The sequence below is a fragment of the Cystobacter fuscus genome (genome assembly GCF_002305875.1).
Classification (GTDB): Bacteria; Myxococcota; Myxococcia; order Myxococcales; family Myxococcaceae; genus Cystobacter; species Cystobacter fuscus_A.
In genome coordinates this window covers 10,423,114-10,535,667 of record NZ_CP022098.1, presented here as the reverse complement: position 1 = coordinate 10,535,667, position 112,554 = coordinate 10,423,114, and the positions used below count along the sequence as shown (strand labels likewise).

Sequence of the window (112,554 nt, the reverse complement as noted above, 5' to 3'; positions counted from 1 at the left end):
GACGGCCGAGGGCCGGGTGAGCGTCATCGATTCCGTGCGCGCCGTCACCCACTTCGCCCAGGCGAACCTGTTGGAGCCCCTGGCCGAGAAGCACGGCCAGTTCGACGTCATCTTCTGCCGCAACGTGCTCACGTACTTCTCGCCCGATGCGGTGCAGCAGGCCGTGCGTCATCTGGCGCGGGTGATCGTGCCGGGCGGCTACCTGCTGCTGGGCACGGTGGAGATGGACAACGCGCCCGCGGGGCTGGTGCGCGTGGGGCCTCCCGAACTGCAGGCCTTCCGCCGCCCGACGCCCCAGGAGCTGGCGCCTCCACCCAAGCCTCCGCCTCCCGAGCCTCCCAAGATTGCCCTGCGCGTGCCTCCGCCCGCCCCGGCTCCCGCGCCGCCGCCGCCCACGCCCGTGAGCCTGCACACCGAGGCGCTTCAGCGCATCGAGGGGGGCGACGAGTCCGGCGCGGCCAGCACCCTGGAGGCCCTGTTGAAACAGTTCCGGGACTATCTGCCGGGCATGCTGGAGTTGGCTCTGCTGCGTGAGCGGGCCGGGGCGCGAGAAGCGGCCTTCGCGCTCATGCACAGCGTGCGCGATTGCGCCTCGCGACTCCCTCCGGATCAGGTCATCGAGGGACCTGAGCCGCTGCCTGCCCGCTTCTACAGGGCGTCCGCCGACGCCTTCCTCACGTTGGGATCCATCGAATGACATCCATTCCCCGAGGCCCGGAGGAGGTTCAGGACCAGGAGGTCCGTGCCCTCCTGGACGAGCGCGCGAGCCGCTTGCGCGGACGCTCCGACAACACCACCGACGAATCCGTGCTCATGGTGGCCGAGTTCCCCCTGGGCGAGGAGCGCTATGCGATCCCCTTGGACTCGCTGCGCGCGGCGCTGCCCCTGCGCCTGGTGACGCCGGTGCCCCTGTCCCTGCCGCACGTCATCGGCGTGTTGCGCTATCAGGGCCAGGTGCTCGCCGCGCTCAGCCTCGCCGCGCTCCTGGGCGGCCACGGCTGGCGGCAGGACCCCGCCGTGTTGCTCGTGGTGGAGCGGGGTGACGGAGAGCTGTGCGCCCTGGACTGCGAGGCCATCCCCCGCCCGCTGAGCATGCCCACCGTGGCGGTGGAGGCGGCGCGCGCGCAATCCGAGGGCCCGGTGACCCAGGTGCTCATGAGCGGCTCGCGTCAAGTCATCCACCTCATCGATCTGCCGCGCCTGTTCGCGAGCACATCCGGGACACGCAATGTCGGTTGACCCCATGCTGCAGAGCCTCGTGGCGGGCTTCTCGTCCGAGGCGCAGGAAGTCTGTCAAAAGGTCACCCTGGACCTGCTCGAGCTGGAGCGGGAGGGCCTGGACAACGAGGCCCTGGGCAAGGTGTACACGCGTCTGGCGCGCCACCTGCACACCCTCAAGGGCAGCGCCGCCAGCCTCGGGCTGCAGGACCTGAGCTCCATCGCGCACAAGCTGGAGGATGCCCTCGCGCCGCTGCGCAAGGACATCAAGCCCATGCCGCGGCCGCTGGTGGACCTGCTGCTGCACGGGTTGGATCTCTTCCTCCTGCGGGCCCAGGCCCACGCGGATGGCCGGGGCGACGCGCTGCCGGATCCCGCGGCGGCCCTGGCCCAGCTCGTGGCGGACGCCCCGCCCCCGGAGGAGGCCGCGGCGGCCGCTCCGGCGGCTTCCGCGCCCGCGCCTTCCGCCGCGCCCTCCACCGCCGCCGCGGTGGCCAGCTCCGCCCCGGATGATGACGTGGACGCGGGCTGGCGCGTGGCCGCGCACCAGGTGACGGCGCTCATGCGCGAGGTGGAGCGCCTGCGCGAGTTCCGCATGCGCCTGGAAGACCGGTTGCGCGACATCGGCAAGGTGGTGGAGCTCCTGTCGGCGCGCGAGCTGCTGGCGCCCACGGCCCGGGCGCGCGCGACGCTGGCGTCGGTGACGGCGGGCGTGCGCGCGGACGGACACGAGGCGTCGGACATCGTGGACAGCCTGGAGGAGGGCCTCAAGTCCATCACCACGCGTCCGGTGCGCACCATCCTCGAGCCCTTGCAGCGCATGGTGCGCGACCTGTCGCGCCAGCTGGGCAAGTCCTCGCGCCTGTCGGTGGTGGGCGCGGAGGTGTCGCTGGACCGACGGCTGCTCGAGAAGCTCCGGGGTGCCATGGTGCACCTCTTGCGCAACGCGGTGGACCACGGCATCGAGATGCCCGATGAGCGCGAGCGCGCGGGCAAGCACCACGAGGGCGCCCTCACGCTGCGTGTGGAGCAGCAGGGCAACATCCTCTTCCTGGAGCTCATCGACGACGGGCGCGGCATCGACGTGGTGGCGGTACGCGCGTCGGCCGAGCGCAAGGGGCTCATCACCGCGGAGGAGGGCGCGCGCATGCACGAGACGCAGATCCGCGACCTCATCTTCCGCCCCGGCTTCAGCACCCGCGTGGACGTGACGGACACGTCGGGCCGTGGTGTGGGCCTGGACGCGGTGCGCGCCGCGGTGGAGTCCATGCAGGGCCGCATCGAGGTGCTCAGCACCAAGGGCAGCGGCACGCGCTTCGTGCTCACCATCCCCATGGAGCTGGGCAGCTCGCCGGTGCTCACGGTGCGCGCCATCGACGCCTCGGTGGGTCTGCCCATGCTGGCGGTGGAGTCCACCCAGCTGGCCACCGCGGAGAACCTGCGCATCGGCCGCACCAAGACGCAGCTGGACTACAATGGCCAGCTCGTGCCGGTGACCGACCTGGGCGCCCGCATGGGCCTGCGCGCCGCGGCGCCTCCCTCCGAGGGCCAGCCGCTCATCATCGTGCAGAGCGGCGGCAAGCGCATGGCGCTCGCCGTGGACGCGGTGGTCGGAGACCGGGACCTGGTCATCCGTCCGCTGCCCGCCGAGGTGCGCGACGTGCCCTCCTACCAGGGCGCCGCCATCCTCAGCCGCGGCGAGCTGCTGCTCATCCTGCGCCCGGGCTGGGTGGTGACTGACTCCACCCCCCAGACGGTCGCCATGCCGACGAGCCGCCGGGCGCTCGTGGTGGACGACTCCCTCACCGCTCGCGCCCTGCACCGTGCCATGCTGGAGGCGGGTGGCTTCACCGTCCACCTGGCAGCCAGCGGCGCACGTGCCCTGGAGCGTTTGCAGGCGGAAGAATACGACGTGATCATCTGCGACCTTGAGATGGAAGAGATGAACGGCACCGAGGTCATCGCCCGCCTGCGCGGGCAGCCCGACACGCGGGACATTCCCGTCATCCTCGTGTCGGCCAACGACAGCGCGAGCGCCCGTTCCCGGGGTCTGGCGGCGGGAGCGGACGGCTACCTCAGCAAGCGCGAGTGCGCCGCGGGTCGCCTGCTCTCCGAGGTGCTCGACGTGATGAGCCGCAGGGGGGCCCGGGCATGAGTGGTGGGAAGGAGCCCATCCGTGTGCTCGTGGTGGATGACTCGCCCACCATGGCGGATGCCGTCAGCGCCCTGCTGACGGACGATCCGCGCATCGAGGTGGTGGGGCGCGCCAACACGGGAAGCCGGGCGGTGACGCTGGCGCGCCTGTTGCGCCCGGACGTCATCACCATGGACCTCTTGATGCCGGACCTGGATGGTCCGGCGGCCATCGCGGCGATCATGGCCGAGGCGCCCGCGCGCGTCCTCGTGGTGAGCGCCGTGGCGGACCAGCGCAACCTGGAGGTGTGCTTCCAGGCGATGAGCGCGGGAGCCCTGGAGCTCATCGGCAAGCCGAGCGTCATCAGCGGCGAGGAGCTGCGGCGCTGGGGTCGGCAACTGGCCGAGTCGGTGTGTCTGATGGCGGAGGTGCCCGTCATCTCCCGGCGCCTGCGCGTCTCCAGCCCGCCGCCGCCCGTGTCGGGCGCCCGGGTGGACATCATGGGGATCGCCGCCTCCACCGGCGGGCCGCCGGCCCTGTCCGAGGTGCTCTCGCGCCTGCCTCCGGACCTGCCCGTGCCCATCGTCATCGCCCAGCACATCACCGAGGGCTTCACCCCCGGCATGGTGCGCTGGCTCTCCCAGGTGACCTCGCTCAAGGTGGTCATCGCCCGGGAGGGGGAGCGCGTGGAGGCGGGCAAGGTGTACTTCCCGGCGGACGGTCATGACCTGACCATCGAGGGCAACGGCGTGGTGCGCATGACGCGCACGCGCGGCGGGCCCTGTCCCTCGGGAGATCTGCTGTTGTCCTCCCTGGCGCGCACCTACGGCAGCCGCGCCGGCGGAGGGGTCCTCACCGGCATGGGAGAGGACGGCGCCCGCGGCCTGCTGGACATCCGCAAGGCGGGAGGCGTCACCTTCGCCCAGGACGAGGCCACGTGCGTCGTCTTCGGCATGCCCCGGGTGGCGCTGGAGCTGAAAGCGGCGGACCGGGGCGTTCCCCTGTCCTCCATTCCCGACATCATCCGCATGAGCTGCCGCCGCGGTCCCATGCCGAACCGTCCTCCCGGTACGGAGGGCGTGGTTTGAACCCCTTTTCCTTCCTCACTGAGGTGCTTTCGTGAGCCCCGCTCGTAAATCCCTAGGCATCGGTGCCCAGTTCGTCTTCGCCACCGCGGCCGTCAGCGTCGCCATCGCCATCGTGCTCTCCATGATGGCGGCCCAGCAGCTGCGCGACAGCCTCATGTCGAGCACCTTGAACGAGGGCAAGGCGATCGCGCTGGGCTTCTCGGCCGCCGCCGAGCGTGCCGGCGGCTCCTCGTCGCTGCAGCCCCTGGTGGACGCGTTCCGGGATGCCCAGGGCCTGGGCTACCTCTACGTGGTGGACGAGAGCAACACGGTGCTCGCCCACTCCTTCCCGGGCGATGTGCCCGTGGAGCTGCTCACCGCCAACCCCCTGTCCGAGAACGGCCTCGCCAATGGTGAGCGCACGCAGACGCGGGAAATGGTGGAGATGACGGTCGACAACAAGCGGGTGGCCGTCGCCGACGTGGCCGCGCCCCTGTCGGGCGCGACGCGGGGCGTGCTGCACGTGGGCATGCTGCACGACAGCGTGAGTGTCCTGGTGGGCCAGCTGTGGCTCAAGATGCTGTTGCTGGGCCTGCTCATCGTGGCGGTGGGCGTGCTCGGGGTGTACGGGCTGAGCCGCTCCATCGTGGGGCCGCTGCGCGAGCTCACCAACGTGGCCGCGCACATCGTCCAGTCGGGCGACCTGACCCGTCCCATCCCCTCCATCGCGGGCGGCGAGCTGGGCCAGCTGGCCGTGTCGTTCTCGCAGATGGTGGATCGGCTGCGCTCGGTGACGCAGAACCTCCAGCAGGCCTCCGAGGCCCTCAACGCCTCCACCGAGCAGCTCAACGCCTCCGCCGCCGAGCAGTCGCAGACGGTGGCCCGGCAGGCCTCCGCGCTCCAGGAGACGCAGGTCACCGCCCAGGAAATCCGCCAGACGAGTCTCCTCGCCGCCCAGAAGGCCGACGCGGTGCTCTCCGTGGCCGAGCGCGCCGACGAGCTGAGCCGCACGGGCGAGGCCTCCCTGGAGCAGACACTCGCGGGCCTCAACGACATCCGCGCCCAGGTGCAGGAGATCGCCCAGAAGATCCTCGAGCTGGGCGAGCGCACCGTGCAGATCGGCAGCATCACCCAGACGGTGAAGGATCTGGCGGACCAGTCCAACATGCTCGCGCTCAACGCCGCCATCGAGGCGGTGCGCTCGGGCGAGCACGGCAAGGGCTTCGGCGTGGTGGCGCGTGAAATCCGCGCCCTGGCCGACCAGTCCATCGAGTCCACGGACCGCGTGCGCGAGCTGCTGGACGATATCGGCAACTCGGTGGCCACCGCGGTGCGCGCCACCGAGCGCGGCTCGCAGCGCATGGAAATGGGCCTGGAGCAGGTGCGCTCCTACGGCAAGAGCCTGCGCGAGTTGTCCACCATCAACCAGGACAACGCCGCCGCCGTGCGGCAGATCGCCGCCGCCGTGGGTCAGCAGAACGTGGGCATCAGCCAGATCAGCACCGCCGTGGGTGATCTCTCCAAGATGATGGAGGAGACGGTGGCCCGTATCAGCGCCACCGGCGAGGCGGCCACCACGCTGCAGGTCATCTCCGAGCAGCTCAGCAGCGCGGTGAAGGCCTACCGCGTGTAGCCGTCCGCGCGAGCCGCTGAATGCACGAAGGGCCAGGGGAGGGGACACCCTCCACCTGGCCCTCGTCGTTTCTCCCCCTCTCGCAGCCGAGGGAGGGGGAGGGCCCGGGCGCTCAGGCCGCGGGCGTGGGCTGCGCAACGGAGGCGGACTGGAGCTTCAGGCCGTCGCCCTCCACGTCGAAGCGGGCGGTGCCGCCGTCCTTCAGCTCTCCGAAGAGCACGGCCTCGGCGAGCGGCTTCTTGAGCGCGTTGTCCACCAGCCGAGCCATGGGCCGCGCCCCGAAGGCCGGGTCGTACCCGTTGGCGGCGAGCCACGCGCGTGCCGCCGGGGTCAGCTCCAGCTTCACGCGCTTCTCCTCCAGCATCTTCTGGAGCAGGCCCACTTCCTTGTCCACCACCTTGAGGATGATGTCCGCGGGCAGGCCGGAGAAGAGGACCCAGCCGTCCAGGCGGTTGCGGAACTCGGGGGTGAAGGTGTTCTCGATGGCCTTCTTCGCGCGCAGCGTGTCCACCGGGGCCTGCCTGTCGCCGAAGCCCATGGACTTGGTGCTCATCTCCCGGGCGCCCGCGTTGGTGGTGAGGATGAGGATGATGTTGCGGAAGTCCGCCTTGCGGCCGTTGTTGTCCGTCAACGTCGCATGGTCCATCACCTGCAGGAGGATGTTGAAGAGGTCCGGGTGGGCCTTTTCAATCTCGTCCAGCACCAGCACCGCGTAGGGGTGCTTGCGCACGGCGTCGGTGAGCAGACCGCCCTGATCGAAGCCCACGTAGCCCGGAGGCGCGCCGATGAGCCGGCTCACCGTGTGCTTCTCCGAGTACTCGCTCATGTCGAAGCGCAGGAACTCCACGCCGAGCACCTGGGCGAGCTGCTTGGCCAGCTCCGTCTTGCCCACGCCCGTGGGGCCCGAGAAGAGGAAGCTGCCGATGGGCTTCTCCGGCGCGCGCAGACCGCTGCGCGCCAGCTTGATGGCGTCCACCACCGACTTGATGGCCGGGTCCTGGCCGAAGATGACCCGCTTGAGCTCGGGCTCGAGCTTCTGCAACTGCACGCCCTCGCTGGCGGACACGCTCTTGGCCGGAATCTTCGCCATCTTCGCGATGACGGCCTCCACGTCGCCCACCGTCACCTGGCCGGTGCGCTGCTCCGCGGGCTTGAGCCGCTCGGCCGCGCCCGCCTCGTCCAGCACGTCGATGGCCTTGTCCGGCAGGAAGCGATCGTTGATGTGCTTGGCGCTCAGCTCCGCGGCGGCGCGCAGGGCCTCCGGCGCGTACTTCACCCCGTGGTGCTCCTCGTAGCGGCTCTTGAGCCCCTCGAGGATGAGCAGGGTGTCCTCCACGCTCGGCTCGCCCACTTCAATCTTCTGGAAGCGCCGGGACAGGGCCCGGTCGCGCTCGAAGGACGCCTTGAACTCCTGGTACGTCGTCGAGCCGATGCAGCGCAGCCTCCCACTGGCCAGCGCCGGCTTGAGCAGGTTGGAGGCATCCATGGAGCCGCCACTGGTGGCGCCCGCGCCGACGATGGTGTGGATCTCGTCGATGAAGAGGATGGCGTCCGGGTGCTCCTTGAGCGCCTTGAGCACGCCCTTGAGCCGCTCCTCGAACTGGCCGCGGAACTTGGTGCCCGCCAGCAGCGCGCCCATGTCGAGCGAGAAGACGACGGAGTTCTTGAGCACCTCGGGCACGCGGCCCTCGTGGATGTGCAGCGCGAGCCCCTCGGCGATGGCCGTCTTGCCCACGCCCGTCTCGCCCACGTAGAGCGGGTTGTTCTTGCGGCGCCGGCAGAGCACCTGGATGGTGCGCTCCAGCTCCTTCTGCCGCCCGATGAGCGGATCGATCCGGCCCGCCTTGGCCTCCTCGTTGAGGTTGGTGGTGTAGGCCTCCAGGGGGCTCTTGCGCGTGTTGCCCTCGCCCTCCTCGTCCTCGCCGGCGGGCACGCCCGGGTGGGCCTCGCCGCTGACGCCCTCGTCTCCCGGGTCCGAGGCGTCCTTGGAGATGCCGTGGGAGATGAAGTTGAGCAGATCCAGCCGGGTGATGCCCTCCTGCTGCAGGAGGTAGAGCGCGTGGCTTTCCTCCTCGCGGAAGAGGGCCACGAGCACGTCGCCGCCGTCGATGAACTTCTGCTCGGCGGACAGGGCGTGCATGGCGGCGCGGTGCAGCACGCGCTCCACGCCGATGGTCTGCTGGGGCTCGGCCTCCACCCCCTCGGGCAGACGCTCGACCGTCTCCTCCAGGAAGGACTCCAGGCGTTCCTGGAGCCGCTTGACCTGCGCGCCACAGCTCTTGAGCACTTCCCGGGTGCGGGTGTCCTTGGTGAGCGCGAGCAACAGATGCTCGAGCGTCAGGTACTCGTGACGCATCCGTCGCGCCTCCTCCAGCGCGTTGCGGAAGCTGTCCTGTAATGCCTTGGCAATCAGCGGTCCTGCCACGGTCTCAACCTTCCTCTGGTTCCATCGAGAGGCGCAGCGGGAAGCCATTCTCCCGCGCCGCGGCCTCCACGGTGCGTACCTTCGTTTCTGCGACCTCGTACGTATAAACGCCCGCCACGCCGATGCCGTTGTAATGGATGTGCAGCATGATCTGCACGGCATCCGTCTCCGATTTGTGGAAGACCTCCTTGAGGACGGCCACCACGAACTCGCGCGTCGTGTAGTTGTCGTTGTGCAACAGCACCTTGTAGAGCGTGGGCCGCTTGAGCTTCTTCTGCGGCACCGTCTCCGTGACGACGTTGGAATCCGGATCGGACTTCTCTCGAGGCATGCGCTTCCTCTAATGATTAGGGGGTGCGGACGGCTTCCGCTCGGAACCGGAGGAGGCCCGCCAACGGAGCAGGCCAGCCAGCGGCGCTTCCCATGGGTGGGTTCTCGGCGCGGACCGCCTGGACGCCTCGCGGCCCGGAGGTGGGGGCGCGGGTAGACACGGAGCAGGTGGGCGGCTTGCGGGCGGAGATCACGGCGGGCACCAGCCTATAACGTCTGGAGGAGGTGCTCGCCAACCGTGCGGGCGGCTTCGGGCCGCCTAGCGCCCCCGGGTGAGCTCGGCGGCCAGGAAGCGGCCGACCTCCACGAGCCCCTCCTGGGCGCGCTGCCGACCCTCGGGCGACTCCATCACCCGGCGCGCGGCCTCGCTGGCGGTGCCCGCTTCCAGGTCCGCGAGCACGAGGAAGGCGCTCCACGCGGCCGTCACCTCCACCACCCGTCCGGGGCGCTGGGGCCGGTCGCGCAGCGTGGTGGCCACCTTCTCCAGGAGCCCCTCGTCGTCCAGCCGCTTGCTCTTGCCGCGCATGGCCGTCCACGCCTCTTCCAGCAGCGACGGCAGCAGCCGGCCGCGCAGGGCCTGGGACAGGCGCTGCGCCGCCTCCTCCTCGTCGAGGTGGTGGGCACGCGAGTAGGTGGGCACGAGCTTCGCCACGACGACGGAGAGCGTGGCGAGGTGCGCCAGGCGGGGAGGGTAGGCCATGCGGCGTTCTACCAGCGCACGAGCAGGCGGAAGCCCTGCGGCGAGCGATCGTCCACGTGGATGATGGGCTGGTGCGCGTGGGCGTGTTCCAGCACCACCTCGAGCGCGCCGACGTAGAGCTCCGGGGGACTGTGGACGTCGGAGATGGAGACGCGTCGCACGCGCTCGCCCAGGCTGACGGACTGCACCTGGACCTCCGCGCGGCCCATCATCCCCAGGTAGCGCGGCAGCCGCTCCAGGGCGCGCGCGGGGCCCATCATCGGCAGCCCCACCACGGCGATCCGGCCCAGCGGCGTCTTGGCGAAGCCCTCGCTGAGCTGGCGTCCGAGCGCGCGGTAGGCCTCGTCATCACTCAGCGTCCCATACGCCAGGTACCTCGCCTGGGACACGCAGCGCTTCCACACCTGGATGGGGTAGTCGACCTCGGGGCACCGGGGATCGTACCCCTCCAGGGCCAGGGCCTTGACGAGGGCCGCGTGTGGCTGCATGCCTCGGACGAACAACCCCTCGAAGACACAGGAGGGGATGCGGAGCTGCGCGGTATGGGTGGGGGTCCTCGCCTGCAGGCTGGTGCTTTCCATGGACGTTCTCCCCATTGTTCCGTCTCCGTCCTCCAAGCTTAGCACGCCTCTACGGGGAATCAGTGAATTCAGGTAATGTTATCATTGTCAGATAGAGCAACTTCTGGGGTGGGTCTTGATCGAGCACGTGGTTGCCAGCCGGGGGCCAAGGGCTTAGAGGAGGAGGGAACGGAGAGATTTCGACATGTCGGTGAACATCCAGCTCGAGTGGACCCCCAACCCCAGCACCCTGAAGTACGTGGTGGATCGGCGGCTCGTGTCGTCGGGAGCGGTGAGCATCACCAGCACGCAGGCGGCGGAGGAGAAGTCGCCCCTGGCGCTCAAGCTCATGGGCATCGAGGGCGTGACGGCGGTGATGGTGGGCAGCAACTTCGTCACCGTCACCAAGGGGGACGCGGGTGAGTGGGACGAGCTGAACGACGCGGTGATGGGCACGCTGGACGAGCACCTCGGCGCGGGCCTGCCCGCGGTGAACGAGGAGGCGATCGCGGCGGCGCGCACCGCGGCGGGCGCGGCGGGCGGCTCGGTGGAGACGCGCATCCAGGAGATCCTCGACTCGGAGATCCGCCCGGCGGTGGCGCAGGACGGTGGAGACATCACGCTGAACCGCTTCGAGGACGGCATCGTCTACCTGCACATGCAGGGCTCGTGCGCGGGGTGCCCCTCTTCCACGGCGACCTTGAAGATGGGAATCGAGACGCGGCTGCGCGAGCTCGTCCCCGAGGTCACCGAGGTGGTGTCCGTCTGAGGCGGCAGGTCAAAGGCGCGCGGGTCAAGCGCGAGCTGCTGCCGGACCAGTCCCGGGAGCTGTTGCGTGAGCTGCACCTGCTCACGCGCGAGGGCAACCTCAACGCCGACACGCTGCGCAAGCTCAAGCAGGTCAACCACCTGGTGGGGCTGTTGCGGCCGGCGCTGGAGGACATCCAGGGCCGTCATGCCTCGCCCGTGGTGGTGGACGCGGGCAGCGGCAACGCCTACCTGGGCTTCATCCTCTACGAGCTGTTCCTCAAGGACGCCGAGGGGGGCGTGCTGCTCAACGTGGAGGGCCGGCCGGAGTTGACGCAGCGGGCCAGGGAGCGCGCCGAGCGGCTGGGCTTCTCCCGGATGGAGTTCCAGACGGCGCACCTGGAGAACGCGCAGTGGCCCGAGCGCATCCACCTGCTCACCGCCCTGCATGCCTGCGACACGGCGACGGATGACGCGCTGGCGGTGGCCATCCAGAAGGGCGCGGACCACGTGGCGGTGGTGCCGTGCTGCCAGGCGGAGGTGGCCACGCAGCTCAAGGAGGGCCGGGCCGCGGTGGACTCGACGCTCTCGCTGCTCTACCAGCACCCCTGGCACCGGCGCGAGTTCGGCAGCCACCTGACCAACGTGCTGCGCGCGCTGACGCTGGAGTCCTTCGGCTACCAGGTGACGGTGACGGAGCTGACGGGCTGGGAGCACTCGCTCAAGAACGAGCTGATTCTCGGCCGGCGCGTGCACCGGGAGAACCGGCAGGCGCGCGCGAAGCTGGAGTCGCTCCTGGGTGCCTACGGGGTGCGGCCCAAGCTCACGCGGCTGCTCGGCGTGGAGCCCGCGAGCGCCACCCCGGCCACCCCGGCCGCCGACATCACCCGTACGACTCCCGCTTGATGCGCTTGTCGTCGACGCCGAGCGTGTGCAGGTGGCCGATGACCGTCTCCAGGAAGCGAGGGGTGGCGGGCGTGTGCGTCTCCAGGGCCTTCTTGCGGGCCCACGGGGTGATGGCCGGGCCGCACACGTAGACGAGGCAGGTGCCGCGCTCGGGGAGCAGCTCCTCCAGGAGGGCCTCGCCGACGCGGCCCTTGCGCACGGTGGGGCCGAAGCGCGCCTCGTCCGTCTCGCGGGTGAGGGTGTGCACCACGCGCAGCCGGTCCGGGTACGCGCGCTCGAGCGCGTCCAGCTCCTCGCGGTAGAGGATGTCCTCCCACGTCTTGTTGGAGCACAGCAGGGTGTGCCGCAGCCGGAGGCTCCGGTGCAGCGCGTCCTTGAGGATGGAGAAGTTGGGCACCGCGCCGGAGCCGGCGACGACATGGACGAGGTGGTCCGTGCGCTCCTCCACGTCATCCGGCAGCACATAGGGGCCCATGAAGCCGAGCACCTTCATGCGCGAGCCCATGAGGGGCGCGTGCACGAGGTAGGGCGAGAGCAGGGGCGGGTAGGGGGTGAGGCCGGGGATGAACTCCTCGTCCTTCACGGTGATGGCCACGCGCGGCTCATGCGGCGCGGAGGCGAGCGAGTAGGATCGCGCCGGCTCCTTGCGTCCCTTGTGCTGCTGGAAGTAGGCGACGAGGTGGCCGAGGGCGCGGAACTGGTGGGGATCCAGGTTGAGGAACTGACCGGCGCGGTAGTCGGGGCGCTCGGGGCCGAAGTCCAGCTGGAGCGTGACGGTGTCGGGCGTCTCCCAGCGTACGCCGTCCACCGTCACCTCGTACTCCCGTGGCCGCTCGCGGGCGTTCCTCGCGACGTCGCTCATGGCGTGCTCTCCTTCGTCCGGGTGGACGTTCCCGTGAGGAAAGCATTGCGGCCGGGCGTCGGGCGCGGACAATGCCGCTCCAGGTGACCAACGTCCAACAGAGGGAGTGGCTCTTCATCCCGGCGCTGCCCGGCCTGGAGCCCGCCGTGGCGGCCGAGGCGGAGGCCCTGGGCCTGTCGCCCCGGCGCGTGGAGGGGGGGGTGGAACTCGAGGGGGCCCCGGGGCTGTACCAGGAGGCCAACCTGTGCCTGCGCACGGCGAGCCGGGTGTGGCTGCGCCTGGGTCGCTTTCCCGCGCCGGACGCGGCGGCGCTCGCCAGGGGACTCGCGGCCCTGCCCCTGCGGCCGGTATGGGACGGGCGGACGGTGCCCCGGCTGTCGGTGGTCCTGCATGGCGCGCGCTTCAAGGGGCCGGACGCGGTGCTGGCCGCCGCGGCCCGGGCCTGGGGGCTGCCATCGGTGGAGCGCGCGGGCCTCCTGGACGAGGAACCGGGCGAGGGCCTCACCCTGCTCGTGCGCGTGGAGGGCGACACGTGCACGGTGAGCGCGGACACCAGTGGCGAGCCGCTGCACCGCCGGGGCTACCGCCAGGAGGTGAGCCGGGCGCCGCTGCGCGAGACGCTCGCCGCGGGCATCCTGGTGCTGGCCGGGTACGACGGCGTGGCGCCGCTGGTGGACCCCATGTGTGGCTCGGGCACCTTCCTCATCGAGGGCGCGTGGATGTCCCAACAGCGGGCGCCGGGGCTCGCGCGGCCCTTCGCCTTCGAGCGCTTTCCCGGCTTCGACGCGGGGGCCTGGGCCGCGCGCCGGGCCCGGGCGGAGGCCCAGGTCCTGCCGGCCCCGCGCGCGGTGCTGCGGGGGCATGATCTCAACGCGGGCTCGCTGGGGACGGCCAGACGCAACGCGCGGCGGGCGGGCGTGACGCTCACGCTGGAGCGCCAGGACGTGCGCACGCTGACGCTGCCCTCGGGGCTCGGGCCCGGGTGGGTGGTGGCCAATCCGCCCTATGGCAAGCGGGTGGGCGAGGGGGAGGATCTGCCGGGGTTGTACCGGGCGCTCGGGGCCACCTTGCGGCGGGCCTTCACGGGCTGGCGCGCCGCGGTGCTCGTTCCCGAGGAGCCAGGCCTCATCCGCGCGCTCGCCCTGCCCGGGGCGCGCGAGCTGCCGGTGCGCAATGGGGGGCTGCGCTGCCGTCTGCTCCTGTGCGCCCTTCCCTGAGGCGCTTTCACTCCGGCGAGGGGTGAGCGAGCGGCAGCCGCAGCTCGAAGCGCGCGCCGCCTCCCGGCCGCTGCCCCGCGGACACCGTGCCGCCGTGGGCGAGCACCACGCGCCGCACCACCGCCAGCCCCAGGCCGGTGCCCGTGGCGCGCGTGGTGAAGAAGGGCTCGAAGATGCGGTGGATGTCGGCCGGGGAGATGCCCGAGCCCTCGTCCTCCACGGTGAGCAGCACGCCCTCGGGCACGCGCGACACCGACACGGTCACCCGGCCCTCCGGGGGCGAGGCCTGCACGGCGTTGCGCAGCAGGTTCTCCAGCGCGAGCTGCAACAGCATCTCGTCGCCCTGGAGCAGGGGCAGGTCCGGCGCCTCGTTCATGAGCACCTGGAGGGTGCCCAGCTGGTGGCGCTGGCGCAGCAGCTCCAGGGTGCGCCGGGCCAGCTCGCCCGGGTGCAGCGCGCGGGGCCGGGGCTCCATCGGCCGCACCACGTCCAGCAAGTCCCTCACCATCGCGTCCAGGCGCGTGGCCTCTTCCTCCAGCATCCGTACCGCGCTCGTGCTCACCGGGCCCAGCCGGTCTCGCTTGAGCACCGCCACCGCGTTGAGGATGGCGCCCAGGGGGTTGCGCACCTCGTGGGCCACCACGCCCGCGGCCTCGCCCAGCACGGTGAGCCGCTCCTGCGCCACCAGCTCCGACTGCAACCGCGACAGCTCCGCCAGCCGCGAGGCCGCCAGCCGGTGGTGTCGCACGTTCTCCAGCGCCCCTCCCATCTGCCGCGCGAACAGCTCCAGCGTGGCCGCGCTCGTGGGCGTCAGCGTCTCGCCCTGCACGGACAGGATTCCGTAGGGCTTGCCCTGCACGAAGATGGGCGCGTCCAGGGCGCGCACGCTCGGGTAGGCGCGCCGCAGCCACGCGAGCGGCTCCATGGTGCGCACGTTCTCCAGCACCTGGAGGAAGTCCGAGTGGAAGGCCGCCTTGTGCCGCGCCAGCACCTCGTCGATGTGCGGCATGCTGGAGCGCGGAAAGCGGATCTCCTGCAGGGGCTTGCCGTAGAGCACCTCGCACGTGGTCACCTGCGCCGCGTCCTGCCGCAGGGGCCCGTAGCGCAGGTTGTCGCCCTCGAGCAGCAGCACCATCACGGAGAAGCCGTGCCGGTGGATGGCCTCGACCGCCGTCTCCAGCACGCTCTGTTCGTCACGGCAGTGCAACAGCTTGCCCGCGGCCTCCACGAGTGACTCGGTGAGCCGCCGCGTACTCGCTTCTCCCTCCGCGTCCACCAACATCAACAGGGTGTCCTCCGCCCGCACTCCCTCGCCCCGACTCATGCAATAGGTCCGTTCTTGCTCTTCCGCCACCCGCACGCGCACCCACAGCTTGTCGGGTGTCTGCCTTCCACGGGTGTACTCGGTGTGCATCGGCTCCAGCCAGCGCTGATCCTCGGGCGAGAAGCGCGCGAGCATCATCAGCACGGGCGTGTCGAGCACCTCGGGCAGGCTGATGCCCAACAACTTCAACAACGCCGGGTTGGCGTAGACGGTCCGCTCTCCACGCACCACCAGCACCGGCGCCGGCAGTCCATCGAGGGCCTGGTACTCGGCCGGATCGGACACGTCCTGCTCCTTCCGGCGGAGGGGTGGGGGGCTGCGGCCGAGATGGACGCGGACCGCCATGTGGCTCAGCCCGCGGTCGTGGGCGCCTGGACGCGATGTGTGCGCAGGAAGTCGTCGAGGAAGGTGCGCTCCTCGGGCCTCAAGTCCGCCAGACCGAGGCCATAGCCGCGCGGCTGCTTACCATCGTCGAGCGTGTATTCCCAGATGACGGAGCTGCGCAGCTTGATCTGCCGCGGAGGCTGCTCGAAATTCAACACCAGTTCCACCCGGGTGCCCAACCGCAAGGGGTTGGACGCGGGAATGAAGAGCCCTCCGGACTGCAGGTTGATGATGCGGTGGTCGGTGAAGATGCCCATGTTGCGCGCGTTCACCTGGACTTCCACCTGGGTCCGGTCGTTCTGGGTGCGCAGGCCCACGAACTCCCCGGCCGAGTAGGTGTAGCCCGGGGCCTGCACGGCGGCGCGTCCGCCGGCGGGAGTCGTCGTGCGGGGACCCTCGCTCACGGGCGCCGCCGGAACCGTGGCGCGCTGGGCCTCCGCCTCGCGCATGCGGCGCGCGAGCAGATCGAAGATGTCCGCGTGCACCTTGCGCAGCTCGGGGCTGGTGTCCGGGGCCAGATGCTCGGGGGCGAAGCGCCGCGCCATCCGGAAGAAGGCGCTGCGCACCTCCTCCAGCGGCGCCTCCGGCTTCAACCCGAAGATCTGCCACACGCTCATCGACTGCATCTGCCCCAACTGCGTGCGCAGGCGCGCGGCCTGCCCGGACTCGTCGGCGGAGCCGGGCCGCAAGGTGCTGAACAGATCCTTCACTTCGTTGAACTGCGCGATGGGCTCCCAGGATTCGCCATCGCGGGAAGCGCGGGTGACGGCTTTGAGACGTCCCGAGCTCACCAGTTCCCGCAGCGACTGGAGCGTCAGGGGTCCCAACACGCGTCCGACGGAGTCTCCAATCCAGTAATTCGACATGGGCTCTCCTCGGTTTGTGTTCAGTGGGCCAGGGCCTGGCGGATGGCCAGGGAGATTTCCAACGGATGGAAGGGCTTGCCCACGAAGCCCACGGCCCCGGCGGACAGGGCCTGCTGCACCACCGGATCGGCATCCATGCTGCTGATGATGAGCACCCGCGTGTCCGGTGAGGACTGCTTGATGTGCGCGAGCACCTCCAGCCCGCTGCACCGGGGCATGAAGAGATCCAACAGCATCAACGCCGGCTGCTCGCGCGCGGCGACCTCCAGCCCCTCGCGGCCGTCCGAGGCCTCGAGCATCCGCACCTCGAGGCCACTTTCCTGGATGGCGTCCTTGAGGAGGTGGCGCACGAAGCGATCATCATCGACCAGCAGAAGCGTCGGGGGGGGCATGTCGCGCCATGATAAGGCGCCCACCCCTGGATTGCCCATGGGCTCGACGTGCTTTCTCATTGCTTTCATCACTCGCGCGGAGACCACGGGAAGTGGGCTAAGCACTCGCCATGTCCACCGATCAGGCCCTGGCCCACTTCGACGCCCAGAAGAACAGCTATCTCGAAGATTTGAAGCAGCTGATCCGCATTCCCAGTGTGTCTTTCGACGGCTTCGATCCCGCGCACGTGCGAGCGAGCGCGGAAGCCACAGCGGCACTGTTGAAGTCGCGTGGGTTCGAAAACGTGCGCTTGCTGGAGTTGGACGGTGCGCATCCGTACGTGTACGGCGAGCGGTTGAAGGCTCCTGGCAAACCCACGCTCCTGCTGTACGCCCACCATGACGTACAGCCAGCGGGGGACGAGGGGGCGTGGAAGAGCCCGCCGTTCGAGCCGCAGGTGCGCGACGGGCGGCTCTATGGGCGGGGCGCGGCGGACGACAAGGCGGGCATCGTGGTGCACACCTCGGCGGTGGACGCGTGGTTGAAGGGCGGCGGGGAGCTGCCGCTCAACGTGAAGGTGCTCATCGAGGGTGAGGAGGAAGTGGGCAGCGAGCACCTGGGCACCTTCCTGCAACGGCACAAGGCGCTGCTCCAGGCGGACGCCATCGTGCTCACGGACACGACGAACTTCGACACGGGGCTGCCCTCCATCACCACCGCGCTGCGCGGCCTGGTGACGGTGGACGTGGAGGTGCGCGCGCTGCGGCAGGCGGTGCACTCGGGCATGTGGGGCGGGCCGGTGCCGGATCCGGTGATGGCGCTGTGCCGGATGCTCGCCTCGCTGACGAACCCCGACGGCAGCATCGCCATCGAGGGCATCCACGAGCACGTGCGTCCGCTCACCGGGGACGAGCGGCGGAGCATCCAGGCGCTGCCGGGTGACGAGGCGTACTTCAAGCAGCAGGCGGGCCTGGTGCCCGGCGCCGAGCTGCTCGGTGGGCGCCATCCGTGGGAGACGAACTGGCGCCAGCCGGCGCTCGCCATCAACGCCATCCAGGCGAGCAGCCGCAAGGACGCGCGCAACATCATCTGCGACGTGGCGTGGGCGCGCGTGGGCATCCGCGTCGTGCCGGACCTGGACGCGGCGGACGTGCAGCGGCGGCTGGTGGAGCACCTGAAGCAGCGCGTGCCCTGGGGACTGGAGCTGCACATCAAGGAGGACGCGCCCGCGGGCCCCTGGTTCACGGAGACGTCGCATCCGGCCTTCCAGGCCGCCTTCCGCGCGCTGCGCCTGGGCTATGGCACCGAGCCCGTGGCCATCGGGTGTGGCGCGTCCATTCCCTTCGTGGAGCCGTTCGCCCGGGAGCTGGGCGGGGTGCCCGCGCTGCTCATCGGCGTGGAGGATCCGTACACCAATGCCCACTCTGAGAACGAGAGCCTGCACCTGGGTGACTGGGACAAGGCGGTGCGCAGCGCCATCCACCTGTACGCCGAGCTGGCCCAGGCATTGAAGCCGTACTGAAGTCGTGAAGTAGCGTCCGGGACGTTTCGCTTGTTATGAGGGCCTCATGAAAATCGCCAAGGACAGCGTCGTTTCCATCGAGTACCGGCTGCATCTGGGGGATGGAGAAGTGGTGGATGAGAGCGAGCCGGGAGAGCCGCTCGAGTACCTGCACGGGCACGATGAGATCGTCCCGGGCCTGGAGAAGGCGCTGGAGGGCAAGACCAAGGGCGAGTCCCTGAAGGTCGTCGTCTCGCCGGAGGAGGGCTACGGGGAGATCGATCCGGACGGCGTGGAGGAGGTGCCGCGCAGCGAGTTCCCGGCGGAGATGGAGATCAAGCCGGGCGCCATCCTCAGCGCCACCGACCACGAGGGCGACGAGGTGGACTTCCTCGTGAAGGAAGTGAAGGGCGACACGGTCGTCGTCGACTTCAACCACCCCTTCGCCGGCAAGACGCTCCACTTCGAGGTCAAGGTGCACAACGTGCGCGCCGCGACGAAGGAAGAGCTGGAGCACGGTCACGCCCACGGCGAGCACGGGCACGACCACGATCACTGATCACGTCGGCTCGCGCTGGCCCTCGTCCGGGGGCGGTGCGGGCGTCTTCGGGGCCGGGGGCACGCCCTGGCCCGCATAGGCCACCACCTTCACCTCCGAGCGGTCATCCAGCGCGAGCCCGTCTCCCTTGGCCTCGGTGTTCGTTACCGAGACGACGTCGCCGCGGTGCAGCTTGAAGAAGCGCTCGTTCTTCTCCGTGCGGTGCTTGTCCTGCATCGCCAGGCCCATGCGGCCCTCGGCGCCACAGCCGATGAAGCGCTGGCGCCCCTTGCCCTCGAGCGACTCGGACACGATGCGGAAGAGCCGCTCCGGCCGGGGCTCGGGCCAGCCTTCGCCCGCGGGCGCGAGCACCAGGTAGCTCATCTTCAGCGCTTCCTTGTGCAGCCCCGCCGCCCTGGCGATCTCCTCCACCACCCGGGGCATCGTCCAGGTGCGCTCCGCGTGGCACCAGTCGCTCTCCTTCACCAGCGCGGGACAGGCGCCCCGGTAGAGGCAGGGCGCGCGGATGGCGTAGCCCTTCTCCACCATGACGTCGCGCACCTTGAGCAAGAGCCGCGACGTCTCGCGCAGCGCGGGCTCCAGCACCACCAGGCTGCCCCCCGGCTTCACCTGGGCCAGCACCTGCTCCAGCAGTGCCGCGCGCGGCTTCACCGCCTCGTCCCCCGCGCCATACAGCTCGTTGAGCACGTGGCCCATGGTGATGAGATCGTACTTGCCCTCGGGTGGGGGGGCCTTGCGCAGCGGATCCCACTCCCGGGTGGCGAGCGCCTCACCGGCCTCCGTCGCCAGGGCGCGCGCGAGCGCCAACGCGGGCTTGCTGCGGTCCGCGGCCGTCACCTCGGCGGCACCCGCGTCCAGCGCGGCGAAGGCCACCGGAGCGGGACCGCTGCCCAGGTCGAGCACCGAGCGGGGCCTCGCGGACAGTTCGCCCAGGGCCTCGCGGGCCTGGGCATAGGAGACGGGCCAGTAGAAGAGCAGGTAGGCGCCGAGCAGCTTGGGGTCGTCCATGTAGCGCGCCCCGGCGAGTTTGCGCTCGCGCGTGAGTCCCAGCGAGAGCTGTTTCACTCCCGCGCCCACCTCCTTCACTTCCTGTGGCGTCAGGCGCGTCTCGGGTCCGTCCGCCCTGCCGCGCGCCTGCCTCCAGACGGCGATGAGCCGCGGAATCCAACGCTCCAAGTCCTTGCCGTACGGGCCACTCATCCCCACCCTGCCTTCGCGATAGAAGGGTCGCCTCTGAGGGGCAACCGCGTTAAACCCCGACTCAATGATTTCCGTCCGCGACCTGCGCAAGCACTATCAGGTCCACAAGCGTCCGCCCGGCCTCAAGGCCGCCCTCCGCTCGGTCTTTCATCGGACCTACACCTCCGTCAAGGCGGTGGATGGCATCTCCTTCGACATCCAGCCCGGCGAGCGCGTGGGCTTCCTGGGTCCCAACGGGGCGGGGAAGACCACCACCCTCAAGGTGCTCTCGGGACTGTTGTACCCCTCGAGCGGCGAGGTGCGCGTGGACGGTCATGTCCCGCGTCATCGCGAGGAGGCCTTCCTCAAGAAGATCATGCTGGTGACGGGGCAGAAGCAGCAGCTCATCTGGGACCTGCCCCCGTCGGAGACGCTCGAACTCAACCGCGCCATCTACGACGTTCCCACCGCCCAATACAAGCAGACCCTGGACGAGCTGGTGACGCTGCTGGATCTGGGCGAGCTGCTCGGCAAGCCGACGCGGCAGTTGTCGCTCGGCGAGCGGATGAAGTGCGAGCTGGCGGTGGCGCTCATCCACCGGCCCAAGGTGCTCTTCCTGGACGAGCCCACCATCGGCTTGGACGTGTCCATGCAGGCCACCATGCGCGCCTTCATCAAGGACTACAACGAGCGGCACGGCGCTACGCTCATCCTCACCAGCCACTACATGGACGACGTGGCGGCGCTGTGTCCGCGCATCATCGTCATCGACAAGGGCATCGTGTCGTACGACGGGGGGCTGGACGCGCTGGTGAAGAAGGTGCGGCCGGAGAAGCGCGTGGTGTTGCGCCTGTCGCGGCCGGTGGACGCGCCGGACCTCACGGCCCTGGGCAAGGTGGTGTCGCACGACCCATTGTCGGCGGTGTTGCAGGTGTCGCAGGAGGCCGTCAACGCCACCGTGAGCCGGGTGCTCTCCACCCTGCCGGTGATGGACCTGACGGTGGAGAACGCGCCCCTGGAAGAGGTCATGAGCGAGCTGTTCGCCGAGAGCAAGGCGCGGCGCCAGGAGGCGGGCGTATGAGCGTGCGCGGCACGCTGCGTGCCCTGCCCACGCTGCTGCGGGTGGGCGTGTCCGAGGCGGTGGCCTACCGGGCGGAGATGCTCGTCTGGGTGTTGGGCACCACCATGCCGTTCATCTCCATGGCGCTGTGGACGGCGGTGGCCCGCTACGAGCCCGTGGGGCGCTATGACTCCCACGACTTCGTGCGCTACTTCCTGGCCACCTTCTCGGTGCGGCAGATGACGGGGGCGTACGCGGCCTGGCAGATCAACTACGAGGTGCGTCAGGGCACGCTGGCCATGCGCCTGTTGCGTCCCATCTCGCCCCTGTGGAGCTACGCGGCGGAGAACCTGGGCACCTTTCCCCTGCGTCTGCTGCTGGTGGTGCCGCTGACGCTCTTCTCCGTGTTCACCCTGGGCACCCGCTCGGTGCCCGGTACCGCGTGGGGCTGGGGGTTGTTCCTGCTGGCGCTCGTGGGCGGCTGGCTCATCACCTTCCTGGCCAACGTGCTCATCGGCAGCCTGAGCCTGTACATCGAGAGCAGCAACCGGGTCATGGACCTGTGGTTCGCCTTCTTCCTCATCTGCTCCGGCTACCTGTACCCGGTGGAACTCTTTCCCCCCGTGCTGCGCGGCCTGTTGGACTGGTTGCCCTTCCGGTACCAGATTGGCCTGCCGGTGGAGTTGATGACGAACGCCCATGGTCTCACCGGGGCGCTGGGGTTGCTGGGCCGCCAGTGGTTGTGGGTGGCGCTGCTGCTCGGCCTGTCCATCCTGAGCTGGAAGCGGGGCCTCAAGCGCTTCGCCGCCTATGGAGGCTAGGGCATGTTCCGCCGCTATCTGCGTTTGTTGAAGGTTCGCCTCCGGGCGTCCAGCCTGCTCGCCATGCAGTACCAGGCGGACTTCCTGCTCGATGGGCTCATCTCCCTCTTCTGGATGGCCTCCGCGCTGGTGCCCCTGTTCGTCGTCTACCAGAACGCCCAGCGCGACATCGAGGGATGGAGCTTCGGCGAGTCGCTGCTGGTCATCGGCTGGTTCACCCTGCTGCAGGGCATCCTGGAAGGAGCCATCAACCCGAGTCTCCAGGGCGTGGTGGAGCACATCCGCAAGGGGACGCTGGACTTCGTGCTGCTCAAGCCCGCGGACGCGCAGTTCCTGGTGTCCACGGAGAACTTCCTGCCGTGGCGGGCCATCAACCTCGTCGCGGCGCTGATCATCTTCGGCTACGGCTTCCACCAGATCGGCCGCGCGCCGTCCCTGTCGGGCGTGGCCATCTCGCTCGTGCTGCTGGGCGCGAGCGTGCTCCTGCTCTACTCGCTGTGGATCCTCACGGTGTGCGCCGCCTTCTACGTGGTGAAGGTGGACAACCTCACCTACCTCTTCACGTCCATCTTCGATGCGGCGCGCTGGCCGGCGCCGGTGTTCCGCGGGGTGCTCGCCTTCGTCTTCACCTTCGTCATTCCCCTGGCGGTGATGACCACCTTCCCGGCGGAGGCGATGCTCGGCCGGCTGCCATGGACGGCGCTGGTGTGGGCGCTGCTCGGCTCGCTCCTCTTCGCGTTCTTCTCGCGCCGGGTGTGGTTGCACTCCATCGGCCGCTACACCTCCGCGAGCAGCTGACCCGGGGCACGAGGCGGCGGGTTCGCTTCCCGTCGCTTCCCTTGGTTGACTCGGCCGCACAGCCTCCCTGTAATCCCGCGTGGGACGCCTCGCGAGCGGAGCCCAGGCTTGGAGGCGCTGAATGCCAAGAGGGGTGGCTCTGCTGACATGCATGTTGCTCGTGGGGTGTAGTAGCGCCCCCCGGAGCATTCTCCCTGCCACTGGACAGACAAGGTACTGCGTCTACGTCCCGAGCAGCGGCTTTGCGCAGGCAGAACGAGGTGGAGCATCTGCCGCCGTGCCTGCGCCGAGGGCGAGCTCGCCGACAGCTCCACTTCCCCCTTCCCCACCATCGCTGCGAGGGCTTCCCGGCGGAGGTGTAGGAGATGGGGTACCCTGCGGTATGCTCCGCCCGGTGCCGCAAGGCGGCACGACCGCAGCAGGAGCAGGCACTGGCGCTGCGGCAGGAGAAGCCCTGGTGACGGGCGGCGCGGTCGTCGCGGCCGCGGGCAGTGTTCTGCTGCTTTGCTTCACCGTCAAAGCGGTCGTGGACGGTGAGCAGACCCCCATCGACATCGCGGACAAGTTCTACGGCACACACTTCGGAGATGTTTCTATGGGTTCAAGGCCGGTATCCCCCAAAGGGCTCTGCGCATCCGGCCACCCTCGAGATGGAGGTCATCATTCACCAGGCGCCTGATGGCACGGTGTCAGTAGAGACAAGCGCGCCCACGCCCCAACTCGAGCCGGTGTCTTCGCCCCACGCTCTTCCCAGTGGACGGCCAGATGCGGAGTCCGCCAGAGAAAGCAAAAAGAAACGCGGTCGTCTCTATGCAACCTACAGGAAGCTCAATGAGGCAACCAACCTTTACTACTCTGGGCGGACCAGCATGGTCGTTGATCTCGGTCTGCCACTCAGACTCCAGGCGGAGTTGGCCGTTCGGTTCCGAGACATGACTCATCACGTTGACGAGAACAAAGAGCCGAGGAGTGCTTCATTCGATGATGCACGGCTTGATGTGTTCGACATCGGGGCTGCCATCGACTACGCGCAAAGGTATGATGACCCAGCATATTGGCGGACTCGCGGAAGAGAGCAGCAACTGATAGACTTCAGCGGAGGCGCCCAGTCCGACACGGGCAAGCCCCATCGAACCGAGAACGTCGTGCGCGCCGTGGCAAAAGACAACCCGCGGGGCAGACGGTTTCACGATGCTGCCACGATTCGCTGGGGCGAGCTTCACCATTACACAGGATACTAGGACATGCTGCCAACGCATAAACCAGGCTCATTTTGGAGAATTCCCCTCCCAGACGGCTCCTTCGGCTATGGAAGGGTTCTCGAATGGCATTTCGATGCCTTCTACAATCACAGGACTGCCGAGCCAGACGCAGACCTGGATGGGATCGCATCCAAGCCCATCCTTTTCAGGATCCTGGTCAAGTATCCCTACCCGAAGTCATGGGCGCTCATTGGATGGAGAGAGATTGAGGAACACCTGACGCAACCCGTTGTCCGATTCCACATGGAGGTGGGCCCACTCCGGCGCTGTTGGATTTTCGACAGCCTTGGCAACGAGAGAGAGGCGTCCCCCCAAGAATGTATTGGGCTCGAGCCAGCGACCGTTTGGGAACCGCACGGTGTCGAAAAACGTCTGCTTGATGCCTTCATGGGACGTCCCAACCCAGTAATGGAGCGCATCAAGAGGGAGTTGGGGCAGTAGCGTGCCTTGACTCGCAGGGGGCGCCGCGCTCCCGATCTGAAGAAGCGCGGCACCTCATTGGCTCACCGTGGATGTGGTCCGGTCCGCCGGGCATGTAAAGACACTTTTCAGGTGACCTCATGAACGTTTATGCGCAATTTGAGGAGATCGAGTCCGAGATCAAGCGCCTTTTGCTGGATGCCAACCAATCAGTTCGTATCTGCGTCGCATGGATTAACGGCCAGGTCTTTGGCCCGGTATTTCAGCGCCTGCTCGACAAGGGTGTTCAGATAGAACTGATCTGCAACGACGACCCCGTTAATGACGGGACCGCGATGCACTTGCCGCCGGGAATCAAACGATATGCGATCAGATCGCGCATCAGCACTGCGCTCATGCATAATAAATTCTGCGTGATCGATGAAGAAACGGTACTGACCGGCAGCTATAACTGGTCGAAGAAGGCGCCCTTGAGCTTTGAAAACATTGTGGTCGCCAAAGGAGATTTCCTGTTGGCGAAGTCATTCCTGCACGAGTTCTACGACCTGATCTCATTCTATGAAAACAAGTCCGCGGACAAACTTCAGCGCTGCCCGTCTTGTCGCTCGCTCCAGTTCAACCTCGGCATATTTGGAAACGAGAGCGGCCTTTACAATGAGTCGAAAGTGGACATCTGGTCGGTTTGTGTCGCCAAACACCACGCTCATCATGTTGGCGAACAATATGAGCAGTTCGTGCGGGCGCAACTAGGCTTGGACGACGAGCACGAATACGAGTGCAACGATCTGGACAAAGAATCCGTCATGGCGGCGTTTCGCCGCGAGCGCCAGCGCATCGAACGGATTCAGGCGTACTTTCTCGGACACCGCTCGCTATCGATTCACGCCGTCGGCTGGGTAGTGCCCGATAACTTCAATGAGCACATCGAATGGGGTGTTGAACAACGGTTCTCCGTCCGCATCAAATGGCGCGACATGTATTACCGCAAGGTGATCCCCAGCCGCTTGCATCACGGCATAGGGGACGTCGACCGGATCATTGCTGAGCACCAGCCCTAGTCGAAGCGACAAGAGCCCAGCAACCCGTTGAGATTGCTGGGCTCCTGAATGAGGAAGCGGCGGCTTCGATTCCTGCCGCCTCCACGTCAGAGGCACGCGAGTGGAGGCCGGGTGCTCGGTGACCAGCAACTTCAACCCGAGTGGGACTCAGTCGCAGCCGCTACCCTTTGTCGGACCGAGGTCCGCCCATTGGATCCTGCCGTCGGGGAGGCCCCAGCGCGCGTTGGTATAGCTCTCGAGGTCGATCAGCGCGTCGGCGTCCCCCTTGTTCTGGGTGCAGCAACCACTGCAGTCCGAGTCGGCGCACGTGTCGAGCACGGTGACCACCATGGTCTTCGTGCCGGACTTCAAGCAGATGTCATGGAGCTTGAGCGCGTTCATGTTGGGGAACACCGCGGCGATGTTGTGCGCCGCCACCCACGCCTCCGACTTCTTCCCCGAGCACGCCGCGAACTGCCCTGCCCACGTGCAGCCGTTGTACTTGGTGCACTCCTCGCTGCCCGGATCCGGGTACGACGTGTAGTTGGTCTTGTTGGCGGTCTTCCAGACGAGGCCGGGAGCGTCACAGCCCGTGCCGGAAGGAGGCGGCGTCGTGCCTCCGGACAAGCCAGAGATCGTCAACTGCTCCCACGAGCCGAGCGCGGCGCCATACGCGAACACCGTGCTGCCGCCGCCGTTCTCCGCCGACACCCAATGGCCAGTCGTTACCGCCTGCAGGCCGACGATGTCGCCGTTGGCGATCGGGCCGCTCCCACTCTGCTTGACGATGCGGAACGTCTCCCAGCCCTGGCGGTTCCAACTGGCGGCGTTCAGCGTCGAGCCGCCGCCGTTCGCGGCCTGAAAGTACTGCCCGGTGCCCGCGGTGATGAAGATCGAGTCTCCACTCTCGAGGGCCCCGCCGTTGATGTCGTCGATCGTGAACTTCTCCCACGCTTGCGCGGCCGTCGCCGTCGCGATCACATCGCTGCCGCCGTTGTTTCGAGCGCCCACGTATCGATTGCCGAGCACCGTCTTGAAGCTCACTCCAGAGATGAGCAACGGACTCGAGGCGGCCCCTGTGACGTCGTCCTGCTCGTCAGGCGAATTGCTCACCGGCGTGCATGCGCCCGTGAGCAACAGAGCCGAGCACGTGGCACGAAGGAACAGCTTTGAACGTTTGGAATGGAGCATGAGTCCTTCCTTGATTGATGGGCGGAGGTTGGAGTTTGTCCTCGCACCTACAGAGACTCTTGCGGCTGGATTCGGGTCATCGGAATCGACAGGGTACTCCCAGTAGTCGAACAATACTGGATTTTTCTCTCAACTTGACTTCATTTTTTCGGGCCAGCTTTTCCGGCGTGTGGGTCTCCATCCTCCTGGAGCCCACCGACGGTAACCGTTCCACCACAGTGCTCACTATCTATTTCACTTCAGCGACCTGGGCTTGCGAAGCCTTGTGTCGGTCCATCGCTTCGTGCCAGCGGGGAATTTTGGTGGTTTCGAGATACTCTGCCTGCATATCCGGGGGCAGGACCTCGAGCACCACGCGGTCTTCCACCCAGAGCTCGATGACTCTAAAACCCATCTTCCGATACATGGGCCGGGTGAACCATCCTTCCCGCGCACCGATGGCAAATACCTCATCCGATGACATGTGCGTGGCAAGCGCCACATGGGTTGCGCTAAGCCCTGCCCCGGCGGAATTCGGATCGGCGGTCACGCTGCTGGGTGTTTTGAAGCTGAGCAGATTGCCGAGGGGATAGACTTCGATGGCCGTATTCCTCTCATCTGGGGCCAAGGCAATCCAGGAGCCGTTGCCGGCAGGCAGGAATTCTATCGATTCGCCCCGCCACAACTCCGCAATCACGCTCGCCACGCGCTTGGGATCCTTGGCTGCGATCGAGATGTGGAAAATCATCACTGTCTCCTGACTATCATTCGCTGTCGTGCGCTGTGGTAGGCGCCACGACCGTTGGTTTGCATCCGTTCGGGAGGTAATCGTAGACGTCTTCTATTCGAGTCAATCCGCGGCCGTAACTTCCGGGCTGCAAAAGGCGGTAGGCGCCGGAAACCGCCGGAAGCTGCCAGCCTTCAAGGCGAAGACTACCCTCACAGGAATCCATTGACGCATGGGATGCGCTCAATGCCAGCAAACGCAACAGGGCCATGTTGATCTTCACATTCGGGGCGGGGATCACCGCGGTCGCTACCGCCATCTTTGGGGGCGAGGCCGCTTTCTTCGGCGGCGTGAGCACCCTCATCGTGATCGTGCTCTCGATGCGCGTGAGCGCATCGAACTACTACTCAATCCCGCACTCAAACGACGCCGAGGGTGAACACCGGTGCATCTTCTGCGGCAATCGCGGCATCTGGCGCAAGGGGGTCTGTCGTACCAACGACAAGATCGCCAACTGCTCCAAATGCAAGGCACAGCTCTTCTACGAGTGAGGCGCTCGCCCGCGACGATGATCGCCTGCAACGGGGCGACCGAAGCGGGCGCAGAGCCAGATGGATGTGGATGCCACCTGCTCGGCGCGGATCCAGTCTCCTGGGGGCGCCATCAGGCCTTGCATCCTCGCGCTCGGCCAGAGGCCTCTCGGGGGCCCCGGGCGCGGGCGCCACGAGCGTTAGCGTCTGGGCCGACGGGAGCTTTCCACGCCACTGAACGTTTGCTGGACGCCAGGAACCGGGCCGCTCCCTGCCGTCCCTGGAAGTAGCGCAGACTCGGAGGAAGGCCCTGGCGCTGCGGACAGCGCGGAGGGGCGGACGGGCGCCCGTACGGGGGCCGGGAGCAGAGCCAATGAAGCACAAGGATCCGACGATGGTGACCGTCCCCGGACCGGTGGGACGATTGATGGCGACAACCGAAGGAGACGGCGGCATTCCCATCCTCTTCGTGCATGACCTCGCCGCCGACCGGACGCACTGGGCGCAGACGCAGCACGGTCTGGCGACCCGCAGCGTCTCTTTCGACCTGCGCGGGCTGGGCGAGAGCGGCGGCGCCCATGGCCCCTTTGGCGTGGAAGCGGCGGTGGAGGATGTCGCCGCTGTCTCCGACGCGCTCCTCCCCCAGAAGTTCGTCCTGGTGGGCCACGGCTTCGGCGCCGCGGTGGCCGGCGCCTTCTCCGCGTACTACCCCGAGCGGCTCGCCGGGCTCCTCTACGTCGAGGCGGCGGGAGATCTGCGCCGGGTCTCGAAGGCAGACGCGGACGCCTGGCTCGAGAACTTCAGCGGAGCGAAGTATGGCGCCTTCCACGAGCACTGGCTCACGCCGCTGCTCCTCAATGCGAAGGAGACGACGCGCGGGCTGGTGATGAAGACGCTACGCACCTCGCGTCGGGAGGCCATCGCCGGAAACCTGGCGTCGCTCTACAGCCACAACCCGGACGAGGCCTTCGAGCGCTTCACGGGACCCACCCACGCGCTGGTGGCGGCCACCGGCCCGGAGACGCTGGTGGCCCAGCGGCCCACGCTGTCCCGCTCCGTGCTGCCGCACGCGAGTCACTTCCTGATGCTGGACTCGCCCCAGTGGTTCCACACGGAGCTGGTCCGCTTCCTCGGCCACTGCAAGCCTCACCCCTGAGGCAGGGGGATGACCACCGCGGAGATGGCTGGGGTTTTCCCGCGCGCACGCCCGAGGTGCTGGTCAGGCGACCTCACGGAAGTTGCCCTGGTCCGCGTAGGTGTTCAGTCTGCGGCTGTTCCAGAACCACCCGGCGGTGCGCAAGCCCACGTCCACATCCGCGGCGCGCGCATCATCGAAGGCCAGCAACTTCAGCGGAGAGAGGCCCATAGTGAGCGTCGCGACCTTCGAAGAAGGCCCCTTGCTGGGTCCGAGCTTCTTCCTTTCCCGTACGGCGCTCCGTTCGCTCGCGCTGGCCCATCGTGACACCTACGGCGCCGCACGGCCCTATCCTCACGTCGTCATCGATGGCTTCCTGGGAGCGCGACTCGCGTCCGGACTGGCAGGGGTCTTCCCGGGCGCATCCGAGGCCAACTGGATGCGACGCGATTACCAGGAACAGGCGGCGCGCCTGGGACAGCTTCAGCGCAAGGCGTTCGAAGGTGTGCATGGCGCGCTGCGACACCTGCTCTCGGAGTTCTCGAGCATGTCGTTCCTCGACTTCCTGGAGACACTCACCGGAGTTCAGGGGCTCATCGCGGATCCGCATTTCCGGGGCGCCGGGCTGCACCTCACGCTTCGTGGGGGTCATCTGGCACTTCACGCGGACTTCAACCGTGATCGCTACCGTGGGCTCTCGCGGCGGCTCACCGTCCTCTACTACCTGAACCCCGATTGGGAACCCGCCTGGGGTGGCGACCTCGAGCTGTGGAATGCCGAACTCTCCAGGTGCGAGGCCCGAATCGCTCCGCTCCTCGATCGGCTGGTGGTGATGGCTCATGGCGATGACCACTGGCATGGCCACCCATCCCCGCTGGAGTGTCCGCAGGGACGTGGTCGAGCCGCGGTCGCGGCCTACTTCTATACGGCGGAAGCGTCCTCGGACGCGCCGGATGCCCACGGCGCCATCTGGGCGCCAGCACGTTCCTCGTGACTGGCGGCAGGCCGAAATCGTCAGCCACCTGAAGAGCGCTCCATCCCCAGACTCTCTCCCGCTGCGCCCAGGAGCGTCAGCAACGCGTGGGTGCTACCTGTCGGGCTGCCCCGGCTGCTCCAGCAGCCAATCGACGAAGGCGCGAGCCGCCGGCCGCAGCCGTCGATGTGCTGGATACACCACGTAGTAGCCGAAGCGCGTCGGCATGGCCGGTCCGGGGAGTTGCACGAGGCGGCCATCGGCGAAGTAGGGCGCGATGATCCGCTCGCGCGCGAGCACTGCGCCCAGGCCATGCACCGCGGCCATCAGCGCATCGGTGGTGTCGCTGAAGCTATGACGCTCATCGAGCCGGGCGCCGCGCACGCCCGCGGCGCGGAACCAGTCCTGCCAGCCCTGGAGCGAGAGGTCCGAGATCAGCGGCAGCTTCGCGATGTCGGCCGCTGCGTGGATGCCCTCGATACCGGCCAACGCGGGTGAGGCCACCGGGAACAGTGCGTCGTCCATCAGGTGGTGCGCGGTCAATCCCGGCCAATGGCCCTGGCCATAGCGGATGCCGAGGTCGGGGCCTCCTTCGTCGAAGCGAGTCAGCACCACTTCGGTGTCGACGTTGAGACGGATGTGCGGATGCGCGGCGGTGAACCGCGGCAGGCGCGGCAGCAGCCAGGTGTAGGTCAGCGAGTGCAGGGTGGTGATGCGTACGCGGTCGTGCTCGTCGCGAGCGGCGCGCAGTCCGCGCAGGACGACGTCCATGTCGGTCAGCGCGCTGCTGGCGGCATCGGCGAGCCGGCGACCTTCGGCGGTCAACGACACGCCACGCGCGTGCCGCTGGAACAGCGCGACGCCGAGCTGTGCTTCCAGCTTGCGCACGTGGTGGCTGACCGCGCTGGCGGTCAGGTGCAGCTCTTCCGCCGCGTGGGCGAAGTTCTGGTGGCGGGCAGCGGATTCGAACGCCGCCAAGGCCGGGAGCCAGTCCGTCGGCAAGGTCATGGCGAGCCTCAAATCACATTTGTGGCTGGCCTCAAAAGGATGCGCTTGTGACCTGGGCCCGGATGGCGACAATGGCGGTCAGACAACAATCTCATTGTTGTCACGGCGTCGCCTTTCCTCCCTTCCCAAGGACCCGGCAACCACCATGAGCTCTCCCGCGCTCGCCCGTACGACCTCCCGTCCCTTCATCGCGGGAGCGTGGCTCACGCCGCTCGAGCTGGGCCTGCTTGGCACCATCTGGGGCGCGTCCTTCATGTTCATGCGCATCGCCGCCAGGGACTTCGGCGCGCTGCCCCTGGTCGAGCTCCGGCTCGCCCTGGGAGCGCTCGTGCTGATGCCCTTCCTGTGGCGAGCGCGCGCGGCCTTCGGTCCGAAGCTGTGGCCGAAGCTGGCGCTGATCGGCGCGATCAACTCCGCGGTGCCGTTCGCGCTGTTCGCCTGGGCGGCGCAACGTGCACCGGCTGGCATCGGAGCGATCACCAACAGCATGGCGGTGTTGTTCACCGCCCTGGTGGCGTTCCTGTTCTACGGGGAGCGCATCGGCAAGCGGCGTGCGGTGGCGCTGTTCTCGGGCTTCGCCGGCGTGGTGGTGCTGGCCAGCGGCAAGGTCGGGGGCGCGAGCATCGGTTGGGCGGTGGCGGCGGGTACGACGGCCGCGTTCCTCTATGGCATCGGCGCGAACATGGTGCGACGTCATCTCACCGGGCTGCCGGCTGGCGCGGTCGCCGCGGCCACACTGTCATGCGCGGCCTTGCTGACGCTGCCGTTCGCGGTCGCCACGTGGCCGTCTCATCCCATTCCGGTGGTGTCGTGGCTGTCGGCCGCAGCGCTCGGCGTCATCTGCTCCGGCATCGCGTACACCCTGTACTACCGCCTCATCCAGCGCATCGGCGCGGCGCGCGCGGTCACCGTCACCTACCTCGTGCCGCTGTTCGCCGTGGCCTGGGCCTGGCTGATGCTGGGCGAGCCGCTGACGGGCACCATGTTGAGCGCAGGCGCGCTGATCCTGGGAAGCGTGGCGCTGAGTCAGCGGCAGTCGGCGTAGGGTGACATGGCGGAGAGCGAGGCGAGGTGTCGGAGTGGGTCCTTTGACACCTTCCCCGAGAACTTTCCGGGCACCCGTGCGTTTCCCGGCGACGCCCATTCGCGGCGCCTGGACACTCCATGCCCGATCCCTTCTCCTCGCGTTCCCTCATGGCACTGCTCGCCATGGGGCTCTCCCTGCCCCTCTCCCTCCAGAATTCACTCCTGACCGCCAAGGCGGATACGGAGTCGCTGGGCGGTGCCCACCGCGCCCTCACCTTCGTGAGCACCGACAAGCCGCTCTACCGGCCCGGCGAGCAGTTGATGGCCCGAGGGCTGTTGCTTGACTCGATCAGCCACAAGCCACTGGAACACAACCTGCCGGCGAACCTGGAGATCCGCGGCCCCAAGGGTGAAGTGATCACCTCCGCGCAGGTCCTGGCCCAGGACTCGGTCTGGGGCTACGCGTGGACGCTGCCGCCCACGGTGGCGGGGGGTGAGTACACCCTCCAGGTCACCTATCCGGCGACGGGCGATGCCCCCGCGGAGCGCAAGTTCGACGTGCGCGCCTACCGCGCGCCCCGGCTCAAGTCGCAGATCGAGTTCCTTCGCGACGGCTACGGCCCCGGGGACACCGTCACCGCCACGCTCGACGTCAAGCGCGCCGAGGGAGGCCCACCCACGGGCGCTCGTGTCACCGCCACCGCCCTCGTCGATGGCGTCGACGTGGCGCGGGTGGTGGGCTCGGTCGACGCGCGGGGGCTGTGCACGGTCAGCTTCAAGCTGCCGGCGCGCATCGAGCGCGGCGAGGGGTCGCTCGCCTTCGCCATCGAGGATGGCGGGGTGGTCGAGACGGCGGCCAAGACGCTCCCCATCCTCCTGCGGACGCTGGACCTCCAGATGTACCCGGAGGGAGGAGACCTGGTGGCGGGGCTGCCCTCGCGCGTCTACTTCGAGGCGAGGACGCCCGCGCGCAAGCCCGCGGACCTGAGCGGTGTGGTGATCAATCAGGACACGGGTGAGACGGTCGCCTCGGTGCGCTCGGAGCACGAGGGCCGGGGGCGCTTCGAGCTGACGCCCAGGGCGGGGGTCCGGTACGCGCTGCGCATCGACGAGCCCTCGGGCATCCGTGACCTCTTTCCCCTGCCTGGGGTGAAGAGCCGGGGCGCGGTGCTGCGCTCGAACACCGACGTCATCCCCGCGGGTCAGCCCGTGGTGCTCTCGGTGGAGCTCGTGGGCGTGAAGCGGGCGAGGGTGACGCTCAGCAAGCAGGAGGTGGAGCTCGCCTCGTCGCAGGTGGACCCCCACGAGCGGGTGATCCTCGATCCGAAGGACGCGGACGGCGTGCTCATCGCCACCGTGTGGGACGAGGCGGGCCGTCCACTCGCGGAGCGGCTCGTGTTCCGTCAGCCCTCCAAGGCCCTGTCCATCGAGGTGGCCACGGACAAGAAGCGCTACGTGCCAGGAGAGCAGGTGCAGCTCACCGTCCGCACGACGCGTGAGGGCAAACCCGTGTCGGCGCTGGTGATGCTCACCGTCACCGACGACGCCGTGCAGCAGCTCATCGAGAAGCGCGACCAGGCGCCCCAGCTACCGGTGATGGTGTTGCTGGAGCCCGAGGTGCGGGAGCTGGCCGATGCCCAGCTCTACCTCGACGAGAAGAACCCGAAGGCGAAGCTGGCGGTGGATCTGTTGCTGGGCACCCAGGGCTGGCGGCGCTTCGCGCTCGCCAACGCGGAGGGCTTCCTGGCCCAGTATGAGGACCAGGCCCGGCGCGCGCTCGCCATCCGCGCCCAGCCCCAGGTGCCTCCCCCGGGGGCGGTGATGGACGAGGTGGCCGGTATTCCGCCCCCGATGCCCGCTGCTCCAATGGCCCGGGCCGCACCGCCGCCTCCCAAGGCGGCCGTGCCCCAGGGCGCCCTGGCTCCACCCGCCAAGCCCCTTGCGGACAGGCTCGCGCCCAAGGCGAAAGAGGAGCGAGCACTCAAGAAGCAGGCCGTGGCCCGAAGGCACGCCGCGAACGAGGCCGCTGACGCCTTGGCCGGAATGCCCTTGGACAAAGCGCTCCCCCCCCACACCTACTTCCGGGAGTACGCGCACCTCGTTCGGCCCGAGCGCAAGCCCGGCGACCGCGTGGACTTCTCGGAGACGCTCTTCTGGAACGCGGGGGTGCGCACCGATGACCGGGGCGAGGTCCGGGTGTCCTTCGGGCTGAACGACTCGGTCACCACCTTCAAGGCGTTCGTGGGAGCCGTGGGGATGGATGGCGCGCTCGGCTCGAGGGTGGCGTCCATCGAGTCGGTCCAGCCCTTCTACATCGAGCCCAAGCTGCCGCTCGAGGTGACGTCCGGGGACGTGATCCAACTGCCGCTGGCGCTGGTGAATGGCACGACCACGGCGCTCGAGGGGGCGCGGGTGCAGGTGGATCTGACGGGAGGCCTGAAGGCAGCCAACGTCGACGGGGTGCGCCTGGCCGCGAACGAGCGGGTGCGGCGCGTCCTCGAGCTGAAGGTGGGGACGCAATCCAGGCCCGTGGAGGTGTCGATCGCGGCGAGCGCGGGCAACTACGCGGACACGGTGACGCGCACGCTGAACATCCAGCCTGCTGGCTTCCCCATCACCACCTCGTTCAGCGGACTGCTCTCGTCGCGCCAGCCCGCGGTGCACGCGCTGAGCGTGCCCTCCAACGTGGTGCGCGGCAGCGTGAAGTCCTCCCTCACGGTGTACCCCACGCCGCTGGCCAACATGACCGAGTCGCTGGCCCGGCTCATCCGCGAGCCCAGTGGCTGCTTCGAGCAGACGAGCTCGACCACCTATCCCATGACGATGGCGCAGCAATACTTCCAGACGCACAGCGGCGTGAGCCCCGAGCTGGTGGCCTCGGCGCGCGAGAAGCTGGAGACGGGCTACCGGCGGTTGGTGGGCTTCGAGTGCTCGGAGCGTGGCTATGAGTGGTTCGGCGAGAACCCGGGCCACGAGGCGCTCACCGCGTTCGGGCTGATGCACTTCAGCGAGATGAAGCAGGTACGGGACGTGGACGCCGCGATGCTCGAGCGCACGCGTGGCTGGCTGCTCAAGCAGCGCGATGGCAAGGGGGGCTTCGAGCGCAAGCGCCGCGCGCTCCACACGTGGGTCGAGGATCGCGCTACCTCCAACGCCTACATCACCTGGGCACTGCTGGAGAGCGCGACGCAGCCCGTGGCGCAGGCGCGTGAGTTGTCCCGGGAGGTGGCCGCGCTCAAGGAGGCCGCGGACAAGAGCCAGAACAGCTACGTGGTGGCGCTGACCGCCAACGTGCTGGCGCTCGCGCGGGACACGGCCGGGGCACGCAAGCTCATGGACCGGCTCGCCGCGAAGCAGGGCCCGTCGGGCGTGGTGGAGGGTGGCACCCAGTCCATCGTCGGCAGCACGGGCGGGACGCTCCAGATCGAGACCACCGCGCTCGCGGTGCTGGCGTGGCTCAAGGACCCGGGCCACCTGGTGAACGTGGAGCGCTCGATGCGCTTCCTGGCGGATTCATGCCAGGGGGGACGCTATGGCTCGACCCAGAGCACGGTGCTCGCGCTGCGCGCCATCGTCGCCTATGACCAGGTTCGCTCGGCGAAGCGGGCTCCGGGCCTGGTCCGCGTCTATGTGGACGGCCGGCCCGTGGGCGGCGCGGTGAAGTTCGACGCGCAGTCCCAGGAGGCGCTCAAGCTGCCGGACGTGGCCGAGCTGCTCACCCCGGGGAAGCACGACCTGGAACTGCGGATGGAGGAGGGCTCGGAGCTGCCGTACTCCATCGAGGTCACCTACCACGCGCTCGTGCCGGCCAGCTCGCCGGACACCCGGGTGGCGCTGGAGGTGGCGCTGGCGAAGAACGCACTGACCGAGGGCGAGCCGACCGAGGCGCGTGTGGTGGTGACCAACAAGACCGACGAGACGCTGCCCACCACGGTGGCCATCTTCGGAGTGCCGGGTGGACTCGAGGTGCGGCATGACCAGCTCAAGGAGCTGGTGAAGAAGCACGCGGTGGACGCCTATGAGGTCATCGGCCGCGACGTGGTCCTCTACTGGCGGGGCATGGAGCCGCGCAAGAAGCTGGACGTGCCGCTGTCCCTGGTCGCGGCGGTGCCCGGGAAGTACACGGGCCCCGCGAGCCGCGCGTACCTGTACTACTCGGACGACCAGAAGATCTGGCGCGATGGTCTCATGGTGTCCATCGCTCCCAGGTAGCTGGGCGGGCCTGGGTGGGGAGTGCGCTCTCCCCCTCCCGGGTGATGACGCTGGCGTCGGGGCTGGATACAGACGAACGAGTCCCAGGAGCCTTTGTCATGTCGAGAGCGGTAGTGATTGGCGGTGGTATCGCGGGGTTGTCGGCGGCGCATGTCCTGTCCCAGCACTTCGAGCGCGTCCTGCTCGTGGATAGGGATGGCCAGGACGTGGCGCACGAGCGACAGGGCGTGCCGCAGGTGGATCACCTCCATGTGCTGATGCGGCGCGGTTGGTTGGCGTTCAATGAGCTCTTCCCGGGCATTGGCGAGGAGCTCATCCGGGCCGGGGCCGTAGGCGGACAACCTCGTGACGATGGGCGATGCGCTGTGTGCCTTGAATCCCGTCTACGGGCAGGGGATGACGGTGAGCCTGTTGTCGGCGCTCGAGCTCGGGCGGCAGATGGCCCAGGAGGGCAAGACCTCGCAGAAGCGGTTCGATGAGCTCGTGGCGGGCCCCTGGCTCACGGTGGCCGGCGAGGACCTGCGCGTGCCCGGGTGCACCCTGGAGAACGTGAGCGCCATGGCGCGTCTGACCATGACGCTCAACGGCATCCTGGGAGACAGGGTGATGTTCCGGGCCACCTTCGATCCGGACGCGCATCAGCGAGCGATGCGCGTCCTCCACATGGTGGATCCGCCCTCCGCGCTCATCCCGCTCGCACTGCCTCGAGTGGTGTGACTTCCGCGATGTCCCGGGTCAGCCTTTCAGGGACTGTCGGGCTGCTTTCGCCAGGTGCACCATGGCGGCACGTGCTTCATCCGGTGTCGCGATCGGTTGGTCGAAGGTGAAGCGCAGGGGGCGCTCATCCGCCAGCACGTCGAAGCCGTCGGCATCAATGCCTTGCATGACGACCTTTTCCGCCGAGACCCCCTTGAAGGCCTGACAGTAGGCCTTGAGGTTGTGGGCGTGGTCCTCATTCATGTGCCCGACGATGTCGGCTTCGCTCTGTGCGAAGGGATTGGCGACGAGCACTTCACCGCGCTCCAGCCAGTAGATCCGCCCGAACCCGCCAATGAAGCGGGCGCGTACGAGTACGAGCCGGTACAGCTCGAAGTCGTGGGTGTCGAGGTAGTCCGCTGACCGGGGGAAATAAGCACGGTACCGGGCGTGAGCCGCGGTTTCGTCGATCGGGACGGGCATGGCATCCGCGACCCAGGTCAAGCGCTGGGAGGCCTGTGGGTCTGGATTCGTCGCATCGTGAATCGTCAAGGAGACCTTCGCGTCCGCCTGGATGTTCTTCGTGTGCTGGGCCAGGGTGCTGATGAGAATCAGCGGCGCGCCGGCATGGTCGAGGGTGTAGGGGGTAATCGACCCGAAGGGATAGCCGGGCAGCTCGAGGCTCATGGTCGCGAGTACGCCATGGCGCTGGTGCAGAAGAAGCGTACGGGCATGACGAGCGCGATTTTCGAGATCGGACATGACCCGAGGGTACCAGAACCCAACGGCGAACCGCATCGGGGAGAGCCTTCAGCTTCCCAGGAGTCTACTCGCCGCCCGGAAGGAGGCTGATTTGACACCTTCCCGGGCGGGGGCCGGTTCGATGGGTCCAGCCCCCGCCCGTCTCGGACTACTGCGACAGCTTCTGCTTGATGAAGGCGCCGGAGGGCGTGAGGGCCGAGTCGGGCCAGTTCCCGGTGGTATTCGCGCCGGGGACGAGCGCGGAGGCGGTCTCGGCCTTGTCGTTGAGCGACCAGTTGGCCCAGCTCAGCTTGCGGCTGTTCATGAAGTCCATCCACAGCTGGGTCTCGGCGAGGTTGAGGTTGCCATTGCCGGACGCGTCGCAGGTGCCGAACTCCGTCACGAACAGGGCGATGCCCTTGTTCAGCGCCGTGGTCGCCTTGTCACGCAGGAACTGCTTGTGCGTGCCCGCGTAGAAGTGCAGTGCATAGGCCACGTTGGGGTACTGGGTGATGGGGTTGCCGGCGGCCACGTCCACGTCCTGCGACCAGGTCGGCGTGCCCACCACCACGAGGTTGGGGGCTCCAGCGCCGCGGATGGCGCCAATGATTTCCACCGCGTAGGTCCTCACCTGGGTCCAGGACTCGTTGTCCGGCTCGTTGAAGATCTCGAAGATGACGTTGGGGGTGTTCTTGTAGAGCTGCGCCATCTCGGTGAAGAACGCCTTGGACTGCGCGGTGTGCGCCGTGGCGTTGTGATCATGCCAGTCGATGATCACGTAGAGGCCCTTGGCGATGGCCGCGTCGACGACGGTCTTCACCCGGGCCTTCTCCGCCGCGGGGTTGGTGAGGTAGCCGCCGCTCTCCACTCCCATGGCGGCGCGCACCACGGTGACCTTCCAGTTGTCCGCGAGCGAGTTGACGACGGAGGCGTTGTAGAACGTGCCGCCCCACTGGCTCCAGAAGAGGCTCATCCCCTTGAGCTGGATGGCCACGCCACTCTGGTTCCGGATCTGATTGCCCACCACCTGAAGCTTGCCATTCGTGGCGACGGGCGAGGCCAGCGGCGCCTCCAAACTCTCCACCTCCGGCGTGGCGGCTTCGTTCTCCCCGGCCATGGAGGTCTCCTCGGAAGGAGACGACTCCTCCATGCCACCGCATCCGCCGAGGAACGCGAGGTAGAGGACCGCCATACACAGGCTCCGCCATCCGCCCAGACCCGCGCTGCCCGAAACCAGGTTTCTTTTCATGCACGCCTCTCGTGGTGTGTGCGATGTCGCAATAGACATCTGCCAGACAGACACCCGCGGCTTGTCCCATCTTCCCGCGCACGGAGGATGGCTCGGCGCCTGGTTGTCGGGACGCTGCTTCCTGGAGTTGAGTCTCTCCGCGCCTTCCCTGAAGGGTCGTTCAGGAAGGGCGGGTATGCCGCTGAGGCCGTGGCTCGCGGGTGGCGGACGGCGCGAGGGGCCCGGCTCCCGCTCGCCGGGACCCCCGGACCGACGCGAGCCCGTCAGGCACTCGCTGTCTCCTTCCGCGCGGCGGGTGCCGACGGCACTAGAACGCCAGGGGCAGGTTCACCAGCCCACGAGCTGGGCACTCGGGCGTCACCTCGGCATCCTGGCCCGCGGCCAGCATGTGCTCGTAATGCCCCTCATCTCATTTGAGACAGGTATCTCCCTCGGGGAGTGCCATCACGGACCCACTCCTCGCGGTGTTGTATCGGGTGTAGGCATCGACGCGCGCGCGAGTATCCACACTGACCTTCTCCATCTCCGCGGCCCTCTTCGTGGCGGTTTCCGCGTCGTAGTGACTGAAGACACAGTTGATGCCCGCGTTGAGCCTGGAGGCCGCCTCGTGCAGTGCCGCTTGACGGGTGGTGTCCACGATGAGCGTGCCACTCAAGGCCGCCGAGAGCTGGCGCAATGACTTCTTCTGAGCGGCCGTGTCTGGCTTCGCATCGATATACGCATCCAGCTCATCACGGACCCCATTGCCATCCTTGTCCGCGCCAAGAAGGTCGTCCACCGTCTGGGGCTCCTGCCTACACCCAGAGGCCAGCATGAGAACGACCGGGACGAGTCGTATGCCGAGAGGGCGAATGCGCATGGGTGTGTACCTGGAGGGGAATGGTGTGGTGCCGGCCCTGTCTACCACGCTCTACCTGCTGCGCGCGGGCAGGGGGGAGAGCGCATCCCCGGGCGCCTCCTGCCGGAGGAACGTCGCACCGGGCCGCTCGCGCTCGTCCACCTCCAGGCGGAAGATGTCGGGTCGGCCGTAGTGGCCGCAGGGGTCGAAGTCGAGCCGCGCCCGCGTCAGCATCCCGAGGTCCAGGTCGGCCGTCAGCACGCCCTCCTCGCCCCAGAGCGGGCCCGCGAGCACCTCACCGAACGGGGAGACGATGACGCTGCCTCCCCGGGACATGATGTGCGGGGCATCGGCGGGGAGGGCCTCTTCGCGGAGGACCTCGGGCGGGTACATGTCGCGGGTGACGAACTGGTTGCACCCGAGCACGAAGCACCGGCCCTCGTTGCCGATGTGGCGCATGGTGGCCTGCCACGTGTCGCGGCTGTCGGCGGTCGGGGCGAGGTAGATGTCGACGCCCTTGGCGTACATGGCCGCCCGCGCGAGCGGCATGTAGTTCTCCCAGCAGATGAGCCCACCGATGCGGCCGAAGGGCGTGTCCACCGTCGAGAGCGTGCTGCCATCGCCCTCGCCCCAGATGAGGCGCTCGGAGCCGGTGGGCTTGAGCTTGCGGTGCCTGGCGAGCAGCGCGCCCTCGGGCCCGAAGTAGAGCTGCGTGCAGTAGAGCGTTCCGCGCGTGAGGCGATCCCGCTCGATGACGCCGATGGAGAGGAAGACGCCGTGCGCGCGGGCGATGCCTCCGAGGCGCTCGATGGCCGGGCCGGGGATCTCCACGGACTGCTCGTTGTAGAGCTGCCAGAGCCGGCGGCCGGCATCGCTCCGGCTGCCCACGATGAAGCCGAAGCCGAGTCCGCGGGGATAGGCCGGGATGAATGCTTCCGGGAAGAGCACGAGGCGCGCGCCGGTGTTGGCGGCGCGGGCGGTCCACGAGGCGACGCGCTCGAGCGTTCCCTCGAGATTGAAGAGCACGGGAGCGGCCTGGACGACGGCGACACGGACCTGCGGGGAGTTCGACATGCCGCCGAGGATAGACGGCGGCCCGGTGTCCGCGAAGCCCTCGGAGTGCGGTCAGCCCCCTCCGTTACTTCGCCTCAACGCTCCAGTCTGCGGACGATCCCGCCGATGGGCGAGTCCCTGTACGCCCTCTCGTAGAACCTGCGGTCATCCGAACCCTCGTCGAACATCCTCAAGTTGTCATCGGTCTGGTTGTGGTCGGGATAAGAGCCCGAGTACTCGTACCGGAGTGGCGCCCCCCGCTCTTGACGAATCGCGTTTTCCGTCGGTGCCCAACCCCCCGGCGTATGCGGCGTCTGACGCAGCCCGACGGTCTCGAACTCCTCGCTCAGTCGGAGGCGATCCTCGATCGTTTCCCTCATGGGGGCGCGGAACTGGGGGTCGGTGCGCGCGAAGACGGGATCGTTGTTGTACGGGCTGACCGCCAGGGGGCTGACCGCGACGCCATGCGCGGTGCGCCAGCCGTGGACCATCTCGTGCCCCAGGCTGATGTGCCGATCCCTTTCACCCGACTCGTCATACCTGATGTCGCTGGGCCGACCGGAGCTGGCCTGGCCCTCGTAGCGGTACGCGGGCCGAAGGGAGTCATAGGTGCCCTCGTGGCGGGCCGCATGGCGATTGGGCATGGGCTGGCCCCGGCCCGAGTAGATGTTGACCGAGGTGGACGGCCGGTAGGGCGTCGGCGTCGCGCCGGGGTTGAGGTGCGCGGTCCTGCTGTCCAGCTCCGTCATCATCCGGCGGCCCGTGGAGACCCTGTTCGTGTCCTCGTAACCCACGGGCGGCCGCATCAGCGTGTGCGTGGATTCCCTCACGTCCCGGGTGAAGTCGGCGAAATCGTCGCCGGACTGCGTCTCGCGCCGGGTGCGGATGCCCGGCAGCTCCGGGTGCACGACGCCGTAGTCGGCGGGGTACAGGTTCTCCCTGCGGTGCTCGAGCTCGCGCTGCGAAGGGGGACGATAGGTGGAACTCCGCGAAATGGACGAGCTGGGCATGGGCAATCCCTTATGGGCGGGTCAGGGTCAGCAGGGGAGACGCTGAGACCTAGAGCAGCAAGCGTGCCAACGCCCCCGGGTGGGGGGCGCATCCGTAAGTCCCCTGATTTCCAGGGGAGGACGCCCCCGGAAGTCCGGCGCTGGTGCCGCGGCCACCTCCAGACAGGTGACGTCTGTCTCCAGCCTGGTGACACCTGTCACCAGACCGCTACAACGCCCCTTCGTGGGTGTCGGTGCCGTGAGGTGACACGGGCAGGGGCCGGAATCACTCCGTGCCAGTTTGTGAGATCGAGATGCCGTCCACCCAGGCCTTGGCGCGGCTGACCGTGGAGGCGGTGTCCGTGGCCGAGACGATGAACTTCAGGGTGACGGTGCGGTTGGCGTAGGCGGACAGATCGATATTGGTGCGCTGTGTCCAGGTGGACTCGGTGACGGTGCCGAGGCCCTTGGTGACGGAGTCCACCACCACGTCACTGCCGGCGTTGACGACGACCTTGAAGGACACCGACGCCAGGGTATTGGCCCCGGAGAGATCCAGCTTGCGCCAGTAGGAGAGCGTGGGAGCGCTGGACAGGGCCACGGTGACGCTGGCGGTGCGGGTGACGGTGTTGAAGGAGGGCGTGGCGGAGCCGAGGATGGATTTGCTGCCGCTCACCCCCGTCTGATCACTGGCGTCCGGGGCCCACTCGGTCAGGGTCCAGCCCGTCTTGTCGGGGCCGTTGGTGGAGAAGGTCTCGGTGAAGCGCGCCGAGTTCTGGTCCACGGTGACGGTGATGGCGGCGGAGGTGGTGGTGTTGCCCGAGGCATCGGAGGCCCGGACGCGCACGGTGTGGGCGCCGGGGGCGGCCGTGGTGGTGTTCCACGAGGAGGAGTAGGTACTACCCGAGGCCGTGCCCACGCCCACCACGGCGCCGTCCACGAGGAACTCCACCCGGGTGATGCCCACGTTGTCGGTGGCGGTGGCGGTGAGGGAGACGGTGCCAGCCAGGGTGGCGTTGGCGGCCGGAGAGGTGAGGGCCACGTCAGGCGCGGTGGTGTCGGAGACGCCGCCGGTGACGGTGACGGTGATGGAGCTGGACGTGGTGGTGTTGCCCGAGGCATCGGAGGCCCGGGCCGCCAGGGTGTGGGTGCCGTTGGCCGCGGCGGTGGCGTTCCACGCGAAGGTGAAGGGCGGGGTGGAGTCGGTGCCCACCACGGCGCCGTCGATGAGGAACGCCACCTCGGTGATGCCCACGTTGTCCGAGGCCTGGGCGCTCAGCGTCACCGTGCCGCTCACGGTGGCGCCGTTGGTGGGGGAGGAGAGGCTGACCGTGGGAGCGGTCGTGTCGGAGTTGTCGAGCCCGAAGAACTTCGCCACCTCCAGCGTGGAGCAGATGTTGGTGTCCAGGATATAGGCGCCCGCGGTGCCGCACGCGACGGAGGTGCCGGGGAACCGGGTGGCCGGATCGATGGCGGTGCCGTGCCCCATGCCGGTCAGGTCATACGTCTCCACGAGGGCCTTGCCCGCGCTGTTCTTGTAGACCTTGTGGGGGTAGGTGGCGACCGTGTCCGAGACGTCCGCCGTCATGTCGATGCCGTGCACCGCCGTCCACTGCTCCAGGGCCTCCACCTGGTTGGTGTTCTTCACGGTGTAGTCGGAGGTGCCGTGCCAGAGGGAGATCTTCGGGTAGGCGCCGGTGTAGCCGGAGTAGGCGCCTCGCACCAGGCTCGCCCACTGGTCCGGTGTCTTGCCCACGCCCGGGCTCATGCAGGAGAAGGCGTCGGTCATCGTGGTGGCGCACTTGTAGGGAATGCCGGCCATGATGGCGGCCCCCGAGAAGACGTCCGGGTAGGTGGCGGCCATGACGTGCGACATCGCCGCGCCCGCCGACAGGCCGGTGACGAAGACGCGGCTCGGATCAATGGAGACGTCCGCCTTCATCTTGTCCACCATCTGCTTGATGGAGAGCGCCTCGCCCGAGCCCCGCGCGATGTCTCCCGGCTCGAACCAGTTGAAGCAGACGTTCTGGTTGTTGGCGCTCTGTTGCTCGGGATAGACCACGTAGAACTTGAGCTGATCGGCCAGGGCGTTCCAGCCGGTGTTGGTGTAGGCCGCGGCCGTCTGGGTACAGCCGTGCATGGCCACCACCAGGGGGGCGTTGGCGGGCATGTCGGCGGGCACGTGCTTCCACATCTTCAGGTTGCCGGGGTTGCTTCCGAAGCTCGTCACCTGTGTCAGCGCGCTGTTCACCTGCCCCAAGGGAGTCTCCTCCGCGGGCGGGGGCTCGCCTCCGCAGCCAAGCAACGACAGGGTGAGAATGACATGGGGGGCGCCTGCGAATAGCCGCTTCGACATGGAGAGATCCTGGGGTAGGGGAGGCAATATTTTATCATGATCGACCCTTTCAGGTCTGACATGTTTTGACGACTTGACGGTTCTTTGTCCGGGTGGCGCGGTGCGTAATCCCCCGTGATCCGGCTCAAGGACGCCGAGGGGCCGAGCACGACCCGTCACAACCTGCCGCTTCCCTCTCCATTGCTCACGATGGGCGCCACTCACTGCGAGTGACCCCAAGGGATACATTCATGTCTCGCGCACTCGATCTTCCCGCCGCCGTGCAGTGGCACGAGGGCATGCTGCTCGCCCCTCAGCACTTCCAACAACAGGACCGCCGCTACGAGGCGCTCCTCCAGCTCCATCTCGGCCTGGCCATGCCCTTCCACTGGGGCGTGAGCCAATTCCAGTACGATCACTCGCTGTTGCTCGCGGGTACGCTCCGGGTGCTGGAGCTGGAGGCCGTTCTCCCCGATGGGCTCATCGTCTCCCACCAGGCGGGTAGGGGAAGCGAGCTGCAACTCGCGCTCGGAAGTCCGCACGGTGTGGACTGGCAACGCCCGGTGCGCCTGCATGTGGCCGTGGCCTCCGGGCCGCGAGGCGGCCCTGGCCCCAGCCGCTTCATCTCCACCACGAGCGAGCCGCTCGCCGACGAGAGCACCGGCGACATGCCTCTGCGCATCGCCCAGCTCCAACCACGACTCGAGCTGTTCGCGGGCCCTCCCCCCGCCGGCTATAGCGCGCTCCCGTTGCTCGAGTTGCGCCGCGACCATGAATCCTTCCTCGTGGAGGAATACCTTCCACCCCTGCTGGCGGTGCCCTTCGATTCTCCACTCGGAGAGCGGTGCGATCGGCTGACCCTGCGCATCCGGCAGAAGGCCGCCCGTGTGGTGGAGGAACTGCGCGCCCGGACCGCCGAGCCCGCGCAGCATGCCGAGAGCCAGCAACTGCTGCGCTGGCTCGTCGCCGGGCTCCCCGCCTTCGAGGCCATGCTGCGCTCGGGCATGCCCCATCCCTTCGGCCTCTACCTGGCGCTGTGCTCGCTGGCCGGCCACCTCGCCCCCCTGGGCGAGGGCAAGATCCCTCCCGCCTTCCCCGCCTACGAGCACCTGGAGCCCTGGCGCTCCTTCCAGACGGTCTTCTCCTTCATCGAGAGCACACTGGAGCAAGGCGTCTCCGAGGCGTACACCCGCGTCCAGCTCCAGTCCGAGGGGGGCGGCTTCACCACGCACTTCCTCCCGAAATGGATGGACCGGGAGCTGGTGCTCGAGGTGCGTGGCCGGCCCGGGACCACCCGCCAGCAGGTGCTGGGGTGGATGGCGGGCTGCCGCATCGGCTCGGAGAGCCGCCACCGGGTGATGCGCGAGACGCGCACGCTCGGGGCCCGCCGCGAGCTCATCGACAGCCGCCCGGGCCTGGTGCCCCGCTCCGGCTCGCTCCTGTTCTCCCTGGAGTCCAGCTCCACCTTCATCCGCCCCAATGAGCGGCTTCTCCTGGAGAACCTCCTCGAGCCGGGCGAGGTGCATGCCCCCGCCGAGGTCTTCCTTCTCATCCGCAACGACACCTGACTCCCATGCGACATCCAGCCCTTCCCACCGATCCCGAAACGCTCGGAGGCTCCCCCCTGCTCGAGAGGGCACGCGTCCTCTTCGCGGAGCTCCTCATGCTCCGCCAGCAGCTCCAGGCCATCTCCCTCCCCAGCCGCTTCGCCACGAAGGATCCGCCGGGCCCCACCGTCGAGGAGATCTGGCGGCGGCTGCTCGAGCGCATCCAACAGCAGACCAGTACCGAGGGCACCCCGCGTGGCTCGCTCCTCGAGCGCGACCTCGAGGAGTGCCGCTACGTGCTCACTTCCTTCGCCGATGAGCTGCTCGTCCACACGTCCTGGTACGGCCGCGAGGCCTGGCAGGCAAACCTGCTGGAGGACGAGCTCTTCGGCACCCACGAGGCCGGGGACCGTATCTTCGCGGACGTGGAGCGGCTGCTGCGCGAGCGCAACCCAGCACACGCCGAGCTCGCCCTCGTGTACCTGATGGCGCTCTCGCTCGGCTTCGAGGGCCGCTACCGGGGACTCGGGGCCGGGACCCAGCTCCAGGATCTGCAACGCCAGCTCTTCCTGTTCGTCTTCCAGCGGCCTCCGGAGCCAGACACCACCACCCGCCGCCTGGTGGACGAGGCCTACGCCCACACCCGGGACGAGCGGATGGATCGCCGATTCGCGCGCCGCTGGCCCTGGGGTGCCGCCATCGCCGCCGTGCTCGTGGGCACCCTCTCCACCAGCCTCGTCCTCCTGCGGCCCTCTCCTCCCACTCCTTCCGCCGCCATCACTCCCTCCCACCTGGAGACCCGGCCATGAGCGACCCTTCCTCGACCCTCCACACGGCACTTCACCGGCTGGGCGCCACCGGGCGGCACCGGGAGCGGCGCTACCAGGTACCCTGGTTGATGATGGTGGGAGAGCCCGGCTCGGGACGCACCTCGCTGGCCGCGGGTGCCAACCTTCGCCGACCCTACGGCTCGCCCACCCGCGGGGAGATGGAGGCGGGCGGTTGGGGGGTCTGGCTCTTCGATCAGGGCGTCGTGCTCGACATGCCCGGCATGACAGAACAGCCCACGGAGGAGTGGCGGGCCGTCCTCCAGCGCCTGAAACGCGTCCGCGGCCAGCGGCCCATCGACGGGCTGATGCTGACCGTGTCCGCCACGCACCTCACCGGGCCCAAGGCCTTGGATGACGTCGGGTTGGAGCGCATGGCCCAGGGCCTCTTCCAGGGACTTCAGGCCCTGCGCCGTGAGCTGGGGGTGCGCGTACCCGTCTTCATCGTCATCACCCGCTCGGACGTCATCCCCGGCTTCACCGCCTTCTGCCGGTCGCTGCCGCCACGCAGGCGGGACGAGATGCTCGGATGGTCCAGCCCGTACTCCCCCCAGGAGCCCTACACCTCCGCCTGGGTGGACGAGGCCTTCCAGGTCATCCACCGGGAGCTGTGTGGACTCCAACTCGAGTTGCTCGCGGACGGACACGGCACGCAGCCGGACCGGGAGACCTCCTTCCTCTTCCCGTCCGAGCTGCGCGCGTTGGCCGGGCCGGTGCGACGGTTGCTCGATGTCCTCTTCCAGTCCTCCGCCTTCACCCAGCCCGCGCTGCTGCGTGGCCTCTACTTCTGCGGGGACCCCGAGGCGGAAGGCGCCACGGGTCCCGGAGGAAGTCCGCGCTCGCTGGCCTTCATCACCCACCTGCTGGAGCGCAAGGCCTTCCCCGAGAGCGGACTGGCCAGCCCGGACGCGGAGGCCGCGCGCATCAACCGGAGGGGCGTCGGCCTGCTCCAGGGCGCGCTCGCCGTCAGCGTGCTGCTCGCGGTGCTCTTCCTGGGCGTGCTGTGGAAGGGAGTGCGAGGCCGCGAGCAACCTCCCGCTCCGCCTCCGGTGGCGGTGGTGGAACCGGTGGTGGAACCGCCCCCCGAGGCACCCCCGCCGAGGAAGGAGGCTCCCGCCCGGCGCCGCCCGGCACCCAGGCCGGCCCAGTCCACTGTCTTCGATGACGCCCCTCCGCCCCGACCCACCCGGGCGGGCGACTCCCCCTTCGATGACGCCCCTCCGCCCCCATCCACCCGGGCGGGCGACTCCCCCTTCGATGACGCCCCTCCGCCCCCATCCACCCGGGCGGGCGACTCCTCCTTCGATGACGCCCCTCCGCCCCCACTTTCCTCCCCGAGCCCCTAGCCATGGACGACATGCCCTCCGCCGCTCCGCCGGACCTCGAGCTGCTCCTGAGGCCGATCTCCCCCGACGCGCCCTCGGGTCGCGGCCTGCGCTACGAGCCGCTCTACGACCAGATCCGCGAGGCACGCCGCGAGGATGACCCCACGCTGCCCCAAGGGGTCTGGCAGACCTCCCTCAAGCGCGCCAACTGGGCCCAGGTGGCCGAGCTCTGCCTGCGGACCCTGGCACACGAATCAAAGGACCTGCAGCTCGCCGCCTGGCTCACCGAGGCCTGGGGGATACAGCAGGGCTTCCCGGGCGTGGAGCGGGGACTGAGGCTGACCACCGCGCTGGTCGAGCGCTTCTGGGACTCGCTCTGGCCCGCCCTCGAGGAGGGCGACGAGGAGGCCCGGCTCGCTCCCCTGGCGTGGCTCGACGACAAGCTTCCCCTCGTCCTCGCCAGGGTGCCGCTCGTCAAGACTCGAGCCCCCGGCGCCGTGAGTCATGACTTCGCGGACTGGCAGCGGATCCTCCACCACGAGAAACAACGGGGTACCCGCGAGGAGGCGCCGGCCGAGGGAGAAGCGAACGCCAACGAAGCCACGAGCAGTCCATTGACTCGAGACATCTTCCTGGGGACCGCCGCCCAGATGCCCACCTCCGCCGTCGACGCGCTCGCACGGCAGGTGGCCGCCGCGCTCGAGGCCAGCAGCGCGCTGGAGCAGTCGCTCGACTCGCGGCTGGGACGCACCAGCGCGGTGCTCCGCCGCACGCGCTCCGTCCTCGGTGACATCCAGGCGCTGGCCGCCACGCTGCGCGCTGATTCCTCGCGGGGGGAGGAGCCTGGAGAAATGACCGGGACCCCGCCCGACACGGAGGCTCTCGCGGCGGCTTCGGGCACCGGGCGGCCGCCGCGCGCCATCCGCAGCCGGGAGGAGGCGTACCAGCTCCTGACCCTCGCCTCCGACTACCTGCGGCGCACCGAGCCCCACAGCCCCGTCGCCTACCTGGTCAAACGCGCCGTGAGCTGGGGCCAGATGCCACTCCACCAGCTCCTCGCGGAACTCGTCCCCGATTCCTCCAACCTGGAAACCATCCAGTCCCTGCTCGGCATGAAGCCGGAGAAGCAGTGAGGCCTACCCATCCTCGTGAGGCAATGACATGTCATGGAACAGGCAGACACACGGATTCCCGGCACCGCTGCTGGATCGGCTGGTGGACGTGGAGAGCTTCCCATGGATGGATGAGCAGGAATTGCTTGCCTCGGTGAAGCGCGAGGTGGCCCACGCGCTGAACACTCGCTGCACGCTTTCCCTGGAGCAGGCCAGCTCGCTCGAGCCGCACGAGCGCTCGGCCCTCGACTACGGGTTGCCGGACCTGCGGCCTCTCGGCCCGAGCGCCGCGGATGCCCGGCTCCTGGAGCGGCTCATCGCCCGAGCGGTGGAGGCCTATGAGCCGCGCCTGCGACAACTCCAGGTCGCCGTTCAGCTTCCTCCCGAGGGGGAGGGCTCCCCCATCGCGGTGCTCACCGCCCGGCTGGTGCAGGGCCCCATCACCGAACCCATCTCCCTTCCGCTGCGGCTGGACCGGAGCGGAAGGCTGGTGGAGGTGGACGAGTAGTCGACGCCCATCACATCTCTCCGCGTCCCTCTCCATCCTCGCAGTGCGCAGCAAAACCCAGACATAACCAAGAGGAAGGAAAGACATGCCTGCAAAGGAAAGCATCCAGCACGTCCTGGACCGGGTCCGGCCGCCGCGAGTACAGATCACCTATGACGTGGAGATTGGTGACGCGGTGGAGCAGAAAGAGCTTCCGCTGGTGGTCGGCGTCCTGGCGGACCTGGCTGGCCAGCAGAAGGAGCTCCCGCGCTTGAAGGAGCGCAAGTTCGTGGAGGTCGACCGCGACAACTTCGACCAGGTCATGGCCGCTATCGGCCCTCTGCTGCGGCTGTCCGTGCCGGACAAACTCCGTGACGGTGACAGCCGCATGGCCGTGGAACTGCGCTTCAAGAGCATCGACTCCTTCCACCCTCGCCAGCTCGTCGAGCAGATCGAGCCCTTGCGCAAGCTCCTGGAGTCGCGCCAGCGGCTGGTGGACTTGATCGCCAAGCTGGACGGCAATGACGCGCTGGCGGACGTGCTGCGGTCCGCGCTGGCCGACAGGGCCCGGCTCCAGGCGCTCCAGTCCGAGCTGGCGACGAAGCGCGAGCCGTGAACGCCCGGTCCCATCCATCCACCCATATCCAACACGGAGAGAGAGATGTTCGAGGAAGCAACGCAAGAAGCAACGCAGGGAGCACAGGCCGCGGTGGCGGAGCCGGAGGGGGGACTGCTGGCGCGCATCATCGAGGAGGGCAGGCTGGCGCGCGATGACAGCCAGCAGCCCCGCGCCCGAGAGCTGGTGAGCGAGCTCGTGGACCAGGCACTCACCACCGAGTCCATCCCGAGCGACGTGGACCTGGTCGCGCTCATCAACCAGCGCATCGCCCGCATCGACGAGCTGTTGGGTGCGCAGCTCGACGAGGTGCTCCACACCGAGCCCTTCCAGCGGCTGGAGGCCTCCTGGCGGGGGCTGCACATGCTGGTCCATGGCACCGAGACGGGGACGAACCTGAAGCTGCGGGTCCTGCACGCCACCAAGAAGGAGCTGCTGGATGACCTGGAGCGGGCGCCCGAGTTCGACCAGAGCGCCCTCTTCAAGAAGGTCTACGAGGAGGAATACGGTACCTTCGGCGGGCAACCCTATGGGGTACTCATCGGCGATTATGAGTTCGGCCGCGTTCCGCGGGACGTGGCGCTGCTGGAATCCATTTCCCACGTGACCGCCGCCGCCCATGCGCCCTTCATCACCGCGGCCAGTCCCTCGCTGTTCGACCTGGACAGCTTCACGGACATTGGCGCCCCGAGAGACCTGGCGCGCATCTTCGAGAGCACCGAGCTCATCCGCTGGCGCAGCTTCCGGGACTCGGAGGACGCCCGCTACGTGGCGCTGGTTCTGCCCCATATCCTGGCGCGGCTGCCCTATGGCGAGGACACGGTGCCCGTGGACGGCTTCGGCTACCGGGAAGACGTGGATGGCCGCGATCACCGCAAGTATCTGTGGGGCAACGCGGCATACGCCCTGGGCCTGCGCGTCACCTCCGCCTTCGCCCAGCACCAGTGGTGCGCCAACATCCGCGGGGTGGAGGGAGGCGGCATCGTCCAGGGGCTGCCCACCCATACGTTCCGTACCGACGAGGGAGACATCGCCCAGAAATGCCCCACCGAGGTGGCCATCACCGACCGGCGTGAGAAGGAGTTGAGCGACCTGGGCTTCATCACCCTGTGTCATTGCAAGGGGACCGACTACGCGGCTTTCTTCGGCTCGCAGACGGCCAACAAGCCCCGCCGCTACGACACGCCCCAGGCCAACGCCAACGCGGAGCTGTCTTCCCAGCTCCCCTACCTCCTGTCCGCCTCGCGCTTCGCGCACTACCTCAAGGTCATCATGCGCGACAAGATCGGCGGCTTCGCCTCTCGGCAGGAGATCTCCGACTACCTCAACCGGTGGATCAGCCAGTACGTGCAGATCAATGAGAACGCGTCCTTCTCCATCAAGGCCCGTCAGCCGCTGCGCGAGGCGCGGGTGGACGTCACCGAGGTACCGGGTCACCCTGGCAACTACCGCGCGGTGGTGTTCCTCCGCCCCCACTTCCAGCTCAACGAGCTGACCGCCTCCATCCGCCTGGTGTCCGATCTGCCCCAGGCGGCTACGTAGGCAGGAAAGCCAGACGCTCCGGGATGGCACGGGAAGCGCGTGCCTTCCCGGGGCGCGGCGTGAAGCAGGAGGCGGGGGCCGATGAAGAGACCCCCGCCGGCACGTGTCAACTGCTCCGGGTGCTCTGCGAACCGACCCGGGTGCTCTGCAGCGCGGCGTTGTCATCCAGTTTGGTCGGGCGTGGATACCCCTCGGAACAATCCATGTCACGGTTGGTGCCATAGATCCATACACCGTTCAGGACGTTCTGCCCCTCGAGCGCCAGCGCCAGCCGAGCCGTGAAGTTCTCCACCTTCTCCATGCAGGCATGGATGAGAATGGGACCCGAGTACCCAGCCGGGGCAGAGTTTCTCAAGATGCCCGCGATGTCATTGACCGACCATCCCCAGTTGTTCCCTCCAGACTGTTCATCGCCGATCGCCTCGTCATTGCCATGCGCTGACAGGCACAGGGGCTCGTTCGGGCCGAGCTGACCGATCAGCGTCTGCAACTCCTGCGTCGCGGCCTGTGGACCGTTCGCGTTATTCATGGCGACGACCGTGCCCCAGGTATTCGCGCTGTTGGGGTAATTCCGAATCCGATTGTCCCTCGTACAGATGATGAGCATCCTGTCTCCATTCTCTTTTTTAACTTCAGCCATCCTGGCCATGGATGGGACTGGTCCAGGATGTGACGAGGGCGCCGGAAAAAACCGCGGACACCTGTCACATCCCTCCGCGCCCATCTCCACCCGAACCGAGAGCAAGATAATCCCCCCTCATCATGCGAGGAATCGACAGACATGCCAGAAAGCATCTATCTCAAGATCGCCAAGGCGCAGGGCAGCTCGAAGGTACAGGCGTACACGGGCCAGATCGAGGTCCTCTCCTATCGCTACGAGATCTCCTTTCCCATGAGCCTCAACGAGCGGTCCAACGATGGTGAGGTCAAGAGGCAGGGCCGCCCCAGCCACGGAGAGCTCGTCATCACCAAGTTGGTGGATAAAGCCTCGCCCAATCTCTACCTGTCCTGCAGCAAGGGAGAGAGCGTTGGCGCGGCCACCCTCACCGTGGCTGGAAGCGAGGACAGCAAGATCTTCACCTACGAGATGACGGATGTCGTCGTCACCGGTGTCTCGGTCTCGGCCGGGGGGAAGGGCGACCCCGTCGAGACGGTGAAGCTCGATTACGCCAGCATCACCTGGAAGGAAGGGGACAGCAATTCGACGAAGTGGGATCGCAAGACCAACAAGTCGGCCTGAGTCAGAGGACAGACACGTTCACGGCAGTGGCGACGAGTGGAGGCAAGTGATGGGCACCAGTCAGGACGAGTTGCTCCAGGCCTACCAGCGGGAGCTGGCATGGCTGCGCGGGGCGGGAGCGGAGTTCGCGGCCAGCTATCCCAAGCTGGCCGCGAGGCTCCGGCTGGGCGCGAGCGAGGTGGGAGACCCCCACGTGGAGCGCCTCATCGAGTCGTTCGCCTTCCTCACCGCGCGCGTCCAGCATGCCTTCGACAGCGATCTGCCGGAACTCTCCACCACCCTGCTGGGCCTGTTGGCTCCCCACCTGGTGGAGTCCCTGCCCTCGCTGTCCATCGCCTGCTTCGAGGTGGATACAGCGGCTGGCCTGCCCCTGGCCGGCAGCCGCGTCGAGCGCGGTACGCAGCTCCTGGCCGAGCCACGCCCGGGGCAGACCTGCCGCTTCCGCACCTGCGCCCCGGTGACGCTCTGGCCGATCCAGGTGACGGAGGCGAGCCTGGAGTCCCCACTCTCCATCGGCTGGCTGCGCGGGCGGCGGGACGTGTCGGCGGTGCTCCGGCTGCGGCTGGAGGCCCGCGAGGCCCGGCTGGCGGACCTCCAGTTGGAGCGGCTCCAGTTCTTCCTCGACGGACCCTCCGAGCTGACCTTCCGCCTCTACGAACTGCTCACCTGCCATGCCCGGAGCGTGGCGCTCGTGCCGGATGGCTCTCCGGGCGAGCCTCGCTTCCAACCCGCGGACAGCCTGCGGCAGCTCGGCTTCGGCCCCGAGGAGGCGGTGCTGCCCTCGTTGCCCCACCAGCACCGCGGCTATCGCCTCCTGCAGGAGTACTTCGCCTTCCCCGAGAAGTTCCTCTTCTTCGAGCTGGCGCTGGATCGCGCGTGCCTCCAGGCGTCGCAGCAGGCGCTCGAGGTGTTCGTGCTGCTGGATGCCATGCCCGAGGAGCAGCTCGCGCTCACTCCGGAGACGTTCCGGTTGGGCTGCACCCCCATCATCAATCTCTTTCCCAAGCTGGCCGAGCCCATCCGGTTGGATCAGCGCCGCACCGAGTACCCGCTGGTGCCCGACTACCGCCGCCAGCAGGAGCTGGAGCTGCACTCCATCCTCTCCGTCACCGCCGCCACGGAGGGGGCCGGGCACACGCGCGGGGTGGAGCCGCTCTTCTCCTGGCGCCACCGGGATGACGGACAGGAGCCGCGCGCCTTCTGGTACGCCCGGCGTCAGCCCACCGGCCGCGCGCAGGGACCGGGCTCCCAGATGCTGCTGTCCTTCGTGGACCTGGAGCTCGACCCGCACCTGCCGGCGGAGCAGACGCTGCACGTGCACACGCTGTGCACCAATGGGGAGTTGCCCGTGCAACTCGGGCCCGGCGCGGAGCTCCAGGTGGAGGAGCGCGTCCCCGTGGGCGCCATCCGCTGCCTGCGCCGTCCCACGCCACCCCGCGCGCCCCCGGAGCGGGGCGCCATGCTCTGGCAGCTCGTCTCGTTGCTGTCGCTCAACCACCTCTCGCTCGCCAACGGCCCCCAGGCGCTGGAGGCGCTCGAGGAGCTGCTGCGGCTGCATGACTTCTCCGGCGGCCAGGTGTGCGAGCAGCAGCTCCAGGGGCTGACGGGGCTGACGTGCCGCCCGGTGGTGCGCCAGCGCGGCTGGGATGCCTGGCGGGGCTTCTGCCGCGGCCAGGAACTCACCCTCACCTTCGACGAGTCCCTCTACGTGGGCGGCAGTGCGCTGCTGCTCGCGGCGGTGCTCCACCACTTCTTCGGCCTGTACGCCCCGGTGGATTCCTTCACCCAGCTCGTGGCGAGGAGCGAGCAGCGGGAGGACACATGGAAGAGATGGCCCCCCATGGCCGGCGACGCGCCCCTGGTGTAGCCCAGGAGCTCTTCGAGTCCGGCCACCGCTTCGACTTCTTCCAGGCGATGCGCCTGCTGCGCCTGCTCCGCCCGAAGGAGCCGGTGCGGCTGCGCGCCTCGGTGGAGCTGGCCTTTCCCGCCAGCGACATCGTCCAGGTGATGCCGCCCGCGAGGCCCGGGGGCACGCCGGAGATGACGGTGGCCTTCCTCGGTCTGGGCGGGGTGCAGGGGCCGCTGCCGAGGCCCTTCGCCCAGCAGCTCCGGGACAGGACGCGCGTGGGGGACACGGGCCTGCGCGACTTCCTGGACATCTTCCACCACCGGCTGCTGTCGCTGCTGTACCAGGGGCGGGTGCGGCGCCGGGTGTGGCTGGAGCCGGGCGTGCCCGAGGCCCATGACGTGGCCCGCTATCTGTATGCGCTCATGGGCCTGGGCACCCGGGGCACGCGCGGCCGGCTGGAGGTGGAGGATCGGCGGCTGCTGCGCTACGCGGGATTGCTGGCGCACCGGCCCGTGTCCCTCGAGGCCCTGCGGGCGATGCTCTCGGACGCGCTGGGCGTGGGAGTGAAGCCGCGAGCGCCCCGGGGCGCCTGGATGGAGCTGGAAGAGGAACAGCGCACGCGCCTGGGCCCCACCGGACGCAACCAGCGGCTCGGCCAGGGCGCGGTGCTCGGCGGGCGCGCCTGGCTGGAGCAGGCGGGCCTGGAACTGGAGCTGGGCCCTCTCTCCTGGCGCCGCTATGTGGAGCTGCTGCCCGGTGGTGGGGGACTGAGCACCTTGCGCTCGCTCACCCGCTTCGCGTTGGGCCCGGGGCCCGAGGTGTGGCTGGTGCTGGTGGTGCGCTCCGGCGACATCCCCGAGCAACCCCTGGGCGCGCCGAGCGGCCCGCGCCTGGGGTGGACGTCCTGGCTGAGGGCAAGGCCCGGCCGGCAGGGAACCCAGGCGGTGGCGCTTTCGCCCCGTCACATGTCCGCGCACGGCGCGCGGGAGGATGGAACATGAGGTCGGGATACACGCAGGACAACGTCTACCTCTCCGTCACCACGCCCCTGGGCAAGGACGTGCTGCTGCTGCACGGCTTCCAGGGCGAGGAGGCCCTCTCCCGGCCCTTCCACTTCACGCTGGAGCTGCACTCCGAGCGACTCGACGTGGACTTCTCCCGGGTGGTGGGCAAGGGCGCCGCCATCTCCCTGGCGCAACGCACGGGCGGCGAGCGGTTCTTCCACGGCATCATCACCCGCTTCGTCCAGGCCGGCACTTTCGGGGACTTCACCCGGTACCTCGCCGAGCTGCGCCCCTGGTTCTGGCTGCTCACCCTCACCCGCGACAGCCGCATCTTCCAGAACCTGACGGTGCCGCAGATCCTCCAGCAGCTCTTCCAGGAGCAAGGCTTCACCGACTTCCGGCTGGCGTTGCGGCGCACGTACACGCCTCGCGAGTACTGCGTGCAGCACCAGGAGTCCGCCTTCGATTTCGCCTCACGGCTGATGGAGGACGAAGGCATCTTCTACTTCTTCGAGCACACGAAGGACCGGCACACGCTGGTGCTGGCGGACGATGTGGCGGCCCATGAGCCCTGCCCGGGTCCCGGGACGGCGAAGGTCCAGGGGCACCTGGATGAGGCGCGGACGGAGGACGCCATCACCGGGTGCGAGCTGGAGCAGCAGGTGGTACCCGGACGCTACGCCCTGGGGGACTACTTCTTCGAGACGCCATCCACCCGGCTGCAAGCGCAGGTGAAGGGCAAGGAGGGGCGCCAGGAGCAGTACGAATACCCCGGTGCCTTCACCCGCCGGGACGTGGGTGAGCAGCGCGGCCGGATCCGCCTGGAGGCGCACGAGGCTCAGGCCCGGACGCTGCGAGGCCAGGGTCACGTGCGCTGGTTCATCCCTGGCTACCGCTTCACCCTCGCCGAGCACGAGCGCCAGGACATCAATGGCGCGTACGTGCTGTGCTGGGTGTCGCACTCAGCCACGGTGGGGGCCTATAGCAACAGCTTCGAGGCCATCCCCGCCGCCACGCCCTTCCGTCCGCCCCGGGTGACGCCGCGGCCAGTCGTCCACGGCGTGCAGAGCGCCCGGGTGGTGGGCAAGGCGGGCGAGGAGATCTGGACGGACCGATTCGGCCGCGTGAAGGTCCAGTTCCACTGGGATCGGGAGGGCCAGAAGGACGAGCGCAGCTCGTGTTGGATGAGGGTGGCGCAGGGCCAGGCGGGCAAGGGCTGGGGCCACTTCTTCCTGCCACACGTGGGCCAGGAGGTGCTGGTCACCTTCCTGGATGGGGATCCGGATCGGCCCATCGTCACCGGCTCCGTCTACAACGCCGAGCAGGTGGTGCCCTATCCGTTGCCCGCGGGGCAGACCCGGAGCACGGTACGCGGGGATGCCTCCGGCGGGGGACAGCCCAATGAGTTGCGTTTCGAGGACAAGAAGGGCGCGGAGGAGCTCTATCTGCACGCCCGCCGGGACATGAACGTGTCCGTGGAGCGCGACAGCGTGACGGAGATCCAGGGCAACTGCACCATCCGGGTCCGGGGCAACCTCACCCTGGACGTGCGGGGCTCCATCGACGTCAAGGCGGGAAGGAACCTCACGCAGGAAGCGAAGATGTCGCTCAAGAGCATCGCGGGGATGAACCTCACCCAGAATGCGAAGCTGGCCCTGGAGAGCTCGGCGGGCACGATGCTGCGGCACAGCTCCAAGCTCATGATGATGGCCGATGCCCAGACGTTGATCAGCAACGTCAAGCTCATGCACATGCTCAAGGCGACGCCCCTGATGATCCTGGGCCCGATGATTCCGCTTCCGATGGGAGGGCCTCCGCTCCCACCGATTCCGCCCACCCCCTGAGCGGAGGGATGAGCCCGTGCCAACGGAATTCATCGAGAAGGACGAGCGGGGGCGGGTGCGCGAGCGCTACTTCGAGGACGACGAGGGTCGGCTGGATGGAGTGGCGGCCACCTATGACGAGGATGGTCGGCTCGTCCAGGAATCGCACTGGCGCGCGGGCCTGCTGCACGGGCCCACGAGCCTCTACGACTCCGACGGCCAGGTGGTGCAGCGGGTCATGTTCGCGGACGGCCAGCTCCACGGGCCGGCGGAACTCCAGGACGAGCAGGGTCGCTTCCGCATGCAGCTCGGATTCCATGAGGGCAGGACGCACGGCGAGCTGCTCGCCTGGCGGGACGGCCAGCCGCTGATGAAGCACACCCTCGAGCAGGACAGACCCGAGGGTCCGCTCGAGCTCTACGAGGAAGGCAAGCTCACCCGCCGGGTGCTCTTCGAGCGGGGATGGCCCCTGGTGCCGGGGCAGCCCGCGGAGCAGGACTCGATGGCACCTGGACCGGAGGCCGGCACGGACAGGCCCGCGGAGCAGGAACGACAAGCACGGGAGCAACCCTCTGGATGGCTCCAGGGCTGGCTCCGAAGAGGCGGTGGTTCCTGACTCCATCACATGAGCGGAGAGGGCACTCCAATCCGTGGAGCGCCTCAACCCTTCACACCAAAGGAAGACACATGATGAGCCGGATGCTGTCCGTGGCGGTGGTTGCCGCCATGACGACCCTGGGACTCAGCACCTCGGCACGAGCCGAGTCCACTCCCCTCGTCATCACCCTGAAGGACAGCCCCCAGGTGATGACCCTTGGCGGTGGCCCGGAGGGACAGGAGGGAGCGGCCGTCATGCTGACCCCCAACAAGACCCAGCCCGGCCAGGGCTTCTCGCTCAAGCCGGTCGGGAAGCCCGAGGACAAGACGTTCAACATCGTCTCCCAGGCGAACCAGTTATGCGTGGACGTCGAGAACGGAAGCCGTGAGGACGGCGCCGCGATCATCCAGAAGCCGTGCAATGGCGCGAGCTGCCAGGTGTTCCGCGTGAGCGACAGGGGCGCCGATGGGCACCGGGAGCTTCGCAACGAGCTTAGCGGCAAATGCCTGGCGGCCTCACACGGCAAGAGTTCCGGGCTCATCCAGGCCGCGTGCACTGGCCAGGACAACCAACGCTTCCGCATCAGCCCCTCGCGTTAGCAGCCCTCGCCATGCAGCTCACGGCCGGAAGATGAACATGACGCAAAGCAAGAATTCACATGACAAGGAAAACACTCCATGAACGTCAAGACCCTGGCAGCAATCGTCGGAACCCTGTCCCTCGGCTCGCTCGCGACGGGATGTGCAACCACCCACCGCTCGGCGGAGCCCGGCACGGAGAACGGCACCCAGGGCGCTGGGAGCACCCGGGGCGGCGAGGCCTCGTGCGGTGAGAACACCTGTAGCGGCAAGGCCACCCAGAAGGGGGGCGAGGCCTCGTGCGGCGAGGGCACCTGTGGCGGCGGCCAGAAGGCCGCGACGCCGGAGAAGGGCTCCCACGCGAGCTGCGGCGAGAGCGGTTGCGGTGGTGGCAGGTAGCTCATGGGCCGTTCATGGCGTCAGGGATTGAAGCCGCTGGGGGCCGGTATCGGGCTGCGGCGGGAATTCCATGAGCAACTCCCTCGCACCGCGCGAGTACTGGACTGGGTGGAGTTCGTCTCCGAGAACTTCCTCACCCTGGGGGGCCGCGCGCAACGGGCGCTGGACGCCTGCGCCGAGCGCTGGCCGGTGATTCCCCACGGGGTGGGACTCGACATCGGTGGGCCCGAGCCCCTGAACGAGGATTATGTGACCCGGCTCGCGGCGCTGGTGGCGCGGGTGGACTCCCCCTTCTTCTCCGACCACCTGTGCTACGCGCGGCTGGGCGGGGTGTACCTGCACGACCTGTTGCCACTGCCCTTCTCCGAGGACGCGGTGGAGCACGTGGTGCCACGAATCCGCGAGGTGGTGGCGAGGGTGGAGCGACCCTTCCTGCTGGAGAACATCACCTACTACGCACACATGCCCGGGCGCACCCTGTCCGAGGCCGCCTTCCTCCGGGCAGTGGTCGAGGAGGCCGACTGTGGCCTGCTGCTCGATGTGAACAACGTGTACGTGAACGCGCGCAACCACGACTACGACCCGAGGGCCTTCCTGGACGCACTGCCCCTGGAGCGGGTGGTGCAGGTCCATCTGGCTGGCCACACGGAATTGCCAGACATGCTCATCGACAGCCACGGAGACACCGTCCGCGACGAGGTGTGGTCGCTCTACCAGTACCTCCTGGAGCGCACCGGCCCGGTGTCGACGCTCATCGAGTGGGACCAGGACATCCCGTCGCTGGATGCCGTGCTGGACGAGGCGGCTCGGGCGCGTGCGGTGCTCGGAGCGCTGGGAGAACGGTGATGCCGGGCCTCCAGCATTTCTTCGAGTCCATGAGGACCTTCCTGGCGGAGCCCGGTGCGACAGGACTGGAGCGGCTGTATGGGGCGCACCCCGGGTGGGAGGCACCGCGCGCGCGGGTGGCGCTGTATGGGCGCTTCGTGCGCCACCACGTGGCGGATGGAGTGGAGAAACTCTTTCCACTGGTGAGGCGATGCGTGGGCGAGGTCGCCTGGGAAGAACTGGTGCGGGGCTACTTCTCCACCGGGCCCGCCCGGCACTACGAGCTCAATCGGCTGGGAGAGCACTTCCCGGACTTCCTCTCGGACAAGGCGCCGGAGCGTGGGCTGCCCGCGTGGGTGCCGGAGCTGGCGCGCTTCGAGTGGACGGACTTCGCGGTGTACGCCTCGGAGGAGCGGGTGCCAGTGACGGTGGAGCGGCTCTCGCCCAATCCCACGCTCGTGGTGTTGCGGCACTCCTGTCGGCTATGTCCCTTCGTCCGAGGTGGCGCTCGAGGCGAGCCGCGGTCGGGTGAGGAACTGGCGCTGCTGTGGCGCCACCCGCGAGACCTGGTGAGCCTGTATATGGCCGCGGATGACGTGGCGTTGCTGGCCCTGAAGATGGCGGTGGAGGCGCTGGCTCCGGCCGAGGTGGCCGTGGCCACGGGCGTGGCGGAATCCGACATCCGCGCGGCAGTGGAGCGCTGTGTGGCGGATGGGCTGGTTCTCACCCCATGAGCAGACGTTATCTCCAGGCTTGTTTTTTTGAGTGGCCCTACCGTGGTTTTCGCGTTCGGCGGTCAGCGGTCGTCGCGGTGGGTCGCCGGGCGCGTGCCCGCTGCTCGAGCGCGGCCACCAGCAAGTCCATGCCGAAGTCGAACTCCGCCTCGTGGTTGCACGCGGCCAGGTGGAGCGCGGCCCTGGCCACGTGGGGGAAGCCGGAGTTCTCGAGTTCCACGCGGCGCTCCACCAGGCCCCCGAGGTTCTGGCCGCTGAAGGTCGGCCCGGAGGACACCTCGCGCAGGAGCGTCCCGACCAGGAAGGCGAGGACGGTCCTCAGGGCATGGACGGCCTCTTCCGGTGGAAAACCAGCCGCATGCAGCAGTCCGAGCGCTGACTCCGTGCCCACGAGGCCCTTGAAGGACTCGAGCTGGCGCGTGAGCACCAGCGGGGCGGCCTGGGGGTGTTGGGCCGCCGCGTGTCGGAAGGCCGCCGCGAGCGCGCGGACATCCGCGCGCCAGTCACCGGTCGGTTCGGGCAGGCCGATGCGTCCCAGGAACAGCTCCGCGATTCCGTCGAGGACCGCATCCTTGTTGGCGACATGGTTGTAGAGGCTCATCGCGTCCACGCCGAGCTCCGTGGCGAGGCTCCGCATGCTCAGCGTTTCGATCCCTCCACGGTCCACGAGCGTCAAGGCGGCCTCGAGGACCTTCTCCCGCGTGAGCCGGGGACCTCCCCTCGGCCGGCCGCGCCGGGGTGCCTCGCCGGCCGGCTCCATGTCGGGCTCTCGCCTGTCGGAACGCTTCATGACGTTGACAATACCTACGTCGTAGGATTACTTCCAGTCTACAGCGTAGGTAAACGCGGAAGGTGCTCGATGCGGCGTGAGTGGCTGGATTCCAATGTCGCGGACATGTCCGGGATTGGCGCGCGCATCGACGCCTTCGACGGCATGGAGCGCGTGCCGGGAGGCTCCGGCGCCAGGCTGCGTTGGGCCCGGACGCGGGCCGCCCGGTTCCGCTCGGAGTTCGTGTCGACGGGAACGCCTGACAGCGTGGACACCTGTGACCTGGTCACGATGCCGTACCCCACGGCGTTCGGACTGTTCCGCGCCAGCACGGCGCTGTCTCCCTTCCTGTCCATCACCAATCGCATGCTGGTCATCCGCTGGCGCGAGTCCGATGGCCGGCGGCGCGTGCTGCTCTTCGAGCCGAGCGACTTCGAACTCGGCCGCAAGACGCCGTACTTCGCGGCGCTGGGGGCGCGTGTCCCCAAGCCCCTGCATTCCCTCCTCGTGAAGGAACACGGCACGGTGCTGGACCATCTGGCGCGCATGCGAATCGCTCCAGAGGAGGTCGACTACCTGATGTTCGACCACCTGCACACCCAGGACCTGAGGCGCTGGGTGGGGACGACCGCCCCCCAGGAGGACCTGGGCGGCGTCGTGAAGCCTCTCCTTCCCAATGCCCGGGTCATCGTTCAACGCGATGAACTCGCCGCCATGGCGGATCTGCATCCCCTGCAGCAGCCGTGGTACCAGGCGGCGACGTTCGCGGACCTCCGGCCCGACGTCTTCCTCGCCATCGAGGGAGGGCACGTCCTCGGGCCCGGTGTCGCCGTGGTCGCCACGCCGGGTCACGTCCTCGGCAACCAGTCCCTCGTCCTGAACACGTCCACTGGCATCTGGGCCAGCAGTGAGAATGCCATCGCCGCGGAGTGCCTGACCCCGGAGCACTCGCGCATGCCAGGGCTCGCGCGGTGGGCGCGCACCTGGGGGCAGGAGGTCATCCTCAACGCCAATACCCTGGAGACCACCGTGGACCAGTACAACTCGCTGATCCTCGAGAAGACGCTGGTCGACCGGTCCCAGGCGGACGAACGATTCCTCCAGTTCTTCCCGTCCAGCGAACTCACCGCTGCATGGACCCACCCTGGCACGGCCCCCACGTTCAGCCACCGGGCCATCCATCACCGGGGCTGACCGCCCCTTCCCCTGAAGTCCTTCCCCCAAGAAAAGAGGCACGCATGCCCACTGAGCAGGTCCGCGAGGCACGGCAGAAGCTGGTGTTGAACCACTTCCACGACGAGGTGAAGCAGAACTGGGATGACGTCCTGTCGACCTTCCCCCATCCCCGTTACGAGCTGATCCCCACCCTGACGGTGCACGACGGCGACAGCAGGGTGCGCAGGTACTACCGCGAGACCCGCATCGCGTTCCCGGATCAGAGCCACGAGATCATCGCGCTGCGGCACAGCGACGACGCCGTCATCGTCGAATTCTGGTTGATGGGCACCCACCTGGGTCCGCTGGGCCAGATTCCCCCTACCGGGAACAGGTTCCGGGTGCGCGTGACGGCGTACTTCATCTTCGACGCGACCGAGACGCTGGTTTGCGAGCGCGTCTACTTCGACACCCTCAGCATGCTCAAGCAGCTCGTGGGCGGCCTCGACATGAAGCAGCCGAAGAACTGGCTCCTCGCCGCCCGGTGCTTCAAGGGCCTCCTGGCGATGTCCAACGACGAGCCGGTCCCCTCCCTGACCGAGACCACCCCGCCCATTTTCAACGCATAGGGCGGAGGAGAAGCCGTCACTTCGAGCGCTTCGACGCACGATAGGCCGCCCACGCGCCGGTCGACCAGAGGGCACAGGCGACGAGGACGGGCTGGAAGAAGAGCCGGATGAACCGAGCCCTGTCGGTGTCGAGACCGAACGCGCTGATGCCATTGACGTACTGCGAGATGTTGCCCGGGAAGATCGCGACGAAGAACGCGGCCGCCGCCCACCCGACTTGCGTGCGCAGGCGGCGCGCGAAGATGAGCGCCGCGCCGAGCACGAGCTCGACCACGCCCGAAGCGAGGACGACGAAGTCGGCGTCGAGTGGGACCCACTTCGGGACCTGGGCCAGGAACTCGGTGCGGGCCCACGTGAGGTGGCCCGCCCCCGCGAGGAGCAAGGAGGCTCCCAGCCAGATGCGTGCAAGGGTCCTCAGGAGACTGGGGCGTGCCACGGCAACGTCTTGTTGAGTCATGACTTGAGACATGAGTCCTCCATGGGAAGTTCGTGGAGGTCACCTCGCATCGGGGGTGACCGCCTCGAGCGCACATCGGATGTGTGAGCGTCAGTTCTTGAGCAGGCTTCTCTGCACCGACGGCGATCGCCAGGCGAAGTCGCCTGGAAGCCCGTGACGCAGCGCCGCCTGCCAGGCTGGAGAGTCGCGGTCGCGCCAGTGGTCAGCGAGCCGGCCGGCGGAGGTCAGCGCCAGGCGGTCGAGCGCGGTCAGATCCCATTCCGCACCGAGCTCCAGTTTCTTTCGGACCACCGGCGGCAGGATCGCGACCGCGCCGCGAGCCATCGCGCGGTGCAAGAAGCGCGGCACGGAAGGCGCCGCACGGCCCGATTCGATGATGTTCAGGAACTCGAGGTTGATCGGGTGCGGCTCGAAACCTGGCAGCAGCTCTTCCATCATCGCGACGAACTCGGCTTCCGACCCAACGCTGTGCGTGACGCCGTAGAGTTCGGCGACCGGCTTTCCCTCCCTGAAAAAACGCGCCTGATCCTCCGGAGAGAGCGGACGAACGAACGTGTGGTAGGCCTTGAAGAAGCCGAAGGCAGCCGTCGCGGAGACCCAATTGAGCAGCACCGGGTCGAGCGCACGGTACGACTGCCCGTTGGGCGTCTCGCCCGATACGCGCGCGTGCATCTTCGTGACGCCGGAGATCACTTTGCGCGCCACCGAGGCGGGGCCATACACCCCCACCATCGCCGCGATCCCGGTACGCCGTGAGCGTCCGAGCGGGTCCACCTTGTAGACCGAATGGTCCCAGACCCCGCTGCGGATCCGCGGATCGGCGAACTCGAGCAGAACGGCCGCCACTCCGCCGATGCCCATGACGATCGGGTTGCGGTAGACCCGCCACTGCACCGAGTCCGGCGGGACCAACGAAGGCTCTCCAGCGGGGGAGAGATAGTCGATCTTCCACTCGCGCGCGGCCGCCCGCTTCGCCGTCTGCTCTGGCGCTGCTTCGCGCTCCGCCGGTACCGGATCACGTAAAGCCATCTCGTCACCTCTATCAGATGATATATTCCGTATATCAGGTGATAGGATCCGCCGCAACAACCGGAGTGCCTGTTCTGGTCGTGAGGACGTTCCGCATGCTCGCCCGAGAAGGAACCTGTCAGGAGTGTGCCCTACCGGAACGGGCTCCTCCCGGCCTATATGGCTGACCATGAGCCTCGAGACCAAAAGCCGCCTGACGCCGACGGAGATGACCAGGGCCCGGATCCTCGAGGCGGGCATGCGCTGTTTTGCTCGTGAGGGTTTCGCGGGTGCTACCACCCGGATGATCGCCGCCGAGGCGGGGGTCACGCTCCCGGTGATCGCCTACCACTTCGGCAACAAGGAGGGGCTGCACCGCGCTTGCGCGCAGGAGATCGTTGAACAGCACAGTCGCCGGCTGTTGCCGCTGGTGTGCGCTGCTCGCGAGGCAGCGAACAAGGGGTCGCTCTCGGCCACGGAAGCGCGGGACTGGCTCGACCGTATCCTCGACGCGCTCGTCAGCGCGATCACCGCCGATGCCGAGCAACGGCTCACCACCGATTTCGTGCTGCGCGAGATGAGCGAGCAGGGCCCGGGCTATGCGTTGTTGTTCGAGGGGCTGTGGAGCCCCGGCATCGGCCTCGTCGCCGACCTGCTGGCCATCGCTCGCCAGCGCCGCCCCGGGAGGGAGGAGGATCGCGCGGGCGCGGTGATGCTGATCACCTCGCTCTCCGCCTTCACGGCGACCGAGCCCGTGTCGCTCGCTTTCCTCGGGTGGGAGCGGCTCGACGCAACCCGCCGCGATACCGTGACGGTCCTCGCCAAGCGCCTGCTTGACGGTCTCGTCGGGTGCTGACGCCCCCGGTCGCTGGCCGCTGAATGACACCCTAATGAATGCGGAGTACCTGCTGGCACGCCTGGGGCAACAGCCGCGAGGACCTTCCCGCGATGCACGAGATGACCGTCGGCATCCCGCGCACCACCGCACCCGCGAAGTACGCTTCCCGCCGTTCACCCGAGCCGAGCATGCGCAGGTACGTGCACTGCGTCCTGGCGCCGTCGATGGCGCAGGGAAGGCGCGACTCCAGGTAGCTCGCCCGGGGGACGTCCTTGAACGTCAGCAGGCCCTCCTGCACGGAGTCCCGCAGGCGGGAGGCATCGGGGAGCCGGGTCCAGTCGAGCCGTGAGCCGTCGCCGCACTCGATCCGGCCGCTGCCATTGTCCGCCGTGAGGTTGCACCCGTCGGGCGCGACGAGCTCCCGGCCCGCGAGCGCGGCATCCGATTGCGCCACGGCCACCCCCTCCTCGGGGAGGGCCCTCCACGGTTGCGCCGCGAGCTGCTCCAGCACCTGCCCACAGCGGGCCTGCAGCTCCGGCGTGCCGCGAGCCTTGCAGAGGAGCCGCCGCGCCCCCTTTCCCTTCACCGGCACGACGGCGAACACCGAGGACTCCTGCGCCTCGGGCGCCTTCGGGCGCATGCGCAGGAGGCGCACCTCGCGGCCCGCCAGCGTGGCCTTCGCCACCTTGAACGTCGCTTCCCCCGCGGCCTGTTTCTGGAAGGTGCGGCGGCTGCGCTGCCACAGCCTCTGGGCGGACACGCCCGCGTGGTCCGAGAGGATGGCACTGAAGTCACCGCACTGGTAGCTCCACCCCTCACCGCCGAACGGCTCCGCCGTACAGCCCGCCAGAAGAGACCGTGGGCTCGCGTGGGCGGACAGCGGGCACACCGTCGCACAGAGCACGAGGGCCAGGCCCGGCAGGAGACGGATCGAAGGGGCGCGAATCAACGGCGCCCAGCTTATCAGGACCTCGCCGCACAAGAGAACGCTGGGCCCCACCCAGCCCGGCGAGCTTCCCAACCAGGGTGTCAGACGACTCGTAGGAGGCGAGGGAGCCCAACCAGGGTGTCAGACGACTCGTAGGAGGCGAGGGAGCGGAACGAGTTCTCCGACACCTCCTGCGGGCACACGCCCGCCTTGACCCACGTCACCCCACTTGCTTGAAAGAACGTAGCCATGCGTCTACGCGCTTACTTCTCGCTGCTGCTCTTTCTCTCCGCCTGCGCGAGCGCGCCCCCCTCTCCGTCGATGCCACGGTCTCACGCCTTTGTCCCGACTCCTCCCCCAGGCCCGAGCATCCGTCTCGTGTCCTCGCCGATGGAGCCGGTGCAGCAGGAGTCGCGGATTGGAAAGGCGGACCTGGACCGGGCCCGGGCGCTGCTGTTTCGGGCGCGTCATGACTTGGAGCCGCGTCAAGTGGTGAGGGGAGCAGAGGGTCTTGCCCAGGCGGGTCGTGCCAGGAGGTTCGTCGGGGCGCCCTCCCGGGTGGGCCCGTTGCTCGTGGGCCTCGTCCTGCTCTGGCCCTCCAGCACCGCCGGGCCGGAGTTCGACAGCCGCCCATCCTGGGTCGACGCTCAACGGGAGTTCGAGGCACTGCTGCGAGACGTGTCGGAGGCATCGCAGCAACTCGTGGTGGAACTCGAGGCCCAGCCTCGTGCGGCGAAAGCACCGGCCCGGCATCCCTCGCCGCAGAAGCAGCCCGAGACCGCCCTCTCCGAGGAGGACGACACGAGATGCAAGCCCATCCCATTGCCGCGCCACCTGGGCGGGCATGACCCGCACAACGAGTGCGCGGACAAGATGCCGAACAACAGCTTCCCCGGTGGGGATGTGTACGTGAATGGGAGAGAGTTTGGATGATACCCTTACCGTCGTCCTCATGAATTGGTGCTGACATGGCGTTTGGCCGAAATGAGATGACTATCAGCGTATACGCCCCTGTGCTTACGAGCGACGATGGGCGCCCGCTTGCCATCGTTCATGGAATGGAGCGTGCGCTCCCAGGATTGCGCTTGGGGTGGACGACCTCGGAGAAGGAGGAGCTCATATCGCTACCTCACCGCGATGAATGGGTCGCGTCCAATAGGACAGACGGAGGGTTTCCGTTCCTTTGCAATGATGACGATGCTCATCTGGTGACGATTTCCGGGTGGGAAAACCCGAACGGTCTTGCCGCGGATGGCGCGCCGCATTTTGAAATTCATGCGCAACTGCCATTCGACGCGGCCAGTATCGCGGCGGCCGCGGAGGTGCTCGCGGCGATTGGGCAAGGCGCACGCGCGTATTGGGGACATGCTACGCCTTTCAACGCGACTGTGGAAATTTCGCGGCAGACGGTCGATCCGGTGCGTAAGCCAGGAGTTCCGCCACGGGGGCTGCCCGCGCTCAGGTTCCCAGACTACATTCGTTCGCCTGAGATTCCGCGTCGCCTCGGGTGGCTGAACTACTGGTCGGCCGCCGCCGCACGAGCCATTGGGTTCCCGGACCAAGCCCGCGACGCGGACCTGCTCTCGCGCTCACGGTGTACCGCGACCGGTGGGTGGGTTGTGCAGCTCACGGAGGCGCCGCTCGACCTGGACGATTCCACGCACCTGGACGCGCTCAAGCGGGCCTACGAGCGCTTCCCGGAGATCGGCGGGCGCACAGCCCATTGAGGTTGGTACGGCTCGTGGGATCTGCGGGGACTCCGAGGAGATTGCCGTTGCTTGGATGGGGGATGCGTTGACAATACGCTCATGAACACCTCTTCAACCAATTCGTTCGCGTGCACCCGTCCGAAACGTGGAGCGAGCCCTGGAGGCTCGTTTCCATGGGCGCTCTTGCTCGCGCTCGGTCTTCTTCCTTGGGACGCTCACGCGAGCGACCCGACCGGGTTACTCGGCGGTGGCCCGAGAAGCGTATCGGACAATTCGTAGGGGCGATTCGGAGCCCTGTCCAGGTGTCAGACGACTCGTAGGCGGCGAGGGAGCGGAACAAGTTCTCTGACACCTTTCAGCGGACACCTTTCAGCGACACCTCTCAGCCCAGTTATGGCGTCCTTGGCTGGTGACGGGCAGCTGCGGCAGCGGAGGAGGGCTCGCCGACCATGCTCTCCTGGACGAACCTGTTCCCCACCTCGCCCCGTGGCTCGCACCGTGCGGAGTTGCAGCCCGTTCCCCTCGCGCTGGACCGTAATGAACTCCTCCGTCAGCGTCGGTGACGTGGTGGTCTTGTGGATCGTGAGCTGCTCCCCTGCGACATCAATGATCTCATACACATGCTGGTTGCCTAGGTTGTCCAGGTAGACCCATTTCTCACCCTCGGCGAGGCGGCGCGGAGACCGGAGCGGGTACAGCTCCAGGCTCGCCTCGTACACAACCCCGAGGAGGAAGCCCGCGGAGTAGACGCCAAGGAGCGACCCCGGTTGTGGGCCGGGCCTGAGCGGGTAGGAGACTCCGTCGATGGTCAACCGCGTTTCGGGGCTTGCGAAGGCGCTCGCGTTGGACCACAGCACCGGCAGCGCCTCCTCCCTCGCGTGCTCCGTCGCGATGAGCCGTCCCGCCACCGAAACAGGAGCAAGTGCCTGGAAGTGCAAGTCTATGTCCTCGCCTCGATAGGATTTGAACCTCAGCCGCGAGGTCACGATGCCAGCGACCTCGCTCTGCTCGTACAGGATGGGCCGGTAGACCGTCTTGCGTTCGGGCAGCAACGCCGCGCGCTCTCGAGCAAGCTGCACGTCATTGATGTGGTCGATCTGGTCTGTGTCATGCCGTGTAATGATCACCCTCAGCAGCGGCTGCTGGCCGGCCCGCCGGGTCACCATGACCTCTATGGCCTCGTACACGGGATGGTTGGCCAGGAAGACAATCACCTGCTCTTCGTTGCGGTCGAAGATGAGGAAGAAAGGTTGGATGAAATTCCGGGCGTCAGGCGGCACGGGAAGGGAGTCCGCGGCATGACTGACATTCCCCCCGGCAAACAAGCCCCCGGCGAGCAGCACCACGGCAAGCGCCGTCTGATAGGAGCGCATGGATATCCTCTCCCGCTCGCATCCGGCCCTCCACGAGCAGAGCCCCCACCATGCAGCCCTATGTCCCCGCCGTGAAATCACCCCCCGGTCGGAGGCCGTTGAGCAGAAACGCCGCTCATCCCACTCTCCCCCGCGTGGACAACCAACGTCGGAAGTCGCGGGTTCAGGGCACCAGCGCGTCGGCCTCGAGCTCCACCAGCATGGCCGGGTCGATGAGCCGCTTGACCTCCACCATGCTGGTACTCCACTTCCATCTCAAAGCAGGGACCGAGACGTGGTGAGGATCGGTCGCGCATGAACTGGCGCCGAGTCGAGAGTGGCCGCCCACCTCCCCCGGATCCTCCTTCCGAGCCACATCCTGGCGGTTGTGCTACGCCCCTTCACCGAGGAGGTAGCCCGCGTGTACATGGGACACCTTCCCGGCTCTTGCGGCTCTTGCAATTCTCTCAGCGCACCCGCGCGAGGCCGTGCGCCGACGGACGAAACCCACAGTTGTCAAAGGACGGGGAGTTGGGAGAGCCCGAGCGTCTTGTAGAGCAGCGCGGTGAGCTGGCCGAGTAGGTGCTCCGGGTTGCCTATGAAGGGGGCGAATGGCCCGGTGGCTTTCATGGCCAGGTCTACCTGCCCGTGGACTGTCGCTGAGCCAGCGGGATGCATCTGGCGCTCTCGGAGCGAGCGCGGGTCCTGGCACTTGATGCGCGCGTGACCGCTGTGGTAGGGCCTGCGACATGGCCGCGCCACAGTCCCCGGTGCTCGAGTTTCCCGCGATGCTTCACGGCCTTACCGGCGCCGTCCTCCGCAAGGTGAGGGCCAAGGGCCAGGGGTGGGCTCGGGAGTACCTCAAAACCGGTGCCTTTACCCAGCCCCGGCAGATGCTCCAGGTGCCGCCCGGTGAGCTTCTGGAGGTGCTCTCAGGGGCTGAGTTCGACGTCGTCCCCCGCCCGCGCTGGCGGGTGCACCTGTTCGCCGACGTCTTCTTGAGCTTGAATGAAGGCGTCCCGAAGGAGGCGCGCCAGCGCATGGAGGAAGCCTTCGAGGCTTTCTGTCTGAGCACCCCGTGGGGCGCGCTCTACCATGCCGTGTCCCCTCCCTCACCGCGGAGCGCGGAGCGCATGGCCAGGCGGCTCGCCGCGTTGCTGCGCTTCTGGGACGTGCTCCAAGGCCCGCGTTATGCGTACAGGGTGCCCGACACCCACCCTACGCTCGACGAACTCATGGACTCCATCTACCGCAAGACGCTGGAGGCGTGGTGTCCCGGTGGGCCCGTCTCGGTGCGCGAACACATGGCGCTGACGGTGGCGCGCATGTCTCGTGCGAGCCGAGAGGAGTGTATGGAGGCCATGCTCCGGGTCATTCCTGTCCTGGTCGAGGTGGACGCCGAATTCAAGCACCGCGAGGTACTCAGTGACCCGAGCTTCCTGCGCGAGCGCCTCTCCGCGCTTTCCCCGAGGGATTTCGAGAAGATCTCCAGTGCCTACACCTACACAGTGACCCTGCAGTTGGCTGCCTGGGATAGGGAGTTGGGGCGGCATTAGCACTATTAGCACTGCTCCTCTCCAGCCACACCTCGCCAGTCCATACGCTACACTCGGTGAGAGGGGAGAGCACGCGGCGGCGTAGCAGTCCTCGCCTGGGTTCCAACGATGAGGGTTGCTCTGCGGTCCTGGGCCCTACGTCCTATGTGGCGCACGCCCGAGACACCCGCGGACACCAATGCCTCGCATACCCCGTGCAACCCACGGGTTTCCACCGAGCCAGCAATCCAAGGTGAGGAAGCGACAGAACGAGGGCCGGGTGAAAACGGGATTGCAGCAGGCTCGGCCCCGACCTGTCCACTCCGCAGGCCCTGCCGCCGTGCCCTCCGATGCTGCAGAGCGAACACCGCGCGCAGAAAGATGCGGTGCACCGGCGGTTGAGTTCGCTCCACGTCATCGGTGCGCGTCACCCAAACAAGTACAACGTGCTGAACCAGAGACTGGCCGACGCCAGTTGTCATCGATGTTCGCTTCATTGAACACATAAGGTTGGAGCCCACAGCCCGATTCGACGGCAACATTCGGATAGAGCCCGAGGTCAGGAACGAAGAACTCTCGCTACGTCCTCCTACCGGAGTTTTGTCGTGGCCGGCCTCACGCCTCTTCAGTTCGCTACGGACGATGATTGTTGGGATGCATTGGTGACACGGAATCCGTGCGCCGATGCCTGCTTCCGTTATGGCGTCAAGACAACGGGTGTTTTTTGCCGGCCGACCTGTCCCTCGCGGAAGCCAAACCGAGAGAACGTGCTCTTCTTCGCGACGAGCCATGTGGCGATCACGGCTGGTTACCGCCCGTGCCAGCGCTGCAATCCCCTCGAATCCTCGATCCACCAGCGCTACCGGGTGGTGGTCCAACAGGCCTGTGAGCTGATCGAAGGAGCGGAGGAACCCCCCACACTCGAACACCTGGCCGAGCATGTCGGGCTGAGCCGCTTCTATTTGCAGCGGCTCTTCAAGAAGTACGTTGGGATTACACCCAAGGAATACGCGACCGCATGTCAGATCGCGCGCCTCAAACAATCGCTTGCCCAGGGGGCGCCGATCCTCCAGGCCATCTATGACGCGGGCTTCAGCTCGACGAGCCGTGTCTATGAGAAGACGGTAAGGGAACTCGGTATGACACCCGCTCAATTCAAGAATGGTGCGGCCGGAATGAGGATCCGCTATGTGCTGACCAGCTCGCCGCTGGGAACGCAACTCCTGGCGATGACGGAACAAGGAATTTGTGAGATCGACTTCGACGCCTCTCCGCACGAACTCGTGGAACGTTTGTCACAGCGATTCCCCAATGCGTTCATATTCCATGGTGGTGCCGAACTCACGAGGAAGGTGGAGCACATCCTCGGTATCATCGCCGCCCCTCAGTTCGGGCTGAAGCTCCCGCCCCACATCCTGAGCATCGCCTTGCAGCGGAGACTCTGGAAGGCGCTGCACGGCATTGCTCCCGGAACCTGACGCCTCCGCTCATTCGACGAGCAGGCCAGGAAGGCGTTGGTTTGAGCTTGGCTGGATGTCCAGAGCAAGATTCGGATAGAGGCCCCCCCGAGCATCCGCTAAGAGTGTTCCCGGTGGGGCCACGATGATTATGACCAATGAACTCGAGCGCGCCTTTCAAGGTGCCAGCGCAGAAGCTCCGTATGATTCTCTCGAGACCTTCGAGAAAGTGCTGGCACTCCGGCTGCCGTCTGAGGATTCCTCCGCCATCAACCGCGTCTACCGGCGAATGATACCCAGATGGCATTTCGCCATGCTCAACGACACCGAGCGAAACCGTACCTTTCACGAGGCGCTGCGCGCCCAGGTGGCGCCCGGTCAGCTTGTCCTCGATGTGGGGACGGGCTCGGGCCTCCTGGCGATGATGGCCGTCCGGGCCGGAGCCCGCGCCGCGGTGTCATGCGAGGTGCTGGAGCCAATCGCCCATATGGCACGACGCATCATCGCGGCGAACGATCTGTCCGAGCGCGTCTCCGTCTTGTCGAAGAGTTCCTTTGATTTGAGCGTCGGGCGCGATCTGCCCACTCTGGCTGACGTGCTCGTCACCGAGACCATCGATTGTGGGCTCCTTGGCGAGGGCATCCTGCCCATTGTCCACCATGCGCGCGAGCACCTCCTTCGCCCCGAGGCCCGGATCATCCCCGCGAGGGCGCGCATTGTGTTTGCTCTCCTCGAGAGTAGCGCCATCCACCGCAACAACTTCGTCTTTGAGGCCAGCGGGTTCGATGTGAGCATGTTCAACCACTTTTCGACACGGGAGTATTTCCCGGTTCGCTTGGTGACATGGGACCATACCCTGCTCAGCATCCCCACGAAGGCCTTCGACTTCGATTTTCGGGAGTTCCCGCCAACATCGCGCGTCACCAGGGTGCCGGTCGAGGTGCGGCAGAGCGGCACCGTCCATGGCATCGTCTTCTGGTTCGAGTTGGATCTCGGTGATGGTGTTCACCTCTCGAACGCGCCCAGCAATCCGCGAAGCCATTGGATGCAAGCCGTTCTGTGTTTCGAACGCCCCCTCCATTTCGACCGGGGCGCGACCGCTGTCGTGGAAGCGGCCCACGACGCCACGAGCGTCTGGTTCAATATTCATCCCCCAATCGAGAGGAAGAGCATTTGAAACACGTACCAGAGAAAACCAATCCGCCGGCCGTCGATCTCGGTGACCCTGAGCTGTTCAAACGCTGCCTCGTCCAGTATGGAGAGAGCGAGCTGTTCGTCGATACCGAGGAGTGGATCGTCCACGACAACCCCTACCGGAGGACGCTAAGGCCACATGTCTTCAAATACCTGGACTTCTCAAGGCCGCTCCGCTGGGACCAGATTCTCAATTATACGAGCCTGAGCGCGAATCGCACGCTGCTCACGATTTACGAACAGGACTTCCTTCTTCTGCCGGAGCAGGGGTTCGAAGCCAAGCGAGCTGACTTCGCCGAGTTTTATTCTGGACGGTCCATGGCCCTTGCTGCTGTCGTACGCCCATGGCTGGAGCGCTATTTGTTCGACGCACTGGAGCGCGAGGTCTCCGTTACCGGACGTTGGACCGCGGCCTCCTTGGAGGCCTATCTCCAGGACTACGCCGACTCGCTTCACCGCGAGGGCGAGAACAAGTCGATGGCGGCGATCCTCGGCTCCTCCAATCGTGAGCACGCGGCGAGGACGCTGCTCATCCAGCTCGCGGGAGACTTCCTCCTCGAGGCCTCGGCCATGGGCCGGAACGTCCTCGGCAATTTCGGTCCGATCCAGTCGGAGCTGTTCAAGATCGTGATCGACGAATATGGATACGGTGTCCACGAAACCAAGCACAGCACCCTGTTCGAGAGGCTGCTCCGGGCCCATGATCTCGACCCCAAGCCGCATGCCTATTGGCAATTCTATTTGACCTCGTCCCTGCTGCTGAACAACTATTACAACTGGATCAGCCGCGACCACTCGAAGTTCTTCCGCTATCTTGGCGCCATCTTCCAGGCGGAGACCGCATTCATCCATTCCTGTGCCCAGATGGCGGAGATGCTCATCGCCGTGTTCGGGCGCGGTGCCGAGGTCCAGTATTTCCTGGAGCATGCACACATCGATCGCCACCACAGCAAGATGGTCTTCGAGCGGATCGTCAAGCCGGCTGTCGCCACCCATGGAGAATCCATCATCCCGGAGATCGTGCGCGGCTTCGAGGAGGCGAAGCTGCTCGGGGAACTCGCCGAGCGGGACTTCTGTGAGCAGGTGAGTTGGGCGGACGGTGGACGTACTTTCAAGGATTTGCACCCTGGCGTCTACGCCAAGGTCCAGGCGGGCGTGATCCAGCCAGATCGGCAGACGTTCGTCGAGCCGCGTGGCGAACTCTCGGTGACCCACGTCCACGACGGAGACGAACTCTGTCACATCGAGTCTGGAGTGATGCACTTCGTCACCGGCCACGGGCGCCATACGGTATTGCACGCTGGAGAGGGGACGGTCATCCAGCGCAACCGGTTGCACGGGGCCATCATCGACTCCGACAAGTGTGTCTATACCATCTATTCCGTGGGAGATTACCGCGCGTGCGTGTCTTGAAGTTCGATCCAAGACGGGTCAACCTGCTCGAGGTGGGGAGCAAGAAGCTCTTCCTCCTCGCTCCCAGTGAGCAGGAGACCTTTCTGGTGAGCGCTGTCTGCCCGCATCGCGGCGGGCCGCTCCACCTCGGTCGGCTCGATACGAGCGAGGGGGTGATTCAATGCCCCTGGCACGACCGCGGGATCTCACTGCGCCACCTCCTGCGCGAGGCACTACCGCTCGTCCTCCGTCGGGACTCGGCCGTTGCGATTCTGGACGAGAGCGAGGAGGCACAGGTTCTTCTGCGGCGGCGTGTACTGCCTGCCGGGCCGCCGAATTCTTGCGGAGCCGTGGTGCGGACGTCGCGGCCTTCATGCGCGGAGTCCGACCCGAGAGGCACTGACGGGCGTGGTGAGCATCCAAGAAAAGTCGGCTCCCCATGAAGGAGCCGGAAGGAAATGCATCATGAAAGAGAACGACGAGCACTCTGCCTACAAGGCCATTTGCAATGAAGTCGACCCTCCGGAAGTGATCATTCGCATCCCAGAGGACCCCTCGCTGCTGGAGGTGCAGAGGAAAAACTACTGTAATCTCTTTCGCGCCTTCCCAGTTCCTCCTCGAGAGCGCATAGAGGTTCGTGATGAACTCATTGAGTTGGATACCCATTCCATCCCGGTGCGCTGGTTTCAGCCTCGGGACACGGGACCGGGGCAGACGTGCATCATCTATGCGCACGGGGGTGGATTCATTTGCGGCACGGTCGACGTCGCCGACGGCATGGGCATCGATCTCGCGGATCGGCTGAACGTCACGGTCGTGACGTACCACTACCGCCTGGCTCCCGAGCATATCTTCCCAGCCCCTCTCGAGGATGGATATACGGTGCTCCAGCACGTGGCCGCGTGTGCGACCAGTCGCGGTGTCGATCCCAACCGGCTGATCCTCTCGGGGGAGAGCTGTGGGGGCAACTTCGCCGCGGCCCTGTGCCTGCTCGCACGAGATCGTGGCGGGCCTCCTATCCTGGGGCACGTACCGATAAACCCGGTGCTCGATGTACATCGCTGGGCACGGCGCGAGGTCGAGTATTGCAGCCCTGATTTTCAATCCGAACTCTACCAGTACACGTCCCTTTACCTCGGCGATCATCATGACGTCTCGCCGGAGTATGCATCGCCCTTGCTGGCGCGCGACCTCAGCGCCCTGCCGCCTGCGCTGATCTGGACCGTGAGTACGGATCCGTTGAGCGAGGAAGCGCGGCTCTATGCCTGCCGCCTGGCCGCCGCAGGTGTACCTTGCGAACTCCATGTGGAACGTGGAGCCATACACGGTAGCCTTCGCGCACGCCATCGCTTCACGTTCGCCGCCCGTGCATTCGATACGCTGTGCGGGGGAGTGGAGCGTTTGATGGGGAGGATGGGCACGGGTAGGCGTTCGTAACTCCCCATGAGCCGGCTCTCTGGCCCCTTCTTGATCATGCTCTTCGCTCTGGTCTCGGCATTGCGCGATGTCTACCTGGGCGAAGTGTTCCAGAACAATGCCGACGTCTTTTTCGTGGCCATGACGGCCTTCTCCACCTGTTCCGCCTTTTTCCTGGTGTGGAGCGCGCTCGCCGACCGAGGGCAGTTACGGATGCTGTTGGCCCATCCCGGGTCGCTGCTGTGGATGAACGTCACCACCGCGCTGGCGTGGATCTTCTATCTTCTTGCCCTCCGTACGCTCGAGCCATTGTTCGTCAACATGCTCTGGGCCGTCACAGGTCCCCTGACAGTCGTGGCTCTCGATATCCTGGGCATTCGTATCGAAGGATCCGGGCGGATCGGGCGAGTCGAGCGGTGGTTCCAGGCAGGTAATCTGCTATCGCTTGTGTTCCTCGTGTCGATCCTGCTCGGCGGCCGCACGGGGGTTCCCTATCAGGGCCAGAAAACAGCATGGGTTGGAGTTTCACTGACGATCGCGAGCGGGGCATCCAGCGCGATCGGAATTCTCTTCTCTAAACGCCTGCACGACCAAGGCATTGGCGCTCGGCCAGTGATGGCCACGCGCTTTGTTGGCACCTCCGTGCTGGCGGCCTTTGTGCTCCTGGCCGGCGGAAGCGCTGAGCCGACTGTCTCGCTGGAGCCTGCTCGGTGGGCCTCGGTCGTGGCAGCCAGTGGGGTCCTCGTTGCACTACCCATCTACGTCTTCCAGGCCGGTATGCGGCGTACGACACCGATGACAGCCGAAGTCATCTTGGCGAGCAGCCCCATCCTCGTCTTCGTGCTCCAGTCGTTCGATAAACAGGTAGCGTTCGCGCCCTACTCGCTGGTTGCCGTCCTCCTGTATGTCGTGTTCTCGGCCGCGGGGCTCGTTGCTCGTGCCATGAGCGAAGCTTTTGAAACTCCCCCAAGCGGAGGAGGCGAGCGTGGCGCCTGATGCGGTGGGCCAGTCTCCCACGAAACTCCGCCAGTTTCGTTCTTGGGAGTGCCGTACCTGGAAGTCCTCCGGGGGAGTCGCGGGTTCAGGGCACCAGCGCGTCGGCCTCGATCTCCACCAGCATGGCCGGGTCGATGAGCCGCTTGACCTCCACCATGCTGGTGGCGGGGCGGATGGCGCCGAAGAAGGCGCCGTGGGCCCGTCCCACCTCCTGCCAGTGGGCGATGTCCGTCACGTACATCCGGGTGCGCACCACGTGCTCCAGCCCGGCCCCCATGCCTTCGAGCGCCGCCTGGATGTTGCGCAGCGCCTGCTGGGCCTGCGCATGGGCGTCCCCACCTCCCACCACCTGGCCCGAGCCGTCCGTGGCCGTGGTCCCCGAGACGAAGATGAACGGTCCGACCCGGACCGCGCGGGAGTAGCCCACCTGCGTTTCCCAAGGAGTTCCCGTCGAAAAGGTGCTGCGCTGCATGGTGGCTCCTGTCGTGGCCCCTTATCCCCGCCTCCTGGCGAAGAGGGGTGCACGGTGAGTGTACGCGGGGGCATACCCGAACGCCTGAAGGCCCGCACGCCTTCCGGCAAGGCGATGTCGCAATCTGTGCCCCGCGAAAAAATACACGCCGCGTGATAGTTCCACCCTCCATGGCATCCGAGCTCGACCAGGAGGTCGCCCGTCGGCGCACCTTCGCGATCATCTCCCACCCCGACGCGGGCAAGACGACCCTCACCGAGAAGCTGCTGCTCTACGGCGGCGCCATCCACCTGGCCGGTAGCGTGAAGGCGCGGCGCGCCAGCCGCCACGCGACGAGCGACTGGATGGAGCTGGAGAAGCAGCGTGGTATCTCCGTGACCTCCTCGGTGTTGCAGTTCCCCTACCGGGGCCACGCGGTGAACCTGCTGGACACCCCGGGCCACCAGGACTTCTCCGAGGACACCTACCGCACCCTGGCGGCGGCGGACGCGGCGGTGATGCTCATCGACGCGGCCAAGGGTGTGGAGCCCCAGACCAAGAAGCTCTTCAAGGTCTGCCGCATGCGCGGCATCCCCATCTTCACCTTCGTGAACAAGCTGGACCGCTTCGGTCGCGCGCCCCTGGAGCTCATGGACGAGCTGGAGCAGGTGCTGGGCCTGCGCGCCTACCCGATGAACTGGCCCATCGGCATGGGGCCCGAGTTCCGGGGCGTGTATGACCGGCAGCACAAGGTGGTGCACGTCTTCTCCGCGGAAGGGCGCCACGGCGAGTCCGAGGTGGCCGAGCGCTCGGTGCCGCTCGACTCCGAGGAAATCCACTCGGTGCTCAACGAGCGCGAGCTGGCCACGCTCAAGGAGGAGATCGAACTGCTGGACATCGGCGGGGACGAGTTCACCCGGGAGAAGGTGACCGAGGGACAGCTCACGCCCATGTTCTTCGGCAGCGCGATGACCAACTTCGGCGTGCGGCCCTTCCTGGACGCGTTCCTGGAGCTGGCGCCGCCGCCCACCTCGCGTCCGACGAAGGAGGGCCCGCGCGAGCCCACCTACCCGAAGTTCTCCGGCTTCGTGTTCAAGATCCAGGCGAACATGGACCCCGCGCACCGCGACCGCATCGCGTTCATGCGCGTGGTGTCGGGCCGCTACGTGAAGGGGATGACGGCGTTCCACTCGCGGCTGGGCAAGGACGTGCGCCTGGCCAAGCCCAGCCAGTTCCTCGCCGCCGAGCGCACCGCCATCGAGGACGCGTGGCCGGGAGACGTCATCGGTCTGTTCGACCCCGGCATGTTCCGCATCGGCGACACCCTGGCCGAGGGCGAGGACCTGCTCTTCGAGAGCGTGCCGCGCTTCAGCCCGGAGTACTTCGCCATCGTGCGCTCGAAGGATCCGCTGCGCCGCAAGCAGATGGAGAAGGGCCTGGAGCAGCTCTCCGAGGAGGGCACGGTGCAGATCTTCCAGCAGCTCGGCATGGGCATGAAGGATCCCATCGTCGGCGTGGTGGGCGCCCTGCAGTTCGAGGTGCTCCAGTTCCGCGTGGAGCACGAGTACGGGGCGCGAATCATCCTGGACCGGCTGCCCTTCAGCCACGCGCGCTGGGTGGTGGGGCCGAACTTCGATCCGAAGACCTTCGACTGGGAGGGCAACCGCCAGACGGTGCAGGACCGCGACGGCCTGCCCCTGGTGCTCTTCCGCGATGACTGGGCCCTGCAGCACGCCGAGGAGAAGCACCCGGAGCTGAAGTTCCTCTCGGCGGCGCCGCAGCTGCGCCAGCTCGCCGCGACGGGGAGCTGAAGCACCGGAGCCGCCCGGGGCGGGCTACTTGTACGGCACCACCGTGCCGCCCCGGTGCGCCGAGTCGCGCAGCACGAGGCGCGTCTCCTTGTGGAGGCGTGCCGCCTTGGGGCCCACGAGGAAGGGCTTGGGGTCGCCCTTGCGGAAGGTCTTCTTCAGGTACTCCTCCACCTCGCGGTAGGTGCGCATGAAGATATCCGCGGCCGCTTCCTTGCGGCCCGTCTGGGGCGTGACGTCCATCTCCGCCCACATCTGGCCGCTGAGCAGCTCGCCCTCCTCGTTCATCCGGCAGCGCTCGAGGAAGATGACGGGCGAGCGCACCTCGTCGATGCGCCAGAAGCCCTTGTCCGGGCCGCGCTTCATCTTGTCCACGATGGCCGGGCCGGCGGCCAGCACCACGAGGTACAGATCCTCCTCGGGCAGCCGGGGCACGTTCGCCTGCGAGGCGCGGAAGGTCTCCCAGTCGGGGGGCACGCGCCGGGGGTAGACCTCCAGCTCGAAGCGCTCGAGGTGGCGGAAGAAGGCGACCTCGTCGTCGGGGGACATGAAGAACTGAACCTGGGTGGCCATGCGTTGGCCCATTAACCGAATGCCGGGCCGTGCGGAAGTCCGAGCCGGGCTGGACTAAGGATTCCCTCCATGGACAAGACCTTCGACGCGCTGCTCGCCCGGATGCAGGAACTCCGCGACCTGGGAGGAGTCATCGGCCTGGCCTCGTGGGACCGGGAGACCTATCTGCCCACCCGGGCCCATGAGGCCCGCTCCCACCAGCTCTCCACCCTACACGGCATCCAACACGAGCGCCTGGTGGACCCCCGGCTGGGCGAGCTGCTCGCCTGGGCCTCGGACGCTCCGGGGCTCACGCCGGACCAGCGTGCCATGGCGCGCGTGCTGACGCAGGAGCGGGATCGGGCGGTGAAGCTGCCCCGGACGCTGGTGAAGGCGCTCGCCGAGGCCCAGAGTCAGGGCCTGCACGCCTGGCGCGAGGCCCGGGAAGAGCGCCGCTTCGCCCGCTTCCAGCCCGCCCTCTCCCGGCTGCTGGCCCTGCGCCGGGAGCAGGCGGACGCGTATGGCCATGGCGGCGAGCGCTATGACGCCCTGCTCGACGAGTACGAGCCCGGCATGCGCGTGGCGCGCCTGGGCCCGGTGCTGGCCTCGCTGCGTGACACCCTCATCCGCCTGGTGGGAGCGCTCCAGGCCGCGCCGCGCCAGGTGCCGGAGCTCTTCCAGGGCCAGCGCTTCGACACCGAGGCCCAGTGGCGCGTGTCGCTGCGGATGCTCGGGGACATGGGCTTCGAGCTGGACGCGGGGCGGCAGGACAAGAGCATCCACCCCTTCTCCAGCGGCCTGCACCCCACGGACGTGCGCCTCACCACGGACCTGGACGAGCAGTCGCTGGAGGGCCTCTTCAGCACGCTGCACGAGGGCGGGCATGGATTGTACGAGCAGGGCTTCCAGCCGGCCCACCACCGCACGCCCCTGGCGAACGCGCCCTCCATGGGGCTGCACGAGTCCCAGTCGCGCCTGTGGGAGAACCTCGTGGGGCGCGGCCGGTCCTTCTGGACGCACTACTTCCCGCTCTTGCGCGACACCTTCTCCGAGGGGCTCGCGGGCGTGGAGCTGGACGGCTTCCTCGCGGCCATCAACCGCGTCACGCCCTCGTTCATCCGCACGGCCGCGGACGAGGTGACGTACAACCTGCACATCGTGCTGCGCTACGAGCTGGAGCTGCTGCTCATCCGCGACGAGCTGCCCCTGGACGAGCTGCCCGCGGCGTGGAACGAGCGCATGCGGCGCTTCCTGGGCATCACCCCGCCGGATGACCTGCAAGGCGTGCTCCAGGACATCCACTGGGCCTGGGGCGAGTTCGGCTACTTCCCCACGTATGCCCTGGGCAACCTCTACTCGGCGTCCCTCTACGCCGCGGCGCGGCGGGCCCTGCCGGGGTTGGAGGAGGGCCTCTCCCGCGGCGAGCTGCGGCCCCTGCGCGACTGGCTGCGCGACCACGTGCATGCCGAGGGCTACCGCCTGCCCGCGGAGGAGCTCGTGCGCAAGGTGACGGGCCAGGGCCTCACCGACGTGGACTTCCTCGCCTATCTCCAGTCCAAGTTCGGCGCCCTCTACGGCGTGACACTCTGACGCGCGGACGCCGAGGGGGCAGGGGGGTTCACGCGATGCGGCGCTCCTCGTGGCCCTCCTGGGCCCGCGCGCGCCAGGCCTCGGGCACTCCGCCCTCGCGGCGGATGCGCTGCTCGATGTAGGCGAAGAGGTTGCGCTCCACCACGCAGGTGCGCTCCGCCTCGCCGGTCTTCTGCCCGCAGTTGTAGTGCTCCTCGGCGATGGGATAGCCGCTGCAGTGGCCGAAATAGGGGCAGGTCAGACAGTTGGCCGCCATGCGGCGCTCGGCCGCCAGCGCGGAGCGGGCGAAGCGCTCTCCCGCGAGGATGTCATCCAACGAGGTGGTGAAGAGGTTGCCCACGCACCACTCCGGCTCCTCGTACGGGTCCCCATAGGTGAAACAGTCGCCGTTGGTGTTCACCAGCAGCACGGGGAGCCACTCGCGCTTGTTGTAATAGACGGGCGCCGCGCCCGCCTGCATGGAGCGCAGGACCACCTGGATCTGCTCCAGCGTGGGGTACACCTCCAGGAAGCCGTCCTTCTCCATCCACAAGTCCACCAGATCCTGGAAGGCCTTGAGGATGTCCTGGGTGCTGATCTCGAAGCCTCGATGCTGCCCGTCGAAGGCGCCATCGAACAGGGGCAGCAGCCGGAAGGGAATGCGCGCGCGGGAGAAGAGCTCGTAGATGTGGCGCATCCGCCCGAGGTTGGCCCGGGTCAACACGGTGATGGTGCTGAAGGGGATACCCTGCTCCCGCAGCAGCTCCATGTTCTTCATCGTGAGGGGTTGCTGATCCCTCCCTCCGACGTTGACGCGCAGGCCTCCAAACACATCCACCGACACCCCCACCACGTCGAAGCCGTCGCGCAACAACGCGAGGCGCTCCTCGTCGAGGACCGTCAGGTTGGTTTGCAGCGTGTTCTTGCGTGCCACCTGCTCACCGAAGATCTCCCGCTGATCGGCGAAGGTGTCCCAGTAGAAGCCCGGCTCCAACAGCAACGGCTCTCCTCCGTGCCAGATGAAACCAATCTCCGTCCGCTTTCCGTCCCGGGCGTCCACCCGGGCCCGCCAGGCCTCGATGTGGCGGTAGAGCTGCCGCAGCTGTTCCCGGCTCATCGCCTCGCGATTGCCCAGGGACTCGTACTCGTAACAATACCGGCAGCGCAGGTTGCAGAACTTCGACACCTTCACCACGAATTCCATCCGGCGATCGATGGTTTGACTCATGTTCAGAGGGGCTCCCCGTGGCGAAAGGTTTCGATCCGGCCGGTGGCCCCGCCCGTGAGGAGACGGGACCGCCGGCTCGAGGTACGGCTCAGACGCTCTTCTTGCTGACCTCGTCCATCAACTGGCTGAGCGAGGTGTTCACGGGAGCCTGGCGCTCCGCCACCGTCGTCTTGATGGGGGGAATGTAGATGACCCGGCGCACGTAGGTGCTCTCGGGCCAGCTGGGCGGGACACTGGGGATGCTGTAGCCGTGCTCCGCCGCCTGCATGGAGGCCGTCAGGGTCTTCAGGTTCTGGGACGCCTGGACCTCGCTCTCGCTGGAAGGCATGGGCGCGGCCTCGGGCTGAGCAGCCGTCGCGGGAGTCGCTACGGTGAGCGCGAGCGCGCCCAGGTACTTCAAGTACTGCTCGGACGAATCCTTCTTCATGGCAACCTCGGGATTCAACGGGTGGATGCCGGCGTGGCCTTGGCCAGCGGGCGGGGACGTCCCAGACCCGGGCGCCCCCGCGAGACAGACTTTACTTCAATTCACGCTCGGGCTTCAATGACTCGTCATGGCTGGTTGGCGGGCCGTCACGTGTTGCTTCAGGGGCAACACCTTTCATCTGTTGCTCCAGGAGCAACACTCTCACCTGTTGCTTCCTGGGCGACAGGACAGACACCGGGCGAACGGATGACCTCCGGAATGACTGAGCTGGAGTTGCTGGGCCGGGCGCTCCAGGTCCACGTGGTGCCCTACTACCGCGCGCTCTATCCCGAGCGGCCCCTGTACGTGGAGGGCGGCTCGGGGCGGACACGGCCCCTCGACGAGCCCCTCTTCGCTCCGGGAGCGCTGGGGTACGAGGACTACCGGCGGGGTGTGGCCGAGGGCCGCTTCCTGGCCCGGGGGGCCCATGGCGTCACGCATTGCGTGCGTGTCACGTTCCTGGCCCAGGCGCTGACGCGGCTCTATGCCCGGGCGGAACGGCCCCCGGTGGACGATCCCCTGGGACTGGCGCTGGCGGCGGCCTTCCACGATGCCGCGCGCCAGGACGAGGGGCGGGATCTCTGGGACGCGGAGAGCGCGCGGTTGCTCGCTTCCCTCCTGGAGTCGCTCGGCGCCCCCCCGGCCCATGTCGAGCGGCTCGCGCGGGCGGTGGCGTGGAAGGATCCCCCTCCAGGCCAGTCCTTCTCGAGTGACGAGCAGCGAATCGTCCATGACGCGGACTGCCTGGACCTGTTGCGCGTGTTGCCAGACGCCCGCGAGTTCCGCCCCGAGGAGCTGTGCTTCCAGCACTTCGAGGCGTTGGGTGAGGGGTTGCGCGAGCAATTCCTCCAGGAGGTGCTCTCCCTGGTGCGGTTCACCGAGTCGTCCCGGTTCAAACACCACCTGGAGCGTCAATCCCTCCAGGTCTATGAGGACTTCATCGGCGTGCTGGGGTGGATGCAGCGCCGTGAGCGGCGCTGGCCGCTGTTGGAGGAACTGTTGTCAGACGTCTTCCGTTATACTGAGCGATATGAATGATTCTCGGCCCAGCGTGCTCTTTCATGGGAGCGCCATTGCGGACATCGCCGTCCTCGAGCCACGCCGCATCTTCATGCCGGGCGAGGTGGATCCGGAGCAATGGCCCGCCCTGGTCTACGCGAGCGACCTGGCCGCCTTCGCCGCGGCCCACGCCTTCCCGTGGGACTCCGAGGATGGCTTTCAGCTCTCGGTGGACTTCCACCAGCGCGTCAAGATGAGGGTTCCCCGTGCGTTGAGCGAGCTGCTCGGGCGGCCTGTCTACCTCTATACCGTGTCGGCCGAGGGCTTCGAGCAGACGCGGGAGGAGATCACCGGCCACACCTTCCATTGCGGCCGGCTCGTTCCCGTCATGGCGTGCAAGGCCTTTGACTCCGTCGAGGCGGCCATCCACTTCCACGGCGGCGTGGTGACCTACTTCTGACTTTCGCGCTTCAGGGCGGACGAGGGACGCGCCGCCGCACGGCGTCCTCCAGGTACTCGCGGACGACCCGCACGAGTGGCAGCCGCAGCGCGGTGTCCACGTCGATGAACCGGGCCCACACCACCTCGCGGTGGTCGAGCACCAGGGGGGGCTCGGTCTCGACCTCCAGCTCCACGAAGTGGCAGGTGTCGTGTTTGTACACGTATTGGTTCCGACTCACGAAGACGGGGCGCAGCCGCTCGGGCGGGACGTGCAGCCCCACCTCCTCGCGCAGCTCGCGTGCGCCCGTCTCCGCGAGGCTCTCCCCCGGGTTCTGTCCACCGCCCGGCAGGCTGAAGTCGCGCCTGTAGGAGTTCTGCAGCAACAACACCTCGCGGCCCCGCCACACCCCCACGAGGGTTCCCTCGGTCCTTGGACGTCGGACGAACCACCAGACGAGTGCCAGATTGTAGGCACCTCGATAGGCCACGCGCACGAGGGGATCCACTAGAGAACTCACGATGCCTCCCATGCGGACCCTACCTCGCTTCACGTTGTGGCGAGGGGCTCCTTCGTGAGAAGCCGTGCTCCATGGCCGCCTCGCACACCTTCGACATGACGCGACCGCAGAAGCTCTTCACCCTCGCAGGGGTGATGCTCGGCATGCTGCTCGCCGCGCTCGACCAGACGATCGTGTCCACCGCGGGGCCCTCCATCCAGCGCGACCTGCATATCCCCGCCTCGCTCTACGCGTGGCTCACCACGTCCTACCTCGTGGCCTCCACGGTGCTGGTGCCCGTGTACGGCAAGCTGTCGGACGGGTTCGGCCGGCGGCGCATCCTCGTCATCGGCATCCTCATCTTCCTGGGCGGCTCGGCGCTGTGCGGCCTGTCGCGCACCACGGTCCAGCTCATCCTCGCCCGGGCGGTGCAGGGGGCCGGGTCCGCGTCGCTCTTCACCAGCGCGTTCGCCATCGTCGCGGACATCTTCCCGCCCGCCGAGCGCGGCAAGTACCAGGGCCTCTTTGGCGCCATGTTCGGGTTGTCCAGCGTGGTGGGTCCCCTGGTGGGTGGCTTCCTCACGGACCACCTGAGCTGGCATTGGGTGTTCTTCGTCAACCTGCCCCTGGGCGCCGTGGCGCTCGTCTTCATCCTCACGCGCATGCCGCCCCTGCGCCGCCCGGGAGCTCGGCCTTCCGTGGACGTGGGCGGGGCCTTCACCCTGGCGCTGTTCACCGTGCCCCTGCTCGTGGCGTTGTCGTTGGGCCGCAGCACCTCCACCAGGGACGCGGTGGGGTACGCGTGGGGCTCGCCTCCCATCCTCGGCCTGCTGGCCGTCTCCGGGGTGGGGCTCATCGCCTTCCTCCTCGTCGAGCGCTCCGTGCGCGAGCCCCTGGTCGATCTGTCGCTCTTCCGCAACCGGGTGTTCGCCGTGGGCAACCTGGCCGCGTTCCTCAACGGCGGGGTGTTCCTGGGCGCCATCGTCTTCCTGCCCCTCTTCATGGTGAACGTGGTGGGGCTGTCGGCCACGCGCTCGGGCTTCACCCTCACGCCCCTGACGCTGGGCGTGGTCACGGGCAACGTCGTCTCCGGCCAGCTCGTGTCGCGCTGGGGCCGCTACAAGCCCTTGATGCAGATCGCCCAGGTCGTGCTCATGACGGGCTTTGGCATCATGGCCTTCACCCTCTCGCCGGACTCCACCCAGGGCGAGCTGACGTTGAAGATGATCCTCGTGGGCCTGGGACTGGGGCCCTCGATTCCCCTCTTCACGCTGGCCATCCAGAATGGGGTGGCGCCCCATCAGATGGGCGTGGCCACCGCGAGCGCTACCTTCTTCCGGCAGATGGGCTCCACCATGGGCGTGGCCCTGCTGGGCACGGTGTTCGGCGGGGTGCTCGCCTCCTCCATGGCCACGCACATGGCCGAGGCCACCCGGAACGTCCCCGCCGAGTGGCGCCGGGAGTTCGCTCCGCCCTCGGACGCGGGCGGGCAGGCGGGAGGGGAGGGCCTGGTGGGAGGGCGGATGTTCGACGCGGCGGCCCTCAAGGCGCGTCTGGCCGTGGACTTCGACCGGCGGCGCGAGGCGCTCACCCGGGCGGCGGGGGAGGGGGATGCCCAGGCGCGGGGTCAGCTCGAGGGCCTGGCGCGGGCGCGCGAGTCCGTCGAGTCCGCCGTGGGGCAGGTGGCCCGGGCCTTCAAGACGGCCTTCACCGAGGCCATCCGCCTGGTCTACCTGGTGACCCTGCTGCTCGCCGCGCTGGTGTTCCTCGTCGTCCTCGCGCTGCCGGAGCTTCCCCTGCGCAAGAGCAACGCGCCGCCTCCCGCCGCCTTGGAGTAGGCCCTCGAGACGACGCCCACGCATGCGCGGGCGGTAGATCCCCCACTTCTCCGCGGGGGCGGTTCCTCTTCCAGCGGATTCTTGAACGGTCGATCTTCCACCTGAGCATTGAAAAGAGAGAAGAAGATGTGTTAACCCGCCCTCCATCTGAACGAACGATCGTTCAGTAGAGCGAGTCATGCGCTTCTCTCCTCGGACGGGCCCTCGTGGCCGAGTGGCCATTGGAAGCGCATGGGCCGCCGCGCCCTGCTTCACGTCATGAACGACCACGCCATTCAACGCAGAGTCCTCGCCTTCCTGCTGCTGCTCCCTCTTGGCGTGATGCTCTACCCCGCGCTGCAGTGGTTCCGGGTGACGGAGACCGAGCAGGACCTGGTGCGGTTGCCGCAGCGGCTGGCGCGGCTGCGCGACCTCCCCGATACCGGCGAGAGCGGCCGTGAGGCGGCGATGAAGCGCAAGGTGATGGAGTCGCGCGCCAGACAGCTCGAAGAGGAACTGCGCTTTCTGGAGGGTCAGCGAGGCAGCCTGATGCTGCGCCGCGCGCTGTCGGTCGCCGCGCTACTCGGTGCGTTCGGCGCCTTCGTGGTGGGCCTGGGTATCGTGCTGAAGATTCGTATCGACAGCCGCCGCGCGTACCGCTCGTTCGATTACCTGCTGGAGCATCTGGGGGCGAGCTTCGACGCGGTGTCACGGCTGCTGCTGTGGCACATCGGCCTGCTGCTGACGGCGCTGAGCGCCACCGCGCTGTACGAGGTGGCATGGACGTATACCCACTGGGCCACCCACGGTTACGTGGCTCTGGTGTTCACCTTGCCGTGGTGGGGCGCGATCTGGTGCACCGCCTGGCTGTTCTTCCGCGCCCGTCGCGAGCTGGCGCCGCTGGAACCTTCGTGCGTGGACGTGCTCGGCCGGGTGCAGACGCGCGACGACGCGCCGGGACTGTGGCGGTGGATCGACGGCATCGCCCGCAAGCTCGACGTGCCGCGGCCGGACCATATCGTGGTCGGCCTGGTCCAGGGCTTCTTCGTCACCAGCACGCCAGTACGGGTCGAGCCGCAGCAGCACATGCTGAGTGGCCGCACGCTGTACATCCCGCTGACCTTCGCCAGTGTGCTGAGCCAGGCCGAGACGGCCGCGATCATCGGCCACGAACTCGGACATTTCTCGCACAACGACACCGACCATGGCGCGCGGCTGTCGCCGTTGTACCAGCGCATGCAGCAGAAGATCTCCGTGCTGGTGCGGCAGGACGAGGACAAGCCGAGCTGGTTCAACCGTCCGGCCATCTGGGCCTCGGTGTATTATCTCGAGCAGTTCGACCGCGCCTACCTCTACTGGAGCCGCCAGCAGGAACTGGCCGCCGATCAGGTCGGCGCGCGTGTCGGTGGCCCCGCCGTGTGTGCCTCGGCGCTGATCCGGGTCACCGCGGTGTCCGAGGTGATCGATCAGCTGTTGGCCGATCCGCGGCTGCGGGGTGCCAACCTGATCCAGGCCCTTCTGGAACAGCTCCGGCGGACCGAGCTGACGCTGACCCAGGAGACGCTGGAGCACACCATCGCCCACCCGGTCGATACCCATCCTCCGACCCGTACGCGGCTCGAGGCGCTCGTCGCATCGCTCGACCCGGAACTGCTGCGGCAAGCCACTCGCAAACTCGGTGAGGCGGAGACCTCATGGTTTTCGCGAATGCTGGAAAGCCGCCCACGGGCCGCCTGACACCCACCCGTTTTCTTCAAGGAAGCTGCCCATGCCTCAATCCCGAGTCCCAGACACCACGAAGAGCCTGGCGCAGTCGCTCAGCGAAGACTTCGCCCACAGCAGCAAGGCCGAGCAGGCCAAGGCGATCCACGAACTCGAGCAGATCATCGCCAACGCGCCCGAGCGCAGTGAGTTCCGCGATACCAAGAAGTTCTTCTACCGCTTCCCGTTGTTCAGCGTGGCGCCGCTGGCGCTGGCGATCTACATGATGAAGCAGCCCTCGCCGAGCTGGGGCGGGATCGCCGTCCTGTTGGCCCTGGGTTTGTTCGGTCTGGTGCTCGCCTACCAGCACCGCAATGATGGAGCCTCGCCGCACATGGTGCTGACCCGCACCGAACTGCGGGTGACCAATCTGTCCGCGCCACTGCCGCTGGTCGAGGTCACCGGCGTGGAGATCGTCGAGCCATCGCAGACCTGGATCAACTTCCAGGTCGGCCAGGACACGCGCCTGCCCACCGCGAGCAAGGTGCGCGGCATGCTGATGTCGCAGGCGCTGGTGGTCGCCAAGGGCAAGAATCGCCGCGTCGGGGTGAGCATGGTCGGCATCAAGGTCAACGGCGAGGAGTTGGACTGGGATGAGACCCTGGAGCTGATCGATCGTCATGTGCGGGCCGCCCACGCGACGGCTGAACTTCGGGCTCTCCGGGCCGGCTAGTCCTGTCGCTCGACGAGCCCACGACAGCGGCCCGTCAGTGAGCCCCTGGCCGCGCGCTCTGTTCGGAGTCCATGCCCCACGCCTCTTCCGGCTCTGGCCGATGCCAGGGCCAGAGCCGCTGGGCCAGTCGCATGTAGAGTGTCCCCAGACTGGCGAGCTGCTCCTGGCAGACGGAGACGGCCGCCCGCAGGACGCTTCCTGGAGACAGCTCGGCGCCCGTGTGGAGCAGCGCTTCCAGGTGGGTCCGCTTGTCCTCTGGCACGGTGTTCAGGATGTCCCGCTTGGAGAGGTCATCGTCATGGAGTGTGGCCCACTCCAGGAGCTGTCTGCGCAGTTCCCTCCGGAGCTTCTCCTCGGGGCCGAAGACCTGCATGCACATCTGGAACAGCTCCGAATCCGCCCCGGAGTCGAGCTCGGAGGGGTCCGTGCGGAAGAGGGGATCAGCCGCGGCGCGCCAGAGCAGGTCCCAGGTCAGCTCCGCGTGCACCCGCGTGAAGAGCCCGCGGGCGGTGAGATAGCTCTGCATGGAGTCGTGGAAGAAGCGGACCTGTCCCGGGTGCTGCCCTGGCGTGACGTAGGCGTCCTCCGGGACGAGCAGCCCGGCGTGGAGCAGCTTCCGCATCTGTTCCTGCTCCGGTGCGTTCCGGTAGCGCAGCGAGCGGATGCCCTGGGCCCAGTACGTCCGCAGACAGAACTCCCCCGCCCAGGCCAGCAGTTCCGTGTCCTCTTCCCCCGAGACGCCCTGCCGGCGCAGGAGACCCCGGAAGGCCGCTTCGTAGAGCGCGGCGATGCCCTCCCCCGAGTCGTGAGCGAACAGCAGGGCCAACCGGACCAGGATGGGCAGGTAGGTTCCATCGGCTCCCCGGCAGGCCTCCAGCCTCTCCTCGGCCCGTGGATGTCCCTCGGGGGCGTAGGCGGCGATGAAGCGGCCCAGGGTTTCGTCATCCAGGCGTCTGGGCTCCGCGATCATCCAGCGTCTGGAGCCTTCCACGGCCTGTCGAAAACCGAGGTGGGGCCTCGAGGTGAGCAGCAGCCTCACGCAGTGCCCATATCTTCCATCCAGGAACGCCTTCAGGGACTCGGTGCTCAGTGCCGACTCCGTCAGGCCATCCACCACCAGGACGTAGTCCCCGCGCAGCAACAGGACCTCGTGGATGTCTTTCGGAAGGGGATTGGACGCCAGCGCCTGGAAGACAATCCCCTCCAGCGTGGGTCCGCGCCCGTCACACAGCACGGGCAGGGGCTTGGAGGGATCCTCCAGGAAGTCCGAGAGCATCCGTTGCACCACCTCGCGCAGCAGCGCGCTCTTGCCACGCCCTCCCGGGGATTCGATGAGGACATGGCCTCCGGCCGGCTGGGTGAGGAATCGGGCGATGCGCTCCTCCGGTAGTTCCCGGGTCAGGTACGTCGGAGAGGCGGGGGCCGGTGTCCCCGCGGGCGACGCAGGTGTCGTTCCCTCCCGGAAGTGTGCGGGCAGGGAGACATAGCGTTCGTGATTGGACTGGCGGCGCCAGGCTTCCACCTTGCGGCCCACGTGCGCCACGTACTCGGCCTGGACGTGCCTGCGCGTGGAGGGCAGTCCGAGCGCCACGGGGACCAGCCACCAGAATGGCCGGGTGGAGGCCAGCAGCCGGAAGGCCGCGGGTGAGACGAGTCCCAGGACGAGCCCCAGGAGCAGCTCGAGGAAGAGCACTCCCACGAAGCTGGGGAAATGAATCCTCCAGGCGTTGGTCATACCGGCGAGGAACAGCCCACTGCCACCCAGGACGTTCGCGCTCCAGCCCAGGAAGGGGAGCCAGCGCTGGGCAAGACGCTGGCGAGGGAGGAACATCAGGGGAAGGACGAAGAGCAGCGTCGCCAGGAGGCAGGCCAGCGTCGTGCGGAACCACACCTGTTCGATGAGCGGTGCATGAAAGAGCACGTCGCTCACTTCCAGCTTGGTCTGCGTTCCCGCCGCGTCCTGGTACAGGAAGACAACCTTGAGGGGACGCCTTCCGAATGAGTGCTCATCCATGTACCAGTCGAGCTTGGGAGGAGGCGTGCCCGGAGCGTATTGGCGGGTGACCGAGGCCACGAGGGGCTCCGCCCTGTCACTGTCCCACAGCGTGACCTCCAGGCGTCCCGCCATCTTGTCGGTGGGCGCGGGAACCGGCCACCGCAGATCCACACTCCTGGCCTCGTCCTCGCGGAGTGGAGCCCTCAGGTCGAGCCTTCCCTGGACCGTGACGTTTCCGCCCGGCTCGACGCGCAGCTCGCCGCCCCGAAGCTTCAGGGTGGCGCCCATCTCCGCCAGGGGAACGGTGGCGAAGCTGGCGGAGCCTGTCTGGATCCATCCTCCCATCCGCTCGCCCGAGGGAATGACGATCGACACCTCGGCGCCCTTCATGACGGGAAGGGTCGCCTGGTCGTGCGACCCCTCCAAGGAGACGAAGGACAGCGTGCCGTCGTGTTCGTTCTGGAGCCATGCGCCCGTGCCGTCGGGCTCGACTCCCTGCACGGACGCTTGGGTGCCTTCCAGAAGTGGCACGGCCTCCACCCGAGCCGCCCGGTGCTTCACGTGAATGACCTTGCTCGTTGCTTCCAGGCACGCCGATACCAGAAAGTCCTCCGCTCCCGCGGGGAAGGTGACGAGCTTACGCAGACCTCCCTCCTCCTGAACGAGCGATGAGAGCAGCCCTTCCTGCCCGGCGAGGAGCCTGCCCTTCGCATCCAACAGGAAAACGCCCCCTGATTCGGTCAGGGCCCAGAGCCGATCGGTGGGAGTCCTGTAGAGGAGCACCCGTTGTCCCTTGAAGAGGGGTCCCCCTGGCAAGAGGGACTTGCCGTGGATGTCGATGAGATGGAGTCCGCCTTCTCCGGAGGCCTTCAAGGAACCGGCGACCCATGCTCTGGAGCCATCCACGCTGGCAACGAGCTGTTGGATGGAAGCTCCTCGCAGCAGGAGGGTAGATTGGGCGCCAGGAGGCGCTCGCGGGTCGAGGGTGTAGAGCTGCCGCCTCGAAATGTTGCTTCCTGGGGGGTGTTCCTCCGCCATCACCCATGCCCGCAGTCCGTCTGGGCCCGGAACGACCCAGAATCTACCCTGCCCGCTGAGCAGGGGTCGCCATCGTTCGGAGCGAGTCCTGGTGTCCAGGAAGAAGAGCTGTTGACCTGTCTTGAGCCAGGCCATGGGTTGCTTTCCTATCGGTAGTACCTGCCACCAGACGTACGGATCCTCGCCTGACGAATCCAGGGCCGAGAGAGGGATGGCGCGCGTGGCGTTGCCCTGCGCATCGATCACGGAGATGAGATCCGAGCCGGAGCGATTCATGAGCACCCAGAGTTGCTGATGCGGCTCCAGTGGTTCCGAGGGAAGCTGACTGGGATACACATCGGCGGGTGAGCGAAAGAGCTGTTGCCGGAATTGCATGAGCTTCTCCGCCTCGAGGAGGACGCGCCCCGTCACCGAGTCTTGGCCGGCCTCCACCAGGTAGAGTCGGGCCTGGTTGGCCTGGCCTTCCGTCGGATGGGCGCTCGTGAACACCCAGGCCCTCCCGGGAATCGGGGTCTGGATCAATGAGACGACACGGAACCCGGCGGCCAGCCAGGAGCCACGTTCATGGGTGATATTGCCTTGTCGATCCACGACACGGGCGCCGTGCTCATCCACTACCCAGACGTGTTGCCCATCTCCCCAGGGAACGAGCGTGGCCGGCGAGGTCGCTATCGGAACGGGCCAGATGGGGCTGCCACGCAGGCTGGCCGCGATGGAGTTTCGTGCCTGCCCGCACACCACCAAGAGGCATGACAGGGTCATCAGCCAGACTGGCCTCCGCCTCCACAAGGAAGACGCCCCCGCGCGCGCGTTCATGAAGGATAGAGAGTCCATGCGTGATTTGTATGGAAGGTGAGCCAGCCCGCGCTCCAGCCAGCGGCATCGTGGCCTCGGGCGGACTGGCTTTCGCCTCCACGAGCAAGATGCCCCCCTTGCATGTTCAAGGTCGGCTCGTGCGCTCCCTTTCCGTCGTGGCAGGTAGCCCGTGCTATCTCCACATCGAAAAAGACATCCGTCTGGGACGTAGTCACTCAGATCAGATCCACCGCGCCATGGGCCAGTCAACCCTGGCTCGGTGATACGTGTTTGACGGATGTTGGATCGTTACCCAGATTCCGGACCCATGGTCAGGTCCAGGGAAGATGCTCATGTGGGGAGCCAGCTGGAGAGAGCGATTGTGGGCCGTGGTGATGGCCACTGCGATGGGGGGACAAGGGGGCGGCTATGCGCGCGCCGATGAGCCGAACCCTACCTCCTCCAAGGAGGCAACCCCTCGCTCTGAATGCTATGTGGAATATTGGAACGTCAACAAGCCGGACATGAAGACTCGAATCTCTCGCACGAAGTCCGGCTCGCGGGATGATTCACGGGGGGGCGAACCCCTCATGCTGAGACCCTGCTGTATCTGCGAGTATCAGATGATATTCCCTTTCTTCTGTCCACTTCATCCCTGGTATTGGGGGGGGCCCTACCCGCGAGATTCGTATCTTCCCTGGAGGGAGTCGAGGGACCTGCTGCGCCTGGAGATCGGGCCCCGCGCGGTGCTGAGCTTCAGCCCAGAGCTCCACCTTGAACCCATCAAGGGACCGGCGCGAATCGAGCAAGGCCTCTCCTTGGAGGCCTTGAATGCCGCCACCCTCCAGTGTGAGGACGAGAGGTGACACGTTTGGTCTGTGGCGGGCGGACGTGCTCGGATGATTCGTCGGCGAGGGAGCGAGCAGGCCATCACGAGCGGCACCGGGGGCGGGCATACCTTGGTTCTGGGGCCTCATGAGCCACGGGGGACGTGCATGTCCGCGGACAACGAGCGGAAGGAGGAGCCGGAGTCCAAGGTCGCGCTGCGCGAGAGCGAGGAGCGCTTCCGGCTCCTCATCGACAGCCTGCGGGACTATTCCGTCTTCGCCCTGTCGGTGGAGGGGCGGGTGAACAACTGGAATCTCGGCGCCGAGCGCCTCAAGGGGTTCTCGACGCAGGAAGCCATCGGCCTGCACCTCTCGCGCTTCTTCCCGGAGGAGGAGAACGCGGAGCGGGTGCCGGAGCGGATCCTCGAGCGCGCGGAGCAGGAAGGGCGTTCCGAGTACGAGGGGTGGCTCATCCGCAAGGACAATTCGCGCTTCTGGGGCAGCGTGGTGCTCAGCGCCATGCGCGACCAGGACGGGCGGTTGCGTGGTTTCTCCAACATCGCGCGGGATCTCTCCGAGCGCAGGAGGGCGGAGAAGGCACAGGCTTTTCTCGCCGAGGCGGGTGAGGTGCTGACCGGCTCGCTCGAATACGAGAAGACCCTGCAGGAGGTGGTTCGCCTCGCCGTACGCGGCATGGCGGACTGGTGCTCGGTGGCCGTCCAGGGCCCGGATGGGTTGGCGGTGCGGGCCGCCGCGCACGTGGATCCCACTCGGGAGTCCACGGTCCGGGGCCTGCTGGGTGTGCTACCCGAGGCCGAGTCGAAGCCGACGCGGGGAATCCGGCAGGTGGTGCGCACGGGTCAGGCCGAGCTCTGCTCCGACACGCTCGAGGCCGCGTGGGTGCGGGCCGCGCTCGGGGTCGACACGCCGGAGCGCTTCCTGTCGCTGAGGGCGCGCTCGTACATGTGCGTGCCGCTCAAGGCGCGCGGGACCACCTTCGGCGCCATTTCCTTCGTGGCGGTGAAGCCAGGCAGGAGCTACGGGCCGGCGGACCTCGCGCTCGCGGAGGAATTCGTGCGCAGGGCGGGCCTCGCGGTGGACAACGCGCGGCTGTTCCGCAAGGCGCAGGAGGCGCTCACGGCGCGCGACGAGTTCCTCTCCATGGCGTCGCACGACCTGCGCTCCCCTCTGACCTCGCTGCGCCTGCAACTGCATGCCGTGCGCCGGGACATGCTGCCTGGAGACGACGGGCCGCGCGCCCCGGAGAAGCTGGTCTCCCGGTTGGAGTCGATGGAGCGGCAGACGGACCGGATGCTGCGCATGATGGATGCCCTGCTGGACATCTCCCAGATGACGGCGGGCCGGCTCGAGCTGAAGCGCCAGAAGCTGGATCTCGTCGAGCTGGTGTGCGGCTCCGTGGGCACGCTCGACGAAGAGCTGCGTCAGCGCGGTGTGCAGATGCGGGTCCACTCGGAAGGCCGGATCGAGGGGATGTGGGATCGGCTGCGGCTCGAGCAGGTCATCGACAACCTGCTGTCCAACGCCGTGAAGTACGGCAAGGGCCAGCCCGTGGACCTGACGGTGAGCACGGATGGCACCACGGCGAAGCTCGTGGTGCGGGACCAGGGCGTGGGCATCGCGCCGGAGGATCAGGAGCGGCTCTTCGAGCGCTTCGAGCGCGTGCGGCTCGATCGGGACGTCAGCGGGTATGGGGTGGGGTTGTGGATCGTCCGGCGCGTGGTGGAGGCGCACGGGGGCCGCGTCTCCGTCGAGAGCCGTCTTGGCGAGGGCTCGAGCTTCACCGTCCTGTTGCCCATGCGGGTTCAGGCTCCGGCCCAGCCCGGGTGCGCCCAGGAGACGGACCCGGAGGTACACCCACCCGCCGTCCACTGACGAGGGGTCCCGCTCTTCATCTTCCGCGGCCGCGGGTCAGCGAGCGCGGATGACCAGCGCCTGGTAGGGCCTCAGTCGCAACTCCCGCGTGCCCTCCAGGGACGGGTAGTTGTTGCTGAGCACCTCACCCCCGACGAACTCCTCGGGAATCCGATACGCCTCGGGCTGGCCGCTGAAGTACCCGACCACGAGCAGGCGGGTGTGTCCGTCGTCCCGGACGTAACTGAAGACGGTGGGATGTACGGGATCCAGCAGGGTGAAGGTGCCGTCGCGGACGACGGGCAGTGCCTTGCGCAACGCGATGACGTCCCGGTAGTGGTGCCAGACGGAGTGCGGGTCCGCCTCGGCCGCTTCGGCGTTGATGTCCGGGTAGTTGGGGTTCAGGGCGATCCACGGCATGCCTTCGGTGAACCCCGCGTTCTTCTCTCCGGACCAGTGCATGGGCGTGCGGGCGTTGTCCCGTCCTCGGGCGTACACGCCCGCGAGGATGCGCGTGGTGTCCCAGCCGTGCTCGTCGCGCAGCACCTTGTAGGCGTTGAGGGTCTCGATGTCCTTGTAGTGCTCGATGCTCTCGAAGGACACGTTGGTCATGCCGAGTTCCTGGCCCTGGTAGATGTAGGGCGTGCCCTGCATGAACAGCAGCACGGTGCAGAGCATCTTGGCGCTCTCCACGCGGTACTCCCGATCATTGCCGAAGCGGGACACGGCGCGGGGCTGATCATGGTTGTCCCAGTACAGGCTGTTCCAGCCGCGGCCGTGCAGCTCCGTCTGCCAGCGCGCCAGCACGCGCTTGATGCCCGGCAGGGTCAGTGGAGGGTTGCTCCACTTGCCGTGCTCGACGGTGTCGTCGCCGAGGAACACGTGCTCGAAGTGGAAGATCATGTTCAGCTCGCCCCGCTCGGCGCCGCAGTACAGGGCGCCCTCGATGGGCGCCACCCCGGGCGTCTCGCCGACGGTCATCACGTCGTAGTGGGAGAGCACCTCGCGGTACATCTCCTGGATGAACTCGTGGATGCGCGGGCCGTTGAGGAAGTACGGCCCGCCGTCGGTGAGTGTCGTTCCGGGAACGGGCCGGCCCTCGGGGTAGTCGGGGTGCTTGCTGAGCATGTTGATGGTGTCCATGCGCCACCCGTCCACGCCCTTGTCGAGCCAGAAGCGCATCAGGTCGTGGACTTCGCGCCGCACCGCGGGGTTCTCCCAGTTCAGGTCGGGTTGCTTGCGGCTGAAGAGGTGCAGGTAGAACTCCCCGCTCTTCTCGTCCTTCTCCCAGACGGGACCGCTGAAGAAGGACTGCCAGCGGGTGGGCGGCTGGCCCTCCCGGCCCTTCTTCCAGATGTAGTAGTCGCGCTTGCCGGAGCGCGGGTCCGCTCGGGATTCGATGAACCAGGGGTGCTCGTCGCTGGTGTGGTTCACGACGAGGTCGAGCATGATCTTCAGGCCGCGCGCGTGGGCTTCCCGGAGCAGCTCCTCGAAGTCGGCCATGGTGCCGAACTCGGGCATGATGGCGCGGTAGTCGGAGATGTCGTAGCCGTTGTCGTCGTTGGGGGAAGCGAAGATCGGCGACAGCCAGAGGACGTCCACGCCGAGGCGCTTGAGGTAGTCGAGTCGCCGGATGATGCCGCGCAGGTCGCCGATGCCGTCCCCGTTGCTGTCCTGGAAGCTGCGCGGATAGATCTGGTAGACGACGGCGTCCTTCCACCAGGGAATGGCAGGGGGGGCGTTGGGGGGCGTCATGTTCGTCTCCTCGCTGGAATCGCGGTGGATGTGAGTTGCTCCGGGGAGTGAATGCCCCCGGGAGGGTTTATGCCCAGAAGGCGAGCGCGGCGCCCGTGACGGTGGCGAGCACGTTGACGGTGTCATTGCCCAACCAGCCGAGGCCTCGCAGGCTCCGGGTGGGACGGCCACAGCGGTGGACCCGGCGCTCCGTTTCCCGAGCACAGGACTCGCACCAGCGCACGTCCTGCACGGTGGCGCCCATGAGGCTGTCGCTCAACGAGCCCACGACTCCCGCGAGGACGAGCCACGGCACGAGCCTCCACGACAAGCCGGTGGGCAGGGCGATGAGGGCGACGAAGGCGGCTCCCGCGGTGGAGGCGAGCAACCCCATCGCCGACACGGCACCGGACGTGCCGGGCGGCACGGGCCGCAGGGTGGTGATCTGTCTGGGGGGCGAGCGGGAGAGGACCCCCAGCTCGGTGGCCCACGTGTCCGCGTTGGCGGCGGCCAGGGCGCCGAGCATCGCGAGGAGGTAGCGCGAGTCCCCGGTGGTGGCCAGGAGCACGGCGGCCACGGCCGCCACGCCCCCGTTGGCCAGGGCCTGCCCCAGGTCACGCGTCCCCGTCTTGGCGTACTCGGCCTCCACGTCCGCCTTGCGCGCGCGGAACATCTTGGACAGGGCACTCGAGGAGAAGAAGAAGCCGAGCAGGGCCACGGTCCCCGCCGGGCCTCCCAGGCCGAAGACGGGCGTGCCGATGAGGATCGCGCCGAGGACACCACTCGGACTGAGTGAGCCTCGGGCCCAGGCCGCCACGCCGATGAGCAGGGCGATGCCCGCGCCCATGCCCAGTCCCCAGGCGTCAGCGGCGGGAGTCCACGCGAGCACGCCGCCGGTGGCCAGTGGCACCCAGAGGTTGTCCAGTCCCCGGGTGCCGAGCGCCTCGACGCAGGTGGCCACCACCGCCGCCAGCAGGGCCAGTGTCACCCGGGGCATGTCGGGGGGGAGTCCGGGCAGCCACGTGAGCGCGGCCAGCACGCACAGGAAGGTGCTCGCGCACAGGGCCAGCGAGCCCTCCAGGCTCTTGGACTCCCCACCCAGCGTTTCATAGCGGTGGCGCCCGAAACGCCGGCCCACCAGCGAGGCCAGCGCGTCCCCGATGGTCATGGCCAGGATGCCGCCCACCGCCACCGCGGGCCGATCCCATGCCCCCCATACCAGCGCGGAGAAGGACAGGGCGAACCAGACCGTGCCCAGGTTGTCCTGTGGGGCCTCCACTGCCTGGAGCAGACGCTTGCGGTGGATGACGTAGTTGCCCACCGCCGCCGTCAGCGAGGGCAGGACGGCCCACTCCCGGTGTTCGAAGAGGGCGAGGATGCCGAAGATCCACAGGCCCACGCCCACATGGATGAACTTGCGCGCCAGCTCGCGGGGGACACCCCGGCGCGCGGCCACCTCGCCCACCAGCACGCACGCGCCCACGTAGCCATAGGACAGCAGGAGCGCTTGGAGATCCTGGCTCATCATGGGCGCGAGTGTAGTCGCAGGAAAGGTGTCAGAGGACTTGGAGTGCTGCTGGAGTGGGAGGGCCTCTTCGCCCAGGTGCAGGCGGACGCCGAGGGAGCCGAGCATCTGGTGGTGGTCATTCGTTACCTGCTCTGGGTAGGGGGCGAGCCCGTGCATGAAGCCGCCGGGCAGGTGTTACATTCGGTGCTGGGCAGGAGAAGGACGGAGGAGCTGATGCGCAGCTACGGCGAGCAACTCATCGAACGGGGACTCCAGCAGGGCCGGCAAGAGGGCCTGCTCCAAGGGCGTGCAGAGGCCATCCTGCGGATTCTCACCGTGCGCGGCGTGCAGGTCGACGAGGCGGCCCGACAGCGGATTTTGTCGTGCTCGGATGTGGCGACCCTTGACCGTTGGCTCGAACTCTCCCTGAAGGCCACCACCCTCTCCGAGGTGCTGGACGACCTCACCCAGTAGACGGCGGGGACTCAGCCGCGCGGGGCGCGCACCCGGGTGTAGACGTACGAGACGGCCAGCAGCATCACCCCGAGCATCAGGAAGGTGAGGATGCGCTGGTCGGGCGGCAGCCCCGACAGGTCCACGAACATCAGCCGGCCGAGGGTGAAGGCCAGCACACCGAGGCCCACGAAGCGGTACCAACGCTCGTGTACGGCGAAGCCCAGCAGGAACAGGCCCGAGGCGGCCACGCCCCAGCCGAGCGTGGTGAGCTCCCCCGGCATCACCTCGCCCAGCAACCACACCCCGGCGAGTCCCACGCCCACGGCGCACAGGGCCTGGAGCGCGGTGCGGCCCCGCCCCGTCACCGGAGCGGGCAGGCGGTTGTCCAGGGGCACCACCGTAGCGCGCTCGACGAGCGTGAAGCTCACGAGCAGCGCGGCATCCAGGAGCGCGCGGCCCGAGGGGGGCAGCCACGTGGCGCCCAGGGCCACGTAGAGCAGGGCCACCGCCACCGCCTGCAAGGCCCCGCGCCCAGCGCGCGTCCGGCGAGCCCCGTCGCGAGCCCCACCGCCGTCCACGTGTGCACGAGCGTGGCGTCCTCGAATTCCGTGGGGACGCCCAGGGCGAGGGTGAGCACCCCCGTGGCGAGGTAGGCCTGGAAGAGCGCGGAGGAGGCGCCTCGCCACCGGGCCGCCGCGCCGCCCACGCCCTGGGCGAGCGCCACCGCCACGAAGAAGGCGAAGAGGTGGGGCCGGTCCCAGCGCTCCACCTCCACGGCGCCCAGGGTGAGCAGCCCCACCCAGTTGAGCAGCGCGAAGGCGAGCCCGGCCCTGCGCGACAACTCCCGCGGGTAGAGCAGCAGCGCCACGGAGAAGAGCACGTAGTAGAGCACCAGGAAGGCGAGGCTCAACGCCAGCCGCTCGTGCGCGGGCTGTCCCGGGGCGATGGCCTCCGTGCGCATGGCCCACACGACGTGCGTGGAGTAGACGGCCACCAGGCTCGACAGCGGGACGATCACCCAGCGGTTCTTCACCAGGAAGAAGAGCGCGCCGGCCGCCAGCAGGCTGGTGGACATCAGGGTGAAGAGGGTGATGTCGCTGAGCATCCCCGTGTGCAGCCCGAGGAAGAGCGCGATGCCCGCCACCGTCTCCGAGTGCATGCGCTGGGCGATCACCACGATGGCCACGGTGTTGAGCGCCAGCAGCACGAGCGCCAGCACCTCGCTGTCGATGACGCGCACCGCGGGCACGAAGTGCAACGCGTACGTGACGAAGTAGGCGAGCGCGAGCCCTCCGCCGAAGACGATGCGCCCGAAGAGCTCGTGGCGCCGCGACAGCCACAGCCCCAGCGCGGACAGTCCCGCGCTCAGCAGGTAGCCCGCTCCCACGCGCGCGAGCACGCCCAGGTCCCCGAAGTGGTAGATGATGAGGAAGGAGAAGCCGAGGATCAGCGCCACGATGCCCGCCCGGCTCAGCCAGTACGTGCCCAGGTGCGCTTCCAGATCTCGCGTCTCCGGCGCGGGACCGGGTTCGGGCGGGGGTGTTTCAGGCACGAGGGGCCGCGGGGGCGCGTCCGTCGCTTCCAGGTGGGCGATGCGGCTCTCCAGCCGGGACACCGTCTCTTCCAGCCGCCGCACCACCTCCGCCAGGTTCCGCGACTCGTCCTCCACCATGTCAGGTGAATAACAGAGGCCGGCAGGCCCGGGCCAGCCGCAGCGCATCGCGGGCGAGCCCGTGGCTGGCCGCGTTCCCGTCCAGCCAGGCGGCGCGCGCCACCTGATTGCTCAGCTCGAAACACAGCGTCGCCGTGCGCCGGGACAACTGGCTGTCCTTGCGCAGCGCCCGCACGTTCAGCTCGCACAGCTCCGCGCATTGGCGCAGCAGGCGCATGGGCTCACTGTCGGCGCGCATGCCGCTCGCCACCAACTGATTCATCGCCGCCTCGCAGGATGCCTGACAGCTCTGGCTCGCCACGATGCATTGATTGATGTCCACCGTCGCGCCACCGAGTCGCACTCCAGACATGCCCGCCACCTCCACAACCGCTCCCAAGCTACGCACGTTCCCCAGGGCCGCAACCGGTCCGACGTTCAGCGAACGACATGTCCGCTTTCCTTCACATCGCCGTCGCGCGCCCTCGTCCCGTCCCTTGGGAGCACACATCCATATACCCGCGGGGGGTCATGCCTGGACGGGGTACTGCGATAGCACCGCGAGGATTCCCTCGCCATAGAGACCCACGCGTTTGTCGCCCAGATAGGGCAGGGCGCGCAGCTCGTCGAGGTTGGCGGGGGGACGGGACACGAGGGCATCGAAGAGTGCGTTGGGCAACACCACGGAGGGGGTCACCTTGCGTGCCGCCGCCTGCTCCGAGCGCCAGGCCTTGAGCGCGTCCTCGCGCTTGCGCCGGTTGGCGTCGCGCGGGCCCCGCTCCTCCACCTCCGGCTTGAGCTCGCCCTGGCGGGACTTCTCGAGCAGCTCGCGCACCAGGGCGATCACCTCCTCGCCGTGCGCGCGCACGAAGGCCCCGCGCACGCCGGCGGCCCGGGCCAGCTCCTTGGTGTTGCCGGGCGGTTTGAGCGCGATGTCGGTGATGGCCATGTTGGAGAGCGTGCGCCCCATGGGGACGTTCTCCGCCTCGGCCCACTCCAGGCGCTTCTTGTGCAGGGCCTGGGCGATGGCGTTGGCGAGCAGCAGCTGCGCCGGGGTCAGTCCGCCCTTGGGCAGCTTGGGCTTGAACTCCGTGCCCACGTCGGGCCGGGCCGCGGCCTCGTCGCACATGCGCTGGCAGTCGAGCAGCACCTCCTCGAGCACGTCCGCCTTGCGGCACTCCTCGCGCACCTGGCGGCCGAGCTCCACGAGGTAGCGCACGTCGTTGGCGATGTAGTCGCGCATCCCCGGGGGCAGGGGCCGCAGGGCGAAGTCCGACTGCTGGTGCTCCTTGGGCAGCTCCACGCCCAGCCGCTCGCGCGCGAGATCCGCCAGGCCCACCTTGGGCCAGCCCAGGAGCGTGGCGGCGCGGTGCGTGTCGAACAGCCCGCGCACGCGCACGCCCGCCTCGGCCAGGAAGGGCAGGTCTCCCGAGGCCGCGTGGAAGAACTTGGTGCGATCCGGATCCTCCATCACCCGCGAGAGCAGCGAGGGGTGCACGCCGGGCTGGAGCGTGTCGAACAGGAAGACGTCCGTGTCCGTGGCGAGCTGGAGGAAACACAGGCGGGCGCGGAAGGAGTGCATCGCGTCCGTCTCCACGTCCACGGACAGCTCGCGCGCCTGCTCCAGCGTACGGGCGGCCGCTTGCGCCGCCGCGGCGTCCTCGATGTCCTGTGCTCCCGTGGGAAAGGTCGGCATGGCGGAAAGCAGGCTAGCGGACCGGCCCTCCACGTGGAGGGTGTTTTTTCCGCCATCGCAGCTAGGATGACACCCAATGACTCCCGATGTGCTCCGCTTGGAAAAGAACCTGCTCGGCCACATGGGCCGTGCCATTTCGGACTACTCCCTCGTCTCCGAGGGAGACCGCATCATGGTGGGGGTGTCGGGAGGCAAGGATTCCTACACCCTGCTCTACCTGCTGCGCGAATTGCAGCGCCGCGCCCCAGTGAAATTCGAATTGCTGGCGGTGAACCTGGATCAGGGCCACCCGGGTTTTCCGGCGCACGTCCTGGAGGGCTGGTTCCAGAGCGAGGGCTTCGCCTACAAGATGCTCAAGGAGGACACCTACTCGGTCGTCCTCGAGAAGACGCCGCCGGGCAAGACGCAGTGCACGGTGTGCTCGCGCCTGCGCCGCGGCATCCTCTACACGGCGGCGGTGGAGCTGGGCTGCAACAAGATCGCGCTCGGCCACCACCGCGACGACCTCGTCCACACGCTCCTGCTCAACCTCTTCTTCGCCGGCTCGCTCAAGGCGATGCCGCCGGTGCTCAAGAGCGATGACGGCCGCAACACCGTCATCCGCCCGCTGTGCTACGCGCCGGAGAAGGACATCGCCGCGTTCGCCGCGCTCAAGCAGTTCCCCATCATCCCGTGCGACCTGTGCGGCTCGCAGGAGAACCTGCAGCGCAAGCGCATGCAGAAGCTGGTGGAGGAGCTGGGCCGCGACATCCCCAACGTGCGCCAGAGCGTGCTGTCCGCCATGAGCAACGTGCGTCCGAGCCACTTGATGGACCGGGAGCTCTTCGACTTCTCGGCGCTCGCGTCCGAGGGCGCATCGCCTGTGGACGCGCAGGCACAACACGACGGTGGCACGAACGAAGGGAGGGTGGGCGGATGCCTCGAGAACAGGCAGTGAAGGCGCGCAAGGAGCGCAACGCGGCACTGGTGGAAGTGATGTTGCTGGCGGCCATGGCCGACGGAAAGGTGACGCAGCTGGAGCTGCAGACGCTGCTCCGCCGCGTCATCGAGCGCCCCGAGTTCGAGGGCACCAAGCCCGAGGAGCTCAACGCCCTGGTGGAGGCGAGCGCCAAGCGGCTGTCCAAGGCGCATGACCTGGAGGAGATCCTCACCTCGCTGCGCGAGCGCCTGGTGGGCCACAAGTCGCGGATGCTCGGCTTCGGCCTGGCGGCGGCCATCGCGTTCGCGGACCACCGGGCCACGCGCGCGGAGCTGGGCCTGCTCAAGCTCTTCCAGGCCGCGCTCGGCATCTCCGAGGACGAGGTGGCGCAGATCATCGACGTCATCGAGGGGGGCGGCAGCCTCTCGGAGGCGCTGGGCGAGCCGCTCGAGCGCCTGTACGCCGAGGTGATGGTGCTGGTGAGCGCCGCGGACGGCAAGCTCAAGGAGGCGGAGGCGCGCGAGCTGGTGGAGAGCTTCGCGTCGGATCCGCTCTTCCACAACGTGAGCCCCGAGCGGGCGCAGGACTTCGTGAGCGAGGCGGTGTCGGCGCTCGTGGCCGAGGGGCTGCCGCAGCGGCTGCACGTGCTCGCGCACGGGCTGACGACGCACGCCCAGCGGCTCAAGGCCTACCGGCTGGCGACGAAGATCGCGCACGCGGGCGGGCAGGAGCCCACGGCGGCCGAGCAGCGCATCCTCCACATCCTCCAGGCGACCTTCGGGCTGGCGGACGACGAGGTGGCACGGCTGGATCGGCAGGCCTGAGCGAGGAGACCCGCCCGACATGCCCGTTCCGCCTCCCGCGCAGAGCCGCGTCGCCTTCCGGTTCGGTCTGCCTCCCTCGCTGGGCAACGCGCCCGCGCTCGAGCGGGCCGAGCCCCTCGGCGCGTTCCTCGCGCGCGCGCTGGGCCGCAAGGTGGAGGTGGGCGTGGCGGCCAGCTACGAGGCGCTCGCCAAGGATCTGCTCGCGGGCCGGGCGGATGCCATCTGGGCGCCGCCCTTCGTGTGCGCGCGCGTGGAGGCCCTGGGCGTGCGGGTGCTGGCGCGGGGCGTGCGGCGCGGCCGTTCCTCCTACCGCTCGGCGCTGGTGGCGCGCGCGGACGCGGGGCTCACGATGGAGGGGCTGCGGGGCAAGCGCGTGGCGTGGGTGGACCGGGAGTCGGTGGGCGGCTATCTGCTGCCAGCGGCGTACCTGAAGGCCCGGGGTCTGGAGCCCGCCAAGGTGTTCTCCTCGCAGCTCTTCACCGGCTCGTACCGGGCCGCGTTGGAGGCGGTGCTCGAGGGGCAGGCGGACGTGGCGAGTGTGTTCTGCCCGCCGGAGTCCACCGGGCTCACGCACGCGGATGGCGTGGAGGTGGTGTTGCCGGGCCACGGCGGGGCGTTCTCGCGGCTCGCCTACACGGAGGAAGCGCCCAATGACGGGGTGCCCGTGGGCATGGGCGTGGCGCCCGAGCTCGTGGGGCTGCTGGAGCGCGCATTCCTGGGGCTGCACGAGCGCGAGGAGGGCCGACGCCTGCTGGAGAGCCTCTTCGCCGCGGATCGCTTCGAGCCGGCGCCCCGCATGGGCTACCGCGCGCTCTACCGCGTGGCCCTCGCGAGTCTCTAGCTTCAGGCCCTCGGCACGTGCGCGCGCGGGGCGTGCGCGTGCTGCTCGCCGGAGATGATGAGCGGGCACTCGAGCCAGGGGTGGGGCAGGGCCGTCATGGGGTAGCCGAACGCCCGGGTGAGCACCTCCGTCGTCATCACCTCGTGCGGCGTCCCGAAGGCGAGCACGCGCCGCTCGGCGAGCACGAGCACCTTGTCCGCGTACTGCGAGACGAGGTTCAGATCATGGAGGATGAGCAGCGCCGCCACGCCTTCCCGCGTCAGCTCCTTCACCAGTTGCAGGGTGCGGTGCTGGTGGGCGACGTCCAGGGCGCTCGTGGGCTCGTCCAGGAGGATGAGCCGCTGTCCGGGCGAACCGTGGAGCTGGGCGAGCGCGCGTGCCAGGTGGACGCGCTGCTGCTCTCCTCCGGACAGCGTCAGGTAGTCGCGCCCCTCGTAGCCGCCCAGTCCGACCCGCGCCAGACAGTCGCGCGCGATGCGCACGTCCTCGCGCGACTCCGGCCGGTGGCGCAGGTGGGGAATCCTTCCCAGCATCACCACCTCCAGCACCTCGGAGGCGAAGGGGAGGGTCGTGCTCTGCGGTACCACGGCCCGCTGCCGGGCCAGCTCCTCGCGCGGCTGGCTCACCAGGGGCGCGCCGAAGACGCGCACCTCGCCCTGCTGGCCGACCATCTCCCCCGTCAGGTGGTTGAGCAGCGTGCTCTTGCCCGCGCCATTGCGCCCGATGATGGCCAGGAACTCGCCCGGTTCCAGGGCCAGGTCGATTCCGGTGAGCAGCGGGGTGGTGCCGATCTGGCAGTGCAGGTGACGGACTTCGAGGGCCGCGGTCATGAGACGGGGAGCCTCCGCTGTCTCAGGATCAGGTAGAGGAAGAAGGGGGCGCCGGTGAGCGCGGTCACGATGCCGATGGGCAGCTCGGAGGGGATGACGACGGTGCGCGCGACCAGGTCCGAGAGCACCAGGAGCGTCGCGCCGAGCAGCGCCGACAGGGGCAGGAGTACCCGGTGGTTGGGTCCCAGGCAGATGCGGATGAGGTGCGGCACCACGAGCCCCGCGAAGCCGATCATCCCGGAGAAGGCCACCGCCGCGCCCACGCCCAGGGCCACGAGCGTCACGAGCTGCCACTTGAGCCGCTCCACGGAGATGCCCAGGTGGCTCGCGTTCGACTCGCCCAGCATCAGGGCGTTGAGCGGGTTGCTCAGCAGCGTCACGCCCACGGCGCACACCAGCACGAGCGGCGCCAGCGTGGACACCGACTCCCAGGTCGCTCCCGAGAGCGAGCCGAGCTGCCAGAAGGTGAGGGTGCGCAGTTGATCGTCCGTGGACAGGTAGGTGAAGAGGCCCGTGCCCGCCAGGCACAGGGCGTTGATGGCCACGCCGCACAGCAGCATCGTCGCCACCTGGGTCCTGCCGTTGCCCCGCGCGAGCGAGGAGATGAGGAGGATGGCCCCGAGGCTGCCCCCGAACGCCGCCACCGGCTGGGTGTGGAGGCCGAGGAGGTTCACCTTGAGCACGGTGACCGCAGCCACCGCGAGCGAGGCGCCTCCCGAGACCCCGAGCAGACCGGGATCGGCCAGGGGGTTGCGGAACAGGCCCTGGAGGGCCGCACCCGCGATGGCGAGCGCCGCGCCCACCAGCGCTCCCATGAGGACGCGGGGCAGGCGGACGGCGTGGATCACCGCGGCCTGTTGATCCGTGAAGGTGGCCAGGGGGGGAAGGCCCACCTTCGCGAAGAGGATGGAGACGACCTGGGCGGGGCTCATGGACATGGCTCCCGCGCCCATGGAGACGATCATGCACCCGACCAGCAGGGGCACGAGCACGAGCATTCCCTGGACGCGCCGGCTCCGGGCGGAGGGCACGTGGGTGATGGACGGCTCCGGTTGATCAAGGCCGAGCGTTCGCATGGAGGGCCGTGAAGAGGGAGTCGGCGAAGAGCGGGAAGCGGGGACCGACCCAGCGCACGGTGTCGTCCACGCCGATGATCTTCGAGTTCTTGCCCGCGGGCGTCAGGGCCACGCCGGGCAGCTTCAGGGCTCCGGCCACGCCGCCCACGGCCTCCAGGCTCCGGTGGAGCATGATGATGGCGTCCGGGGCGGCCAGCACCATGCCCTCGGCCGTCAGCGCCTTGGTGCCCGTGGTGAAGTCCGCGGCGTTCTGGCCGCCCACCAGCTCGATGAGCACGTGCACGCCCGTGTCCCGTCCGTAGACGAAGGCCTCGCCCGGTCCGTGCGCGTAGATGAAGAGGATGCGCGGCTTCGTCTTGGTCGCGGCGATGCGCTTGTTGAGCTCCGCCAGCCGCTGATCGATCTCCCGCGTCATCTTCTGGCCGGCCTCGGGGATGTCGAGCAGCCGCGCCACGGCGTCGATGCGCCGCTTGAGTCCGGCGATTCCCTCCTTCGAGGAGTTCTCCAGCACCAGCACGGGGATGCGCGCGCCCCGGAGCTGGACGGCGGTGGCGGCCTCCAGGTTCTCCTGGCTGGCCACGACGACGTCCGGCTTGAGGCTGATGATGCCCTCGACGCTCGGGTGGTAGGGGTGGCCGACCTTGGCGATCTTCGCCTGCTCCGGGGGGAAGTTCCCCCCGATGTCGGTGCCCACCACGGTGTCGCCCTTGCCGAGTCCGAAGAGGATCTCCACCAGCGAGGAGTTGACGGCCACCACGCGCTTGGGTGGGGCGATCTCCACCGTCTGCCCGTCGGCCCCCTTCACCGGCGCGGCGGAGGCCAGGGGACTGACGAGCAGCGTCCCCGTGAACAGCATCGAAATGGCGAGAGCTCTCATGGTGGCTGCGCTCCGGGAAAGGGCCGGTCCCGGGCACCCCCCTGGCCGGGTGCACACCCGTCCGTGGGAGGGGCGAATTTGAGTTTGATTCTCAAATTCAAGCCTGGGGCGCAGACCTTCCCTTCTCCTGGGGGGCGCTGTCAAGCGAAGCATCGGATGGGGGCCGGGAGGGGGAGGCCCGGCGATTACTTGCCCTTCGAGCCGTCATCTCCCGGGCGAGGCACCTTCGCGGCGGGCCTGCCGGGGGTGGAGCCACCGGTCTGCGGTTTGCGCGCGGGCGCGGGGCTCGCGGCGGAGGGCTTGGGGCGCGGAGCCGGGGCCTGGGCCGGGCCCACCCGGGTCTCCGACGAGGAGCTGATCTCCCGCGACAGCCGGGGGTCGAACTGGATGACGGTGGGCTCGCTGGCGAAGCGCTCCTCCTCCAGCTCCGTGGCGTACAGCTCCTTCATGAATGCGGTGAGGTGGGCCTGGGTGCCCGCGAGCCGCTCGGAGACGAGGAAGTCCTCGAGCGCGAGCTGGAAGTCCCCCGCGCTCTGGAAGCGCTCCTCGCGCCGGCGCGCCAGCGCCTTCATCACCACCGCGTCCAGGGACTTGGGAACGCCGGGCACCACCTCGGATGGGGGCAGCACGCGCGCGCCCACCACGGCCTTGAGGGTGGCCATGTCCGTGTCCCGTTTGAACAGCCGCTGGTGGGTGAGCAGCTCGTAGAAGACGGTGCCCAGGCCGTACACGTCCGAGCGCGCGTCGAGCTCCTCGCCCCGTGCCTGCTCCGGAGACATGTACGCGTGCTTGCCCTTGATGGTGCCGACGACCGTCTGGGACAGCTTGCCAACGGCCTTGGCCACTCCGAAGTCGATGAGCTTCACGTTGCCGTTGAAGCCCACGAGCACGTTCTGGGGGGACACGTCCCGGTGGATGAGGCCCAGCTTGCGGCCCGAGGGGGTGCGCGCCTGGTGCGCGTGGCCCAGGCCCGCGGCCGCGTCCGCGATGATGCGGCACTTGAGCCCCAGCGGCAGTCCGCCCTTGCGCTGCCGGGCGTGCACGTTCACCTGGCTGACGGCCTCGCCGTGGACGTACTCCATGGCGATGTAGAGCACCCCGTCCACGTCTCCCAGGTCGTAGATCTGCGCGATGTTCGGGTGGTTGAGCACCCCGGCGATGCGCGCCTCGTCCAGGAACATGTGGATGAATTCGGGGTCCTCGGACAGGTGCGGCAGGAGCCGCTTGACCACCAGCAGTTTCTGGAAGCCCACGGGCCCCGTTTGACGGGCCAGGAAGACCTGACCCATTCCGCCAGTCGCCAGTTTGCGCAGCAGTTCGTAACGGCCGAAGGTTTCCACGAGAGGCGTCCACCATAACCGCCTCCGGGCCACCAGCGGAAGGGTTCCCGCCCGGGTCCGGGCGGGAATCCACCGGGAGTGGGGGCCGCCGCTCAGGGGGCCGCGCAGACGCTGCGGTAGCGCACCTCGATGGTCTGGCCCGTCACCGGCACCGCCCCGCTCTTGAAGACGAGGGTGTTGTGCTGGGTGTCATAGGTCCACTTGTCCACACCGACCGTCGTGCCGCCCACGCGCACGGACATCTCCGCCAGGCCGTTGGGCGTGGCCGTCAGGGGGAAGTCCGCCTGGGGGCCCCCGGCGCGCTGGAGCAGGTTGTCCAGGAAGGGGCCGTAGTCGCTCTGGCAGATGGAGTCCACCGCGCCGCCCGTGCGCTGGGCGACGGTGGAGAAGCGCGCGCCCGGCCCGCCCGCGGTGGTGCAGCGCGCGTCGGTGGGCACCAGGGCGTACAGCTGGCTGCGGTGCGCCATGCCCGTGCCCTTGAGGGCCTGGAGGAACTGCACGTAGCTCTCCGGCTCGAAGCCCGAGTGGTCGTCCTCGTCGGACACCACCACCACCGCCAGCCGGGCCGTGGCGCGCAGGAAGCCCAGGTTGCCGTCGTTGGGCAGCGGGGTGCGTGGATCATCCGCGCTGGTGGCCAGGGGCGAGGACAGGCCCTGGCGCATCGTCTCCAGGCCCTGCACCAGGTTGTGGCACAGCCCCAGCGCGTCGATGTTGGCCTGCACCCCCTGGGCCGCCGTGGCCGAACTGCTCGAGAGCGTGCGCGGGCGGGTGCCGTCCGCCGGCACGAGCCGGCCCGCGTCGCCGCCCGCCGTGGCGTTGGCGCACGTCGGCGAGCGCGTGCTCAGGCCGGTGCTGGTGACGCCGATGCGCACGTCCACGCCCGCCTGCCGCGCCCGCTCCAGCCACCCGGGCATGGCCGCCTTCAGCCGCGCCTGGAAGTCCTGCATGGTGGTGGTGTTGCTCACCACGAAGAGCACGTCGAGCTGGCTGTCGGTGCCCTGGATGAAGCGGTCGAGCTGCAGGCCCTCGTGGTTCGTCTCCGCCAGCAGCGGAATCATCAGCGGCGTGGGCTCGGCCTGCTCCTTCACGAAGAAGGGGCTGTAGTGCTGGCCGAGCACGTTGCGCGCATAGGAGAACTCCAGCTCGAAGCCCTCGCCGGGCGCGAGCGTGCGCGGCAGGGTGAGGGGCGAGAGGAGCTGGTACTGGTCGCTCGTGCCCGCGCCGATGCGCGTCTCCGTCACGGCCACGGGCGTGGCGCACTGGTTGGAGACGAGCGTGCGCCGGGGCGTCGTCGCGCAGTCATAGCGGATGGGCCCGAAGTCCACGAAGGCCGGCGCCGCCACCAGGCAGCTCGCGCGCGACGTGCCGCGCAGGGGCAGCGTCACCGTGGGGTTGGCCGGGTCGTTCACCGTGAGCTTGAGCTCGCCCACGTAGTCGCCCGCCGCGGGCGGACGGAAGGACACCATGGCGCTGAAGGCCGTGTCGAAGGGCACCACGCCACCGACGATCTTCCCGCCCGGCATGGTGAAGGCGCCGCCCGCGTCGTTGGAGATGTGGATGTCCTTCACCGCGCACTCGGCCCGGCCCGCGTTGTCGAAGCGGAAGCCCAGCACCGCGCCCCGGCCCGGCTCCAGGTTGCCGAAGTCCATCTCCGGCTGGGGCTTGAGCGTGAAGACGCACGCGCCCGTCTCCCGCGCGCTGCCCGTCAAGAGGATGGTGCGCTCGGGGTTGAACAGGTCATCCGATACGAGCACCAGCGTGGCCTGCCAGGCGCCCGATGCCTTGGGCTCGTAGTACACCGTGAGATCCAACGCGTCCGTGCCCGGCGCGATGGGCAGGTCGTCCGTCTCCAGCGCGGGCCAGGCGCTGCCCGGCTTCCAGGGCTGGGGCGCCTTGCCTCGCTGGATGACGTCCACCGAGAAGTGCTCCACGTTCCCGGTGGCCTTCACCCCGCGGAAGTACAGGTTGCCCGTGGTGCCCGCGTTGGTGATGCGGATCGTCTTGCCCAGCTTGCCGCCCGCGGGCAGCTCGCCGAAGTCCAGCGCCAGCGGGGCCACCGCCAGCGTGGGCCGGCCGCCGCGCGCGTCCAGCGCCACCTCGGTCGTGCGCGGCTTGTCCGACTGGTAGCCCACCTTCAGCTTGCCCGTGTTGGGTCCGGAGAAGCGCGCCGCGAACTGCATGGGCAGTTGCACCACCTCGCCCGGCTTCACCTCCGTGGCCGTCATGGCGTTGAGCGGCGTGAAGGCCGGGTCGCTCGTGCTGAGCGCCTGGATGGTGACGGGCCGCCACGTGATGTTGCGCGCCCGCGTGAAGGAGCGCGTGGTCTCGTGCACGGGAATCGAGTCGAAGGGCACCGGCGAGGGATCGAACTCGAAGGCGCTCGCCACCGAGCGGCCCGTGAGCCCCGCGACGGAGGGCGTGCACGTGGCGCACGGCCGCACCTCCACCTGCGCGCGCATCTGCCCCAGGTCGCGCGGGAAGTACTTCGTCTCGAGTTGGTAGGTGGCCAGCGGCGGCACGGTGATGTTCTCCGCGCTGAAGGCCGTGGCGGCCTCGCCCTTCACCTCCACGCTCAGCGGCAGGTCCACCGGGTTGGTGATGGTCAGCC

103 protein-coding genes and 1 pseudogene (2 of these 104 cut by a window edge) are annotated in these 112,554 nt (G+C 68.0%); 62 read left to right on the top strand and 42 right to left on the bottom strand.

The window, feature by feature from the left end:
- The 5 genes in view from CYFUS_RS42735 to CYFUS_RS42715 are tightly spaced (at most 31 nt apart) and all read left to right on the top strand, a layout consistent with a single transcriptional unit that may run on beyond the window.
- Positions 1-697, top strand: partial view of a CheR family methyltransferase gene (locus CYFUS_RS42735; RefSeq protein ID WP_095990450.1) — the 3' portion only. The gene continues 518 nt to the left of window position 1, outside the view; the window shows 697 of its 1,215 coding nt (coding positions 519-1,215); the start codon falls outside the window, past its left edge; the stop codon is at positions 695-697.
- Positions 694-1,239: a chemotaxis protein CheW gene (locus tag CYFUS_RS42730; protein ID WP_095990449.1), complete on the top strand. Its 546-nt coding sequence runs from the start codon at positions 694-696 to the stop codon at positions 1,237-1,239. The genes CYFUS_RS42735 and CYFUS_RS42730 overlap by 4 nt, the downstream gene beginning before the upstream one ends.
- On the top strand, positions 1,229-3,373 hold the full coding sequence (locus CYFUS_RS42725) for a hybrid sensor histidine kinase/response regulator (RefSeq protein ID WP_095990448.1): 2,145 nt from the start codon (positions 1,229-1,231) through the stop codon (positions 3,371-3,373). Before CYFUS_RS42730 ends, CYFUS_RS42725 begins: the two co-directional genes overlap by 11 nt.
- Complete coding sequence (locus CYFUS_RS42720) at positions 3,370-4,440, top strand: chemotaxis protein CheB (RefSeq protein ID WP_095990447.1); 1,071 nt, start codon at positions 3,370-3,372, stop codon at positions 4,438-4,440. The genes CYFUS_RS42725 and CYFUS_RS42720 overlap by 4 nt, the downstream gene beginning before the upstream one ends.
- A gap of 31 nt (positions 4,441-4,471) precedes the next feature.
- Positions 4,472-6,052 carry a methyl-accepting chemotaxis protein gene (locus tag CYFUS_RS42715; RefSeq protein WP_095990446.1) on the top strand — a complete coding sequence of 527 codons (1,581 nt, stop codon included), beginning with the start codon at positions 4,472-4,474 and terminating at the stop codon, positions 6,050-6,052.
- Positions 6,053-6,164: 112 nt separating this feature from the next.
- Here the strand turns inward: CYFUS_RS42715 and clpA are convergent, their stop codons facing one another.
- The 4 genes from clpA to CYFUS_RS42695 all read right to left on the bottom strand — a co-directional run bounded on the left by clpA (position 6,165) and on the right by CYFUS_RS42695 (position 10,088).
- Positions 6,165-8,477 (bottom strand): ATP-dependent Clp protease ATP-binding subunit ClpA, encoded by a 2,313-nt coding sequence (clpA, locus tag CYFUS_RS42710; protein WP_095990445.1) that lies wholly within the window; start codon positions 8,475-8,477, stop codon positions 6,165-6,167.
- A gap of 4 nt (positions 8,478-8,481) precedes the next feature.
- Complete coding sequence (locus CYFUS_RS42705; protein WP_002622993.1) at positions 8,482-8,808, bottom strand: ATP-dependent Clp protease adaptor ClpS; 327 nt, start codon at positions 8,806-8,808, stop codon at positions 8,482-8,484.
- Positions 8,809-9,066: 258 nt separating this feature from the next.
- Entirely contained in the window at positions 9,067-9,507 is a 441-nt protein-coding gene (locus CYFUS_RS42700; protein ID WP_095990444.1) for a hypothetical protein, read from the bottom strand.
- Between the two features lie 8 nt (positions 9,508-9,515).
- On the bottom strand, positions 9,516-10,088 hold the full coding sequence (locus CYFUS_RS42695; protein ID WP_095990443.1) for a DUF2378 family protein: 573 nt from the start codon (positions 10,086-10,088) through the stop codon (positions 9,516-9,518).
- 184 nt (positions 10,089-10,272) lie between these two features.
- On the opposite strand from CYFUS_RS42695, the gene CYFUS_RS42690 reads away from it, so the two are divergent.
- Both CYFUS_RS42690 and CYFUS_RS42685 read left to right on the top strand, forming a co-directional pair.
- Positions 10,273-10,836: a NifU family protein gene (locus CYFUS_RS42690; RefSeq protein WP_095990442.1), complete on the top strand. Its 564-nt coding sequence runs from the start codon at positions 10,273-10,275 to the stop codon at positions 10,834-10,836.
- Between the two features lie 113 nt (positions 10,837-10,949).
- On the top strand, positions 10,950-11,720 hold the full coding sequence (locus tag CYFUS_RS42685; RefSeq protein ID WP_198316990.1) for a class I SAM-dependent methyltransferase: 771 nt from the start codon (positions 10,950-10,952) through the stop codon (positions 11,718-11,720).
- Here the strand turns inward: CYFUS_RS42685 and CYFUS_RS42680 are convergent.
- Entirely contained in the window at positions 11,698-12,582 is an 885-nt protein-coding gene (locus CYFUS_RS42680; RefSeq protein WP_095990441.1) for an oxidoreductase, read from the bottom strand. The genes CYFUS_RS42685 and CYFUS_RS42680 overlap by 23 nt on opposite strands.
- Positions 12,583-12,653: 71 nt before the next feature.
- On the opposite strand from CYFUS_RS42680, the gene CYFUS_RS42675 reads away from it, so the two are divergent.
- Positions 12,654-13,799, top strand: a complete 1,146-nt coding sequence (locus tag CYFUS_RS42675; protein ID WP_095990440.1) for a THUMP domain-containing class I SAM-dependent RNA methyltransferase — start codon at positions 12,654-12,656, stop codon at positions 13,797-13,799.
- Positions 13,800-13,806: 7 nt separating this feature from the next.
- Here CYFUS_RS42675 and CYFUS_RS42670 read toward each other — a convergent pair whose 3' ends face one another.
- From CYFUS_RS42670 to CYFUS_RS42660, 3 genes are all read right to left on the bottom strand, one after another.
- Entirely contained in the window at positions 13,807-15,408 is a 1,602-nt protein-coding gene (locus CYFUS_RS42670; protein WP_095992560.1) for an ATP-binding protein, read from the bottom strand.
- A gap of 65 nt (positions 15,409-15,473) precedes the next feature.
- Positions 15,474-16,373, bottom strand: a complete 900-nt coding sequence (locus CYFUS_RS42665) for a PilZ domain-containing protein (RefSeq protein WP_095990439.1) — start codon at positions 16,371-16,373, stop codon at positions 15,474-15,476.
- Positions 16,374-16,393: 20 nt separating this feature from the next.
- Complete coding sequence (locus tag CYFUS_RS42660; RefSeq protein WP_095992559.1) at positions 16,394-16,765, bottom strand: response regulator transcription factor; 372 nt, start codon at positions 16,763-16,765, stop codon at positions 16,394-16,396.
- A gap of 110 nt (positions 16,766-16,875) precedes the next feature.
- Here CYFUS_RS42660 and CYFUS_RS42655 point away from each other — a divergent pair, with 110 nt between their 5' ends.
- Both CYFUS_RS42655 and CYFUS_RS42650 read left to right on the top strand, forming a co-directional pair.
- On the top strand, positions 16,876-18,267 hold the full coding sequence (locus CYFUS_RS42655; RefSeq protein WP_095990438.1) for a M20/M25/M40 family metallo-hydrolase: 1,392 nt from the start codon (positions 16,876-16,878) through the stop codon (positions 18,265-18,267).
- Positions 18,268-18,313: 46 nt separating this feature from the next.
- Positions 18,314-18,805, top strand: coding sequence for an FKBP-type peptidyl-prolyl cis-trans isomerase (locus CYFUS_RS42650; RefSeq protein ID WP_095990437.1), 492 nt, complete (start codon positions 18,314-18,316; stop codon positions 18,803-18,805).
- Here CYFUS_RS42650 and CYFUS_RS42645 read toward each other — a convergent pair whose 3' ends face one another.
- The gene (locus tag CYFUS_RS42645) at positions 18,806-20,005 is read right to left on the bottom strand and encodes a small ribosomal subunit Rsm22 family protein (RefSeq protein ID WP_095990436.1); all 1,200 of its coding nucleotides are present in this window, start codon (positions 20,003-20,005) and stop codon (positions 18,806-18,808) included. It lies immediately after the preceding gene.
- A gap of 64 nt (positions 20,006-20,069) precedes the next feature.
- Here CYFUS_RS42645 and CYFUS_RS42640 point away from each other — a divergent pair, with 64 nt between their 5' ends.
- The 5 genes from CYFUS_RS42640 (at position 20,070) to CYFUS_RS42615 (ending at position 25,403) form a co-directional block, all read left to right on the top strand.
- Positions 20,070-21,065 (top strand): ABC transporter ATP-binding protein, encoded by a 996-nt coding sequence (locus tag CYFUS_RS42640; RefSeq protein WP_095990435.1) that lies wholly within the window; start codon positions 20,070-20,072, stop codon positions 21,063-21,065.
- The gene (locus CYFUS_RS42635) at positions 21,062-21,865 is read left to right on the top strand and encodes an ABC transporter permease (RefSeq protein WP_095990434.1); all 804 of its coding nucleotides are present in this window, start codon (positions 21,062-21,064) and stop codon (positions 21,863-21,865) included. The genes CYFUS_RS42640 and CYFUS_RS42635 overlap by 4 nt, the downstream gene beginning before the upstream one ends.
- 3 nt (positions 21,866-21,868) lie before the next feature.
- Complete coding sequence (locus tag CYFUS_RS42630) at positions 21,869-22,663, top strand: ABC transporter permease (RefSeq protein WP_095990433.1); 795 nt, start codon at positions 21,869-21,871, stop codon at positions 22,661-22,663.
- Between the two features lie 1,244 nt (positions 22,664-23,907).
- The gene (locus CYFUS_RS42620) at positions 23,908-24,366 is read left to right on the top strand and encodes an Imm26 family immunity protein (RefSeq protein ID WP_095990431.1); all 459 of its coding nucleotides are present in this window, start codon (positions 23,908-23,910) and stop codon (positions 24,364-24,366) included.
- 119 nt (positions 24,367-24,485) lie between these two features.
- Positions 24,486-25,403 (top strand): phospholipase D-like domain-containing protein, encoded by a 918-nt coding sequence (locus CYFUS_RS42615; RefSeq protein ID WP_095990430.1) that lies wholly within the window; start codon positions 24,486-24,488, stop codon positions 25,401-25,403.
- 147 nt (positions 25,404-25,550) lie between these two features.
- On the opposite strand, the gene CYFUS_RS42610 is transcribed toward CYFUS_RS42615, so the two are convergent.
- The gene (locus CYFUS_RS42610) at positions 25,551-26,573 is read right to left on the bottom strand and encodes a fascin domain-containing protein (RefSeq protein ID WP_095990429.1); all 1,023 of its coding nucleotides are present in this window, start codon (positions 26,571-26,573) and stop codon (positions 25,551-25,553) included.
- Between the two features lie 229 nt (positions 26,574-26,802).
- Complete coding sequence (locus tag CYFUS_RS42605) at positions 26,803-27,300, bottom strand: hypothetical protein (RefSeq protein ID WP_198316333.1); 498 nt, start codon at positions 27,298-27,300, stop codon at positions 26,803-26,805.
- Between the two features lie 248 nt (positions 27,301-27,548).
- Between CYFUS_RS42605 and CYFUS_RS42600 the strand changes: the two genes are divergently transcribed.
- Positions 27,549-27,830, top strand: a complete 282-nt coding sequence (locus tag CYFUS_RS42600; protein ID WP_095990428.1) for a hypothetical protein — start codon at positions 27,549-27,551, stop codon at positions 27,828-27,830.
- A gap of 352 nt (positions 27,831-28,182) precedes the next feature.
- Positions 28,183-28,965, top strand: coding sequence for an alpha/beta fold hydrolase (locus CYFUS_RS42595; protein WP_095990427.1), 783 nt, complete (start codon positions 28,183-28,185; stop codon positions 28,963-28,965).
- Between the two features lie 63 nt (positions 28,966-29,028).
- Here CYFUS_RS42595 and CYFUS_RS51350 read toward each other — a convergent pair whose 3' ends face one another.
- Positions 29,029-29,175 carry a hypothetical protein gene (locus CYFUS_RS51350; RefSeq protein WP_198316332.1) on the bottom strand — a complete coding sequence of 49 codons (147 nt, stop codon included), beginning with the start codon at positions 29,173-29,175 and terminating at the stop codon, positions 29,029-29,031.
- Between the two features lies 1 nt (position 29,176).
- Here CYFUS_RS51350 and CYFUS_RS42590 point away from each other — a divergent pair, with 1 nt between their 5' ends.
- Entirely contained in the window at positions 29,177-29,938 is a 762-nt protein-coding gene (locus CYFUS_RS42590; RefSeq protein WP_095990426.1) for a 2OG-Fe(II) oxygenase, read from the top strand.
- Positions 29,939-30,031: 93 nt separating this feature from the next.
- Here CYFUS_RS42590 and CYFUS_RS42585 read toward each other — a convergent pair whose 3' ends face one another.
- Positions 30,032-30,925, bottom strand: a complete 894-nt coding sequence (locus CYFUS_RS42585; RefSeq protein WP_095990425.1) for a LysR substrate-binding domain-containing protein — start codon at positions 30,923-30,925, stop codon at positions 30,032-30,034.
- Positions 30,926-31,070: 145 nt separating this feature from the next.
- Between CYFUS_RS42585 and CYFUS_RS42580 the strand changes: the two genes are divergently transcribed.
- The 4 genes and pseudogenes from CYFUS_RS42580 (at position 31,071) to CYFUS_RS42570 (ending at position 36,880) form a co-directional block, all read left to right on the top strand.
- Entirely contained in the window at positions 31,071-31,970 is a 900-nt protein-coding gene (locus CYFUS_RS42580) for a DMT family transporter (RefSeq protein ID WP_095990424.1), read from the top strand.
- A 119-nt stretch (positions 31,971-32,089) separates the two neighbouring features.
- Complete coding sequence (locus tag CYFUS_RS42575) at positions 32,090-36,163, top strand: MG2 domain-containing protein (protein ID WP_095990423.1); 4,074 nt, start codon at positions 32,090-32,092, stop codon at positions 36,161-36,163.
- Between the two features lie 44 nt (positions 36,164-36,207).
- Positions 36,208-36,420 (top strand): annotated as a pseudogene (locus CYFUS_RS54735) (FAD-dependent oxidoreductase); the annotation flags it as partial.
- Between the two features lie 88 nt (positions 36,421-36,508).
- Positions 36,509-36,880, top strand: a complete 372-nt coding sequence (locus CYFUS_RS42570) for a hypothetical protein (protein WP_095990422.1) — start codon at positions 36,509-36,511, stop codon at positions 36,878-36,880.
- Positions 36,881-36,898: 18 nt separating this feature from the next.
- Here the strand turns inward: CYFUS_RS42570 and CYFUS_RS42565 are convergent, their stop codons facing one another.
- The 6 genes from CYFUS_RS42565 to CYFUS_RS54175 form a co-directional block, all read right to left on the bottom strand.
- Positions 36,899-37,621: a HugZ family protein gene (locus CYFUS_RS42565; RefSeq protein ID WP_095992558.1), complete on the bottom strand. Its 723-nt coding sequence runs from the start codon at positions 37,619-37,621 to the stop codon at positions 36,899-36,901.
- Positions 37,622-37,769: 148 nt separating this feature from the next.
- On the bottom strand, positions 37,770-38,849 hold the full coding sequence (locus tag CYFUS_RS42560; RefSeq protein WP_232537128.1) for a glycoside hydrolase family 5 protein: 1,080 nt from the start codon (positions 38,847-38,849) through the stop codon (positions 37,770-37,772).
- Positions 38,850-39,258: 409 nt separating this feature from the next.
- Positions 39,259-39,627 (bottom strand): hypothetical protein, encoded by a 369-nt coding sequence (locus CYFUS_RS42555; protein WP_157758975.1) that lies wholly within the window; start codon positions 39,625-39,627, stop codon positions 39,259-39,261.
- 132 nt (positions 39,628-39,759) lie between these two features.
- A complete protein-coding gene (locus CYFUS_RS42550; protein WP_095990419.1) occupies positions 39,760-40,761 on the bottom strand; it encodes a carbon-nitrogen hydrolase family protein in 1,002 nt (333 codons plus the stop codon).
- A gap of 74 nt (positions 40,762-40,835) precedes the next feature.
- Positions 40,836-41,750, bottom strand: coding sequence for a M91 family zinc metallopeptidase (locus tag CYFUS_RS42545; RefSeq protein ID WP_095990418.1), 915 nt, complete (start codon positions 41,748-41,750; stop codon positions 40,836-40,838).
- Between the two features lie 265 nt (positions 41,751-42,015).
- Positions 42,016-44,085, bottom strand: a complete 2,070-nt coding sequence (locus tag CYFUS_RS54175; RefSeq protein ID WP_095990417.1) for a PHB depolymerase family esterase — start codon at positions 44,083-44,085, stop codon at positions 42,016-42,018.
- A gap of 230 nt (positions 44,086-44,315) precedes the next feature.
- On the opposite strand from CYFUS_RS54175, the gene tssK reads away from it, so the two are divergent.
- The 7 genes from tssK to tssC all read left to right on the top strand — a co-directional run bounded on the left by tssK (position 44,316) and on the right by tssC (position 51,520).
- On the top strand, positions 44,316-45,632 hold the full coding sequence (gene tssK, locus CYFUS_RS42535; RefSeq protein ID WP_095990416.1) for a type VI secretion system baseplate subunit TssK: 1,317 nt from the start codon (positions 44,316-44,318) through the stop codon (positions 45,630-45,632).
- A 95-nt stretch (positions 45,633-45,727) separates the two neighbouring features.
- On the top strand, positions 45,728-46,420 hold the full coding sequence (locus CYFUS_RS42530; protein ID WP_157758974.1) for a DotU family type IV/VI secretion system protein: 693 nt from the start codon (positions 45,728-45,730) through the stop codon (positions 46,418-46,420).
- Positions 46,417-47,784 carry a type VI secretion system protein gene (locus CYFUS_RS42525; RefSeq protein WP_095990414.1) on the top strand — a complete coding sequence of 456 codons (1,368 nt, stop codon included), beginning with the start codon at positions 46,417-46,419 and terminating at the stop codon, positions 47,782-47,784. The genes CYFUS_RS42530 and CYFUS_RS42525 overlap by 4 nt, the downstream gene beginning before the upstream one ends.
- A 2-nt stretch (positions 47,785-47,786) precedes the next feature.
- A complete protein-coding gene (gene tssA / locus CYFUS_RS42520; RefSeq protein ID WP_095990413.1) occupies positions 47,787-48,896 on the top strand; it encodes a type VI secretion system protein TssA in 1,110 nt (369 codons plus the stop codon).
- 28 nt (positions 48,897-48,924) lie between these two features.
- Complete coding sequence (gene tssE / locus CYFUS_RS42515) at positions 48,925-49,383, top strand: type VI secretion system baseplate subunit TssE (RefSeq protein WP_095990412.1); 459 nt, start codon at positions 48,925-48,927, stop codon at positions 49,381-49,383.
- Positions 49,384-49,468: 85 nt separating this feature from the next.
- The gene (gene tssB / locus CYFUS_RS42510) at positions 49,469-49,978 is read left to right on the top strand and encodes a type VI secretion system contractile sheath small subunit (RefSeq protein WP_095990411.1); all 510 of its coding nucleotides are present in this window, start codon (positions 49,469-49,471) and stop codon (positions 49,976-49,978) included.
- Positions 49,979-50,023: 45 nt separating this feature from the next.
- The gene (gene tssC / locus CYFUS_RS42505; protein WP_095990410.1) at positions 50,024-51,520 is read left to right on the top strand and encodes a type VI secretion system contractile sheath large subunit; all 1,497 of its coding nucleotides are present in this window, start codon (positions 50,024-50,026) and stop codon (positions 51,518-51,520) included.
- A gap of 106 nt (positions 51,521-51,626) precedes the next feature.
- Here tssC and CYFUS_RS42500 read toward each other — a convergent pair whose 3' ends face one another.
- Complete coding sequence (locus tag CYFUS_RS42500; RefSeq protein WP_095990409.1) at positions 51,627-52,127, bottom strand: hypothetical protein; 501 nt, start codon at positions 52,125-52,127, stop codon at positions 51,627-51,629.
- A 174-nt stretch (positions 52,128-52,301) separates the two neighbouring features.
- Between CYFUS_RS42500 and CYFUS_RS42495 the strand changes: the two genes are divergently transcribed.
- From CYFUS_RS42495 to CYFUS_RS42460, 9 genes are all read left to right on the top strand, one after another.
- Positions 52,302-52,760 carry an Hcp family type VI secretion system effector gene (locus CYFUS_RS42495; RefSeq protein WP_095990408.1) on the top strand — a complete coding sequence of 153 codons (459 nt, stop codon included), beginning with the start codon at positions 52,302-52,304 and terminating at the stop codon, positions 52,758-52,760.
- 49 nt (positions 52,761-52,809) lie between these two features.
- Complete coding sequence (gene tssF, locus CYFUS_RS42490; protein WP_095990407.1) at positions 52,810-54,627, top strand: type VI secretion system baseplate subunit TssF; 1,818 nt, start codon at positions 52,810-52,812, stop codon at positions 54,625-54,627.
- Positions 54,582-55,610, top strand: a complete 1,029-nt coding sequence (tssG, locus tag CYFUS_RS42485) for a type VI secretion system baseplate subunit TssG (protein WP_095990406.1) — start codon at positions 54,582-54,584, stop codon at positions 55,608-55,610. The genes tssF and tssG overlap by 46 nt, the downstream gene beginning before the upstream one ends.
- Positions 55,607-57,457 carry a type VI secretion system Vgr family protein gene (locus tag CYFUS_RS42480; protein WP_095990405.1) on the top strand — a complete coding sequence of 617 codons (1,851 nt, stop codon included), beginning with the start codon at positions 55,607-55,609 and terminating at the stop codon, positions 57,455-57,457. Before tssG ends, CYFUS_RS42480 begins: the two co-directional genes overlap by 4 nt.
- Before the next feature lie 16 nt (positions 57,458-57,473).
- A complete protein-coding gene (locus CYFUS_RS51340; RefSeq protein WP_157758973.1) occupies positions 57,474-58,052 on the top strand; it encodes a toxin-antitoxin system YwqK family antitoxin in 579 nt (192 codons plus the stop codon).
- A 71-nt stretch (positions 58,053-58,123) separates the two neighbouring features.
- Positions 58,124-58,633 carry an RICIN domain-containing protein gene (locus tag CYFUS_RS42475; RefSeq protein WP_157758972.1) on the top strand — a complete coding sequence of 170 codons (510 nt, stop codon included), beginning with the start codon at positions 58,124-58,126 and terminating at the stop codon, positions 58,631-58,633.
- Between the two features lie 78 nt (positions 58,634-58,711).
- Positions 58,712-59,011 (top strand): hypothetical protein, encoded by a 300-nt coding sequence (locus CYFUS_RS42470; RefSeq protein ID WP_095990403.1) that lies wholly within the window; start codon positions 58,712-58,714, stop codon positions 59,009-59,011.
- Between the two features lie 3 nt (positions 59,012-59,014).
- On the top strand, positions 59,015-59,857 hold the full coding sequence (locus CYFUS_RS42465; protein ID WP_095990402.1) for a DUF692 domain-containing protein: 843 nt from the start codon (positions 59,015-59,017) through the stop codon (positions 59,855-59,857).
- Positions 59,857-60,570 (top strand): DNA-binding domain-containing protein, encoded by a 714-nt coding sequence (locus tag CYFUS_RS42460; RefSeq protein ID WP_198316331.1) that lies wholly within the window; start codon positions 59,857-59,859, stop codon positions 60,568-60,570. The genes CYFUS_RS42465 and CYFUS_RS42460 overlap by 1 nt, the downstream gene beginning before the upstream one ends.
- A gap of 37 nt (positions 60,571-60,607) precedes the next feature.
- On the opposite strand, the gene CYFUS_RS42455 is transcribed toward CYFUS_RS42460, so the two are convergent.
- Entirely contained in the window at positions 60,608-61,360 is a 753-nt protein-coding gene (locus tag CYFUS_RS42455) for a TetR/AcrR family transcriptional regulator C-terminal domain-containing protein (protein ID WP_232537127.1), read from the bottom strand.
- Positions 61,361-61,429: 69 nt separating this feature from the next.
- Between CYFUS_RS42455 and CYFUS_RS42450 the strand changes: the two genes are divergently transcribed.
- Positions 61,430-62,533 (top strand): hypothetical protein, encoded by a 1,104-nt coding sequence (locus CYFUS_RS42450; protein ID WP_095990400.1) that lies wholly within the window; start codon positions 61,430-61,432, stop codon positions 62,531-62,533.
- A gap of 44 nt (positions 62,534-62,577) precedes the next feature.
- Positions 62,578-63,123 carry an ester cyclase gene (locus CYFUS_RS42445; protein WP_095990399.1) on the top strand — a complete coding sequence of 182 codons (546 nt, stop codon included), beginning with the start codon at positions 62,578-62,580 and terminating at the stop codon, positions 63,121-63,123.
- Positions 63,124-63,139: 16 nt separating this feature from the next.
- Here the strand turns inward: CYFUS_RS42445 and CYFUS_RS42440 are convergent, their stop codons facing one another.
- Together CYFUS_RS42440 and CYFUS_RS42435 are read right to left on the bottom strand one after the other, a co-directional pair.
- Positions 63,140-63,505 carry a hypothetical protein gene (locus tag CYFUS_RS42440; RefSeq protein ID WP_232537126.1) on the bottom strand — a complete coding sequence of 122 codons (366 nt, stop codon included), beginning with the start codon at positions 63,503-63,505 and terminating at the stop codon, positions 63,140-63,142.
- A gap of 165 nt (positions 63,506-63,670) precedes the next feature.
- On the bottom strand, positions 63,671-64,609 hold the full coding sequence (locus tag CYFUS_RS42435; RefSeq protein WP_095990398.1) for an oxygenase MpaB family protein: 939 nt from the start codon (positions 64,607-64,609) through the stop codon (positions 63,671-63,673).
- Positions 64,610-64,778: 169 nt separating this feature from the next.
- On the opposite strand from CYFUS_RS42435, the gene CYFUS_RS42430 reads away from it, so the two are divergent.
- On the top strand, positions 64,779-65,444 hold the full coding sequence (locus CYFUS_RS42430) for a TetR/AcrR family transcriptional regulator (protein ID WP_095990397.1): 666 nt from the start codon (positions 64,779-64,781) through the stop codon (positions 65,442-65,444).
- Positions 65,445-65,475: 31 nt separating this feature from the next.
- Here the strand turns inward: CYFUS_RS42430 and CYFUS_RS42425 are convergent, their stop codons facing one another.
- Positions 65,476-66,375 (bottom strand): hypothetical protein, encoded by a 900-nt coding sequence (locus CYFUS_RS42425; RefSeq protein WP_095990396.1) that lies wholly within the window; start codon positions 66,373-66,375, stop codon positions 65,476-65,478.
- Between the two features lie 357 nt (positions 66,376-66,732).
- Between CYFUS_RS42425 and CYFUS_RS42420 the strand changes: the two genes are divergently transcribed.
- Both CYFUS_RS42420 and CYFUS_RS42415 read left to right on the top strand, forming a co-directional pair.
- Complete coding sequence (locus CYFUS_RS42420) at positions 66,733-67,287, top strand: DUF6310 domain-containing protein (RefSeq protein WP_157758971.1); 555 nt, start codon at positions 66,733-66,735, stop codon at positions 67,285-67,287.
- A gap of 35 nt (positions 67,288-67,322) precedes the next feature.
- Positions 67,323-68,081: a DUF5953 family protein gene (locus CYFUS_RS42415; RefSeq protein ID WP_198316330.1), complete on the top strand. Its 759-nt coding sequence runs from the start codon at positions 67,323-67,325 to the stop codon at positions 68,079-68,081.
- A gap of 287 nt (positions 68,082-68,368) precedes the next feature.
- Here CYFUS_RS42415 and CYFUS_RS42410 read toward each other — a convergent pair whose 3' ends face one another.
- A complete protein-coding gene (locus CYFUS_RS42410; RefSeq protein ID WP_095990394.1) occupies positions 68,369-69,436 on the bottom strand; it encodes a hypothetical protein in 1,068 nt (355 codons plus the stop codon).
- Positions 69,437-70,164: 728 nt separating this feature from the next.
- Here CYFUS_RS42410 and CYFUS_RS42405 point away from each other — a divergent pair.
- From CYFUS_RS42405 to CYFUS_RS42375, 7 genes are all read left to right on the top strand, one after another.
- Positions 70,165-70,971: a hypothetical protein gene (locus CYFUS_RS42405; protein ID WP_095990393.1), complete on the top strand. Its 807-nt coding sequence runs from the start codon at positions 70,165-70,167 to the stop codon at positions 70,969-70,971.
- Between the two features lie 584 nt (positions 70,972-71,555).
- Positions 71,556-72,428 (top strand): bifunctional transcriptional activator/DNA repair enzyme AdaA, encoded by an 873-nt coding sequence (locus CYFUS_RS42400; protein WP_095990392.1) that lies wholly within the window; start codon positions 71,556-71,558, stop codon positions 72,426-72,428.
- 124 nt (positions 72,429-72,552) lie between these two features.
- Positions 72,553-73,584: a 50S ribosomal protein L11 methyltransferase gene (locus CYFUS_RS42395; protein ID WP_095990391.1), complete on the top strand. Its 1,032-nt coding sequence runs from the start codon at positions 72,553-72,555 to the stop codon at positions 73,582-73,584.
- Positions 73,581-75,014 (top strand): iron-containing redox enzyme family protein, encoded by a 1,434-nt coding sequence (locus CYFUS_RS42390; protein ID WP_095990390.1) that lies wholly within the window; start codon positions 73,581-73,583, stop codon positions 75,012-75,014. The genes CYFUS_RS42395 and CYFUS_RS42390 overlap by 4 nt, the downstream gene beginning before the upstream one ends.
- A complete protein-coding gene (locus CYFUS_RS54730; protein WP_095990389.1) occupies positions 74,963-75,436 on the top strand; it encodes a Rieske 2Fe-2S domain-containing protein in 474 nt (157 codons plus the stop codon). The genes CYFUS_RS42390 and CYFUS_RS54730 overlap by 52 nt, the downstream gene beginning before the upstream one ends.
- Before the next feature lie 22 nt (positions 75,437-75,458).
- Entirely contained in the window at positions 75,459-76,430 is a 972-nt protein-coding gene (locus CYFUS_RS42380; protein ID WP_095990388.1) for an alpha/beta hydrolase, read from the top strand.
- Positions 76,431-76,436: 6 nt separating this feature from the next.
- Positions 76,437-77,405: a hypothetical protein gene (locus CYFUS_RS42375; RefSeq protein WP_095990387.1), complete on the top strand. Its 969-nt coding sequence runs from the start codon at positions 76,437-76,439 to the stop codon at positions 77,403-77,405.
- Between the two features lie 85 nt (positions 77,406-77,490).
- On the opposite strand, the gene CYFUS_RS42370 is transcribed toward CYFUS_RS42375, so the two are convergent.
- Entirely contained in the window at positions 77,491-77,877 is a 387-nt protein-coding gene (locus CYFUS_RS42370) for a RidA family protein (RefSeq protein ID WP_095990386.1), read from the bottom strand.
- A gap of 170 nt (positions 77,878-78,047) precedes the next feature.
- Between CYFUS_RS42370 and CYFUS_RS42365 the strand changes: the two genes are divergently transcribed.
- The gene (locus CYFUS_RS42365; RefSeq protein ID WP_095990385.1) at positions 78,048-79,667 is read left to right on the top strand and encodes a peptide chain release factor 3; all 1,620 of its coding nucleotides are present in this window, start codon (positions 78,048-78,050) and stop codon (positions 79,665-79,667) included.
- A 24-nt stretch (positions 79,668-79,691) separates the two neighbouring features.
- On the opposite strand, the gene CYFUS_RS42360 is transcribed toward CYFUS_RS42365, so the two are convergent.
- Entirely contained in the window at positions 79,692-80,237 is a 546-nt protein-coding gene (locus CYFUS_RS42360) for a hypothetical protein (protein ID WP_095990384.1), read from the bottom strand.
- 69 nt (positions 80,238-80,306) lie between these two features.
- Between CYFUS_RS42360 and CYFUS_RS42355 the strand changes: the two genes are divergently transcribed.
- Entirely contained in the window at positions 80,307-81,806 is a 1,500-nt protein-coding gene (locus tag CYFUS_RS42355) for a carboxypeptidase M32 (protein ID WP_095990383.1), read from the top strand.
- Between the two features lie 28 nt (positions 81,807-81,834).
- Here the strand turns inward: CYFUS_RS42355 and CYFUS_RS42350 are convergent, their stop codons facing one another.
- Together CYFUS_RS42350 and CYFUS_RS42345 are read right to left on the bottom strand one after the other, a co-directional pair.
- Positions 81,835-83,013 carry a radical SAM protein gene (locus CYFUS_RS42350; RefSeq protein WP_095990382.1) on the bottom strand — a complete coding sequence of 393 codons (1,179 nt, stop codon included), beginning with the start codon at positions 83,011-83,013 and terminating at the stop codon, positions 81,835-81,837.
- An 88-nt stretch (positions 83,014-83,101) separates the two neighbouring features.
- Entirely contained in the window at positions 83,102-83,440 is a 339-nt protein-coding gene (locus tag CYFUS_RS42345) for a hypothetical protein (protein WP_095990381.1), read from the bottom strand.
- A gap of 258 nt (positions 83,441-83,698) precedes the next feature.
- On the opposite strand from CYFUS_RS42345, the gene CYFUS_RS42340 reads away from it, so the two are divergent.
- Together CYFUS_RS42340 and CYFUS_RS42335 are read left to right on the top strand one after the other, a co-directional pair.
- Entirely contained in the window at positions 83,699-84,517 is an 819-nt protein-coding gene (locus tag CYFUS_RS42340; protein ID WP_157758968.1) for a hypothetical protein, read from the top strand.
- On the top strand, positions 84,510-84,938 hold the full coding sequence (locus CYFUS_RS42335; RefSeq protein WP_095990379.1) for a hypothetical protein: 429 nt from the start codon (positions 84,510-84,512) through the stop codon (positions 84,936-84,938). Before CYFUS_RS42340 ends, CYFUS_RS42335 begins: the two co-directional genes overlap by 8 nt.
- A gap of 10 nt (positions 84,939-84,948) precedes the next feature.
- On the opposite strand, the gene CYFUS_RS42330 is transcribed toward CYFUS_RS42335, so the two are convergent.
- Entirely contained in the window at positions 84,949-85,437 is a 489-nt protein-coding gene (locus tag CYFUS_RS42330; protein WP_232537125.1) for an NUDIX hydrolase, read from the bottom strand.
- Positions 85,438-85,508: 71 nt separating this feature from the next.
- Here CYFUS_RS42330 and CYFUS_RS42325 point away from each other — a divergent pair, with 71 nt between their 5' ends.
- From CYFUS_RS42325 to CYFUS_RS42315, 3 genes are all read left to right on the top strand, one after another.
- The gene (locus CYFUS_RS42325) at positions 85,509-87,254 is read left to right on the top strand and encodes an MDR family MFS transporter (RefSeq protein ID WP_095990377.1); all 1,746 of its coding nucleotides are present in this window, start codon (positions 85,509-85,511) and stop codon (positions 87,252-87,254) included.
- Between the two features lie 231 nt (positions 87,255-87,485).
- A complete protein-coding gene (locus CYFUS_RS42320; protein WP_095990376.1) occupies positions 87,486-88,970 on the top strand; it encodes a M48 family metallopeptidase in 1,485 nt (494 codons plus the stop codon).
- Positions 88,971-89,001: 31 nt separating this feature from the next.
- The gene (locus CYFUS_RS42315; RefSeq protein ID WP_095990375.1) at positions 89,002-89,667 is read left to right on the top strand and encodes a hypothetical protein; all 666 of its coding nucleotides are present in this window, start codon (positions 89,002-89,004) and stop codon (positions 89,665-89,667) included.
- Positions 89,668-89,701: 34 nt separating this feature from the next.
- On the opposite strand, the gene CYFUS_RS42310 is transcribed toward CYFUS_RS42315, so the two are convergent.
- Complete coding sequence (locus CYFUS_RS42310) at positions 89,702-93,190, bottom strand: NACHT domain-containing protein (protein ID WP_095990374.1); 3,489 nt, start codon at positions 93,188-93,190, stop codon at positions 89,702-89,704.
- Positions 93,191-94,491: 1,301 nt separating this feature from the next.
- Here CYFUS_RS42310 and CYFUS_RS42295 point away from each other — a divergent pair.
- Positions 94,492-96,216, top strand: coding sequence for a sensor histidine kinase (locus CYFUS_RS42295; RefSeq protein ID WP_198316328.1), 1,725 nt, complete (start codon positions 94,492-94,494; stop codon positions 96,214-96,216).
- 36 nt (positions 96,217-96,252) lie between these two features.
- On the opposite strand, the gene CYFUS_RS42290 is transcribed toward CYFUS_RS42295, so the two are convergent.
- Both CYFUS_RS42290 and CYFUS_RS42285 read right to left on the bottom strand, forming a co-directional pair.
- Positions 96,253-97,950 (bottom strand): glycoside hydrolase family 13 protein, encoded by a 1,698-nt coding sequence (locus CYFUS_RS42290; RefSeq protein ID WP_095990370.1) that lies wholly within the window; start codon positions 97,948-97,950, stop codon positions 96,253-96,255.
- Between the two features lie 67 nt (positions 97,951-98,017).
- On the bottom strand, positions 98,018-99,457 hold the full coding sequence (locus CYFUS_RS42285) for a DUF92 domain-containing protein (protein ID WP_095990369.1): 1,440 nt from the start codon (positions 99,455-99,457) through the stop codon (positions 98,018-98,020).
- Positions 99,458-99,499: 42 nt separating this feature from the next.
- On the opposite strand from CYFUS_RS42285, the gene CYFUS_RS42280 reads away from it, so the two are divergent.
- Positions 99,500-99,910: a hypothetical protein gene (locus CYFUS_RS42280; protein WP_232537124.1), complete on the top strand. Its 411-nt coding sequence runs from the start codon at positions 99,500-99,502 to the stop codon at positions 99,908-99,910.
- Between the two features lie 11 nt (positions 99,911-99,921).
- Here CYFUS_RS42280 and CYFUS_RS53450 read toward each other — a convergent pair whose 3' ends face one another.
- The 4 genes from CYFUS_RS53450 to CYFUS_RS42265 form a co-directional block, all read right to left on the bottom strand.
- Positions 99,922-100,398, bottom strand: a complete 477-nt coding sequence (locus CYFUS_RS53450; protein WP_232537123.1) for a DUF2339 domain-containing protein — start codon at positions 100,396-100,398, stop codon at positions 99,922-99,924.
- Complete coding sequence (locus CYFUS_RS42275; protein ID WP_232537122.1) at positions 100,317-101,564, bottom strand: DUF2339 domain-containing protein; 1,248 nt, start codon at positions 101,562-101,564, stop codon at positions 100,317-100,319. The genes CYFUS_RS53450 and CYFUS_RS42275 overlap by 82 nt, the downstream gene beginning before the upstream one ends.
- Before the next feature lies 1 nt (position 101,565).
- Positions 101,566-101,916 carry a hypothetical protein gene (locus tag CYFUS_RS42270; protein ID WP_198316327.1) on the bottom strand — a complete coding sequence of 117 codons (351 nt, stop codon included), beginning with the start codon at positions 101,914-101,916 and terminating at the stop codon, positions 101,566-101,568.
- A 156-nt stretch (positions 101,917-102,072) separates the two neighbouring features.
- Positions 102,073-103,239, bottom strand: coding sequence for a ribonuclease D (locus CYFUS_RS42265; protein WP_095990367.1), 1,167 nt, complete (start codon positions 103,237-103,239; stop codon positions 102,073-102,075).
- Positions 103,240-103,315: 76 nt separating this feature from the next.
- Here CYFUS_RS42265 and ttcA point away from each other — a divergent pair, with 76 nt between their 5' ends.
- Genes ttcA through CYFUS_RS42250 form a run of 3 tightly spaced genes read left to right on the top strand, consistent with a single transcriptional unit; the run spans position 103,316 to position 105,823 of the window.
- Positions 103,316-104,176 carry a tRNA 2-thiocytidine(32) synthetase TtcA gene (ttcA, locus tag CYFUS_RS42260; protein WP_095990366.1) on the top strand — a complete coding sequence of 287 codons (861 nt, stop codon included), beginning with the start codon at positions 103,316-103,318 and terminating at the stop codon, positions 104,174-104,176.
- Complete coding sequence (locus CYFUS_RS42255) at positions 104,155-104,982, top strand: TerB family tellurite resistance protein (protein ID WP_071896165.1); 828 nt, start codon at positions 104,155-104,157, stop codon at positions 104,980-104,982. Before ttcA ends, CYFUS_RS42255 begins: the two co-directional genes overlap by 22 nt.
- 19 nt (positions 104,983-105,001) lie before the next feature.
- The gene (locus tag CYFUS_RS42250) at positions 105,002-105,823 is read left to right on the top strand and encodes a phosphate/phosphite/phosphonate ABC transporter substrate-binding protein (protein WP_095990365.1); all 822 of its coding nucleotides are present in this window, start codon (positions 105,002-105,004) and stop codon (positions 105,821-105,823) included.
- Between the two features lie 2 nt (positions 105,824-105,825).
- Here CYFUS_RS42250 and CYFUS_RS42245 read toward each other — a convergent pair whose 3' ends face one another.
- The 5 genes from CYFUS_RS42245 to CYFUS_RS42225 all read right to left on the bottom strand — a co-directional run.
- Positions 105,826-106,653 carry a heme ABC transporter ATP-binding protein gene (locus tag CYFUS_RS42245; protein ID WP_095990364.1) on the bottom strand — a complete coding sequence of 276 codons (828 nt, stop codon included), beginning with the start codon at positions 106,651-106,653 and terminating at the stop codon, positions 105,826-105,828.
- Positions 106,650-107,729 carry a FecCD family ABC transporter permease gene (locus CYFUS_RS42240; RefSeq protein ID WP_232537121.1) on the bottom strand — a complete coding sequence of 360 codons (1,080 nt, stop codon included), beginning with the start codon at positions 107,727-107,729 and terminating at the stop codon, positions 106,650-106,652. The genes CYFUS_RS42245 and CYFUS_RS42240 overlap by 4 nt, the downstream gene beginning before the upstream one ends.
- Complete coding sequence (locus tag CYFUS_RS42235; RefSeq protein WP_095990362.1) at positions 107,710-108,606, bottom strand: heme/hemin ABC transporter substrate-binding protein; 897 nt, start codon at positions 108,604-108,606, stop codon at positions 107,710-107,712. Before CYFUS_RS42235 ends, CYFUS_RS42240 begins: the two co-directional genes overlap by 20 nt.
- Positions 108,607-108,791: 185 nt before the next feature.
- Positions 108,792-109,946, bottom strand: coding sequence for a serine/threonine protein kinase (locus CYFUS_RS42230; RefSeq protein WP_095990361.1), 1,155 nt, complete (start codon positions 109,944-109,946; stop codon positions 108,792-108,794).
- 92 nt (positions 109,947-110,038) lie between these two features.
- Positions 110,039-112,554 carry the 3' portion of a choice-of-anchor D domain-containing protein gene (locus tag CYFUS_RS42225; RefSeq protein ID WP_232537120.1) on the bottom strand. It continues 484 nt past the right edge of the window, so the window shows 2,516 of its 3,000 coding nt (coding positions 485-3,000); the start codon falls outside the window, past its right edge; the stop codon is at positions 110,039-110,041.

Bases quoted from the DNA above. Each gene is read 5' to 3' on its own strand.
- CYFUS_RS42730 (WP_095990449.1), top strand. From the start codon at position 694: ATGACATCCATTCCCCGAGGCCCGGAGGAGGTTCAGGACCAGGAGGTC.
- CYFUS_RS42725 (WP_095990448.1), top strand. From the start codon at position 1,229: ATGTCGGTTGACCCCATGCTGCAGAGCCTCGTGGCGGGCTTCTCGTCC.
- CYFUS_RS42720 (WP_095990447.1), top strand. From the start codon at position 3,370: ATGAGTGGTGGGAAGGAGCCCATCCGTGTGCTCGTGGTGGATGACTCG.
- CYFUS_RS42705 (WP_002622993.1), bottom strand. From the start codon at position 8,808: ATGCCTCGAGAGAAGTCCGATCCGGATTCCAACGTCGTCACGGAGACG.
- CYFUS_RS42700 (WP_095990444.1), bottom strand. From the start codon at position 9,507: ATGGCCTACCCTCCCCGCCTGGCGCACCTCGCCACGCTCTCCGTCGTC.
- CYFUS_RS42695 (WP_095990443.1), bottom strand. From the start codon at position 10,088: ATGGAAAGCACCAGCCTGCAGGCGAGGACCCCCACCCATACCGCGCAG.
- CYFUS_RS42690 (WP_095990442.1), top strand. From the start codon at position 10,273: ATGTCGGTGAACATCCAGCTCGAGTGGACCCCCAACCCCAGCACCCTG.
- CYFUS_RS42680 (WP_095990441.1), bottom strand. From the start codon at position 12,582: ATGAGCGACGTCGCGAGGAACGCCCGCGAGCGGCCACGGGAGTACGAG.
- CYFUS_RS42675 (WP_095990440.1), top strand. From the start codon at position 12,654: ATGCCGCTCCAGGTGACCAACGTCCAACAGAGGGAGTGGCTCTTCATC.
- CYFUS_RS42665 (WP_095990439.1), bottom strand. From the start codon at position 16,373: ATGTCGAATTACTGGATTGGAGACTCCGTCGGACGCGTGTTGGGACCC.
- CYFUS_RS42660 (WP_095992559.1), bottom strand. From the start codon at position 16,765: ATGCCCCCCCCGACGCTTCTGCTGGTCGATGATGATCGCTTCGTGCGC.
- CYFUS_RS42655 (WP_095990438.1), top strand. From the start codon at position 16,876: ATGTCCACCGATCAGGCCCTGGCCCACTTCGACGCCCAGAAGAACAGC.
- CYFUS_RS42650 (WP_095990437.1), top strand. From the start codon at position 18,314: ATGAAAATCGCCAAGGACAGCGTCGTTTCCATCGAGTACCGGCTGCAT.
- CYFUS_RS42645 (WP_095990436.1), bottom strand. From the start codon at position 20,005: ATGAGTGGCCCGTACGGCAAGGACTTGGAGCGTTGGATTCCGCGGCTC.
- CYFUS_RS42640 (WP_095990435.1), top strand. From the start codon at position 20,070: ATGATTTCCGTCCGCGACCTGCGCAAGCACTATCAGGTCCACAAGCGT.
- CYFUS_RS42635 (WP_095990434.1), top strand. From the start codon at position 21,062: ATGAGCGTGCGCGGCACGCTGCGTGCCCTGCCCACGCTGCTGCGGGTG.
- CYFUS_RS42630 (WP_095990433.1), top strand. From the start codon at position 21,869: ATGTTCCGCCGCTATCTGCGTTTGTTGAAGGTTCGCCTCCGGGCGTCC.
- CYFUS_RS42620 (WP_095990431.1), top strand. From the start codon at position 23,908: ATGCTGCCAACGCATAAACCAGGCTCATTTTGGAGAATTCCCCTCCCA.
- CYFUS_RS42615 (WP_095990430.1), top strand. From the start codon at position 24,486: ATGAACGTTTATGCGCAATTTGAGGAGATCGAGTCCGAGATCAAGCGC.
- CYFUS_RS42610 (WP_095990429.1), bottom strand. From the start codon at position 26,573: ATGCTCCATTCCAAACGTTCAAAGCTGTTCCTTCGTGCCACGTGCTCG.
- CYFUS_RS42605 (WP_198316333.1), bottom strand. From the start codon at position 27,300: ATGATTTTCCACATCTCGATCGCAGCCAAGGATCCCAAGCGCGTGGCG.
- CYFUS_RS42600 (WP_095990428.1), top strand. From the start codon at position 27,549: ATGTTGATCTTCACATTCGGGGCGGGGATCACCGCGGTCGCTACCGCC.
- CYFUS_RS42595 (WP_095990427.1), top strand. From the start codon at position 28,183: ATGAAGCACAAGGATCCGACGATGGTGACCGTCCCCGGACCGGTGGGA.
- CYFUS_RS51350 (WP_198316332.1), bottom strand. From the start codon at position 29,175: ATGGGCCTCTCTCCGCTGAAGTTGCTGGCCTTCGATGATGCGCGCGCC.
- CYFUS_RS42585 (WP_095990425.1), bottom strand. From the start codon at position 30,925: ATGACCTTGCCGACGGACTGGCTCCCGGCCTTGGCGGCGTTCGAATCC.
- CYFUS_RS42580 (WP_095990424.1), top strand. From the start codon at position 31,071: ATGAGCTCTCCCGCGCTCGCCCGTACGACCTCCCGTCCCTTCATCGCG.
- CYFUS_RS42575 (WP_095990423.1), top strand. From the start codon at position 32,090: ATGCCCGATCCCTTCTCCTCGCGTTCCCTCATGGCACTGCTCGCCATG.
- CYFUS_RS42565 (WP_095992558.1), bottom strand. From the start codon at position 37,621: ATGTCCGATCTCGAAAATCGCGCTCGTCATGCCCGTACGCTTCTTCTG.
- CYFUS_RS42560 (WP_232537128.1), bottom strand. From the start codon at position 38,849: ATGAAAAGAAACCTGGTTTCGGGCAGCGCGGGTCTGGGCGGATGGCGG.
- CYFUS_RS42550 (WP_095990419.1), bottom strand. From the start codon at position 40,761: ATGTCGAACTCCCCGCAGGTCCGTGTCGCCGTCGTCCAGGCCGCTCCC.
- CYFUS_RS42545 (WP_095990418.1), bottom strand. From the start codon at position 41,750: ATGCCCAGCTCGTCCATTTCGCGGAGTTCCACCTATCGTCCCCCTTCG.
- CYFUS_RS54175 (WP_095990417.1), bottom strand. From the start codon at position 44,085: ATGTCGAAGCGGCTATTCGCAGGCGCCCCCCATGTCATTCTCACCCTG.
- tssK (WP_095990416.1), top strand. From the start codon at position 44,316: ATGTCTCGCGCACTCGATCTTCCCGCCGCCGTGCAGTGGCACGAGGGC.
- CYFUS_RS42530 (WP_157758974.1), top strand. From the start codon at position 45,728: ATGCTCCGCCAGCAGCTCCAGGCCATCTCCCTCCCCAGCCGCTTCGCC.
- CYFUS_RS42525 (WP_095990414.1), top strand. From the start codon at position 46,417: ATGAGCGACCCTTCCTCGACCCTCCACACGGCACTTCACCGGCTGGGC.
- tssA (WP_095990413.1), top strand. From the start codon at position 47,787: ATGGACGACATGCCCTCCGCCGCTCCGCCGGACCTCGAGCTGCTCCTG.
- tssE (WP_095990412.1), top strand. From the start codon at position 48,925: ATGTCATGGAACAGGCAGACACACGGATTCCCGGCACCGCTGCTGGAT.
- tssB (WP_095990411.1), top strand. From the start codon at position 49,469: ATGCCTGCAAAGGAAAGCATCCAGCACGTCCTGGACCGGGTCCGGCCG.
- tssC (WP_095990410.1), top strand. From the start codon at position 50,024: ATGTTCGAGGAAGCAACGCAAGAAGCAACGCAGGGAGCACAGGCCGCG.
- CYFUS_RS42500 (WP_095990409.1), bottom strand. From the start codon at position 52,127: ATGCTCATCATCTGTACGAGGGACAATCGGATTCGGAATTACCCCAAC.
- CYFUS_RS42495 (WP_095990408.1), top strand. From the start codon at position 52,302: ATGCCAGAAAGCATCTATCTCAAGATCGCCAAGGCGCAGGGCAGCTCG.
- tssF (WP_095990407.1), top strand. From the start codon at position 52,810: ATGGGCACCAGTCAGGACGAGTTGCTCCAGGCCTACCAGCGGGAGCTG.
- tssG (WP_095990406.1), top strand. From the start codon at position 54,582: ATGGAAGAGATGGCCCCCCATGGCCGGCGACGCGCCCCTGGTGTAGCC.
- CYFUS_RS42480 (WP_095990405.1), top strand. From the start codon at position 55,607: ATGAGGTCGGGATACACGCAGGACAACGTCTACCTCTCCGTCACCACG.
- CYFUS_RS42475 (WP_157758972.1), top strand. From the start codon at position 58,124: ATGATGAGCCGGATGCTGTCCGTGGCGGTGGTTGCCGCCATGACGACC.
- CYFUS_RS42470 (WP_095990403.1), top strand. From the start codon at position 58,712: ATGAACGTCAAGACCCTGGCAGCAATCGTCGGAACCCTGTCCCTCGGC.
- CYFUS_RS42465 (WP_095990402.1), top strand. From the start codon at position 59,015: ATGGGCCGTTCATGGCGTCAGGGATTGAAGCCGCTGGGGGCCGGTATC.
- CYFUS_RS42460 (WP_198316331.1), top strand. From the start codon at position 59,857: ATGCCGGGCCTCCAGCATTTCTTCGAGTCCATGAGGACCTTCCTGGCG.
- CYFUS_RS42455 (WP_232537127.1), bottom strand. From the start codon at position 61,360: ATGAAGCGTTCCGACAGGCGAGAGCCCGACATGGAGCCGGCCGGCGAG.
- CYFUS_RS42450 (WP_095990400.1), top strand. From the start codon at position 61,430: ATGCGGCGTGAGTGGCTGGATTCCAATGTCGCGGACATGTCCGGGATT.
- CYFUS_RS42445 (WP_095990399.1), top strand. From the start codon at position 62,578: ATGCCCACTGAGCAGGTCCGCGAGGCACGGCAGAAGCTGGTGTTGAAC.
- CYFUS_RS42435 (WP_095990398.1), bottom strand. From the start codon at position 64,609: ATGGCTTTACGTGATCCGGTACCGGCGGAGCGCGAAGCAGCGCCAGAG.
- CYFUS_RS42430 (WP_095990397.1), top strand. From the start codon at position 64,779: ATGAGCCTCGAGACCAAAAGCCGCCTGACGCCGACGGAGATGACCAGG.
- CYFUS_RS42415 (WP_198316330.1), top strand. From the start codon at position 67,323: ATGGCGTTTGGCCGAAATGAGATGACTATCAGCGTATACGCCCCTGTG.
- CYFUS_RS42410 (WP_095990394.1), bottom strand. From the start codon at position 69,436: ATGCGCTCCTATCAGACGGCGCTTGCCGTGGTGCTGCTCGCCGGGGGC.
- CYFUS_RS42405 (WP_095990393.1), top strand. From the start codon at position 70,165: ATGGCCGCGCCACAGTCCCCGGTGCTCGAGTTTCCCGCGATGCTTCAC.
- CYFUS_RS42395 (WP_095990391.1), top strand. From the start codon at position 72,553: ATGATTATGACCAATGAACTCGAGCGCGCCTTTCAAGGTGCCAGCGCA.
- CYFUS_RS42380 (WP_095990388.1), top strand. From the start codon at position 75,459: ATGAAAGAGAACGACGAGCACTCTGCCTACAAGGCCATTTGCAATGAA.
- CYFUS_RS42375 (WP_095990387.1), top strand. From the start codon at position 76,437: ATGAGCCGGCTCTCTGGCCCCTTCTTGATCATGCTCTTCGCTCTGGTC.
- CYFUS_RS42370 (WP_095990386.1), bottom strand. From the start codon at position 77,877: ATGCAGCGCAGCACCTTTTCGACGGGAACTCCTTGGGAAACGCAGGTG.
- CYFUS_RS42365 (WP_095990385.1), top strand. From the start codon at position 78,048: ATGGCATCCGAGCTCGACCAGGAGGTCGCCCGTCGGCGCACCTTCGCG.
- CYFUS_RS42360 (WP_095990384.1), bottom strand. From the start codon at position 80,237: ATGGCCACCCAGGTTCAGTTCTTCATGTCCCCCGACGACGAGGTCGCC.
- CYFUS_RS42355 (WP_095990383.1), top strand. From the start codon at position 80,307: ATGGACAAGACCTTCGACGCGCTGCTCGCCCGGATGCAGGAACTCCGC.
- CYFUS_RS42350 (WP_095990382.1), bottom strand. From the start codon at position 83,013: ATGAGTCAAACCATCGATCGCCGGATGGAATTCGTGGTGAAGGTGTCG.
- CYFUS_RS42345 (WP_095990381.1), bottom strand. From the start codon at position 83,440: ATGAAGAAGGATTCGTCCGAGCAGTACTTGAAGTACCTGGGCGCGCTC.
- CYFUS_RS42340 (WP_157758968.1), top strand. From the start codon at position 83,699: ATGACTGAGCTGGAGTTGCTGGGCCGGGCGCTCCAGGTCCACGTGGTG.
- CYFUS_RS42335 (WP_095990379.1), top strand. From the start codon at position 84,510: ATGAATGATTCTCGGCCCAGCGTGCTCTTTCATGGGAGCGCCATTGCG.
- CYFUS_RS42325 (WP_095990377.1), top strand. From the start codon at position 85,509: ATGGCCGCCTCGCACACCTTCGACATGACGCGACCGCAGAAGCTCTTC.
- CYFUS_RS42320 (WP_095990376.1), top strand. From the start codon at position 87,486: ATGGGCCGCCGCGCCCTGCTTCACGTCATGAACGACCACGCCATTCAA.
- CYFUS_RS42315 (WP_095990375.1), top strand. From the start codon at position 89,002: ATGCCTCAATCCCGAGTCCCAGACACCACGAAGAGCCTGGCGCAGTCG.
- CYFUS_RS42295 (WP_198316328.1), top strand. From the start codon at position 94,492: ATGTCCGCGGACAACGAGCGGAAGGAGGAGCCGGAGTCCAAGGTCGCG.
- CYFUS_RS42290 (WP_095990370.1), bottom strand. From the start codon at position 97,950: ATGACGCCCCCCAACGCCCCCCCTGCCATTCCCTGGTGGAAGGACGCC.
- CYFUS_RS42285 (WP_095990369.1), bottom strand. From the start codon at position 99,457: ATGATGAGCCAGGATCTCCAAGCGCTCCTGCTGTCCTATGGCTACGTG.
- CYFUS_RS42275 (WP_232537122.1), bottom strand. From the start codon at position 101,564: ATGGTGGAGGACGAGTCGCGGAACCTGGCGGAGGTGGTGCGGCGGCTG.
- CYFUS_RS42270 (WP_198316327.1), bottom strand. From the start codon at position 101,916: ATGTCTGGAGTGCGACTCGGTGGCGCGACGGTGGACATCAATCAATGC.
- CYFUS_RS42265 (WP_095990367.1), bottom strand. From the start codon at position 103,239: ATGCCGACCTTTCCCACGGGAGCACAGGACATCGAGGACGCCGCGGCG.
- ttcA (WP_095990366.1), top strand. From the start codon at position 103,316: ATGACTCCCGATGTGCTCCGCTTGGAAAAGAACCTGCTCGGCCACATG.
- CYFUS_RS42255 (WP_071896165.1), top strand. From the start codon at position 104,155: ATGCCTCGAGAACAGGCAGTGAAGGCGCGCAAGGAGCGCAACGCGGCA.
- CYFUS_RS42250 (WP_095990365.1), top strand. From the start codon at position 105,002: ATGCCCGTTCCGCCTCCCGCGCAGAGCCGCGTCGCCTTCCGGTTCGGT.
- CYFUS_RS42245 (WP_095990364.1), bottom strand. From the start codon at position 106,653: ATGACCGCGGCCCTCGAAGTCCGTCACCTGCACTGCCAGATCGGCACC.
- CYFUS_RS42240 (WP_232537121.1), bottom strand. From the start codon at position 107,729: ATGCGAACGCTCGGCCTTGATCAACCGGAGCCGTCCATCACCCACGTG.
- CYFUS_RS42235 (WP_095990362.1), bottom strand. From the start codon at position 108,606: ATGAGAGCTCTCGCCATTTCGATGCTGTTCACGGGGACGCTGCTCGTC.